The 103681-nt window shown below is 70.1% G+C and carries 102 protein-coding genes, 4 tRNA genes and 2 pseudogenes; 54 read left to right on the forward strand and 54 right to left on the reverse strand.

Annotated features, from left to right (window positions below):
• The 7 genes and pseudogenes from ASG40_RS22045 to ASG40_RS05550 all read left to right on the forward strand — a co-directional run.
• Window positions 1-151: pseudogene (locus tag ASG40_RS22045) on the forward strand (polysaccharide biosynthesis/export family protein); the annotation flags it as partial.
• 109 nt (window positions 152-260) lie between these two features.
• Window positions 261-1394, forward strand: coding sequence for a branched-chain amino acid ABC transporter substrate-binding protein (locus ASG40_RS05525; protein ID WP_055882111.1), 1134 nt, complete (start codon window positions 261-263; stop codon window positions 1392-1394).
• 168 nt (window positions 1395-1562) lie between these two features.
• Window positions 1563-2669, forward strand: coding sequence for a TRAP transporter substrate-binding protein (locus tag ASG40_RS05530; RefSeq protein WP_055882113.1), 1107 nt, complete (start codon window positions 1563-1565; stop codon window positions 2667-2669).
• Window positions 2670-3195: 526 nt separating this feature from the next.
• On the forward strand, window positions 3196-4584 hold the full coding sequence (locus ASG40_RS05535) for a deoxyribodipyrimidine photo-lyase (protein WP_055882121.1): 1389 nt from the start codon (window positions 3196-3198) through the stop codon (window positions 4582-4584).
• 87 nt (window positions 4585-4671) lie between these two features.
• Window positions 4672-4851: a DUF1328 family protein gene (locus tag ASG40_RS05540; protein ID WP_055882123.1), complete on the forward strand. Its 180-nt coding sequence runs from the start codon at window positions 4672-4674 to the stop codon at window positions 4849-4851.
• A 16-nt stretch (window positions 4852-4867) separates the two neighbouring features.
• Complete coding sequence (locus ASG40_RS05545; RefSeq protein ID WP_055882126.1) at window positions 4868-5710, forward strand: SDR family NAD(P)-dependent oxidoreductase; 843 nt, start codon at window positions 4868-4870, stop codon at window positions 5708-5710.
• Window positions 5711-5991: 281 nt separating this feature from the next.
• A complete protein-coding gene (locus ASG40_RS05550) occupies window positions 5992-7086 on the forward strand; it encodes a GGDEF domain-containing protein (RefSeq protein WP_156387574.1) in 1095 nt (364 codons plus the stop codon).
• A 10-nt stretch (window positions 7087-7096) separates the two neighbouring features.
• Here the strand turns inward: ASG40_RS05550 and ASG40_RS05555 are convergent, their stop codons facing one another.
• A complete protein-coding gene (locus tag ASG40_RS05555) occupies window positions 7097-8770 on the reverse strand; it encodes a lysine--tRNA ligase (protein WP_055882142.1) in 1674 nt (557 codons plus the stop codon).
• A 155-nt stretch (window positions 8771-8925) separates the two neighbouring features.
• Between ASG40_RS05555 and ASG40_RS05560 the strand changes: the two genes are divergently transcribed.
• A complete protein-coding gene (locus ASG40_RS05560; protein WP_055882146.1) occupies window positions 8926-10287 on the forward strand; it encodes a phosphopantothenoylcysteine decarboxylase domain-containing protein in 1362 nt (453 codons plus the stop codon).
• A gap of 204 nt (window positions 10288-10491) precedes the next feature.
• Window positions 10492-10713 carry a hypothetical protein gene (locus ASG40_RS05565; protein WP_055882148.1) on the forward strand — a complete coding sequence of 74 codons (222 nt, stop codon included), beginning with the start codon at window positions 10492-10494 and terminating at the stop codon, window positions 10711-10713.
• Between the two features lie 6 nt (window positions 10714-10719).
• On the opposite strand, the gene ASG40_RS05570 is transcribed toward ASG40_RS05565, so the two are convergent.
• Window positions 10720-11133: a VOC family protein gene (locus ASG40_RS05570; protein WP_055882151.1), complete on the reverse strand. Its 414-nt coding sequence runs from the start codon at window positions 11131-11133 to the stop codon at window positions 10720-10722.
• Window positions 11134-11366: 233 nt separating this feature from the next.
• Between ASG40_RS05570 and ASG40_RS22050 the strand changes: the two genes are divergently transcribed.
• The 9 genes from ASG40_RS22050 to ASG40_RS05615 all read left to right on the forward strand — a co-directional run bounded on the left by ASG40_RS22050 (window position 11367) and on the right by ASG40_RS05615 (window position 20759).
• Complete coding sequence (locus ASG40_RS22050) at window positions 11367-11906, forward strand: glycine-rich domain-containing protein (protein WP_244475615.1); 540 nt, start codon at window positions 11367-11369, stop codon at window positions 11904-11906.
• The gene (locus tag ASG40_RS22055; protein WP_055882153.1) at window positions 11903-12763 is read left to right on the forward strand and encodes a TIGR04222 domain-containing membrane protein; all 861 of its coding nucleotides are present in this window, start codon (window positions 11903-11905) and stop codon (window positions 12761-12763) included. The genes ASG40_RS22050 and ASG40_RS22055 overlap by 4 nt, the downstream gene beginning before the upstream one ends.
• A 195-nt stretch (window positions 12764-12958) precedes the next feature.
• Window positions 12959-13225: a 30S ribosomal protein S20 gene (gene rpsT / locus ASG40_RS05585; RefSeq protein ID WP_055882157.1), complete on the forward strand. Its 267-nt coding sequence runs from the start codon at window positions 12959-12961 to the stop codon at window positions 13223-13225.
• A gap of 486 nt (window positions 13226-13711) precedes the next feature.
• Window positions 13712-15229, forward strand: coding sequence for a chromosomal replication initiator protein DnaA (gene dnaA / locus ASG40_RS05590; protein ID WP_055882409.1), 1518 nt, complete (start codon window positions 13712-13714; stop codon window positions 15227-15229).
• Between the two features lie 105 nt (window positions 15230-15334).
• Entirely contained in the window at window positions 15335-16003 is a 669-nt protein-coding gene (locus tag ASG40_RS05595; protein ID WP_055882160.1) for an HAD family hydrolase, read from the forward strand.
• Window positions 16004-16097: 94 nt separating this feature from the next.
• Complete coding sequence (gene glpD, locus ASG40_RS05600) at window positions 16098-17606, forward strand: glycerol-3-phosphate dehydrogenase (protein ID WP_274533819.1); 1509 nt, start codon at window positions 16098-16100, stop codon at window positions 17604-17606.
• 145 nt (window positions 17607-17751) lie between these two features.
• Entirely contained in the window at window positions 17752-19257 is a 1506-nt protein-coding gene (gene glpK / locus ASG40_RS05605; RefSeq protein WP_055882163.1) for a glycerol kinase GlpK, read from the forward strand.
• Between the two features lie 123 nt (window positions 19258-19380).
• Window positions 19381-20430, forward strand: a complete 1050-nt coding sequence (locus ASG40_RS05610; protein WP_055882166.1) for a threonine aldolase family protein — start codon at window positions 19381-19383, stop codon at window positions 20428-20430.
• 56 nt (window positions 20431-20486) lie between these two features.
• Entirely contained in the window at window positions 20487-20759 is a 273-nt protein-coding gene (locus ASG40_RS05615; RefSeq protein WP_055882168.1) for a DUF2312 domain-containing protein, read from the forward strand.
• A gap of 146 nt (window positions 20760-20905) precedes the next feature.
• On the opposite strand, the gene ASG40_RS05620 is transcribed toward ASG40_RS05615, so the two are convergent.
• Complete coding sequence (locus tag ASG40_RS05620) at window positions 20906-21598, reverse strand: GntR family transcriptional regulator (RefSeq protein WP_055882172.1); 693 nt, start codon at window positions 21596-21598, stop codon at window positions 20906-20908.
• Window positions 21599-22176: 578 nt separating this feature from the next.
• On the opposite strand from ASG40_RS05620, the gene oxc reads away from it, so the two are divergent.
• The 3 genes from oxc (at window position 22177) to ASG40_RS05635 (ending at window position 25873) form a co-directional block, all read left to right on the forward strand.
• The gene (gene oxc, locus ASG40_RS05625; RefSeq protein ID WP_055882415.1) at window positions 22177-23880 is read left to right on the forward strand and encodes an oxalyl-CoA decarboxylase; all 1704 of its coding nucleotides are present in this window, start codon (window positions 22177-22179) and stop codon (window positions 23878-23880) included.
• A gap of 231 nt (window positions 23881-24111) precedes the next feature.
• Complete coding sequence (frc, locus tag ASG40_RS05630; RefSeq protein WP_055882175.1) at window positions 24112-25389, forward strand: formyl-CoA transferase; 1278 nt, start codon at window positions 24112-24114, stop codon at window positions 25387-25389.
• A 259-nt stretch (window positions 25390-25648) separates the two neighbouring features.
• Window positions 25649-25873 (forward strand): YgaP family membrane protein, encoded by a 225-nt coding sequence (locus ASG40_RS05635; protein ID WP_055882178.1) that lies wholly within the window; start codon window positions 25649-25651, stop codon window positions 25871-25873.
• Window positions 25874-25996: 123 nt separating this feature from the next.
• Here ASG40_RS05635 and ASG40_RS05640 read toward each other — a convergent pair whose 3' ends face one another.
• Entirely contained in the window at window positions 25997-26263 is a 267-nt protein-coding gene (locus ASG40_RS05640) for a GlsB/YeaQ/YmgE family stress response membrane protein (protein ID WP_055882181.1), read from the reverse strand.
• Between the two features lie 245 nt (window positions 26264-26508).
• Between ASG40_RS05640 and ASG40_RS05645 the strand changes: the two genes are divergently transcribed.
• Both ASG40_RS05645 and ASG40_RS05650 read left to right on the forward strand, forming a co-directional pair.
• Complete coding sequence (locus ASG40_RS05645; RefSeq protein ID WP_055882184.1) at window positions 26509-26871, forward strand: RidA family protein; 363 nt, start codon at window positions 26509-26511, stop codon at window positions 26869-26871.
• Window positions 26868-27968, forward strand: coding sequence for a polyamine ABC transporter substrate-binding protein (locus tag ASG40_RS05650; RefSeq protein ID WP_055882187.1), 1101 nt, complete (start codon window positions 26868-26870; stop codon window positions 27966-27968). Before ASG40_RS05645 ends, ASG40_RS05650 begins: the two co-directional genes overlap by 4 nt.
• Window positions 27969-28010: 42 nt before the next feature.
• On the opposite strand, the gene puhE is transcribed toward ASG40_RS05650, so the two are convergent.
• The 13 genes from puhE to bchF are packed head-to-tail and all read right to left on the reverse strand — an operon-like array spanning window position 28011 to window position 42385.
• The gene (gene puhE / locus ASG40_RS05655; RefSeq protein ID WP_055882192.1) at window positions 28011-28826 is read right to left on the reverse strand and encodes a putative photosynthetic complex assembly protein PuhE; all 816 of its coding nucleotides are present in this window, start codon (window positions 28824-28826) and stop codon (window positions 28011-28013) included.
• A gap of 1 nt (window position 28827) precedes the next feature.
• Window positions 28828-29919 carry a magnesium-protoporphyrin IX monomethyl ester (oxidative) cyclase gene (acsF, locus tag ASG40_RS05660; RefSeq protein ID WP_055882195.1) on the reverse strand — a complete coding sequence of 364 codons (1092 nt, stop codon included), beginning with the start codon at window positions 29917-29919 and terminating at the stop codon, window positions 28828-28830.
• Window positions 29916-30221 carry a hypothetical protein gene (locus ASG40_RS05665; RefSeq protein ID WP_055882203.1) on the reverse strand — a complete coding sequence of 102 codons (306 nt, stop codon included), beginning with the start codon at window positions 30219-30221 and terminating at the stop codon, window positions 29916-29918. Before ASG40_RS05665 ends, acsF begins: the two co-directional genes overlap by 4 nt.
• Window positions 30221-30709 (reverse strand): photosynthetic complex assembly protein PuhC, encoded by a 489-nt coding sequence (gene puhC / locus ASG40_RS05670; protein ID WP_055882206.1) that lies wholly within the window; start codon window positions 30707-30709, stop codon window positions 30221-30223. Before puhC ends, ASG40_RS05665 begins: the two co-directional genes overlap by 1 nt.
• Window positions 30710-30720: 11 nt before the next feature.
• On the reverse strand, window positions 30721-31401 hold the full coding sequence (gene puhB / locus ASG40_RS05675; RefSeq protein WP_055882208.1) for a photosynthetic complex putative assembly protein PuhB: 681 nt from the start codon (window positions 31399-31401) through the stop codon (window positions 30721-30723).
• On the reverse strand, window positions 31398-32171 hold the full coding sequence (gene puhA / locus ASG40_RS05680; protein ID WP_055882419.1) for a photosynthetic reaction center subunit H: 774 nt from the start codon (window positions 32169-32171) through the stop codon (window positions 31398-31400). Before puhA ends, puhB begins: the two co-directional genes overlap by 4 nt.
• Before the next feature lie 19 nt (window positions 32172-32190).
• Window positions 32191-33636: a BCD family MFS transporter gene (locus ASG40_RS05685; protein ID WP_082494393.1), complete on the reverse strand. Its 1446-nt coding sequence runs from the start codon at window positions 33634-33636 to the stop codon at window positions 32191-32193.
• The gene (gene bchM / locus ASG40_RS05690) at window positions 33633-34331 is read right to left on the reverse strand and encodes a magnesium protoporphyrin IX methyltransferase (protein ID WP_055882211.1); all 699 of its coding nucleotides are present in this window, start codon (window positions 34329-34331) and stop codon (window positions 33633-33635) included. Before bchM ends, ASG40_RS05685 begins: the two co-directional genes overlap by 4 nt.
• 14 nt (window positions 34332-34345) lie before the next feature.
• A complete protein-coding gene (gene bchL / locus ASG40_RS05695; protein ID WP_055882215.1) occupies window positions 34346-35239 on the reverse strand; it encodes a ferredoxin:protochlorophyllide reductase (ATP-dependent) iron-sulfur ATP-binding protein in 894 nt (297 codons plus the stop codon).
• Entirely contained in the window at window positions 35236-38994 is a 3759-nt protein-coding gene (locus ASG40_RS05700; protein ID WP_055882218.1) for a magnesium chelatase subunit H, read from the reverse strand. The genes bchL and ASG40_RS05700 overlap by 4 nt, the downstream gene beginning before the upstream one ends.
• Entirely contained in the window at window positions 38969-40585 is a 1617-nt protein-coding gene (gene bchB, locus ASG40_RS05705; RefSeq protein ID WP_055882221.1) for a ferredoxin:protochlorophyllide reductase (ATP-dependent) subunit B, read from the reverse strand. The genes ASG40_RS05700 and bchB overlap by 26 nt, the downstream gene beginning before the upstream one ends.
• A 4-nt stretch (window positions 40586-40589) precedes the next feature.
• The gene (locus ASG40_RS05710; protein WP_055882224.1) at window positions 40590-41882 is read right to left on the reverse strand and encodes a ferredoxin:protochlorophyllide reductase (ATP-dependent) subunit N; all 1293 of its coding nucleotides are present in this window, start codon (window positions 41880-41882) and stop codon (window positions 40590-40592) included.
• Entirely contained in the window at window positions 41879-42385 is a 507-nt protein-coding gene (bchF, locus tag ASG40_RS05715; protein ID WP_055882231.1) for a 2-vinyl bacteriochlorophyllide hydratase, read from the reverse strand. Before bchF ends, ASG40_RS05710 begins: the two co-directional genes overlap by 4 nt.
• Before the next feature lie 506 nt (window positions 42386-42891).
• On the opposite strand from bchF, the gene ASG40_RS05720 reads away from it, so the two are divergent.
• The 7 genes from ASG40_RS05720 to ASG40_RS05750 all read left to right on the forward strand — a co-directional run bounded on the left by ASG40_RS05720 (window position 42892) and on the right by ASG40_RS05750 (window position 50503).
• Window positions 42892-43608 carry a cobalamin B12-binding domain-containing protein gene (locus ASG40_RS05720; protein WP_244480538.1) on the forward strand — a complete coding sequence of 239 codons (717 nt, stop codon included), beginning with the start codon at window positions 42892-42894 and terminating at the stop codon, window positions 43606-43608.
• Between the two features lie 35 nt (window positions 43609-43643).
• Window positions 43644-45101 (forward strand): transcriptional regulator PpsR, encoded by a 1458-nt coding sequence (gene ppsR / locus ASG40_RS05725; protein ID WP_082523919.1) that lies wholly within the window; start codon window positions 43644-43646, stop codon window positions 45099-45101.
• A 347-nt stretch (window positions 45102-45448) separates the two neighbouring features.
• Window positions 45449-46798, forward strand: coding sequence for a BCD family MFS transporter (locus ASG40_RS05730; RefSeq protein ID WP_055882233.1), 1350 nt, complete (start codon window positions 45449-45451; stop codon window positions 46796-46798).
• Window positions 46799-46802: 4 nt separating this feature from the next.
• The gene (locus ASG40_RS05735) at window positions 46803-47990 is read left to right on the forward strand and encodes a geranylgeranyl diphosphate reductase (protein WP_055882237.1); all 1188 of its coding nucleotides are present in this window, start codon (window positions 46803-46805) and stop codon (window positions 47988-47990) included.
• Window positions 47991-48485, forward strand: coding sequence for a TspO/MBR family protein (locus ASG40_RS05740; RefSeq protein ID WP_055882240.1), 495 nt, complete (start codon window positions 47991-47993; stop codon window positions 48483-48485). It begins immediately after the preceding gene.
• 43 nt (window positions 48486-48528) lie between these two features.
• Window positions 48529-48885 carry a hypothetical protein gene (locus ASG40_RS05745; protein WP_055882244.1) on the forward strand — a complete coding sequence of 119 codons (357 nt, stop codon included), beginning with the start codon at window positions 48529-48531 and terminating at the stop codon, window positions 48883-48885.
• Between the two features lie 43 nt (window positions 48886-48928).
• Complete coding sequence (locus ASG40_RS05750; RefSeq protein ID WP_055882247.1) at window positions 48929-50503, forward strand: c-type cytochrome; 1575 nt, start codon at window positions 48929-48931, stop codon at window positions 50501-50503.
• A gap of 164 nt (window positions 50504-50667) precedes the next feature.
• Here ASG40_RS05750 and ASG40_RS05755 read toward each other — a convergent pair whose 3' ends face one another.
• Window positions 50668-52089, reverse strand: coding sequence for a diguanylate cyclase domain-containing protein (locus ASG40_RS05755; protein ID WP_244480539.1), 1422 nt, complete (start codon window positions 52087-52089; stop codon window positions 50668-50670).
• A gap of 107 nt (window positions 52090-52196) precedes the next feature.
• Entirely contained in the window at window positions 52197-53102 is a 906-nt protein-coding gene (gene mutM / locus ASG40_RS05760) for a bifunctional DNA-formamidopyrimidine glycosylase/DNA-(apurinic or apyrimidinic site) lyase (RefSeq protein WP_055882250.1), read from the reverse strand.
• 137 nt (window positions 53103-53239) lie between these two features.
• Here mutM and ubiE point away from each other — a divergent pair, with 137 nt between their 5' ends.
• The 6 genes from ubiE to ASG40_RS05790 all read left to right on the forward strand — a co-directional run bounded on the left by ubiE (window position 53240) and on the right by ASG40_RS05790 (window position 61102).
• Window positions 53240-54031 (forward strand): bifunctional demethylmenaquinone methyltransferase/2-methoxy-6-polyprenyl-1,4-benzoquinol methylase UbiE, encoded by a 792-nt coding sequence (gene ubiE / locus ASG40_RS05765; protein ID WP_055882254.1) that lies wholly within the window; start codon window positions 53240-53242, stop codon window positions 54029-54031.
• Between the two features lie 37 nt (window positions 54032-54068).
• Window positions 54069-55616: a 2-polyprenylphenol 6-hydroxylase gene (gene ubiB / locus ASG40_RS05770; protein ID WP_055882257.1), complete on the forward strand. Its 1548-nt coding sequence runs from the start codon at window positions 54069-54071 to the stop codon at window positions 55614-55616.
• Between the two features lie 163 nt (window positions 55617-55779).
• A complete protein-coding gene (locus ASG40_RS05775) occupies window positions 55780-57609 on the forward strand; it encodes an extracellular solute-binding protein (RefSeq protein WP_244480540.1) in 1830 nt (609 codons plus the stop codon).
• Window positions 57610-57635: 26 nt separating this feature from the next.
• On the forward strand, window positions 57636-59459 hold the full coding sequence (locus tag ASG40_RS05780; RefSeq protein ID WP_055882430.1) for an extracellular solute-binding protein: 1824 nt from the start codon (window positions 57636-57638) through the stop codon (window positions 59457-59459).
• Window positions 59460-59471: 12 nt separating this feature from the next.
• The gene (locus ASG40_RS05785) at window positions 59472-60578 is read left to right on the forward strand and encodes a microcin C ABC transporter permease YejB (RefSeq protein WP_055882261.1); all 1107 of its coding nucleotides are present in this window, start codon (window positions 59472-59474) and stop codon (window positions 60576-60578) included.
• A gap of 11 nt (window positions 60579-60589) precedes the next feature.
• Window positions 60590-61102 carry a GNAT family N-acetyltransferase gene (locus tag ASG40_RS05790; protein WP_055882264.1) on the forward strand — a complete coding sequence of 171 codons (513 nt, stop codon included), beginning with the start codon at window positions 60590-60592 and terminating at the stop codon, window positions 61100-61102.
• Between the two features lie 16 nt (window positions 61103-61118).
• On the opposite strand, the gene ASG40_RS05795 is transcribed toward ASG40_RS05790, so the two are convergent.
• From ASG40_RS05795 to ASG40_RS05820, 6 genes are all read right to left on the reverse strand, one after another.
• A complete protein-coding gene (locus tag ASG40_RS05795) occupies window positions 61119-61835 on the reverse strand; it encodes a nucleotidyl transferase AbiEii/AbiGii toxin family protein (protein ID WP_082523920.1) in 717 nt (238 codons plus the stop codon).
• Entirely contained in the window at window positions 61774-62058 is a 285-nt protein-coding gene (locus ASG40_RS05800; protein ID WP_055882271.1) for a hypothetical protein, read from the reverse strand. The genes ASG40_RS05795 and ASG40_RS05800 overlap by 62 nt, the downstream gene beginning before the upstream one ends.
• A 127-nt stretch (window positions 62059-62185) precedes the next feature.
• Window positions 62186-64267 carry a hypothetical protein gene (locus ASG40_RS05805; protein WP_055882273.1) on the reverse strand — a complete coding sequence of 694 codons (2082 nt, stop codon included), beginning with the start codon at window positions 64265-64267 and terminating at the stop codon, window positions 62186-62188.
• Window positions 64268-64367: 100 nt separating this feature from the next.
• On the reverse strand, window positions 64368-67193 hold the full coding sequence (locus ASG40_RS05810) for a DUF4159 domain-containing protein (RefSeq protein ID WP_055882277.1): 2826 nt from the start codon (window positions 67191-67193) through the stop codon (window positions 64368-64370).
• Window positions 67194-67197: 4 nt separating this feature from the next.
• Window positions 67198-68112 carry a DUF58 domain-containing protein gene (locus tag ASG40_RS05815; protein ID WP_055882280.1) on the reverse strand — a complete coding sequence of 305 codons (915 nt, stop codon included), beginning with the start codon at window positions 68110-68112 and terminating at the stop codon, window positions 67198-67200.
• A 9-nt stretch (window positions 68113-68121) separates the two neighbouring features.
• A complete protein-coding gene (locus ASG40_RS05820; RefSeq protein ID WP_055882283.1) occupies window positions 68122-69126 on the reverse strand; it encodes an AAA family ATPase in 1005 nt (334 codons plus the stop codon).
• A 186-nt stretch (window positions 69127-69312) separates the two neighbouring features.
• Between ASG40_RS05820 and ASG40_RS05825 the strand changes: the two genes are divergently transcribed.
• On the forward strand, window positions 69313-70467 hold the full coding sequence (locus tag ASG40_RS05825; RefSeq protein WP_162243291.1) for a helix-turn-helix domain-containing protein: 1155 nt from the start codon (window positions 69313-69315) through the stop codon (window positions 70465-70467).
• A gap of 73 nt (window positions 70468-70540) precedes the next feature.
• Here the strand turns inward: ASG40_RS05825 and ASG40_RS20280 are convergent, their stop codons facing one another.
• Window positions 70541-71086: a helix-turn-helix domain-containing protein gene (locus tag ASG40_RS20280; protein ID WP_162243292.1), complete on the reverse strand. Its 546-nt coding sequence runs from the start codon at window positions 71084-71086 to the stop codon at window positions 70541-70543.
• Window positions 71087-71416: 330 nt separating this feature from the next.
• Here ASG40_RS20280 and ASG40_RS05835 point away from each other — a divergent pair, with 330 nt between their 5' ends.
• From ASG40_RS05835 to ASG40_RS05850, 4 genes are all read left to right on the forward strand, one after another.
• Complete coding sequence (locus tag ASG40_RS05835; RefSeq protein ID WP_055882292.1) at window positions 71417-72001, forward strand: DUF1285 domain-containing protein; 585 nt, start codon at window positions 71417-71419, stop codon at window positions 71999-72001.
• On the forward strand, window positions 71998-72699 hold the full coding sequence (locus ASG40_RS05840; protein WP_055882296.1) for a CoA pyrophosphatase: 702 nt from the start codon (window positions 71998-72000) through the stop codon (window positions 72697-72699). Before ASG40_RS05835 ends, ASG40_RS05840 begins: the two co-directional genes overlap by 4 nt.
• A 101-nt stretch (window positions 72700-72800) precedes the next feature.
• A complete protein-coding gene (locus tag ASG40_RS05845) occupies window positions 72801-73058 on the forward strand; it encodes a DUF6111 family protein (protein WP_055882298.1) in 258 nt (85 codons plus the stop codon).
• Entirely contained in the window at window positions 73055-74314 is a 1260-nt protein-coding gene (locus tag ASG40_RS05850) for a CCA tRNA nucleotidyltransferase (RefSeq protein WP_055882299.1), read from the forward strand. Before ASG40_RS05845 ends, ASG40_RS05850 begins: the two co-directional genes overlap by 4 nt.
• A gap of 15 nt (window positions 74315-74329) precedes the next feature.
• On the opposite strand, the gene atpC is transcribed toward ASG40_RS05850, so the two are convergent.
• From atpC to ASG40_RS05890, 8 genes are all read right to left on the reverse strand, one after another.
• On the reverse strand, window positions 74330-74731 hold the full coding sequence (atpC, locus tag ASG40_RS05855) for an ATP synthase F1 subunit epsilon (RefSeq protein WP_055882302.1): 402 nt from the start codon (window positions 74729-74731) through the stop codon (window positions 74330-74332).
• 76 nt (window positions 74732-74807) lie between these two features.
• Window positions 74808-75059, reverse strand: a complete 252-nt coding sequence (locus tag ASG40_RS05860) for a hypothetical protein (protein ID WP_055882305.1) — start codon at window positions 75057-75059, stop codon at window positions 74808-74810.
• A gap of 4 nt (window positions 75060-75063) precedes the next feature.
• On the reverse strand, window positions 75064-76524 hold the full coding sequence (gene atpD, locus ASG40_RS05865; RefSeq protein ID WP_055882308.1) for a F0F1 ATP synthase subunit beta: 1461 nt from the start codon (window positions 76522-76524) through the stop codon (window positions 75064-75066).
• 46 nt (window positions 76525-76570) lie between these two features.
• Window positions 76571-77446, reverse strand: a complete 876-nt coding sequence (locus ASG40_RS05870) for a F0F1 ATP synthase subunit gamma (protein WP_055882312.1) — start codon at window positions 77444-77446, stop codon at window positions 76571-76573.
• A 157-nt stretch (window positions 77447-77603) separates the two neighbouring features.
• Window positions 77604-79133, reverse strand: a complete 1530-nt coding sequence (gene atpA / locus ASG40_RS05875) for a F0F1 ATP synthase subunit alpha (protein ID WP_055882317.1) — start codon at window positions 79131-79133, stop codon at window positions 77604-77606.
• Window positions 79134-79215: 82 nt separating this feature from the next.
• Window positions 79216-79785 (reverse strand): F0F1 ATP synthase subunit delta, encoded by a 570-nt coding sequence (locus ASG40_RS05880; RefSeq protein WP_055882320.1) that lies wholly within the window; start codon window positions 79783-79785, stop codon window positions 79216-79218.
• Between the two features lie 339 nt (window positions 79786-80124).
• Window positions 80125-80820: a DsbA family protein gene (locus tag ASG40_RS05885; RefSeq protein ID WP_055882323.1), complete on the reverse strand. Its 696-nt coding sequence runs from the start codon at window positions 80818-80820 to the stop codon at window positions 80125-80127.
• A 208-nt stretch (window positions 80821-81028) separates the two neighbouring features.
• A complete protein-coding gene (locus ASG40_RS05890) occupies window positions 81029-81427 on the reverse strand; it encodes a DUF3597 domain-containing protein (RefSeq protein ID WP_055882325.1) in 399 nt (132 codons plus the stop codon).
• A 293-nt stretch (window positions 81428-81720) separates the two neighbouring features.
• Here ASG40_RS05890 and ASG40_RS05895 point away from each other — a divergent pair, with 293 nt between their 5' ends.
• From ASG40_RS05895 to ASG40_RS05905, 3 genes are read left to right on the forward strand one after another with little or no spacing between them, the layout of a single operon-like run.
• Window positions 81721-82749 carry an ABC transporter substrate-binding protein gene (locus tag ASG40_RS05895; protein WP_055882328.1) on the forward strand — a complete coding sequence of 343 codons (1029 nt, stop codon included), beginning with the start codon at window positions 81721-81723 and terminating at the stop codon, window positions 82747-82749.
• 5 nt (window positions 82750-82754) lie between these two features.
• Window positions 82755-83507 (forward strand): ABC transporter permease, encoded by a 753-nt coding sequence (locus tag ASG40_RS05900; RefSeq protein ID WP_055882331.1) that lies wholly within the window; start codon window positions 82755-82757, stop codon window positions 83505-83507.
• Entirely contained in the window at window positions 83504-84280 is a 777-nt protein-coding gene (locus ASG40_RS05905; RefSeq protein WP_055882334.1) for an ABC transporter ATP-binding protein, read from the forward strand. Before ASG40_RS05900 ends, ASG40_RS05905 begins: the two co-directional genes overlap by 4 nt.
• A 58-nt stretch (window positions 84281-84338) precedes the next feature.
• On the opposite strand, the gene ASG40_RS05910 is transcribed toward ASG40_RS05905, so the two are convergent.
• From ASG40_RS05910 to ASG40_RS05920, 3 genes are all read right to left on the reverse strand, one after another.
• Window positions 84339-84860, reverse strand: coding sequence for a hypothetical protein (locus ASG40_RS05910; RefSeq protein ID WP_082523923.1), 522 nt, complete (start codon window positions 84858-84860; stop codon window positions 84339-84341).
• Between the two features lie 144 nt (window positions 84861-85004).
• The gene (locus tag ASG40_RS05915; protein WP_055882337.1) at window positions 85005-85190 is read right to left on the reverse strand and encodes a hypothetical protein; all 186 of its coding nucleotides are present in this window, start codon (window positions 85188-85190) and stop codon (window positions 85005-85007) included.
• 177 nt (window positions 85191-85367) lie between these two features.
• Window positions 85368-87176, reverse strand: coding sequence for an adenine deaminase C-terminal domain-containing protein (locus tag ASG40_RS05920; protein WP_055882341.1), 1809 nt, complete (start codon window positions 87174-87176; stop codon window positions 85368-85370).
• 284 nt (window positions 87177-87460) lie between these two features.
• Between ASG40_RS05920 and ASG40_RS05925 the strand changes: the two genes are divergently transcribed.
• Window positions 87461-87718: a hypothetical protein gene (locus tag ASG40_RS05925; RefSeq protein WP_055882343.1), complete on the forward strand. Its 258-nt coding sequence runs from the start codon at window positions 87461-87463 to the stop codon at window positions 87716-87718.
• 63 nt (window positions 87719-87781) lie between these two features.
• Here ASG40_RS05925 and ASG40_RS05930 read toward each other — a convergent pair whose 3' ends face one another.
• From ASG40_RS05930 to ASG40_RS05950, 5 genes are all read right to left on the reverse strand, one after another.
• Window positions 87782-88000 (reverse strand): alkylphosphonate utilization protein, encoded by a 219-nt coding sequence (locus ASG40_RS05930; protein ID WP_055882346.1) that lies wholly within the window; start codon window positions 87998-88000, stop codon window positions 87782-87784.
• 15 nt (window positions 88001-88015) lie between these two features.
• Window positions 88016-88231: a hypothetical protein gene (locus tag ASG40_RS05935; protein ID WP_055882350.1), complete on the reverse strand. Its 216-nt coding sequence runs from the start codon at window positions 88229-88231 to the stop codon at window positions 88016-88018.
• Between the two features lie 79 nt (window positions 88232-88310).
• Window positions 88311-89009, reverse strand: a complete 699-nt coding sequence (locus tag ASG40_RS05940; RefSeq protein WP_055882353.1) for an alpha/beta hydrolase — start codon at window positions 89007-89009, stop codon at window positions 88311-88313.
• Between the two features lie 7 nt (window positions 89010-89016).
• Window positions 89017-89394, reverse strand: a complete 378-nt coding sequence (locus ASG40_RS05945; protein WP_055882356.1) for a hypothetical protein — start codon at window positions 89392-89394, stop codon at window positions 89017-89019.
• Window positions 89395-89435: 41 nt separating this feature from the next.
• Window positions 89436-89879: an OsmC family protein gene (locus ASG40_RS05950; protein ID WP_055882360.1), complete on the reverse strand. Its 444-nt coding sequence runs from the start codon at window positions 89877-89879 to the stop codon at window positions 89436-89438.
• Window positions 89880-90145: 266 nt separating this feature from the next.
• Between ASG40_RS05950 and ASG40_RS05955 the strand changes: the two genes are divergently transcribed.
• The 6 genes from ASG40_RS05955 (at window position 90146) to ASG40_RS05980 (ending at window position 94929) form a co-directional block, all read left to right on the forward strand.
• On the forward strand, window positions 90146-90574 hold the full coding sequence (locus ASG40_RS05955) for a PAS domain-containing protein (protein ID WP_055882364.1): 429 nt from the start codon (window positions 90146-90148) through the stop codon (window positions 90572-90574).
• A gap of 117 nt (window positions 90575-90691) precedes the next feature.
• Window positions 90692-91942: a formyl-CoA transferase gene (gene frc / locus ASG40_RS05960; RefSeq protein WP_055882368.1), complete on the forward strand. Its 1251-nt coding sequence runs from the start codon at window positions 90692-90694 to the stop codon at window positions 91940-91942.
• Window positions 91943-92149: 207 nt separating this feature from the next.
• Entirely contained in the window at window positions 92150-93355 is a 1206-nt protein-coding gene (locus ASG40_RS05965; RefSeq protein WP_055882370.1) for an HPP family protein, read from the forward strand.
• Window positions 93356-93645: 290 nt separating this feature from the next.
• On the forward strand, window positions 93646-94017 hold the full coding sequence (locus tag ASG40_RS05970; RefSeq protein ID WP_244475613.1) for a CBS domain-containing protein: 372 nt from the start codon (window positions 93646-93648) through the stop codon (window positions 94015-94017).
• A gap of 178 nt (window positions 94018-94195) precedes the next feature.
• Entirely contained in the window at window positions 94196-94477 is a 282-nt protein-coding gene (locus ASG40_RS05975; RefSeq protein WP_055882375.1) for a hypothetical protein, read from the forward strand.
• A gap of 266 nt (window positions 94478-94743) precedes the next feature.
• The gene (locus ASG40_RS05980) at window positions 94744-94929 is read left to right on the forward strand and encodes a hypothetical protein (protein ID WP_055882378.1); all 186 of its coding nucleotides are present in this window, start codon (window positions 94744-94746) and stop codon (window positions 94927-94929) included.
• 128 nt (window positions 94930-95057) lie between these two features.
• Here ASG40_RS05980 and ASG40_RS05985 read toward each other — a convergent pair.
• The 3 genes from ASG40_RS05985 to ASG40_RS05995 form a co-directional block, all read right to left on the reverse strand.
• Window positions 95058-95132, reverse strand: a tRNA-Gly gene (locus tag ASG40_RS05985).
• 137 nt (window positions 95133-95269) lie between these two features.
• Window positions 95270-95746 (reverse strand): NUDIX domain-containing protein, encoded by a 477-nt coding sequence (locus tag ASG40_RS05990; protein WP_055882381.1) that lies wholly within the window; start codon window positions 95744-95746, stop codon window positions 95270-95272.
• A 7-nt stretch (window positions 95747-95753) separates the two neighbouring features.
• Entirely contained in the window at window positions 95754-96452 is a 699-nt protein-coding gene (locus ASG40_RS05995) for a fumarylacetoacetate hydrolase family protein (RefSeq protein ID WP_055882384.1), read from the reverse strand.
• A 163-nt stretch (window positions 96453-96615) separates the two neighbouring features.
• On the opposite strand from ASG40_RS05995, the gene ASG40_RS06000 reads away from it, so the two are divergent.
• The 3 genes from ASG40_RS06000 (at window position 96616) to ASG40_RS06010 (ending at window position 100024) form a co-directional block, all read left to right on the forward strand.
• Window positions 96616-98091: an FAD-binding oxidoreductase gene (locus tag ASG40_RS06000; protein ID WP_055882388.1), complete on the forward strand. Its 1476-nt coding sequence runs from the start codon at window positions 96616-96618 to the stop codon at window positions 98089-98091.
• Between the two features lie 241 nt (window positions 98092-98332).
• The gene (locus tag ASG40_RS06005; RefSeq protein WP_055882391.1) at window positions 98333-98626 is read left to right on the forward strand and encodes a DUF2218 domain-containing protein; all 294 of its coding nucleotides are present in this window, start codon (window positions 98333-98335) and stop codon (window positions 98624-98626) included.
• A 129-nt stretch (window positions 98627-98755) separates the two neighbouring features.
• Window positions 98756-100024, forward strand: a complete 1269-nt coding sequence (locus ASG40_RS06010) for an aminopeptidase (RefSeq protein WP_055882394.1) — start codon at window positions 98756-98758, stop codon at window positions 100022-100024.
• Between the two features lie 94 nt (window positions 100025-100118).
• Here the strand turns inward: ASG40_RS06010 and ASG40_RS06015 are convergent.
• The 9 genes and pseudogenes from ASG40_RS06015 to ASG40_RS20285 form a co-directional block, all read right to left on the reverse strand.
• Window positions 100119-100192 (reverse strand) — tRNA-Gly (locus ASG40_RS06015).
• Between the two features lie 5 nt (window positions 100193-100197).
• Window positions 100198-100274: transfer RNA gene (locus ASG40_RS06020), tRNA-Arg, on the reverse strand.
• A gap of 180 nt (window positions 100275-100454) precedes the next feature.
• Window positions 100455-101153, reverse strand: coding sequence for a 50S ribosomal protein L1 (gene rplA / locus ASG40_RS06025; RefSeq protein ID WP_055882397.1), 699 nt, complete (start codon window positions 101151-101153; stop codon window positions 100455-100457).
• 13 nt (window positions 101154-101166) lie between these two features.
• Complete coding sequence (rplK, locus tag ASG40_RS06030; RefSeq protein ID WP_055882399.1) at window positions 101167-101616, reverse strand: 50S ribosomal protein L11; 450 nt, start codon at window positions 101614-101616, stop codon at window positions 101167-101169.
• 212 nt (window positions 101617-101828) lie between these two features.
• Complete coding sequence (gene nusG, locus ASG40_RS06035; protein WP_055882402.1) at window positions 101829-102362, reverse strand: transcription termination/antitermination protein NusG; 534 nt, start codon at window positions 102360-102362, stop codon at window positions 101829-101831.
• A 65-nt stretch (window positions 102363-102427) separates the two neighbouring features.
• Entirely contained in the window at window positions 102428-102730 is a 303-nt protein-coding gene (gene secE / locus ASG40_RS06040) for a preprotein translocase subunit SecE (RefSeq protein ID WP_055882405.1), read from the reverse strand.
• A gap of 219 nt (window positions 102731-102949) precedes the next feature.
• A tRNA-Trp gene (locus ASG40_RS06045) sits at window positions 102950-103026 on the reverse strand.
• A 19-nt stretch (window positions 103027-103045) separates the two neighbouring features.
• On the reverse strand, window positions 103046-103465 hold the full coding sequence (locus tag ASG40_RS21035) for a hypothetical protein (protein WP_156387577.1): 420 nt from the start codon (window positions 103463-103465) through the stop codon (window positions 103046-103048).
• Between the two features lie 116 nt (window positions 103466-103581).
• A pseudogene (locus ASG40_RS20285) lies at window positions 103582-103681 on the reverse strand (EF-Tu/IF-2/RF-3 family GTPase); the annotation flags it as partial.

Genomic DNA, 103681 nt, shown 5'->3' on the forward strand with positions numbered 1-103681 from the left:
GTTCCTCACCCAGGCCTTCCGCATGAGAAACCGCGACCTCATCTACGTCTCCAACGCACCCTTCTCCGAGGTCCAGAAGGTCCTCTCCGTGTTCTCCACCGTCGCGAGCCCCGTGGCGTCTGCCGCGTCGGTCTACTCCGTCTCGCGCTGATCTCGCCTCTTGCGTTCGGGCGTGCGATCCCGCAGGGGTCGCACGGTCCATCGGCAAGCGGCGCGGCCGGCCCGTTTGCCTTGCGTTCTTCGAGAGGTCGGGAGAGGCGGTGAGACGGGGCGTCGTGCTCGGACTGGTGGGACCGCTGCTGGCACTGGCAGGCGTGTCCGTCGCCTCCATCGCCGTCTGCGCGGCCCCGACGACCGACGTCGTGATCGGCGTCGCTGTGCCGCGCTCGGGCGCCTACGTGGCGGTGGGCGAGCAGGTCCTGCGCGGGGTCGAGGCGGCGGCCCGGGATCTCAACGCCAAGGGCGGCCTCGACGGCCGCACCATCCGCCTCGACGTCCAGGACGACGCCTGCGATTCCAACAAGGCCGTGGCGGTGGCCAACCACTACGCCACCAGCGACGTGCGCCTCGTGGTCGGCCACGTCTGCTCCAACGCCTCGATCGCCGCCTCCGACGTCTATGCCGGCAACGGCACCGTGATGATCACGGCGGCCTCCGTGGCCGCCAAGCTCACCGACCGCGGCCTTCCCAATGTGTTCCGGGTCTGCGGGCGGGACGACGATCAGGCCAAGCTCTCGGCCACCGTGCTCGCCGAGCGGTTCCGCGACCGGAAGATCGCGATCCTCAGCGACCAGACGCCCGCGTCCCGCAACCTCGCCGCGGCGACCAAGGAGAACCTCAATCGGATCGGCATCAACGAGGCGGTGAGTACCCAGTTCACCCCTAGCGACGCCGACGCCATGGCGCTGGCCGACCGTCTCCGGGAGGCGGGGATCGCCGTGGTCTACTATGGCGGCGACGCCCGCGAGATGGGCCGCCTCGTGCGGATCTCGGCCGAGCGCGGGTTCAAGCCGCAATGGTTCGGCACCTCCGCCATCGCCACCCAGGAATTCGCCGCCATCGCCGGCCCCGCCAGCAACGGGGTCCTGATGACGTTCTACCTCGACCCCCGCCGCAAGCCCGAGGCGGCCCAGGCGGTGCAGGCCTTCAAGGCCGAGGGCACGGAACCGGAGGGGTCGACCCTCTACGGCTACGCCGCCCTCCAGGCGCTCGCCGCGGCCGGCAACTTCGCCCGGTCGACCGATCCCCGCCGCATCGCCGCGACCCTGCACGCGGAACGCTTCGACCTCGTGCTCGGCGCGGTGGGCTTCGACGCCAAGGGTGACGTCACCGCCCAGGGCTACGTCCTCTACGTCTGGAAGGACGGGGCCTTCACCTACGCCAACGCCAACTGATCCTCGGGCGCGCCCGATCCGGGCGCAACCGGATCCCTGCACCATCCGATGGCCGCCGGATGCCCGTCCGGGTTCGGAACCCTGGCGCCGGGATCGTTTCCGGTCCTGTCCCGTTCGTACCGGGCGGCCTGCCCGTGCCCCCGGTCATCTGAGGAAGCGACGAAACCCATGGCCCCCTCCGTTCCGCGCCGTACCGTGATCGGCTTTGCCGGTGCCGGCCTGACCGCCGCCGGTCTCGCCGGCGGTCTGGCCGCGCCCGCTCTCGCCCAGACCGCGCCGGACGTGCGCTGGCGCCTGGCCTGCACCTATCCCAAGGGGCTCGACATCCTTTTCGGTGCGGCCGAGGCCCTGTCCCGCCGTGTCGCGGAGGCCACCGACGGGCATTTCCAGATCCAGGTCCAGGCCCCGGGCGAGCCGGTGGCCGCGGACGGGATGATCGAGGCGGTCTCGGCGGGCACCGTGGAGATGGGCTACGGCCCGGCCACCCTCGCCAAGGACCCGGTCTTCGCCCTGGCCACCGCTTTGCCGTTCGGCCTCAACGCCCGCGGCCAGAGCGCCTGGTGGCTCCAGGGCGGAGCGGCCGACCTGTTCGGCGAGGTATTCGGCAAGCAGGGGCTCGTCGCCCTGCCGGCGGGCAACACCGGCGCGCAGATGGGAGGCTGGTTCCGGCGCGAGATCAAGGCCGTCTCCGACCTGCAGGGCCTCAAGCTGAGGGTCGGCGGCCTCGGGGCGCAGGTGCTGTCGCGGCTGGGCGTGGTGGCGCAGACCACCCCCGGACCGGAGATCTACGGGGCGCTCGAGGCCAAGACCATCGATGCCGCCGAGTGGATCGGCCCTTACGACGACGAGAAGCTCGGTCTCCAGAAGGTCGCACCGATCTATCACTATCCCGGCTTCTGGGAGGGCGGTTCGCTGCTGTTCGCCTGGATCAACGCCGAGCAGTGGAAGGCCCTGTCGAAGCCCTACAAGGCGGTGCTCCAGGCCGCTGCCGCCCAGGTCCATGCCGAGGTCCAGGCCAAGTACGATGCGCGCAATCCCGGCGCCCTGCGTCGCCTCGTGGCCGGCGGCGCGCAGCTGCGTCCGTTTCCGCAAGAGGTGATGGAAGCCGCGTTGAAGAACGCCAACGAGGTCTACGCCGATCTCTCCGCCAAGAACCCGGACTTCAAGCGGCTCCACGATGCACTTAAGACGTTCCGCAACGAAGAGTATCTCTGGTTCCAGGTAGCGGAATACACCTTCGACAACTTCATGATCCGCGCCCGCGCCCGAGGATGATCGGCGCGCGATTGCGGACAGAAAAAAGGCCGCCCCGAAAGGCGGCCCGAAGTCTAGGGAGGAAACGCCCAAGGAGGGCAGCAGGACCGCGACGCCATCGCAGTCCCGCAATGCACAATCTGATGCAGCCGTAAAAAATTGCAAGGGAGTTAAGGCAGCACCACTGACGCTTTTCCCGCAGGGCTGCCCGTTGCCGCCGGCATGTCTCCAAAATGTCGCAGCCGAAAATCCGCGACGGTTCCAGCGCCGGTCGCCGGTTCGATTGGGCGCGAACGAGATAAACATCTGATCGGACACGCGTTTCGACGACGCGCCGGGGCGCACCTCTCGATCTGCGCTCGTGCGTCGCAGCGGGTGTCCGACCGCTTGCACTCTGGGGCGCTTCGAGACCTGAGATGCGCGGCGCCTGGGACGTGACGGCGAATCACCCCGCGCTTCGGCCGCCTGCCTCGGGTGCCGAACGATGGAAGACGCCGGGCCTGAACGATTCCGTCCGGCGGCAGGCAATGGAAGGCAGCACGACCCGATGACGATTCCGGCCGCCCGCCTGCGGGTCCTCAACGACGTCCCTCCCCGCGAGACGGGGCGCTACGTCCTCTATCTCATGCAGCAATCGCAGCGGGTGGCCTTCAATCCGGCCCTCGAATTCGCGGTGGAGGAAGCCAACCGCATCGGCTGCCCCGTGGTGGTCTGCTTCGGGCTGCTCGACGGCGCCAACGGCTTTCCCGAGGCCAACGCGCGCCATTACGCCTTCATGCTGCAGGGGCTGGCCGACGTGAAGGCGGGGCTCGAGGCGCGCGGGATCGCCTTCGTGATGCGCAAGGCCTCGCCGGCCGTCCTCGCGAGCGACCTGGCGGGCAAGGCCGCGCTTCTCGTCCTCGACCGCGGCTACCTGTCGATCCAGAAGCACTGGTACGCCGAGATCGGAGAGGCCGGCGGCACCCGGGTGATCCAGGTGGAGGGCGACGTGGTGGTGCCGGTGGAGACCGCCTCGACCAAGCACGAATTCGCCGCCCGCACCCTGCGCCCGAAGGTCCAGCGCCTGATGGACGATTTCATCGCTCCCCTCGCCGAGCGCGAGGTCGCGCACCGGGCCGAGGGCTTGCGGCTGAAGGGGGAGGTCGATCCGGCCGACCCGGACGGCGTGCTCGCCGGGCTCACCCTCGACCGGTCGGTGGCCCCGGTGAAGCGGTTCAAGGGCGGGCACGCGGAAGCCCGGCGCCGGCTCAAGGCCTATCTCGCCGGGCCGTTCGCCCGCTACGGCGCCGAGCGTGGCCGGCCCGAGGCGGGGGCCGCCTCCCACATGAGCCCCTACCTGCACTTCGGACAGATCTCGCCGGTGGAGATCGCCGTGGCGGTCAGGGCCGCCAAGACCGGCGCCCCCGACGACAAGTCCTCGTACCTCGAGGAGCTGATCGTGCGCCGCGAACTCGCGATGAACCACGTTCACTTCACGAAGGACTACGACACCTACGACGGCGCCCTGCCCGACTGGGCGCGCAAGACCCTGGCCGAGCATGCCGACGACCCGCGCCCCTACGCCTATTCGGACGAGGACCTCGCCGAGGGCCGGACGCACGACGTCCACTGGAACGCGGCGCAGGCCGAGATGCGGGTGACGGGCTACATGCACAACCACCTGCGCATGTACTGGGGCAAGAAGATCCTCGAATGGTCGCCCACGCCCCAGGAGGGCTTCGCCCGCACCCTGCGGCTCAACAACCGCTACTTCCTCGACGGGCGCGACGCGAATTCCTTCACCAACGTCGCCTGGGTCTACGGCCTGCACGATCGCCCCTGGGCCCGTCGCAAGGTGTTCGGTACCATCCGCTACCAGAGCGAGAATTCGCTCAGGAAGATCGACGCCAAGGCCTATCTCGCCGACGTGGCGCGGCTGTGCCGCGCGGAAGCATGACGTTCGGGCCGCCACCACGATCAAGCTTGGCGGAACGCTTTCCCGGCCGGGTTGTTGTCGCTCGATCGTCGTACCGGGACCGCAACCATGACCTTGCTGAAATGGGCTCTCATCTGCTTCGTGGTGTCGCTGATCGCCGGCGGCCTCGGGTTCACGGGAATCGCCTCGGGGGCCGGCTCGCTCGCCCGCATCCTGTTCGGGCTGTTCCTGCTGCTGGCCCTCGTGATCGTGGTCGTCGCTTTCGCCATCGGCCAGGCGGTGTTCTAGGCCGATGACGGCCGACATGACCGGCACGGTCTGTCTCGTCACCGGTGCCACGTCCGGCATCGGTTACGAGACGGCGCTGGGGCTTGCCCGAGCCGGAGCCAGGGTCGGCATCGTCGGGCGCGACCGCGCCCGCACCGATCGCTCGGCGCAGGCCATCCGCGCAGACGTGCCGGGGGCGGTGGTGGACGTGTTCGTCGCCGACCTGTCCTCGCAGGCGCAGGTAAGGCATCTCGCGGCGGAGGTCCGCTCCGCCTACGACCGCCTCGACGTGCTCGTGAACAACGCCGGTGCGATCTTCGACAGCCATGCCGTCACCGAGGACGGGATCGAGCAGACCTGGGCCCTCGATCACCTCGCCTATATGCTCCTGACCCTCGAACTGCTCGATCTCCTGAAAGCCAGTGCCCCGGCAAGGATCGTCAGCGTCGCCTCCATGGCGCACAAGCGCGGCCGGATCGGCACCGATTCGGCCACGGGCTACTCGGCGATCAAGGCCTACAGCCAGGCCAAGCTCGGCAACGTGCTGTTCACCGCTGCCCTCGCCCGACGGCTGGCCGGCAGCGGCGTCACCGCCAACAGCCTGCATCCGGGAGTGGTCGCCACCGGCTTTGCCGGCGGCACGGGTGGCTGGTTCGGTCTCGCCTGGAAAGTGATCCGCCCGTTTCTCATCGCACCGTCCGACGGGGCGGCGACCTCGCTCCATCTGGCGACCTCGCCCGACGTCGAGGGTGTCAGCGGGTTGTATTTCGCGCGCCGCCGGCCGGTGCCGGTTTCGGCCGCGGCCCGCGACGAGGCGCTGCAGGAGCGGGTCTGGGCGTCGAGCCTGCGCCAGATCGGCGAGCCCGGGTCGCTGCCATAGCCCCGGGCCGATCTGCCTTCGGGCATGCAAGACCCGGCCGGGTTACGACTACGACGCGATCGCAGAGATCGCGCCGATATCCTATCAAACGTCGGTGTTGGCGATCGATGCCTTAACCGACACCATGCCATCGTCGTCCTCGTTGTTTGAGGATCGTCACGGTGTCGGAGCGGGCAGCTCTCCTTCTCGATGAGTCGAGGGGTCACGAAGGACTCGATCGGTGGCTCCGCTTCGAACCGAAGCTGGAGGAGCGATACGAGGCCGAGCATGGGGCGGAGCGCGTGGCGAGCCTGCGCCACGCCATCTACGTCGGCCTCATCCTCTACAACGCCTACAACCTGACCAGCATCGTCCTCCTGCCCGACATCCTGTGGCTCTCCGTGACCGCGCGGGTGTTCCTCGTGACGCCGGTCTCCCTCGGCCTCGCCTGGCTCATCGGCCGCGTGTCCCCGGCGCAGCGCGAATGGCTGGTGCTCAACGGCATCGTCAACGCCTTCGTGCTCCCGGTCTTCCTGTTCTGGCTCACCGCCGCGCCGCTGGGGAACTATACCTTCGGGGAGTTCTCCCTCACCCTGGTCTTCGGGAACATGCTTCTGGCCCTGCGGTTTCGGCATGCGGCGATGTTCACCGTCGCGGCCTTCGCCGTCGTCGCGGTCGCCCTCGCGGCGAAGGCCGAGCTCGATCCGGCCCTGCGGGCGGCCTTCGTCGTCCAGATCGCCACGGCGTGCATCTTCAGCCTCTACGCCAATTACCGGATCGAGCGCCGTCGGTGCCTGGACTACCTCAGGACCGTGCGTGCCGTCCTCAAGGCGGAACAGGCGGACGCCAACCGGCAGAAATTCCAGGACCTGTCGCGCACCGATGCCCTCACCGGGCTCCCCAACCGTCGTTTCCTGGACGAGCGGCTGGGCGAATGGTTCGCCGACCATCGCCCCGCCGCCCTGATGATGATCGACATCGACCACTTCAAGCTCTTCAACGACGCCCTCGGCCATCCGCGGGGCGACGAGTGCCTGTTGAGCGTCGGCACGGTCATCGCCTCGGCGGCGGACGGCCCGGACCGGGTGTGCGCGCGCTACGGCGGGGAGGAGTTCACCCTGGTGGTGCGGGACGTGACGGAGATCGAGGCGCTTCGGATCGCCGACGGCCTCGTGCAGGCGATCGCCGCCCTCGGCATCGCCCATCCCGGCCGTCGCGACGGCGCGAGGTTCGTCACCGCCAGCATCGGGGTCGCGGTCAAGCCGGCCGGCGGGAGCGCCTCGCAGGGCGATGTCATCGCCCAGGCCGACCGGGCGCTCTACGACGCCAAGCGCCAGGGCCGGAACCGCTCCACCCTCGGCGGACGCCGCGGCGACGCGATGCTGCAATCGGCGTGACGCGAGCGCCTCAGGCCGCCGCCGGCTTCGGCAGGAAGTCGCCCGCCAGCGCCGCGGCGATGAGGGCGCGGGTCTCGGCGACGCCGTAGAGGGCGACGAACGACCCGAAGCGCGGCCCCCGCGCCTCCCCGAACAGCACGTTGTAGATGGTGGTGAACCAGGCTTGCGACACGCCCGGCCGCCCGTCCGGGCTCTTGGCCTTGCCCGACAGGTCGGGGAAATGCCGCCGCCCGACCTCGTAGACGATGGCCTGCAGCCCCTCCGGATCCGTGGAGCCTTCGTGCGCGGCCAGCGTCCGCGACAGGTCCTCCAACGCAGCCCGCTCCTCCTGGGTGGCCGCCCGGTAGGTCTTGGCCGGCCGCACCAGGTCGCGGAAATAGGCGAGCGCATGGCCGACCAGCCGGTCGAGGACCGGATGGGTCTGCGGCCCGATCTCCGGATCGTAGCGGCGGATGAAGCCCCACAGCACCGCCGGGTCCTCGGTGTTGGCGACGGTGGCGAGGTTGAGGAGCATGGCGAAGGTGAGCGCGCCGCCCTTGCCCACGGCCTCCGCCGCCGGCGGATGGCCCGCGTGCAGGTGCCAGACCGGGTTGCCGAGACGCTGGGCCGGCTCCTGGCCGGGGAACTTCTCCAGGAAGGTCAGGTAGTCGTCGACCTGCCGCGGGATCATCTCCACGAACAGGCGCTTGGCCTCGCGCGGCTTGTTGTACATGAACAGCGCGAGACTGTCGGCGGTGCCGTAGACCAGCCAGTCGTCGATCGAGAGGCCGTTGCCCTTCGACTTCGAGATCTTCTTGCCGTCCTTGTCGAGGAAGAGCTCGTAGTTGAACCCCTCCGGCGGATCGCCGCCGAGCGCCCGGGCGATCTCGCCCGACAGCTTCACGGAATCGATCAGGTCCTTGCCGGCCATCTCGTAGTCGATGCCGAGCGCCACCCAGCGCATCGCCCAGTCGGGCTTCCACTGCAGCTTGGCGTGCCCGCCCGTCACCGGGGTCTCGTAGGCCTCGTTCGTCTTGGGGTCGCGCCAGACCAGGGTGCCGGCGCCGACCCGGACCTCGTCGATGGCCACCTGCATCACCTCTCCCGTCACCGGGTGGATCGGCAGGAACGGCGAATAGCTCGCCGACCGCTCCGCCCTGAGCGAGGGCAGCATGATCGCCATCACCGCCTCGTAGCGGTCGAGCACGGTGAGCAGGGCCTCGTCGAACAGCCCGGCCTGGTAGCAGGCGGTGGCCGAGCGGAACTCGTAGTCGAAGCCGAAGGCGTCGAGGAAACGGCGCAGTTCGGCGTTGTTGTGCGCCCCGAAGCTGTCGTGGGTGCCGAACGGGTCGGGCACGCGGGTCAGCGGCTGGTTGAGGGCGCCGATCAGCATGTCCTTGTTGGGCACGTTGTCGGGCACCTTGCGCAGGCCGTCCATGTCGTCCGAGAAGGCGATCAGCCGGGTCGGCACGCTGTCGTTGGTCAGCACCCGGAAGGCGTGGCGCACCATCGAGGTCCGCGCCACCTCGCCGAAGGTGCCGATGTGCGGCAGCCCCGAGGGGCCGTAGCCGGTCTCGAACAGGACCTCGGCCTTCGGCTTGCGCTCGATCCGCGCCACCAGCTTCCTCGCCTCCTCGAAGGGCCAGGCGGTCGCCGTGGCGGCGGCCTCGATGAGGGCGGGGTCGAGGGAAAGCGGCGACGGCATGATGGGAAACGCGCGGTTCGACGGGGGGTGGGGAAGCGTGGCACCCTAGGGAGGGGCCAGGCGTGGGTCAACGCGTCGCGAACCCGCGATCCGGGCCGTCCCCGGCCGCCGCTGGCGCTCTTGACCGCACCGACGGGACGGTGATTGGTCGGGGAATGTCGACCGGTCGCGCCACGTCACTCCCCCTCCGGAACCGCCGCATCCTCCTCGTCGTCGGGGGCGGCATCGCGGCCTACAAGGCCCTCGACCTGATCCGGCGGCTGCGCGAGCGCGGCGCGATGGTGCGCCCGCTGCTCACTGCCGGGGCCCAGGAGTTCGTGACGCCGCTCGCCGCCGCGGCGCTGGCGGGGGAGCGCGCCCATACCGACCTGTTCGACCGGGCCGACGAGGCCGAGATCGGCCACATCCGACTCGCCCGCGACGCCGACGCCGTCGTCGTGGCCCCGGCCACCGCCAACCTGATGGCGCGCATGGCGAACGGCCACGCCTCGGACCTCGCCACCACGGTCCTGCTCGCCACCACCCTGCCGATCCTGATCGCGCCGGCCATGAACGTGCGGATGTGGCAGCACCCGGCGACCCGGCGCAACCTCGCCACCCTGATCGCCGACGGCGTCCATGTGGTCGGGCCCAACGACGGCGCCATGGCCGAGGCCGAGTTCGGCCCGGGCCGGCTGGCGGAGCCGCACGAGATCGCCGACGCGGTGGAAGCCCTGCTGGCGCCGGCCCGGCCCGAGGGCGGGTTCGGCTTCCTCGCCGGCAGGAACACCGACCGGAACACGGACGAGAACGCCGGCATGACCGGCGGCGGGCCGCTCGCCGGCAGGCATGTCCTCGTCACCTCCGGCCCCACCCACGAGCCGATCGATCCGGTCCGCTATCTCGCCAACCGCTCCTCGGGTCGGCAGGGCCACGCCATCGCCGCCGCCGCCGCCGCCGCCGGTGCCCGGGTCACCCTGGTGTCCGGACCGGTGGGTATCCCCGATCCCGCCGGGGTCGCGGTGGTGCGCGTCGAGACCGCCCGGCAGATGCTGGCGGCCGTCGAGGCGGCCCTGCCCGCCGACGTGGCGGTCTTCGCCGCCGCCGTCGGCGACTGGCGTCCGGCCGAATGGCGACCGGGCAAGATCAAGAAGGACGGCGGCGCGGTCGCCCCCCTCGGCCTCGTCGAGAACCCCGACATCCTCGCCACCATCGCGCGGCGCACCGAGGGGCGCCCGGCCCTCGTGGTCGGCTTCGCCGCCGAGACCGACACGGTCCTCGACCACGCCCGGGCCAAGCTCAACCGCAAGGGCTGCGACCTCCTCGTGGCCAACGACGTCTCGGCCGAAGGCGGCGTGATGGGTGGCTCGCACAACACCGTCCACCTCCTCTCGCCCGACGGCGCGCTGGAGACCTGGCCCACCCTCGACAAGGACGAGGTCGCGCGGCGCCTGGTGGCGCGCTTCCCCGCCCGCCTCGAAGGGCCGACGACGCCGGAAACGAACTCGGCGAGACCCGGCGCGTTAAGCCTTGACTAACCCCTCGCACCGCATCATTCGAGGGCTGCCGTCGGCCTCGATACGATCCGGTCCGGTGGCCCCATAGGAACGACTGAACCCAATGCCCAGCGACAGTAGTCGATGGACCGCGCCGCCTTCGGCCGACCGCGTGCTGCCCGCCTGATCGCTTGATCGGGCTCGCCCGCGACCGGCCTCCGGCGGCCGGTCGAACGAGGTGAGCCCATGACCCTGTTCCCTGCATTCTCCCGTGCCTCGCGCGCGGGTTCTTCCGCCAAGTCGCTCACCAGGTCGCGCGACGCCAACGTGGCCGTCATCATGCTCGTGATGATGTCGCTGGTGTTCGCACCCATCATCGCGATTCATCTCGTGGCGACCTTCGCGCCGGCGAGCCTCGCCTCGACGCTGCTGTCGCGCTCGGCCGATACCACCGTGCCGCCGGGCTGAGGGCCGTCAGGCGTCGGGGACGGCGTCGTCGTTCGGCCGAGCCATGTGCATCAGCTCCCAGACATGGCCGTCGAGGTCCTGGAAGCTGCAGCCGTACATGAAGCCGTAGTCCATGTTGGGCTTCCACGGCTTCGCGCCGGCCGCGAGGGCCTTGGCCAGCATGTCGTCCACCGCCTCGCGCGAGTCCGCCGAGAGGCAGGTGAGCACCTCGTTGGCCTTGGTGGCGTCGCAGATCTCGCCGGTGATGAAGTCCCGGAAGCGGGCTTCGGTGAGCAGCATCACGAATATGGTGTCGGACACCACCATGCAGGCGGCGGTGTCGTCGGTGAAGTCGGGGTTGAAGGCGAAGCCGAGGGCCGAGAAAAAGGTCTTGGAGGCTGGAAGGTCCTTCACCGGCAGGTTTACGAAGATCATCCGCATGCGCTGGTCTCCTGTCTCGCAGTTCGAGACTCTGTCGAAGGTCGCACGTGCGTCAAGGTAGCGGTCTGATTGATCGCGCCGGAGCGATCTGGTCGGGACCATCGTCGCGTGCCAGACCATTTCTGGCGCGACGGGCCCGCTGCCGGGCCGGCCGATGGCTTTCGCGGCGCCGTTTCGTTCTGAAGGGGGACGTGATGTCGGATCGGACAGGCACGGGCTGGGATCCCTCGGACGTGGATCTCTGGATCCGCATCGCGGCGCACGACTTCGAGCGGCCCGAGCACCGCCTGACCTTCACCGGGCGCCTCGCCCGGGACCGGGGCTGGCCCCTCGCGACCGCGCGCGTCGCCATCGGCGAATACCGGCGCTTCTGCTTTCTGGCCGTCACCGGCGCCCTGCCCGTCACCCCGAGCGAGGAGGTGGACGAGGTTTGGCACCTGCACCTGACCTATTCGCGGGACTATTGGGACGCCTGGTGTGGCGAGGTCCTGCAACGCCCGCTCCACCACGATCCCACCGAGGGCGGCCCGGCCGAACAGGCCCGCTACCGCGAGCAATACGCCCAGACCCTCGTGCGCTACGAGGCGCGCTTCGGCCCACCCGACCCGCTGTTCTGGCCCGGCACGGCCCAACGGTTCGGGCCCGCCCCGCGCTACCGCTGCGTCGACATGCGCCGGCACCTCGTCCTGCCGCGCCCGCGCCTGCCGCTTTGGGGCCGGCCGTCGTTCCTGCGCCCGGGCGGAGAGCCGGTGGGCGGAGGGCTGCCCCTATGAACGTGGCCGGGCTCGGCTCCTTCGACCCGACCGGCGGACCGTTCCTCGTTCTCTACCTCGGCGCCACCCTGTGCGTGGTCGCAGCCCACCGGGTACTGCATGCGGTCCTGAAGGGTGCGGGCGTCCCCGGCCCCGTCCGCGACCTCGACGCGATGGCGATCGCCTATCTCGCCGGCGGCGCCCCCCGCGTCGCCGATGCCTTCGCCGTGGCGATCCTCGCGGCGGGCGGCGTCCTCACCGAGACCCGGCCCAAGCGGATCGCGACGGCGGGCGTGGCCCACGCCCTTCCCACTGCCTTCGCTCCCTTGGCCGCGATCGCGTCCGCCGGCGGGGGGCGGCAGGCCTACACGCGACAGGAGTTGATCGCCGCGGTGAAGGAGTGCCTGGGTCCGCTCCGGTTCCGGCTCGCCGGGCGCGGCTTCGTGGTCGACGATGCCGCTGCGGGGCGCCTGCGCTGGGCGACCCTCGTCCTGTTCGGCGGGCTCCTCGCCTTCGGCCTCACCACGGTCGCCATCGGCCTGTCGCGTGGCAAGCCGGTGGCGTTCCTCGTCGTCCTGGTCGTGGCCACGGCCGCGCTCGGCGTATTTCACTTCCTGCGTCCGCCCCGGCGAACGCGGGCAGGCGACGCGGCCTTGGCGGACCTCGGCCGGTGCCATGCCCGCGCGGCCCGGGCGCCGATCGCCGCCGAACTGAGCCTCGCCGTCGCCCTGGCCGGCACTGCGGTCCTCGCCGGCACCGCCCACGCCGGTTACCGCGACCTCGTCCGGACCACGTCCGCCGGGAACGGCACCGGCGGCGGATGCGGCAGCGGTGGCAACGGCGGCGGTGGTTGCGGAGGCTGCGGCGGGGGCGACTGACACGGCCGGCGGTGCGACGGGGCCGATCCTCGCGTTGACGGCGCGCCGGCTCCTGTCTATAGAGCGCGCTTCGCCGACATGCCGCGCAACGCGTGGCCCGTCGGCTTCGCCATTGCCCGAACAACCTTCGCGACGACCGACACTTCAGGCCCACGGGCTCGTCGGCATCGCCTCATTCTGAACGAGGATGCCACCATGGCCAACACCGTGTCGGCCAAGAAGATGACCCGCAAGATCGCGAAGCGGACCGCCGTGAACCGCTCGCGCCGCAGCCGCATGCGCACCTTCGTCCGCAAGGTCGAGGAAGCCATCGCCGCTGGCGACCCGTCCATCGCCCTCACCGCCCTGCGCGAGGCCGAGCCCGAGATCATGCGCGCTGCCCAGCACGGCATCGTTCACAAGAACAACGCCTCCCGGAAGGTGTCGCGGCTCGCCGCGCGGGTCAAGGCGCTCGCCGCCTGACACCACCCTCCTCGGAGCGGTCCTGAAAGAAGCCCGGCCATCTGGCCGGGCTTCTTTCGTTTCGGCACCCCCGACCGGCGGCGAGGGACATGCGAACGGGCCCGCGGGCGTTAACCCTGGAGTCGAATCCTTGGCGTTGCGGAGTCTTGGGGGGCTGTGTAGATTAATGATCTCTCGCCTGGAGCGATAAAATTTACGCTTTGTTGAGACCTCGTCGAATCGACCGCAAGATCTTTTCTTCCGCTCGACTCCGGCGAGCCGCGCAACTCCCCTTCGATGACTCGCGATGCGGTGCGGCCGGCTCGGTTTGTTAGGAGAACCGTAGCTAATTGTTGATAGCCATCTCATATCGACAAAAGCTCGCGATCCGGGGTTGACTCGCGGGCGACGATCTGAGTTCCGCGAATTGCTGCGGGACCGGTGTGACGGTCTAGTGTGCGTACGCGTCGGCGGCGGTCCTCCGTCCCCTGCGCGAGGAGAGCGATGATGCAGGTCGAGGGCAGCGCGGCGGATGACGGCGAGATCGGCAGGAACGCGACCAGTGCCGCCGATGCCACGGCCGCCTGGGCGCGCGTCAAGCGCCGCCTGAGGGCGGAACTCGGCGAGGACGTGTTCGCGAGCTGGTTCGCCCGCCTCGAACTCGATGCGGTGGTCGCCGGCACGGCCCGTCTCACCGTCCCGACCCGCTTCCTCAAGAGCTGGATCGAATCGCATTACCTCGACCGCGTGCTCAACACCTTCCGCAGCGAAGTCGAGGCGGTCACCCGCATCGAGGTCGGGGTGCGCGGCGCCGCCGCCCCCGTCCGCGTCGCGCCCGCCGCCCAGAAGGTGAACGCCCCGGCGAGCCCGCTGGCCCGGCTCCAGGCCTCACCGGCGTCCGTGGCCTTCCTCCACCAGGGCGAGGCCGCCTCCCCGGTGCCCGAGACCGAGGCGCCCGCCTCCGCCCGGCCCGAGGCCGGCGACCTCAGCGGTGCCCCGCTCGATAACCGCCTCACCTTCACGAGCTTCGTCGTCGGCCGCTCCAACGCCCTGGCCCATGCGGCCGCCGAGCGCGTCGCCCGCCACGACGGCGGCCCTGCCCTCTACAACCCGCTCTACCTCCACGCCGGGGTCGGGCTGGGCAAGACCCACCTCCTGCACGCCATCGGCCACGCCACCCGCGAATCCGGCAAGCGCGTGATCTACCTCACCGCCGACCGCTTCATGTACGGCTTCGTCAACGCCCTGAAGACCCAGAACGCGCTGGCCTTCAAGGAGCGCCTGCGCGCCATCGACCTGCTCATCCTCGACGACGTCCAGTTCATCCAGGGCAAGTCGATCCAGGCCGAGTTCGGCCACACCATCAACGCCCTGATCGACGCCGGCCGCCAGATCGTGGTGGCGTCCGACCGGCCTCCGACCGAGCTCGAAGCCCTCGACGAGCGCGTGCGTTCGCGCCTGGGCGGCGGTCTCGTGGTCGAGATCGGCACCCTCGACGAGACGCTGCGCACCTCGATCCTGTCCGCCCGCCTGGCGGCGGTGCGGGTGACCCATCCCGGCTTCGAGGTCTCGCCGACGGTGGCGAGCTACGTCGCCCGGGCGATCACCGCCAACGGCCGCGACCTCGAGGGCGCCGTCAACCGCCTCCTGGCGCACGCCACCCTCACCGGCACCGCCGTGACCATGGAGACGGCCGAGACCGCGATCCGCGACCTCGTCAAGAACCGCGAGCCCAAGCGCATCAAGATCGAGGACATCCAGAAGCTGGTGGCCTCGCGCTACAACGTCTCGCGCTCCGACATCCTGTCCGAGAGGCGCACCGCCGCCGTGGTCAAGCCGCGCCAGATCGCGATGTATCTCTCGAAGGTGCTGACCCTGCGCTCCCTGCCCGAGATCGGGCGCCGCTTCGGGGGACGCGACCACACCACCGTGCTGCATGCGGTGCGCAAGATCGACAAGCTGATCGGCGAGGACACGGTCCTGTCCGAGGAGGTCGAACTCCTGAAGCGCATGCTGCAGGATTGATCGGCACCGGTCCGCGCGCGCCCGTCGCGGGAACAGGGCCCGCGCCCGATGCTTTCTCCGATGGGGCCGCCCGGTGATGGGCGGCCCCGTCAGGAGCCGTCCCCCATGCCCGAGACCGTGATCTTCGACGTCGACGGCACGCTCATCGATTCCAACGACCAGCACGCCCGCGCCTGGCAGGACGCCTTCGCCGACTTCGGCCACGACATCCCGCTCGCCGACCTGCGCGCCCAGATCGGCAAGGGTGGCGACCAGCTCCTGCCGGTGTTCCTCTCGGACAGCGAGATCGCGGAACGCGGCGAGGCCCTCCAGGCGCATCGCGGCGGCATCCTGCATGGACGCTACCTGGCGACGATCCGTCCCTTCCCGCAGGTCCGCGCGCTGATGCAGCGGCTGATCGTCGACGGCACCCGGATCGCGCTGGCCTCCTCGGCCAAGGGCGACGAGCTCGCAGGCTACAAGAGACTGGCGGACATCGCCGACCTCGTCGACGAGGAGACCTCCTCGGACGATGCCGAGCGGAGCAAGCCCCATCCCGACATTTTCGTCGCCGCCCTCGACCGCCTCGGCGATCTCTCTCCGGAGAAGGCGCTGGTGGTCGGCGACACGCCCTACGATGCCGAGGCCGCCGGCAAAGCGGGCCTGCGCGTCGTCGGCCTCACCTGCGGCGGATGGGCAGAGGCCGACCTGATCGCGGCCGGATGCATCGCGGTCTACCGCGACGCGGCCGATCTCCTGGCCCGCTACGACGACTCGCCGTTGGCGCGCGCCTGAGGCCCTTTGCGCAGAGGACGCGTTTCGCCTCGCGCCGGACGACCACCTGTGAAAGTCTGACGGGGCGACGCCGAGCGCCACGGGAGGGGAACGGGTGCAGCCGACGACCTACGACATGCTCGTCATCGGCGGCGGCATCAACGGCACCGGGATCGCGCGGGACGCGGCCGGGCGCGGCCTCACGGTGCTCCTGTGCGAGCGCGGGGACCTCGCCGAATTCACCTCGTCGTCCTCGACCAAGCTGATCCACGGCGGCCTTCGCTATCTCGAGTACTACGAGTTCCGCCTGGTGCGCGAGGCCCTGGCCGAGCGTGAGCGCCTGCTCGCCCAGGCTCCGCACGTCATCTGGCCCTTGCGCTTCGTCCTGCCCCACGACGAGGGCCTGCGCCCGGCCTGGATGCTGCGGCTGGGGTTGTTTCTCTACGACCACCTCGCCCGGCTGCGCACCCTCCCCGGCTCGGCCTCGGTGCGGCTGCGCGCCGGCGCCCACGGGGCGCCGCTGCAGCCGCGCCTGACCCGGGGGTTCGCCTATTCCGACTGCTGGGTCGAGGACAGCCGCCTCGTGGTGCTCAACGCCATGGATGCGCGCGAGCGCGGCGCCGACATCCGCACGCGCACGGCGGTGGATGCGGCCAGGCGCGACGACGGGACTTGGATCGCGGACCTGCGTGACGTCGCCACCGGCCGCATCGAGACCGTACACGCGAGGATCGTCGTCAACGCCGCCGGCCCCTGGGTCGGCCAGACGCTGGGGAGCACCCTCGGCATCGCCAGCCGCGCGGCGGTGCGGCTCGTCAAGGGCAGCCACATCGTGGTGCCGAAGATGTACGAGGGCGAGCACGCCTACATCCTGCAGCAGCCCGACCGGCGCATCGTGTTCGCGATCCCCTACGAGCGCGACTTCACGCTCGTCGGCACCACCGACGTGCCCCATGCCGGCGAGCCCGGCCCGGTGGCGATCTCCCCCGACGAGACCCGTTACCTGTGCGACTGCATCAACCGCTCGTTCGCGCGGCGCATCGGCCCCGACGACGTGGTCTGGAGCTTTTCCGGCGTGCGCCCGCTGTTCGACGATGCCGCAAAGAACGCCTCCGCCGTGACCCGCGACTACGTCCTCGACCTGTCGGACCGCGACGGGCGGCTGCCGGTGCTCTCGGTGTTCGGCGGCAAGATCACCACCTATCGGCGTCTGGCCGAACACGCCATGGAGAAGCTGGCGCCCTACGCCCCCCATCTCACCCCGGCCTGGACGGCGGGGAGCACCCTGCCCGGTGGCGACATGCCCGGGGCCGATCTCGAGCGCTTCCTCGCCGATCTGCGGCTGCGAAAGCCGTTCCTGCCGCCGGCCATGGCGCGGCGCCTCGCCCGCGCCTACGGCACCCGGGTGGACCGCCTGCTCGGCGCGGCCCACTCTCTCGCCGACCTCGGCGAGCGGTTCGGCGACGATCTCACGGCGGTGGAGGTGGACTACCTGACCATCCACGAATGGGCTCGCTCGGCCGACGACATCCTGTGGCGCCGCTCGAAGCTCGGCCTGCGGATCCCACCCGAGGGACAGGCCCGGCTCGCCGCCTACCTGAAGGGGCGCGCGGCGGCGGCGTGACGTCCGATCGCAGGACGGGATCGGCCAGGACCGGATCGGCCAGGACCGGATCGGCCAGGACCGGACCGACCAGGACCGGACCGACCAGGACCGGGCCCTGGAAGACACGTCGGGGCGGGAGAGACGGCCATGAGGAGGGACGATCATGGGCAGCTACGTCGGCGCCATCGACCAGGGCACCACCAGCACGCGCTTCATCGTGTTCGACCGGCGCGGTGACATCGTCGGCTCGGCCCAGCGCGAGCACGAGCAGATCTATCCCAAGCCCGGTCACGTCGAGCACGACCCCCTGGAGATCTGGCGCAACACCCGGATCGTCATGCGCGAGGCCCTGGAGGCGGCCGGGATCGCGCCCACCGACCTCCTTTCCCTCGGCATCACCAACCAGCGCGAGACCACGCTGGTCTGGGACCGCCGCACCGGCCGGCCGCTCCACAACGCCCTGGTCTGGCAGGACACCCGCGTCGACGGCCTCGTCGCCCGCTTCGCGCAAGCCGGCGGGAAAGACCGCTTCCGCGCCGTCACCGGCCTGCCCCTGGCGAGCTACTTTTCGGGCCTGAAGCTCGCCTGGCTGCTGGATGCGGTGCCGGGCACGCGGGAGCGGGCGCAGGCGGGGGACGTCCTGTTCGGCACCATCGACACCTGGCTGGTCTGGAACCTCACCGGCGGAGCCGAGGGCGGCCTCCACCTCACCGACGTCACCAACGCCAGCCGCACGCAACTGATGGCGCTGGACACCCTCGACTGGGACCCCGGCATGCTCGCCGCGTTCGACGTCCCGCGCGCGATGCTGCCGGCCATCGTCTCGTCCAGCGCGGTCTACGGCGAGACCCGCACGCCCTTTACCGGCGTCCCCATCGCCGGCATCCTCGGCGACCAGCAGGCGGCCTTGTTCGGGCAGACCTGCTTTGCCGCGGGCGAAGCCAAGAACACCTACGGCACCGGCTGCTTCGTGCTCATGAACACCGGGGCCCAGCCGGTGGCTTCCACCTGCGGCCTCGTCACCACGGTGGGGTACAGGCTCGGCGACCGGCCCGCGGTCTATGCCCTGGAGGGCTCCATCGCCATCGCCGGCGCCCTGGTGCAATGGCTGCGCGACAACCTCGGGATCATCGGCCACAGCGCCGAGATCGAGCCCCTGGCCCGCACCGTCGCCGACAACGGCGACGTCTACATCGTACCCGCCTTCTCCGGCCTCTACGCGCCGCATTGGCGCGCGCGCGCGCGCGGCGTCATCGCCGGGCTCACGCGCTACGCCAACAAGGGCCACATCGCCCGCGCCGCGCTGGAGGCGACCGCCTACCAGACCCGCGAGGTGCTGGAGGCGATGGCGCAGGATTCCGGGATCGGCATCAGCGAGTTGCGCACCGACGGCGGCATGGTGAGGAACGACCTCCTCATGCAGTTCCAGGCCGACATCCTGAACGTGCCGGTGGTGCGCCCCAAGGTCGTGGAGACCACGGCATTGGGCGCGGCCTACGCCGCCGGCCTCGCCACCGGCTACTGGAACGGCACCGACGACCTCGTCGCCAACTGGGGCGTCGACCGCCGCTGGCACCCGTCCATGGACGAGAGCCTACGCACGACGCTCGTCAGCGGCTGGACCAAGGCGGTGGAGCGCTCCTTCGACTGGACGACGCCGGGCGCGTGAGCGAAGCCAAAATCCGCATTGCGAAGCAATCGAACGGATTTTGTATGAGGTCCGGCCCGCGCTGTGCGAGACGCGGCCGTTGCACTACCTCGCCGGCACCACCCTCGCTTGACGGACCCCGCGATGACCGACGCCCCGCAGCAATTCGCCAGCGACAATTATTCCGGCGTCTGCCCCGAAGCCTGGGCGGCGATGGCCGAGGCCAATGCTGGCTACGCCCCGGCCTACGGCGACGACGATTGGACGGCGCGGGCCGCCAGCGCCTTCCGGGCGCTGTTCGAGACGGAATGCGAGATGTTCCTCGCCTTCAACGGCACCGCCGCGAACTCGCTGGCCCTGGCGTCGCTCTGCCAGTCCTATCATAGCGTGATCTGTGCCGATTCCGCCCATGTCGAGACCGACGAGTGTGGCGCGCCGGAGTTCTTCTCCAACGGCTCGAAGCTGCTCACCGCCCCGTGCGTCGACGGCAAGCTGACGCCGGCCGCGATCCGGGCGCTGGCGACGCGGCGCCAGGACATCCACTTCCCCAAACCCCGCGTCGTCACCATCACCCAGCCCACCGAGACGGGGCAGGTCTATACGCCGGCCGAGGTCGTGGCGATCGCCGCCGTGTGCCGGGAGCTGTCCTTGAGCCTGCACATGGACGGGGCGCGCTTCTCCAACGCCTGCGCCAGCCTGGGGTGCGCACCGGCCGACATCACCTGGAAGGCCGGCGTCGACGTCCTGTGCTTCGGGGGCACCAAGAACGGCCTGCCCGCCGGCGAGGCGATCCTGTTCTTCGATCCCGGGCAGGCCGAGGATTTCGGCTATCGCTGCAAGCAGGCCGGCCAGCTCGCCTCGAAGATGCGCTACCTCTCCGCCCCCTGGGTCGGGCTCCTGCAGGGCGGCACCTGGCTGCGCAACGCCGCCCACGCCAACGCCTGCGCCCGCCGTTTCGCGCAAGGATTGACCGGCCTGCCCGGCCTCGCACCCTTGTTTCCCGTCGAGGCCAACGCCGTCTTCCTCGCCCTGCCCGATACCGTCGCCGAGGCCCTGCGCGACAAGGGCTGGCGCTTCTACACCTTCATCGGCGGGGCGGCCCGGTTCATGTTCTCCTGGGACGCCGACCCGGCCCGGATCGACCACCTCGTCGCCGACCTGCGTGCCCTCGTGACGGCGGCCGGCCATCCTTAACCTCCCGCTTACCCGATTGATCGAGGTTGCCGCTCCTCAGGCATCAGGGAGTCACCATGTCCGACACGGTAGGGATCGCGGGCGATCGCATTCGGTCGATCATCGAGCGCATCGAGCAGCTCGACGAGGAGATCAAGGGGCTCATGGAGGGCAAGAAGGAGGTGTTCGCCGAGGCCAAGGGCGAAGGCCTCGACGTCAAGATCCTCAAGGAGATCCTCAAGCTGCGCAAGCTCGACCAGGACGAGCGCGACGAGCACGAGACCCTGCTTGACGTCTACCTGCGCGCGATGGATGCCCCCTCCCCCGCCCCGATCGCGCAAGCCGCGTGAGGGACGGACGACAGACGACGAGGGGCTGACCGCGACGGTCCGGTGCGGCGCCCGCCCGATGGCGCGTCGTCCCGACCTCCCGGGGGCAGGGACGACGCGCCTCCCGGGATCTTGAGGCTCCCAAGGACCGTCGGAGAGGGCGCCGATCAGGCGAGATAGTCGCCGTATTGTTCGACGTGACGCGCCAGGCCGAGGCCGTGTTCGCGCACCAGGCGCTCGGCGAGGTCGGCGTCCCGGGCCTCGAGGGCGTCGATGATCTTGACGTGCTCCTTGATGGAGTCGGCCGCCCGGTCGCCCTGGCGCAGGGCGGTGTTGCGGATGCCGCGGACGTGCATCAGCAGGTTGCTGGTGATGTCCTCGATCACCTCGCATTGGCCGAGCGCGATGATCGTCTGGTGGAAGCGCATGTTGGCCTCCGAGTACTCGTAGAGGTGGTCCGACGGCTGGCCCTCGAAGAACTCGGGAAACTGGTGGCGCAGGCTGTGCAGCTTCTCGTCGGAAGCCCGCTCGCAGGCCAGTCGCGCCGCCATGCTCTCCAGGGCCGACCAAGCCTGGATCATGCTCACGATCTCCCGCTTGGTCTTCTTGATGACGAACACGCCGCGGCGCGCCTCGAACCGAACGAACCCTTCCTGTTCGAGCACCGTGAGCGCCTCGCGCACCGGCGTGCGGCTCACGCCGAGGTCCAGGGACAGCTTTCGCTCGTCGAGGCGGACCTCCTCGCGCTGTCCGTAAATATTCATGTTCGTGATCGCTTCCTTCAGGGAAGCATAGGCGAGGGCGCGCAGGCTCGAAGTCGCAGCGATGGACTTGACTCGAAAGGTGTCCGACGTCGTCATTTTTTCACCAGATACGAAGCTACACGACGCTCGGCACGGAACGCGTTTGGTGCCACGCATGCCAAATTCGGTCTTAAAACACAAGAAAACCGACCGGTGATCGCCCGGCCGATACCCAGCTCATCGCTCGATGTCCTCGCATGGCGAACACAGCGGCACCGCCATCGTCGCCCGGATCTGCATCGCCGGTCCCGCCAGGCCGTCATCGGGCCGCCTCCCCCGTTTTCCCGAAACCCGCCGCTTGAGGCCAACCGACGCAGGTTTGACACCTGGTATTTGGTATGCCACCATTCTGAAACTGGCAAATCGAAAAGCGCACACGAGTCGGGCCACCCGTCCTCGTTGCAGGCTCGAAGCGGTCCCGCGCCTTCAGCGCAGGCCCCACCAGTGCCCGACCGATGCGGGACGTCACGCTGTCGGACACGATCAAGAAACGGCGCCGCACTCAAACGATGCGCCACGACCCGGAGGGAACGATCATGGATAGAAGCACGGTCACCGACAACGGTCTTTCCGCGTCCGACGTCACCACGAGCACGTCGCCCGACAACCCGACGACCCCCGCCAACGGCCCCGTCATGACGCCGGAGCCCGAGCTGACCGATGGCTTCCACCTCGTCATCGACGCGCTCAAGCTCAACGACATCACCACCATCTACGGCGTGCCCGGCATCCCGATCACCGACCTCGGCCGCCTCGCGCAGGCCGCCGGCATGCGCGTCATCTCCTTTCGCCACGAGCAGCACGCCGGCAATGCCGCGGCCATCGCCGGCTACCTCACCAAGAAGCCGGGCATCTGCCTGACCGTCTCGGCGCCGGGCTTCCTCAACGGCCTCACCGCTCTGGCGAACGCCACCACCAACTGCTTCCCGATGATCCTGATCTCGGGCTCCTCCGAGCGCGAGATCGTCGACCTGCAGCAGGGCGACTACGAGGAGATGGACCAGCTCGCCATCGCCAAACCCCTGTGCAAGGCCGCCTTCCGCGTGCTGCATGCCGCCGACATCGGCATCGCCGTGGCGCGGGCCATCCGCGCCGCCGTCTCGGGCCGTCCGGGCGGCGTCTACCTCGACCTGCCGGCCAAGCTGTTCAGCCAGGTGATGGAGGCCGAGGCCGGCGCGAAGTCGCTGGTCAAGGTGATCGACGCGGCGCCGGCGCAGCTGCCCGCCCCCTCCGCCATCGCCCGCGCCCTCGACGTGCTCAAGAGCGCCAAGCGGCCGCTGATCGTGCTCGGCAAGGGCGCCGCCTACGCCCAGGCCGACGAGGCGATCCGCACGCTGGTCGAGACCAGCGGCATCCCCTACGTGCCCATGAGCATGGCCAAGGGCCTGTTGCCCGACACCCACGCCCAGTCGGCCGGCGCCGCCCGCTCCCTCGTCCTCAAGGACGCCGACGTGGTCCTGCTGATCGGCGCCCGCCTCAACTGGCTTCTGTCGCACGGCAAGGGCAAGACCTGGGGTGCGCCCGGCTCGAAGAAGTTCATCCAGATCGACATCGAGCCCAAGGAGATGGACTCGAACGTCGAGATCGTCGCCCCGGTCGTCGGCGACATCGAGTCCTGCGTCGAGGCCCTCCTCAAGGGCATGGGCAAGGACTGGGCGGCACCGCCCGCGGCCTGGACCGATGCGATCACCGCCAAGAAGGAGGAGAACCTCTCCAAGATGGCGGGCAAGCTGCGCAAGAACGCGGCGCCCATGGACTTCCACGGCGCGCTCGGGGCCCTGCGCACCGTCATCAAGGAGCGGCCGGACGCGATCCTCGTGAACGAGGGCGCCAACACCCTCGATCTCGCCCGCGGCATCATCGACATGTACCAGCCGCGCAAGCGCCTCGACGTCGGCACCTGGGGCATCATGGGCATCGGCATGGGCTTTGCCGTCGCCGCGGCCGTGGAGACCGGCAAGCCGGTGCTGGCGGTGGAGGGCGACTCGGCCTTCGGCTTCTCCGGCATGGAGGTGGAGACCATCTGCCGCTACGACCTGCCGGTCTGCATCGTGGTGTTCAACAACAACGGCATCTACCGCGGCACCGACACCGACCCGACCGGTCGCGATCCGGCCACGACGGTGTTCGTCAAGGACTCCCGCTACGACAAGATGATGGAAGCCTTCGGCGGCGTCGGCGTCAACGTCACCACGCCCGACGAGCTGCTCCGGGCCGTGAACACGGCGATGGATTCCGGCAAGCCGACCCTCATCAACGCGGTAATCGACCCCCAGGCCGGCACCGAGAGCGGCAACATCGGCAGCCTCAACCCGCAGAGCGTGGTGAAGAAGAAGTAGGGGCACGAAGGGGTCGGATGTCCCGTGGCATCCGACCCCCCCGCGTCCTCATCCTGAGGTGTCCGCCCCGGCGGGCCTCGAGGGAGACCTCCGGACATCACCGCGCGAACGGGCGGGCTCCTTCGAGGCCTCCGCTTCGCTCCGGCGCCTTAGGATGAGGAAACCGGCTGGGGTCGGCCTTCGGGGCCGTTCCCGGTCCTGCGCCGACCGCTATCCATCTGGGAGCGTCCCATGAGCAAGGCTCTCGACGGCGTGAAGATCCTCGACTTCACGCATGTGCAATCCGGCCCGACCTGCACCCAGCTTCTGGCCTGGTTCGGGGCCGACGTCATCAAGGTCGAGCGGCCGGGCATCGGCGATGCGACCCGTGAGCAGCTGCAGGACATCCCCGACGTGGACAGCCTGTATTTCACGATGCTCAACCACAACAAGCGCTCGATCACCCTCGACACCAAGACGCCCACCGGCATCGAGGTGATGTGGCGCCTCGTGAAGGAATGCGACGTCCTCGTCGAGAATTTCGCGCCCGGCGCCCTCGACCGCATGGGGCTGACCTGGGAGGCGATCCAGGCGGCCAACCCGCGCATGATCCTCGCCTCGGTGAAGGGGTTCGGGCCGGGGGCCTACGAGGACTGCAAGGTCTACGAGAACGTCGCCCAATGCGTCGGCGGCGCCGCCTCGACCACCGGTTTCCGCACCGGCCTGCCGATGGTGAGCGGCGCGCAGATCGGCGATTCCGGCACCGGGCTGCATCTGGCGCTGGGCATCGTCACCGCCCTGTTCCACCGCACCCATTCGGGCCTCGGCCAGCGGGTCGATTGCGCGATGCAGGACAGCGTCCTCAACCTCTGCCGGGTCAAGCTGCGCGACCAGCAGCGCCTCGAGCGTGGTCCCTTGCGCGAATACAGCCAGTTCGGCGAGGGCATCCCGTTCGGGGATTCGGTGCCGCGGGCCGGCAACGACTCCGGCGGCGGCCAGCCCGGGCGCATCCTCAAGTGCAAGGGCTGGGAGACCGACCCGAACGCCTACCTCTATTTCATCACGCAGGGGCCGGTCTGGGCCAAGATCTGCGACGTCATCGGCGAGCCGACCTGGAAGACCCATCCGGACTACGCCACGCCCAAGGCACGGCTGCCGCACCTCAACGAGATCTTCACCCGCATCGAGGCCTGGACGATGTCCAAGACCAAGTTCGAGGCGATGGAGGTCCTCAACGAGCTCCATATCCCGTGCGGACCCATCCTTTCGATGAAGGAGATCGCCGAGGACGAGGCGCTTCGGGCCTCGGGCACCCTGGTGGAGGTGGATCACCCCACCCGCGGGCCGTATCTGACGGTGGGCAACCCCATCAAGCTGTCGGCGAGCCCGTGCGAGGTGACGCGCTCGCCGCTCCTGGGCGAGCACACCGCCGAGATCCTGCGCGACGTCCTCGGCTATTCCGACGGCGAATGCGCGGCCATCGCCCGATCCGGTGCCACCGGGGCGGTTCCCGGCCTCGCCGCGGAGTAGCGCGCCCCCTTCACTGTCTTTCCCTTTCCCGGTCGCGGTCATGGCGATCCGGGTTCCTCCCCTCCCACCTTGCGCGGCTTCGACCAACGTCGGGGCCGCGCACTTTTTTTGGCCGAGACCGGTACGCCGTCCGGACGGCACGCTCGGGAGTTGCGATCGACCCGGACGGCGCCCGTAGGGTCGCAGAGTATCGCTTCGTTCGGAACGCGGCCGCGCTTGCGGCGTTCGCCCCGCGATCCCTCGAAAACGGAGATACCCCATGGCCAACGACATGATCCCCGACATCTTCAACGGCGAGCGCAACCTCACCACCACCGAGCGGGCCGTGTCCGTCGTGCTCGGCCTGGGCATCGCCGCCGCCGCGGCGCAGCCCCGCCCGAACAAGTGGTTGAGCCTGGCGGCCCTGATCGTCGGCGCGGGCCTCGCCATGCGCGGCGCCACCGGTCACTGCGCCATCAAGTCGGTGACCCGGCAGGCCGCCTGACCCCACCACCATGGAGCGGGCCGGACCACGATGTCCGGCCCGGACACGAAAAAGGGGTGCCGCGAGGCACCCCTTTTTCGTCGGGCGGCGCGCTGGGTGCGCGCCGCGATGGTTCAGCCGTTATCAGTACGTGGTGGTGGTGCGGCGGCTGGCGATGAAGCCGTAGATGGCCAGCACCACGATGGCGCCGACGATGGCGCCGATGAAGCCAGCACCCTGGTTGGGGCCGTACCAGCCCACGGCCTGGCCGATGAAGGTGGCCACGAAGGCGCCGACGATGCCGAGGATGGTGGTCATGATGAAGCCCGACGGCTCGTTGGGGCCGGGCATGATGAACTTGGCGATGATACCGGCGATGAAGCCGATGATGATGGTGCCGATGATACCCATGGTGCGATCCTCGTAGCCGCGGTCGAAGCGACTTGGCCATTCCGTGCAGAGCAAACGCCGCACCCCTGGAACGGTTGCGCGGTCGCCCTCGACTTTGTCGCACCGCCATACGATCGCCGCCTGCGATCTGCCAGTGCGATTCGCCCATGACGAACCGCCCCTTTACGCCGGCGCCCTTCGCGCGGCACAAACGCTGCCGTGGAGCGGCGCGCGACGGGCGGGCCGCGATGAACGGGACCCGACGGATGACGGCGATCACGCGTTTCGAATCAGGCCCCCGGATGTCCCAGGCGGTCACCCACGGCGACCTCGTCTTCCTCGCCGGCCAGACCGCGGCCGAGCCGGAGGGGACCGGCGTCACCGAACAGACCGCCCAGATCCTGGGCCAGATCGACCGCCTGCTGGCGCTGGCCGGCAGCGACAAGGGTCGCATCCTCTCGGCGACGGTCTACCTTTCCGACATCGCCACCTTCGCGCAGATGAACGAGGCCTGGGAGGCCTGGGTCGACCGCGGCAACCCGCCGGCCCGGGCCACCGTCGAGGCCAGGCTGTGCGAGGCGCATTACCTCGTCGAGATCGTCGTCGTCGCCGCGCGGGCCGCCCGGTGAAGCGCCGGGCCCTGCTCGCGGCGTTCGCCCTCGCCCTGTGCGGGGCCGGCCCGGCCGCCGCGCAGGCGCCCGAGCGCGTCGTCACGATCTACAACTGGTCGGACTACATCGACCCCGTGATGCTGGAGGCCTTCACCAAGGAGACCGGCATCAAGGTCGTCTACGACACCTACGACAACAACGAGATCCTGGAGACCAAGCTGCTCGCCGGCAAATCCGGCTACGACGTGGTGGTGCCCTCCGGGCCGTTCCTGCAGCGGCTGATCAGGGCGGGGGTGTTCCAGCCCCTCGACAAGGGCAAGCTCCCCAACCTCAAGAACGCCTGGCCGGAGATCGCCCAGCGCCTGTCCGTCTACGATCCGGGCAACCTCCATGCCGTCGACTACATGTGGGGCACCACCGGCATCGGCGTGAACGTGACGGCGGTGCGCGAGCGCCTCGGGGCGAGCCAGCCGCTCAACACCTGGAGCCTCGTGCTCAACCCCGCCCTGCTCGCCAAGCTGAAGGACTGCGGGGTGATGATGCTCGATTCCCCCGAGGACCTGATCCCGAGCATGCTGCCGGCCTATGGCCTCAAGCCCGACAGCAAGCGCTGGGACGACATCACCCAGGTCACCGACGCCCTCTACAAGGTGCGCGGCTCGGTGCGGAAATTCCACTCCTCGGAATACATCAACGGGCTGGCCAACGGCGATATCTGCCTCGCGGTCGGCTACTCCGGCGACGTCATGCAGGCCAGGAAGCGCGCCGAGGAAGCCAAGAACGGCGTCGAGATCGCCTATCTTGTCCCCAAGGAAGGCGCCCTGATGTGGTTCGACGCCTTCGCCATTCCCAAGGACGCGCCGCACCCGGCGGAGGCCTATGCTTTCCTCGACTACATGCTGCGACCCGAGGTGGCCGCCGCCAACGCGAACTTCGTCTCCTACGCCAGCGGCAACCTCGCGGCGAAATCCTTCGTGAAGCCCGAGATCCTGGCCAATCCCGGCATCTACCCGGACGAGGCGACCATGGCCCGGCTGTTCACCAACACGGCCTGGGACGACCGCACGCAACGTTTCGTGACGCGGGCCTGGACGCGGGTGCGCACGGGGCGGTGACCGGGCGGGCGGCGCCGCTGCCGCCCTCCGGGTTGCGCGATCCTAATGGATATCGCCCGAGGCCGCGGGCCCGGCCTCGGCGCCGTCGAGCGCCGATCCCTTGGCCCCCGACAGGCTCCAGTTCCATAGGGCCGCCGCAGGCAGAGGCAGCATCAGGAACCAATGCTCCAGGGTGGCGAGCGCCATCATGGTGGTGAGGATCGTGAGGCCGACCACCTCGTGAGGGAGAGCCGCACCGTCGAAGGCCGCCATGCCGAGCATCACCGTGAGCGCCGTCCCGAGGCTCACGGAGACGGGAAACAGCAGGTTCATCGGCTTGTTGGTGAGGAAGCACGACAGGTAGCTCAGGTGGGCGGGCAGGAACTCCGCGTTGAGGTTGCGCACGCCCAGGAACATGTTGAGGCGGGCCGAGAGGTTCATCCCCCACAGGATCAGGTAGGTCCACAGGGCGAACCGGTTGGGCTCGTCCCAGGTCATGGCGAGGATGGCGAGCGCGCCGGCCACGATCGCCGCCTCGTGCCACAGGCTGGTGGCGGCCGCGGCCCGGAAGCGGGCGAAGCCCCGCGTGCCGGGCGCGCAGCCGGTGGTGCGCGGGCCGGAGATGAAGCCCATGTAGTAGCTCATCTCCTGCCAGCCCCAGACCAGCAGCGCGCCGGTGAAGGCGGTGTAGACCCCCGCCTCGCTGGCGTCACCGGCGCTGGTGCCGATCGCAAAGAGCGCGCCGGCGAGCACCAGGGTGCCCGCCGCCATGCTCCACCCATGGGTATGCCGCGGCCGCAGGTCGAGGAACAGGATCACGCCGGTGGAGAACCACCACACCACGATCGCGTAGAGGGCGGGGACGGCATAGGCGGCCATGCTACCAGACCGGCTCGAGCCGGATCTCGGCCGGCATCGGGTTGTCGATGGTCGGCAGGGCGTAGAGTCGGGCGAAGTTGACCGCCGAGGCCGCGATCCAGGCCCCGTGCTTGAGCTTGCCGATCAGGCCGCCTTGAGCCTTCGCGTCCGCGATCCCGTTCGAACAGGTCAGGAGCCGATCAAGCGCCTGCTTGAACTTCGGGTTGTCGAGGTCGAGGGTGAGCGGGAAGGTCTGCTTGGAGATCTCCGAGGTGATGCGGAACACCTGGAAGTCGTACTCGGTCGGATCGACCCCGAGCGCCTTGTGGAAATGCGGGCGGCAATGGTCGCGCACGTACATCGTTGCGAAGACCGCGAGCAGAAAGAACTTGATCCAGTAGCGGTTTAGCCCGGTCGTCAGCTTCGGGTTGGCGCGCATGAGCAGGGCGAAGGCCTCGCCGTGCCGGAACTCGTCGTTGCACCACTTCTCGAACCACTTGAAGATCGGGTGGAAGCGCTTCTCAGGGTTCTTCTCGAGTTCGCGGAAGATGGTGATGTAGCGGGCGTAGCCGATCTTCTCGGAGAGGTAGGTGGCGTAGAAAATGAACTTCGGCCGGAAGAAGGTGTACTTCTTCGACTTGGTCAGGAACCCGAGGTCGACGCCGATCCCGAAGTCCTTGAGCACGTCGTTGATGAAGCCGGCATGGCGCGCCTCGTCGCGGCTCATGAGGCCGAACAATTCGCGGATGTCGGGATTCTTGGCGCGCTTGCGCATCTCGGCGTAGAGCACGCAGCCCGAGAACTCGGCGGTGATCGACGAGACCAGGAAGTCCATGAACTCCTTGCGCAGGTCCGGATCGAGGCCCGACATGTCGATGTCGAACTCCTCGTTGCGGACGAAGTGGCGCTTGTTCGGGTCGGCCTTCAGCTCCGCGATGAGGATGTCCCACTGCCGGCGCACCGGCTCCACGTCGGTGCGGTCGAGCTCGACGAAGTCCGTGGTGTAGAAGCGCGGGCTGAGGAAGGTCGTCTCCTGCGCCGCCTTGGTGCCCTCGTTGAGGGGGTACTTCGGCTGATGGCCCTTGGGAGCCTGATGCTGGATCGACACGTTCACAGGCGCCTCCTCTCGGAAAAGCTGACTTCGTAGAGTTCGGTGAGTTCGAAATTGCCGGTGAGCTTGGTCCAGAGCCGTTCGACCGGGCCGGCCCGCGTCACGGTGGCCGTGCGGTGGACGACGATGCGTTCGCCGTAGGGCACCGAGGTCGGCGAATCGTGGACCTGGACCTCGTCGCCCGGCTCGATCTCGAAGGCGGCGTCGAGGACGACGTGGGCGTGGAGGCTCTCGGGCGTCTGCTCGATCTCGACGGTGCAGGGCACCTCGACGACCCGGCGTCCCCAGGTCTTTGCCCAGCCCATCATCGCACCACCCCGGCGCCGGCCTCGAGGGCCGGCATCAGCCGGGCGAAGGCCTGGGCATTGGCGGGGCCGAAGGCACCGAGGTTGACCTTGCGGCCTGTCTGCTCGTCCTCGAGCTGGAGGCTGCCGTCGTCGAAGCGCGTGAGCCGGAACGGCTGGTCGCGGGTGAGCCCGCTGCGCAGGCGGGACTGCCCGAAGCCGCGCAGCGTCGCGCGGATGAAATTGTCCTGGCCCGGTTCCACCGTGAAGATCAGATCGCCGGTGCGGTCGTCGCGGATGGTGATCGATCCGTCCGTCTGGTCGTCGGCCCGGATCTCCACCGTCTTGAGCATCTGCGCCGGGGGCATCTCGGTGATGCCGATCCGCTCCTCGCGGCCGATCATCACCGCGAGCATGGCAAAGCCCAGGAGGCCCGCCGCCCCCGTCAGGATCAGGCCCGGAACCGGCCCTCCCCCCTTCGTCCCTGACTTTGCCGTCGTGTCGGACATCGTCCTGCTCCCTAGCTCGCGGCGGCGAGGCGCGGGGGACGCGGGGCACTACGGGGCCGCGCGACGATCACCGGGCTTGCCGATTCTTCTCGTTGTGGTTCCAGCGTGGCGGCGATGGCGCGGGCCAGGATGCCGGCCACCTCCCCCGCGTCGGGGACGGACCGCATCATCGGCTCGGGCCGGCTGACATGCCAGGGCCGTGCGTGCGGCCAGAGATGAAGGTAAGCGACACGGTTGCCGGAACGCAACAGGATCGGCAGGTCCCCGGTGCCGTCGCGGAAGCGGCGCAAGCCCGCATCCTCGATCAGCGCGAAGGGCAGGTTCAGGGTCATCGGCAGGGCGACACCGTAGCGCATGACGAGGCGCCGGTTGGTGATCGTGTAGGTGGTGCTGCGCGCGGTCAGCCAGCCGATCAGGGCGAGCAGTCCGATGGCGCCCGCCCCGAGGGCCAGGGTCGGTCCGACGGCCACGGCCGCCTCGACGAACCGGCCCTCGGCCAGCAGCGGCACGCCGGCCCAGAGGGTCAATCCGGAAAACCAGGCCGCCACGAGGCCGACGTGGAGCGTCCGGAAGGCGATCCCGGCGGCGCGGGGGCGGCCCTGCCAGAGAACGTGTTCCCCGGCAGGCAGGGGGGCGGGCAGGCCCGGAGGGGCGTCGAAGGCGTTGGGGGGAAGGCTGACGGATTCGCTCACAGGATGGCCTCCTGGCGCTGGGGGGTGGCGTAGAGGGTGCCCGCGCCGAAGAAGGCCATGATCCGCTCCTCCTCGTAGAGGGTGACCGAATCGGCGTCCTTGGTCCCGGGGATGTCGACGAACTGCGACGCGAGGAGCGCCTCGGTCTGGACGACGCCGGAGAACAGGCCGAGCTTGCAGAAGGCGCCGGGCATCAGCACCCGGCGTCCGCCGGCGCTCAGTTCGACTTCGTAGTAGCGGATCATCGACTCGCCGCGGTCGACCCAGAGGTCGCTGACGGTGCCGGCGACCTTGCGGTCGGCGCCGACCACGTCGCGGCCGATCGGGTTCGGGCCGGCCTCGTGCACCACGAAGTGATCGGCCACCCGCAGCGGGACGATGCGCTTCTCGCCGTCCCAGGTGCGGTCGTGATGATCGTCGCGGTCGACGTAGGAACCGGGGCCGATGGCGTCGTGGAGGCCGTCGGTGTCGGGCTCCAGGGGCGCGCCGGGCCAGATCTCGTGCTTGTGGCCGCGGTAGTTCCAGGCGTTGGGGCCGCCCGTCTGCGGCGCGCTCTTGGTCTCGCCGTTCGACAGGTGGAAGAACTTGGGCGTGGGGATCAGGATCGGGTCGGGGCTTGGCCGGCCGGCCATCGCCTCGGACTCGAGGGGGTAGCCCTCGCGGCGGTCTTCCCGGCGCAGGTAGAAGACCAGCCCCGCGAAGAAGATCCAGAATGCGTACAATACGACCTGCGCCACGTCGACGTAGCCGGTGATCTCACCTCTTGGCATCGGACTTCCTCCCCGGTCTTCAGTGTGTTGGATGGGTGTGGATGGTGGCCGGCAGGGCGAGCCCGCCGGACCGGCGCGAGGTCGTGTCCCGCACCAGCGGGCCGATCGCGACGAGGGTCGCGAACAGGAGCGCGATCTCGAGGTGGTAGACGACGAGATAGCCGGTGGCGGGATCGTTCAGGGTCTCGCCCAGGGCCCCCGACTCGGCGAGATGCGAGGCGACGTCGCGCAGGATGCCGCTCGCCGCGATGGCCACGCCGGCGGCGCTCGCCTGGACCGCTCCCCAGGCGCCGAGCGCCAGGCCGGTGTCCTCCGGGCCGGCCTTGGCCATGGAGGCCGTCAGCGTGCCGTGGGCGAACAGCCCGCCGCCCAACCCGATCAGCAGGACGCCGGTGGCGAAGAGCTGGGCCGACCCCAATGGCGCGGCGAACACCACCGCCGAGAAGGCGAGGATCCCCACCACCGTGCCCGAGGCGGCGACCCGGAAGGCGTCGCCGCCCCGGTTGAGCCAGCGCGCGGCGAGGAAGAGGCCGATGCCGCCGCCCGCCGCCAGCATCGCCGTCAGAGCGGTGGTGGTGGCCACCGGCAGGCGCAGGATCTGGCCGCCGTAGGGTTCGAGCAGGATGTCCTGCATCGAGAAGGCGGCGGTGCCCAGGCCGGTGGCCACGAGGCGCCGGCGGGCGAGCCCGCTGCCGGCATAGGTCGCCCAGGAGTCCGAGAACGACGGGCGCGGGGCCGAGCGGTCGGTGCGGCCGGGCTGGCGGGCCTCCTGCTTCCACAGGGCGATGCCGTTGAGCACGATGGTGACCACGGCGGTGCCCTGGATCACCTGGATCAGCCTCAGGGGCGAGAAGTTGGCGAGCGCCAGGCCGAAGACGACCGCACTCACCACCATGCCGACCAGCAGCATGGCGCAGAGCAGCGCCACCACCCGCGGCCGGGCGTGGGCCGGGGCGAGGTCGGTGGCCAGCGCCAGGCCCACGGTCTGGGTGGTGTGGAGGCCCGCACCCACCATGACGAAGGCGAGGGCTGCCGCCACATGGCCGGGCCAGGCCGGGCCGGTGGTGTCGCCCGACAGGATCAGGAGGGCGAAGGGCATGATGGCGAGGCCGCCGAACTGCAGCAGCGTGCCGAACCAGATGTAGGGGACGCGGCGCCAGCCGAGCACCGAGCGGTGGGTGTCGGAGCGGAAGCCCACGAGGGCCCGCAGCGGGGCGAAGACCAGCGGCAGCGACAGCATCACGGCCACGATCCAGGCCGGCACCGCGAGTTCGACGATCATCACCCGGTTGAGGGTGCCGATGAGCAGCACGGCGGCCATGCCGACGGTGACCTGGAACAGCGACAGCCGCAGGAGCCGACCCAGCGGCAGCTCCGGCGTCGCCGCGTCGGCGAAGGGCATGAACGGCATGATGCCGGGCCCCAGCCGCATTAGCGCCCGCGTGGTGAGGCCGCCAATCTTCATCGCGCCAGCTCGATGGCGTTCGACAGGTAGAAGCCGCTGTTGACCCGCTTGGTCCGCTTCACGGCAAAGCCCTGGAGCACCGCCTCCTTGGCGATCCGCCTGCGCAGGGCGCCCTCGGTGATCGGCACGATGGCGGGCGCCCGGTCGCCGCGCGGGAACAGCCGCCCGGCCGTCCACATCAGGGTGAGCAGCGCCGTGCGCGGGGCCACCGTGAACACCACCGACCCGTCGGTGCGTAGCCCGAGTTCTGCCAGTGCCCGGGTGATGTCGGCGGCGTTGTAATGGATCAGGCTGTCCATCGCGACGACGTGGTCGAAGCGCCCGAGCCAGGGGTCGAGCATGTCGCCGACCCGGAAGTCGATGCGTTCGCCGCCCAGGATCTCGGCGCTGCGCTCGCGGGCGAGGCCCACGAGGGTCGGCGAGACGTCGATGGCCACCACCTCGGCCCCGCGCCGGGCCGCCTCGACGCTGAGCGCGCCGGTGCCGCAGCCGGCGTCCAGCACGCGCTTGCCGGTGAGGTCCTCGGGCAGCCACGACAGCAGGTTGGCCCGCATGGCGTCGCGCCCGGCCCGCACCGTGGCGCGGATCTTCGAGACCGGGGCGTCGGTGGTGAGCCGGGCCCAGGCGTCGACCGCGGTGCGGTCGAAGTAGGTGGTCAGCTGCGAGCGGCGCTCGGCGTAGGATGCGCTGGTCATCGGCCCGTCTCCCCCTAGTCGAAGCCAAGGAATTCGAAGAGGTCGCGGTCCTTCATCGGCATCGCCGAGAGGGGCTTGCCGCCGGCCCAGAGGTGGGCGGCCAGGCGCATGTACTCGTCGGTGACCGCGATGAGCTCGGGCGTCGGCTCCATCTCGAACAGGGTCGACTTCTTGAGGCGCGAGCGCCGGACCACGTCGAGGTCGGGGAAGTGGGCGATGCGCTCGAGGCCCACCGCGGCGTTGAAGCGGTCGATCTCGTCGGTCTTGGCCGAGCGGTTGGCGATGACGCCGCCCAGGCGCACGGGGTAGTTCTTCGACTTCGAATGGATGGCGGCCACGATCCGGTTCATGGCGAAGATCGAGTCGAAGTCGTTGGCGGTGACGATCAGCGCCTGGTCGGCGTGCTGGAGCGGCGAGGCGAAGCCGCCGCAGACCACGTCGCCGAGCACGTCGAAGATGACGACGTCGGTGTCCTCGAGGAGGTGATGCTCCTTGAGGAGCTTGACGGTCTGGCCGACGACGTAGCCGCCGCAGCCGGTGCCGGCCGGAGGCCCGCCGGCTTCCACGCACATGACGCCGTTGTAGCCCTCGGCCACGAAGTCCTCGATCCGCAACTCCTCGGAGTGGAAGCCGACCGCCTCGAGGGCGTCGATCACCGTCGGGGCGAGGCGCTTGGTGAGCGTGAAGGTCGAATCGTGCTTGGGGTCGCAACCGATCTGAAGAACGCGCTTGCCGAGCTTGGAGAAGGCCACCGACAGGTTCGACGAGGTCGTCGACTTGCCGATGCCGCCCTTGCCGTACACCGCGAAGACCTTGGCGGTGCCGATCTTCAGGGTCGGGTCGAGTTCGACCTGGACGCTGCCCTCGGGCTGACGCGAGACGACGGGGTTCCTGATGGCGATGTTCATGCTGCGACCCCAGTGGTGATGCCTTCGAGACGGTCTTCCAGTTCCTCCTCGGCGCGGTCGAGCGCGTCGCGCGTCTCCGCGTCGGGGGTCCAGAAGCCGCGCCGGTGCGCTTCGATCAGGCGTTGGGCCACCTTGGCCGACGCCGTCGGGTTCAGAGCGGCCATGCGTTCGCGCATGGCCGGGTCGAGGACGAAGACCGAGGTGATCTCCTTGTAGACCCAGGGTTCGACCTGGGAGGTCGTGGCCGACCAGCCAACGGTGTTGGTGAGGTGGGTCTCGATCTGGCGCACGCCCTCGTAGCCGTGGGCGAGCATGCCCTCGTACCACTTCGGGTTGAGGATGCGGGTGCGGGTCTCGATGGCGACCTGCTCGGAGAGGGAGCGGACGCAACCCTCGCCGCGGGTCTGGTCGCCGATGTAGACCGGGGCCTCGATGCCGCCCTTGGCCTGCTTGACCGCCCGGCTGATGCCGCCGAGCGTATCGAAGTAGTGGTCGACGGTGGTGACGCCGAGCTCCACCGAATCGAGGTTCTGGTAGGCGAGGTCGACGTCGGCGAGCACGCTCTTGAGGAGGGCGGCGTGCTGCACGGCGCGGCCGTCGCGGCCGTAGGCGAAGCCCTTGCGGCGGGCATAGGTGTCGGCGAGTTCGTCCTCGTCCTCCCAGCGGCCGTTCTCCACGAGGTGGTTGACGTTGGAGCCGTAGGCGCCCTCGGCGTTGCCGAAGACCCGGAGGGACGCCGTCTCCATGTCGCCGCCGTGGACGCGCTGGTATGCGAGGGCGTGCAGGCGGACGAAGTTCTGCTCCACCGGCTCGTCGGCGGTGGCCGCCAGGAGGCAGGCCTCGGCCAGGAGCTTGATCTGGAGGGGGAGCAGGTCGCGAAAGATGCCCGACAGGGTGACGACCACGTCGATGCGCGGACGGCCGAGCTCGGCCAGCGGGATCAGTTCGGCCCCCGTGAGCCGGCCGTAGCCGTCGAAGCGCGGCCGCGTGCCCAGCAGCGCCAGCACCTGCCCGATCGGGCCGCCCTCGTTCTTGAGGTTGTCGGTGCCCCACAGGACGATGGCGACGGTCTTGGGGAGCGGCAGCCCGTCCGCCTTGTGCCGGTCGAGGATGCGCTGGGCCTGGATGGCCCCGTCCTTGACCGCGAAGGCGCTCGGGATGCGGAAGGGATCGAAGCCGTGGAGGTTGCGCCCCGTCGGCAGGATCGAGGGCGTGCGCAGGAGGTCGCCGCCGGGGGCCGGGCGGATGAAGCGGGCGTCGAGCGCCCGCAGGATGGCGGGGACCTCGCTGTCGCCGGTGAGCAGGCGGTTCGTGGCCGCGAGTTCCCGCAGGATCGGCAGGTCGGTGGCCACCGGCACCGTGCCGGAGGCCGAGAGCGCCGCCTCCGGCGTGGCGCCGCCGACGAGGGCTGAGACCGACGCCCGGTCGAGCCTGGTCCCATGGGCCGAATCGGCCATGGCCAGCAGCATGTCGATGCGCTCGTCGACGGAGAGGGCCTCGCCGACCACGTGCAGGCCGTGCGGGATCAGGGTGTATTCCAGGTCGAGGATCTCGGCGCCGATGCGGGCGATCTCGGCCCCGGCGCGGGTTCCCCAGGCCGGCTCCGCCTGGGCCAGGTCGACCAGTGCCGCCTGGGCCTGGATCAGCACCGCGATGTCCTCGCGCTCCGCCTGTGCCTCCGGCTCGGTGCCGCGCCAGCGTTCGATGGCGCCCTTCACGTCGAGGAGGCCGCGATAGAGCCCGGCATGGGCGATCGGGGGGGTGAGGTAGCTGATCAGGGTGGCCGAGGACCGGCGCTTGGCGATGGTGCCCTCGGACGGATTGTTGGCCGCGTAGAGGTAGAGGTTGGGCATGTCGCCGATCAGGCGGTCCGGCCAGTCGGTGGCCGAGAGGCCGCTCTGGCGGCCGGGCATGAATTCGAGCGCCCCGTGCGTCCCGAAGTGCAGGAGGGCGTGGGCTTTGAAATCGTCGCGCAACCAGCGGTAGAAGGCCGAGAAGGCGTGGGTGGGGGCGAACCCCTTCTCGAACAGGAGCCGCATCGGGTCGCCCTCGTAGCCGAAGGCGGGCTGGATGCCGACGAAGACGTTCCCGAACTCGGCCCCGAGCACGAAGATCGACGATCCGTCCGACTGCTGCTTGCCCGGCGCGGGCCCCCATTGCGCCTCGATCTCCGCCAGGTGCCGCTCGCGCCGCACGTGGGTGTCCACCGAGATGCGGGTGTGGACGTTGGCCATGGCGCCGAAGCGCGCCGCATTGCCGACCACCACCCGCTCGCGCAGGTCGTCGACGCTCTCGGGCACCTCCACCGCGTAGCCGGCCGCCTTCATGGCGGCCAGCGTGCGAAACAGCGATTCGAACACTGAGAGGTAGGCGGCCGTGCCGGTGTTGCCGGCGTTGGGCGGGAAGTTGAAGATCACGATGCCGACCTTGCGCTCGGCCCGCTCGCTGCGGCGCAGGCGCACGAGCCGGTCGACGCGGGCGGCGAGCATGCCGGCGCGCTCGACGCAGGAATGCATGTCGCGGTCGTCCTCGCCCGAGGGGAAGACGCAGGCGACGTGACAGCCCTTGCAGGCCGCGCCCGACTTGTCGGAGCGGCCGCCGAACAGCATCGAGCCGGTGGCGCCGTCGAGTTCGGGGATCGCGACCATGATGGTCGTCTCCACCGGCAGGAGGCCACGCTCCGAGGCGCCCCATTGCTCCAGGGTCTGCAGCTCGGCCGGGTAGGCGGCGACGTAGGGCACGTCGACCGCGGCCAGGATCTCCTCCGCCGCGCGGGCGTCGTTGTAGGCCGGGCCGCCCACCAGCGAGAAGCCGGTGAGCGAGACCATCGCGTCGATGGTGGCGACGCCGTCCTTGAGGAAGTACCGCTCGATGGCCGGGCGCGAGTCGAGGCCGCTGGCGAAGGCGGTGATGACGCGAAGGCCACGCGCCTCCAGGGCGGCGATGACGCCGTCGTAATGGGCGGCGTTGCCCGCCAGCATGTAGGAGCGCAGGCCGAGCACGCCGACGGTGCCGCGGCTGCCGGCGGACGGCAGGTCGTCGAGGGACTCCGACATCCGGCCGGGGAGGCGCGGATGGTAGACGCCGACCTCCGGGTAGGTGACGGGGGCCGCGGCCCTCAACCGGCCGCGCAGGACCTTGCGCTCGCCGCTCGCATAGCGGTCCACCAGGGCGCGGATCATGTTGAGGACGTTCTCGTCCGAGCCGGCCAGCCAGTACTGCAGGGTGAGGAAGTAGGCGCGCACGTCCTGGGCGGTGCCGGGGATGAAGCGCAGGATCTTGGGCAGGCGCTTGAGCATCTTCATCTGCTCGGCGCCGGCGCTGGCGCTGCGCTCCTTGGGCGCGCCGCGCAGGCGCTTGAGCAGGCCCATGGCGCCGCCGCTCTTGGAGCCGTCCATCGAGAAGGCGCCGACCCGGGTGAGCTTGGTCACCTCGCTGGCGCTCATCATGCACAGCATCGCGTCGCAATGGTCGCGGCGGGCGCGCAGGTCGGCGATGATCGGCTGGAAGTGATCCTCCATGAACAGCATCGCGCAGATCACGATGTCGCCCGCGGCGATGTCGGCGCGGCAGCGTGCCAGCTTCTCGGGATGGTCCCCGAACTCGGTGGCCGCGTGCAGGACCAGGGTGAGGCCGGGGATGTCGCGCTGCAGGTCGCGGCGCGCCCGGTCGACGGCGCTCGCGAGGTGGGTGTCCATCGTCACGATGACGATGCGCACCGGAGTGGGCTCAGCGACCGAAATGCGCTTTTGCATCGTACAACGTCTCGACGGTGATGAGGGGGAGCGCCTGCTCGCGGGCGAAACGCTCGGTGTTCGCGCGGGCCTTGCCCCGCACGAAGAACGGGATCTTCTTCAGTTCCTTCTCGGCGGCGGCGTCCCACAGGGAGACGACGACGGTGTCCTTGGCGGTCGGTTGGGCTGGTGGCGGCGCGGGTTGGGCGAGGGTGTCTCGGGCGAGGGCGGCCTGGGCCGCCTCGGGGACCGGTGCGGGGCTCGGCCCGCCGTGGCGGGTGTGGTGCGAGGGGGCCGCGCCGTCGTGGAACTCGGGATCCTCGCGGAACATCCCGAGCAGGTGCTCCTCCAGCCCCATCATCAGGGGGTGGACGAGGGTGTCGAACAGGACGTTGGCGCCTTCGAAGCCCATCTGCGGCGAATGCCGGGCGGGGAAATCCTGCACGTGGATCGGGGCCGAGATCACGGCGCAGGGCAGGCCCAGGCGCTTGGCGATATGGCGCTCCATCTGGGTGCCGAGCACCATCTCGGGCTGGGCCGCCTGGATGGCGGCCTCCACGTCGAGGTAGTCGTCGGTGATCGTCGCCTCGATGCCGTGGACCTCGGCCTCGGCCCGGACCTCGCGGGCGAACTCGCGGGCATAGGTGCCGAGCCCCACGACCCTGAAGCCGAGCTCCGTGGCCGCCACCCGCGCCATCGCCACCGCATGGGTGGCGTCGCCGAAGATGAAGACGCGCTTGCCGGTGAGGTAGGTCGAATCCACCGAGCGCGAGTACCAGGGCAGGCGCGAGGGCGCGCCGGCCAGCACCGGCGAGGGATCGATCCCCGTGAGCGCGGCGATCTCCTCGACGAAGCGGATGGTGGCCGCGACGCCGATCGGCACCGTCTCGACCATCGGCTGGCCGAAGGTCTTCTGGAGGTATTGCGCGGCGACCCTGGCCACCTCGGGGTAGAGCACGACGTTGAAGTCGGCCGCCCCGAGGCGCCCGAGGTCGGACGGGCTGGCGCCCATCGGGGCCACCACGTTGACGTCGATGCCGAGCCGGTCGAGCAGGCTCCTGATCTCGATGAGGTCGTCGCGGTGGCGGAAGCCCAGGGCGGTGGGGCCGAGGATGTTACAAAGGGGGCGCCGACCGTCTGCGCTCGCGCGTGCGGTCCCGGCGGCGGGCGGCGGTCCAGACAGCGCCCGCACCAGACGGTAGAAGGTCTCCGAGGCGCCCCAGTTCTCTTTCTTCTGATAGGCCGGCAGGTCCAGCGGGATCACCGGGATCGGCAGGGCCAGGGCCTTGGCCAACCCGCCCGGATCGTCCTGGATGAGCTCGGCGGTGCAGGAGGCGCCGACGATCATCGCCTCGGGCTTGAAGCGCTCGTAGGCGGCGGCCACCGCGTCCTTGAAGATCGCGGCGGTGTCCGAGCCGAGGTCGCGGGCCTGGAAGGTGGTGTAGGTGACCGGCGGGCGGGCATCGCGCCGCTCGATCATCGTGAAGAGCAGGTCGGCATAGGTGTCGCCCTGGGGGGCGTGCAGCACGTAGTGCAGGCCGCGCATGGCGGTGGCCACGCGCATGGCGCCGATGTGGGGCGGTCCCTCGTAGGTCCAGACGGTGAGCTGCATGGTCTCAGACCTCCAGCCGCGTGCGGCGGACCAGGGGGCGCGCGAACAGCTCGGCGAGGTCGCCGGCCTGGTCGTAGCCCTGGATCGGGGTGAACAGGAGTTCGATCGACCACTTGGTCGCCAGCCCCTCGGCCTCGAGGGGGTTGGCGAGACCGAGGCCGCACACCGTGAGGTCGGGGCGCGCCGCTCGGCAGCGGTCCATCTGGTCGTCGAGGCTCTGGCCCTCCACCACCTGCGTGCCGGCGGGCAGCATCGCGATCTCGTCGGCGAGGTGGCCGCGGTGGAGGTAGGGCGTGCCGACCTCCACGAGCTGCGTCCCCATCTCCCGCGACAGGAAGCGGGCGAGCGGGATTTCGAGCTGCGAATCGGGAAAGAAGAACACCCGCTTGCCCGCCAGCCGCTGGCGATAGGGGGCGAGCGCCGTGGCCGCCCGGGCGCGGCCGGGTGCCGTGGCCGCCTCGAACCGCTCGGGCGCGACGCCGAAGGCATCCGCCGCGGCCCGCAGCCAGGCGGTGGTACCCTCCGACCCCAGGGGGAACGGCGCGGCGATCCGGCCGGCGCCGCGCTCTTCGAGGGCGCGGGCGGTATCGGTGAGGAAGGGCTGGGCCAGGAGGTAGCGGGTCGACGGCCCGACGGCGGGAAGCTCGTCGGCCTTGCGGGCGGGCAGGAACGCCACCGGCGCGATGCCGAGTTCGGAAAACAGGCGCGAGAACTGGTCCTCGACCACGTCGGCCAGCGCCCCGACCACCAGGAGGGCGGGGGCCGCGTCGGCCTCGGCCCGCGGCATCTCGGGGACGAGGGCGGCCAGGCACGCGTCCTCGCCCTGCGTGAAGGTGGTCTCGATGCCGCTGCCCGAGTAGCTGAGCACCCGCACGTCCGGCGAGACCCGCCGCGACAGGCGCTGGGCGGCGCGGGTGAGGTCGAGCTTGATCACCTCGGACGGGCAGGAGCCCACGAGGAACAGGAGGCGGATGTCGGGGCGCCGCTCGATCAGGCGGCGCACCACCCGGTCGAGCTCGTCGTTCATATCGGTGATGCCGGCCAGGTCGCGCTCGTCCATGATCGCGGTGGCAAAGCGCGGCTCGGCGAAGATCATCACGCCGGCGGCGGACTGGATCAGGTGGGCGCAGGTGCGCGAGCCGACCACGAGGAAGAACGCGTCCTGGATCTTGCGATGCAGCCACACGATGCCGGTGAGGCCGCAGAAGACGGCGCGCTGGCCGCGCTCCTGGCGGATCGTGACGCCGGTGTCGGTGCAGGCGGCGTCGAGGCTGGGGACGGGAGCGTGGGCGTTCATCGGGCGGCCTCCGCGAAGGAGGAGAGGTCCGACGGCGCCTGCAGCCGCGCGGCGCGCAGCTTGAGCAGGAACTGCGTCGCGTTGATCGCGTAGGTGGCGTAGGCCGCGAGCGCCAGGAGCATCAGCCCGGTGGTGTCGAGCCGGCCGGTCAGCAGGGCGGCGAGATAGGCGGTGTGCAGGGCCAGGACCGCCATGCTCACCATGTCCTCCCAGTAGAAGGCCGGGGCGAACAGGTAGCGGCCGAAGACGACCTTCTCCCAGATCGCGCCGGTGACCATGATCGCGTAGAGCACGACGGTCTTGATCACGACCGAGGCGTTGGCCGCCGCCTCGCCCTCGCCGGTGGCCAGGGTGCGCAGCACCAGCGCCAGGCTCACGAGAAACACGAAGAACTGCAGCGGCGCCAGGATGCCCTGGACCAGGGTCCAGACCGTGGCGTCGCGCCGGACCCGTTCGGCCGGCGTGTAGAGGGGTCGTCCCGTCTGGCCCTTGAAGGGACCCATCGCGTCCGCCCCTGTCCTGCTGGCCGCCTCGGGAGGGCAGCCGTTGAGGGAGAGGTTAGGAAGGCCCCGTCAGAGTGTCAAGCTGGCTTTACGTCAATCTCACTGGACATCCGCGTGCGAGCCGGGTTACAACTCGTGCGTTGCCAAAACCTCGGGGAGGCGTATCGTCGCTCGTCGGGAACCTGAACGCCACGGGTTTTCCGGGGCGCTCGTGCCCGGACACCATCATCCGATACGACGGTCGATGATATTTCAAGGGCGTCACAAGACGTCGCGCTCGACACGCAAGATCGAGGTCAACAAGAAGCCGTCATCAACATTGGGAGGGACCAATGGACGACTTGAGGCAGCATCGGGACCAGTATTCCTTTCACGACGGCGCGAACGGCTGCGATCTTCCGGGATCGGGCGAGGCGGACGCCCTGTCCGAACTCCTGCGTGTCGCGACCCCCACCCTTTGGCACGGCGACCTCGCCAGGATCGTGGAGGCCGAGATCATTCCACGTATGATGCTGGCCCTGCGCGACGACCCCTTCCCGGAGCCGGCCCGCCGCGCGACGCCGACGCCGGAGGAGATCGCGTCCTTCGCCGACCTGATGCTGGCGCCAGGCCGCGACGACGCCGAGCCGCGGGTCGCCGGCATGATGGCGGCGGGCCTCTCCCTGGAAAGTCTGCTGCTCGACCTGCTGGCTCCGACGGCGCGGCATCTCGGGGTTCTCTGGGAGGAGGACCTGTGCGATTTCACCGAGCTCACCATCGCGATGGGCCGGCTGCAGCGGATCACCCACGACCTGCGCCTCCGGTTCGACGAGCCGGTCCGGGTGTCGCGCGGACACAGAGTCCTGCTGGCGACCTGCCCCGGCGAGACCCATTGCTTCGGGCTCAGCCTGCTCGAACGCTTCTTCCACGATGCCGGCTGGGACGTGACCTGCCTGACGCAGGCCGACGGCCCCGACGCGCTGCGGCGGGTGCGCCGGGAGTGGTTCGACATCGTCGGCCTCTCGCTCGGCAGCGAGACGCTGCTGCCGGTCCTGGCCGAGACGGTGAGCGAGCTTCGGCAAACCTCACGCAACCCCGACCTGCACATCATGGTCGGCGGTCCGATCTTCGTGGATAACCCCGGCCATCTCGTCCGAGTCGGAGCCGATGCGACCGCGAGCGATGCGCGTGACGCCATTGCCATCGCCGAGCGTTTGCTTGATCTGCATGCCCGAGCCTGCTGAAAGACCCGTCTGACGGCATCACACCTTGGTGATCTTTGACCAGTCTGGCGCTTCCTGCCGCAACCTCGTCGTTCGCGGCCCTTCATCAAACCCTCGGCCCCCTGGATGCGCAGGCGGCCGGGCTGCTCGTCGCGGCCGCGACGGACCTCTCCCTGGTGATCGACCGGGAGGGCGTGATCCGCGATGCGGCCTTCGGCAGTTCGGATCTCGCCGGCGAGGGCTGTGAGTCGTGGCTCGGCCGGCTGTGGGTCGACACCGTGACGGTGGAGAGCCGCCCCAAGATCGCGGCCCTGCTCAAGGATGCCGCCCCCGGTGCCGTGACGCGCTGGCGCCAGGTGAACCACCCCTCGGCCACCGGGATCGACCTCCCGATCCGCTATTCGGCCATGCGCCTGGAGGCGGACGGTCCGGTGATCGTGATCGGCCGCAACCTGCGGGCCATGGCCGCCCTCCAGCGCAAGCTCGCCGAGACGCAGCAGGCCCTCGAGCGCGACTACCTGCGCATGCGCGGGGCCGAGACCCGCTACCGCCTCCTGTTCCAGCTCGCCGGCGAGCCTGTGCTCGTGGTGGATGCCGCCACCCGGCGCGTCACCGAGGTCAACCCCGCCGCCGCGCGCCTGCTCGGCAAGCCCGAGAAGCGGGTGCTGGGCCAGGACGTGATCGAGCTGTTCGATTCCGCCAGCGCCCGCGAGCTCGAATCGCTGTTCGCGGGCCTGCGGGTGTCCGGCCAGGCCGACGACCTCCTCGTGCGCCTCGGGAACGGCCGCGGCGAGACGCGCCTCTCCGCCTCGCTGTTCCGGCAGGAGAACGCCGTCAGCGCGCTGCTGCGCCTCTCCGTCGACGGGCCCGAGCCCGGGGAAGCGGCGCCCGGCCGCGCCGGTACCGGCACCCTCGACGTGATCCAGAACCTGCCCGAGGGCTTCGTCGTCACCGATCCGGGCCGGCGCATCCTGGCCGCCAACGCCGCTTTCCTCGACCTCGTGCAACTCGCCACCGAGGAGCAGGTGCGCGGCGAGCTGTTCGACCGCTGGCTCGGGCGCGAGGAGACCGAGGCCGCGACCCTGTTCGCCACCCTGGGCCTGCACGGGTCGGTTCGTCATTTCGCCACCAGCATCCGCGGCACCTACGGCTCGGTGGAGGACGTGGAGATCGCGGCGGTGTCGGTGGCCGGCGGCGGCCATCCCTGCCTCGGCTTCACGATCCGGGGGACGCCGCGCCGGGCGGCCGCCCCCGCCCTGACCGGGCGCGACCTGCCGCGCTCGGTCGAGCAGATGACCGAACTCGTCGGCCGCGTGACCATGAAGAACCTGGTGCGCGAATCGACCGACCTGATCGAGCGCCTGTGCATCGAGGCGGCCCTGCGCATCACCCGCGACAACCGCGCCTCGGCCGCCGAGATGCTGGGCCTGAGCCGCCAGGGGCTCTACGCCAAGCTGCGCCGCTACGGCATCGGCGACCTCGACGGCCCCGAACCCGCCGACGACCCCGACTGACCACCCTCCGGCCGGACCGAGCGAGGGGTGCAATCCAGGGTGGCGCAGGGCGGCGTTCGCCGCCTGCCGCCTCGCCAGCCCGATCGCGAAACGGGCCTGTCCAACCACGGGACCCTGCCGGACGAGGCCAGGAGCGCATCGCGTCGAAGCCCGAGTGACAACTTAACTTGACGCTCAACGTGTAAATCAAACTTGACACAGGTCGCCCTAGGCTCCTAGCCTCCGGGGATGGCCAGTTCAGCACCCACCGCGTCCGGCTCGATCGGTGTCCCCAACGCAGCGCGCGCGTCGCGCGGACGCTCGGGCCTCGCGCGGCAGGATTCCCGGATCGCCGCCGGAGGCCGCCCATGACGGCTCCCCTCTCCTTCTCCTGGGCGGCTATCGCCCGCCTCGGCCTCGTGCAGACGGCGCTGGGGTCGGTGGTGGTCCTGATGACCTCGACCCTCAACCGCGTCATGGTGGTGGAGCTCGCCTTGCCGGCCATGGTGCCCGGCGGGCTCGTCGCCCTGCACTACGCGGTCCAGGTCCTGCGCCCGCGCTGGGGCTACGGCTCCGACGTCGGCGGCCGGCGCACCCCCTGGATCGTCGGCGGCATGGCCGCGCTCACCCTGGGCGGGTTCCTGGCGGCGGTCGCCACCGCCGTCATGGAGACCCACCCCGCCGCCGGCCTCGCCCTGGCGGTCTTCGCCTTCCTCGGCGTCGGCATGGGGGCGGGTGCCGCCGGCACCTCGTTGCTGGTGCTCCTGGCCACGGGCGTCGACGCCCGCCGACGCGGTGCGGCCGCGACCCTGGTCTGGATCATGATGATCGCGGGCTTTGCCATCACCGCGCCCCTGGCCGGCCATTTCCTCGATCCGTTCTCGGGGCTGCGCCTCGTGGCCGTCTCGGGCACGGTCTCGCTGATCGCCTTCTGCCTCGCGACCCTGGCGCTGCGCGGCATCGAACCGGCGCGGGCCGCCCCCTCCCCCGAGGAGCGGGCCGAGCGCAAGCCGTTCCTGCAGGTCCTGGCCCGGGTCTGGGCCGAGCCGGCCTCGCGGCGGTTCACCGTGTTCCTGTTCGTGGCGATGCTGGCCTACAGCGCCCAGGAGCTCATCCTCGAGCCCTTCGCCGGCCTCGTCTTCGCGATGACGCCGGGGGGCACCACCAAGCTTTCGGGCCTGCAGCACGGCGGCGTGCTCGCCGGGATGCTGCTGGTGGCGGGGACCACCATGGGCATCGGCGGGCCGGTCCTCGGCTCGCTCAAGGCCTGGACCGTCCTCGGCTGCCTCGGCTCGGCCCTCGCCCTCGTCGCGATCGCCGCCGGCGGCCTCGTCGGGCCGGAGTTTCCGCTGCGCGCCGCCGTGTTTGCCCTGGGTCTCTTCAACGGCATCTTCGCCGTCGCCGCCATCGGCTCGATGATGGGGCTGGCGGGCGCGGGCGGCGAGGCCGAGCGCGGCACCCGCATGGGCGTCTGGGGGGCGGCGCAGGGCGTCGCCTTCGGCGCCGGCGGTTTCCTCGGCACCGTGGCGGTCGATGTCGCCCGCCTGATCACGCCGCAGGTGGTCCACGCCTATGCCGCGGTCTTCACGGCCGAAGCCCTCCTGTTCGTGGTCGGCGCCGGCCTCGCCCTGCGTGTCGCCTATGCGCCGCCCAGCCGCATCCGCGCGCCGTCCACGCACCGATCGTTCCTGCCCGAGCCCCGTCTCTCCGCGAGGTAGCCCGATGTCCGAGACCGAAACCTTCGACGTGGTGGTAGTGGGCGGCGGCCCTGCCGGCGCCACGGCCGCCGCCGATCTCGCCCGCCTCGGCCGGCGCGTGCTCCTCCTCGACAAGCCGGGCAAGATCAAGCCCTGCGGCGGTGCGATCCCGCCCCGTTTGATCAAGGACTTCGCGATCCCCGACCATCTCATCGTGGCGCGCATCCGCTCGGCGCGGATGATCTCGCCCAAGGACGTGCGCGTCGACATGCCCGTCGGCGAAGGCTACGTCGGCATGGTCGACCGCGAGCATTTCGATCCCTGGCTGCGCAACCGCGCCGCCCTCGCCGGTGCCGATCACCGCCCCGGCCGGTTCGAGCGGATCGTCCACGATGCCGACGGGCTCGCCACCGTGCATTACACCCCCACGGGGGGCGAGCCGGCCACGGTCCGCACCCGGCTGGTGATCGGTGCCGACGGGGCGACCTCGGCCGTGGGCCGGGCCGAGATCCCCGGCCATGCCGCGATGAAGCAGGTGTTCGCCTACCACGAGATCGTCCGGCGCCCGACCGACGGCAGCGGCGACGTCGAGGCCACCCGCTGCGACGTCTACTACCAGGGCAAGCTCTCGCCCGACTTCTACGCCTGGATCTTCCCGCACGGCGATACGATCAGCATCGGCACCGGCAGCGCCCGCAAGGGTTTCTCCCTGCGCAGCGCCATCCGCGACCTGCGCGCGTCGAGCGGGCTGGCCGCCGGCGAGACCGTGCGGCGCGAGGGCGCGCCGCTCCCGCTCAAGCCCCTCAAGAAATGGGACAACGGCCGCGACGTCCTCCTCACCGGGGACGCCGCCGGCATCGTCGCGCCGGCCTCCGGCGAGGGGATCTATTATGCCATGCTCGGCGGCCGCCTGGCGGCGGAGGCGGCGCAGGCCTTCCTCGTCACCGGCAAGGCCAGCGCCCTCGCCCTGGCCCGCCGCCGCTTCATGAAGCTGCACGGGCGGGTGTTCCTGATCCTGCGGATCATGCAATGGTTCTGGTACCGCAACGATGCGCTGCGCGAGCGCTTCGTCTCCATCTGCAAGGACAAGGATGTCCAGCAACTCACCTGGGACGCCTACATGAACAAGGAACTGGTGAAGGCCAAGCCGGTGGCGCACGTGAGAATCTTCTTCAAGGATCTCGCCCATCTGTTCCGCTGGGTCTCCCCGTAGGTGGATCTCTCGGACTGGAATTGGGCGCCGATCGGGGTCGCTGCCGCGGTCGCGGTCCTGTGCGCCCTCGCGGGCGGCCTGCTGACCACGATCGGCCCGTGGTACAAGGCCTTGCGCAAACCGTCCTGGCAGCCGCCGGAATGGGTGTTCGGGCCCGTATGGACCACGATCTTCATCCTCGCGGCGATCTCCGGCGTCATGGCCTGGGAAGCCGACCCGCGTCCGGGTCCGCGCACGGCGCTGGTGGTCGCCTACGCCATCAACGTGGTCCTCAACATCGCCTGGAGCGGACTCTTCTTTCGCATGCGTCGGCCGGACTGGGCCTTCGTCGAGGTGCTGGTCCTCTGGGCCTCCGTCGTCTCCCTGATCGTGGTCACGGCGTCGATCGCCACCGTTCCTGCGCTGCTGCTGCTGCCCTATCTCGCCTGGGTCAGCGTCGCCTCCTACCTCAACCTGACGATCGTGCGCCTCAACGGGCCGTTCGGCCGGGCCTGAGCCGGGGCGTCACCCCATCGCCTCCACCGCGCCGCGGGATGTCATGACCGACCTGTTCGCGAGCGGCCGCATCATCGACGTCGTCCTCGGTCTGGTCGCCCTGGAGGCGGTGGTGCTGCTGCTCTGGTGCCGGCGGAAGGGGCCGGCGCCTTTCCCGCTGCTGTGCAACCTCGCGTCCGGTGCATCGCTGATGCTGGGCGTGCGGATGGCCCTTACCGATGCGCCGTGGCCGTTCGTCGCGGCCTGCCTCCTCGGCGCGCTGCTCGCCCACGCCTGCGAACTCGCCGTCAGGCTGCGGCAGCGCCGGACGGTGCCGATGCAACCTCTCGGCGATGAACCCGGCCGGACGCGTGGAACTGACGCGGAAACCGTCGCGTTTGCGCAGCGGCGCCGGGTGTGACGCGGGTTCCGCTTCGGGCGATTGAGCGAAGGAAATCGGCACGATGGTTCGTATCGACGCTGCGGCTGTGGGTGCCGTTGTCCTGACCCTCGGCATCACCGCCGCCGCCGCCCAGGGCGCCGATGCGGATCTGGTCAAACGGGGCCAATATCTCGTCACCGCCGGCGATTGCGTGGCCTGTCACACCGCACCGGGGGGCAAGCCCTTCGCCGGCAACTATGTGCTCAACACCCCCATCGGCAAGATCCGCACGCCCAACCTGACCCCCGACAAGGAAACCGGTCTCGGCAACTGGACGGAGGAGGACTTCGCCCGCGCCATGCACGAGGGCATCACCAAGGACGGGTCGTATCTCTACCCGGCCTTTCCGTTCGCCTGGTACACCAAGGTCACCCGCGAGGACGTGAAGGCGATCTTCGCCTATCTCCAGTCCCTCGAGCCGGTGCGCGAGGTCCGTCAGGCGTCCGAGATCCCCTTCCCCTTCAACATCCGCACGGCGCTGATCACCTGGCGCACCGCCTTCTTCACGGCCGGCGAGTTCAAGCCCGACCCCAACGCCAGCGCCGAGGTCAATCGCGGCGCCTACCTCGTCGAAGGGCTCGGCCACTGCGGCATGTGCCACAACGAAAACAAGATCGTCGGGAACTCCGGGCTGGCCGGCAAGCTCGGCGGCGGCGTCATCGACGGCTGGTACGCCCCCAACATCACCCCCGACGGTCACCAGGGCATCGGCGGCTGGAGCGACGAGCAGGTCGTCACCTACCTCAAGACCGGGGCCGCGCCCGGGAACCAGCCCGGCGTCGCCGCCGGCCCGATGCGCCAGACCATCGAGGAATCCCTCTCGAAGATGACCGATGCCGACCTGAAGGCGATGGTCGCCTACCTGCGCACGCAGAAGGCCAAGGAGACCTACAAGGTCAAGGACGTGCAGGCCTTCGACCAGGTCGGCGCTCCAGGAGCGGGCACGTACCTCAGCTATTGCTCCTCCTGCCACAAGCCGGACGGACAGGGCGTACCGGGCGCGATTCCCGCCCTGGCGGGCAACACCTCCGTCCAGGCCGAGGGACCCGAGACCGTGATCCGCGTGATTCTCGGCGGGCTCGGTGCCCAGGCCGGTTACGCGCCGATGCCGGCGGTGGGCGCGGGCATGACCGACAGCCAAGTGGCCGACGTCACCGACTACATCCGCAACAGCTGGGGCAACAGGGCGCCCGTGATCCAGGATCGCGGGGTCGTCTCGGCGGCGCGTGAGCAGACCCGGACGATGCTCGTGGGCAACGCGCCCTGCGGCGAGGTCTCGTCACCCGAACTGGCCAAGGCCTTCGATGGGGCCGGTGCCGCCGAGGCGCTCAGGGACCTGAAGCCGGAGGACTTCATCCCGAAGATCGACGAACTCCTGCCCAAGATCAAATCCGCGGCGGGCGGCCTCAAGGACGAGGAGATCGTCAACGGCCTGACCTCCCGCTTCTGCCAGATCGGACGTGACAACCCGCTCTACGAGAAGGTCGGCTGGCACTCGGTCATCGGAAGCTTCGGCAGCGTCGTCTACAGCCAGCTCAAGAACCCCGAGAAGCGGGCCGACACCGGCATGAAGCCGGGCGCTCCCAAGCCGAACTGATTTGACGTTCCGATACGGTTTCCGCTCGATCCGAGTGGGAACCGTATTTGCAAGCGCGTGCGGCACTCGAGCGAAGCTCCGTCCCGCATCGCGCAATGACCGACCGGAAATCGCATGACACGCCGTCCGGACCGCAAGCCTTGCGGCGGCGTGCGGTCCGTCGGTCAGGCCGAGGCGGCGAAAGGCCAGTCGCCGGCACCGGGGGTGTCGTCGTCGAACCGGTAGGTGTTCCGGCCGCCGGCCTTGGCCCGGTAGAGAGCGAAATCGGCCCGCCGATAAAGTCCGTCGCCGTCGACCCCCGCCTTCGGACCGAGGGCGATGCCGATGCTCAGGCCGACGCCGACGGTGATGCCTTCCACCGTAATCGGCTCGCGCACCGCCTTGATCAGCCGCTTGGCCAGGGACTCGCTGCTTTCGGGCTGTCGCGTCCGGGTCTGCAGCACCATGAACTCGTCACCGCCGAAACGGGCGATGGTGTCCTCGGTCCGCAGGAGCCTGCGCATCCGGTCCGCCACGGTCCGCAGCACGACATCCCCGGCCTGATGCCCCAGGGTGTCGTTCACGGACTTGAAGCGATCGAGGTCCAGGCAGAACACGGCGAAATGCTTGCCGTACCGGGTCGCGTGGGCGATCTCCTGGGCCAGTCGTTCCTGGAACAGCGTCCGGTTGGCGACATCCGTCAGTTCGTCGTGGCGGGCCATGTGGGCGATGCGGCGCTCGGCCTCCACCCGCTCGTCGATGTCGCGAACGGCCGCCACGTAGCCGTCGGGCCGGCCGTCGACGGGGTCGTGGGTGAGGTTGAAGGTGGCCTCGACCCAGACCCATTTCCCGTCCTTGCGCCGGTAGCGCTGACGGCTGACGGCACTCTTGACGCGGGCATGCCCGATGTCGTCGAGGACCCGCTGATAGCTGGCGGCGTCGTCGGGATGGACCCCGTCCATGGGACGGGTTCCGAGCAGTTCCGTCGGCTCGAACCCGAGCAGCGAATGGGCCGCCGGTGAGACGTAGCGGCGCGTGGTGTCGAGGTTCGACCAGACGATCATGTCGCTGGCGTTGTCGGCGAGCAGGCGATAGTGCGCCTCGCTCTCGCGCAGCTCGGCCTCGATCTTGGCTTGGCGCAACTGCGCCACGACGATCAGGGCGAGATCCTGGAGACGCTCCCGGTCCTCCTGGGTGAACGTGCGCGGTATCGTGTCGATGACGCACATCGTCCCCACCCGGATGCCCGGCTGCAGGACGAGGGGGGCGCCCGCGTAGAAGCGGATGCCCTGTGGTCCCGTGACCAGCGGGTTGTCGACGAACCGCGGGTCGGCCGTGGCGTCCTCGATCACGAGGACGGCATCGTCGAGGATGGTGTGGGTGCAGAAGGAAATGTCGCGCGCGCTGCCCTCGGTCGCCACGCCGCATTTGGCCCTGAACCACTGCCGGTCGGCCTCGACGATGGTGATCGTGCACATGGGGACGTGGAACAGCGCCTTCGCCGTCCTGCAGATCGCGTCGAGCCGCGGATCGGGAGGGAGCGCCGACAGGTCGAGGTCGCGGATCGCCGCGAGCCTTTCGGCCTCGTTATCGGCCACGAGATGCATGCTCACTCTGCCAATCGGACATCGGCGACCGGCCTTCGCCGGCCGCTCGGGGAGGTCAGGCTATCCTTTGAGCGTTTAACAAACCGTGCGCCCGATCCTCGACTCCGTTACCCGCCCGGCCGCGGCGGGGGCTGGCAGGTCTCGCAGTAGAAGGTCGAGCGACCCGCCTGGACGAGGCGCGCGATCGTGCCGGTGCAGCGCTTGGCCGTGCAGGCCTCGCCGACGCGGTCGTAGACCCGGAACCGGTGCTGGAAGGCGCCGCTGCCGCCGTCGGGATGGGCGTAGTCGCGCAGGGTCGAGCCCCCGGCCGCCACCGCCTCGGTGAGGACGTCGCGGATCACGCGCGCCAGGAGCCGGGCCTTGGGCGTCGGCGACCCGTCCGCCTTGGCCAGGCTCCCGGCCGGCAGGGCGGGATGGAGTCCCGCCCGGTGCAGCGCCTCGCAGACGTAGATGTTGCCCAGGCCCGCGATCAGGCGCTGGTCGAGGAGCGCACTCTTGAGGGGCGTGATCCTGTGCCGGAACAGCCGGGCGATGGTCTCGCCGGTCAGGGCTTCGCCGAGCGGCTCGATCCCCATGCCGGCGAAGTGGCGGCTGGCGGCCAGCGTCGGGGTCGGGACGAGGTCCATGAAGCCGAAGCGGCGGGCGTCGTTGTAGGTGACGGTGGCGCCGCTCGACATCGCCATGACGACGTGGTCGTGCCGGGGCGTGCCCTGCGCCCCGTCGAGGTAGAACTCCCCCGGCGAGAGGTTGCCGCCGTCGGGCAGCGCCACGTCGAACCGCCCGCTCATGCCCAGGTGCAGGATCAGGGTCTCGCCGCTGTCGAGGCCGGCGGTGAGGTATTTCGCCCGGCGTCCGAGATCGAGGACGGTGGCACCCTGCAGACGCTCGGCGAAACGCTCGGGGAAGGGGAAGCGCAGGTTCGGCCGGCGCAAGGTCACCCGGGAGAAACGGGCGCCGACCATGGCGGGGGCGAGTCCGCGCCGCACGGTTTCGACTTCGGGCAGTTCCGGCATGGGGCTCCCTGGACAAGCGAGCGGGGCTTCGTCCGACGATCCGGCACATGGCGATCCCGCCACCGTTTCGCTATGACGCTTGCCGCGAGGTGCGCGCTCCCGCCAGGGACGTGCATCCGCCCAGGGGTATGAGTGGCATGAGTTCGGACGACAAGACATCCGCCGACATGGGCTTTTCCGGGGAGGCGAACACGCATTTCGGGTTCGAGCGCGTGGCGCTCTCCGAGAAGCAGGCGCGGGTCGACGATGTCTTCCGCTCCGTGGCCAAGCGCTACGACCTGATGAACGACCTGATGTCCGGGGGGCTGCACCGGGCCTGGAAGTCGAACCTCGTGTCGATGCTGCGCCCCTCGCGCAGCCAGCCGTTCCGCCACCTCGACGTGGCCGGCGGCACCGGCGACGTCGCCTTCCGCGTCCTCGATGCGGGCGGGCGTGGCACCCACGTCACGGTGCTCGACATCAACGAGGCGATGCTGCGGGTGGGCGCCGAGCGGGCCGGCGACCGGTTCGACGGCCGGATCGACTTCGTGACCGCCAATGCCGAGGCCCTGCCGCTGCCGGGCAACGCCTTCGACGCCTACACCATCGCCTTCGGCATCCGGAACGTGCCGCGCATCGACGTGGCGCTGGCGGAGGCCTACCGCGTGCTGGCGCCGGGCGGGCGCTTCCTCTGCCTCGAGTTCTCGAGCGTGGACATGCCGGTGCTGGACCGGATCTACGACGCCTATTCGTTCCATGTGATCCCACGGCTGGGCGCGCGGGTGGCGGGCGACGCGGAATCCTACCGCTACCTCGTGGAGTCGATCCGCAAGTTCCCCTCCCCCGGGCGGTTCGCCGGGATGATCGAGGCGGCGGGCTTCTCGCGCGTCAGCCACCGCGCGCTCACCGGGGGCATCGTGGCGATCCATTCGGGCTGGAAGATCGCATGACGGCGCAGGGTCGGGTTCGTATCCGGGCGCTCGGCGGGTGCTAGGCGCCCTCGTCCATCTCCTGCGCGGGGTCCGCGTCGGCTTCGTGCTGGCCCGCGAGGGTGGCCTCGCGGTCGTCGACGGCGAGGGCCTGCCGCCGCACCTGCGCCTGGCCCTGCGCCTCGGGCGGATGCTGGAGCGGCGCGGCCTCGGGCCGGGCTCCCTGCAGCGGGCACTGACCCGCCTGGGGCCGTCCTACGTCAAGGTCGGGCAGTTCCTCGCGACCCGGCCCGACATCGTCGGCATGGACGCCGCCCGCGACCTGGAGCAGCTGCAGGACCGGGTGCCGCCCTTCCCCCAGGACGTCGCCGAGAGAGTGGTGGTGGCCGCCTTCGGCAAGCCGATCCGCGAACTCTTCGTCTCCTTCAGCGTCCCGATCGCGGCCGCCTCCATCGCCCAGGTCCACAAGGCGCATGTGCTCGACGCCGACGGGACGCAGCGCGCCGTCGCGGTCAAGATCATGCGGCCGGGCGTGCGCGAGGGCTTCCAGCGCGACCTCGACGTGATGCGCTTCATCGCGCGGGTGGTGCATGCGCTCTCGCCCAAGGCCGAGCGGCTGCGCCCGCGCGAGGTGGTGGAGATCCTCGCCCGCTCGGTGATGATGGAGATGGACTTCCGGCTCGAGGCCGCGGCCATGTCCGAACTCGCCGACAACACCAAGGGCGACCCCGACTTCCGCGTGCCCAGGCCCGATTGGGAACTGACCGGGCGCGACGTCCTCACCAGCGAGTGGATCGAGGGCATCCGCCTCAACGACCGCGCCGCCATCGTCGCGGCCGGGCACGATCCCGCCGCCCTCGGGCGCACGGTGATCCAGAGCTTCCTGCGCCAGGCGATCCGCGACGGGTTCTTCCACGCCGACATGCATCCGGGGAACCTGTTCGTGGACCCGGACGGCGTCCTCGTGGCGGTGGATTTCGGCATCATGGGCCGGCTTGGTCAGCGCGAGCGGCGATTCCTCGCCGAAATCCTGCTCGGCTTCATCCTGCGCGACTATCGCCGGGTCGCCCAGGTGCACTTCGAGGCCGGCTACGTGCCCTCCCACCACTCGGTGGACGATTTCGCGCAGGCGATCCGGGCGATCGGCGAGCCGATCCACCAGCGCAAGGCCGACGAGATCTCGATGGCCAAGGTGCTCACCCTGCTGTTCGACATCACCGCCCTGTTCGACATGCGCACCCGCACCGAACTCGTGATGCTACAGAAGACCATGGTGGTGGTGGAGGGCGTCGCCCGCTCCCTGGACCCCAAGCTCGACATGTGGACCGGGGCCGAGCCGGTGGTGCGCTCCTGGGTCGCGCGCAACCTCGGCCCGATCGGCAAGGCGGAGGGGGCGGGCCGCGCCGTGCTGACGCTGGCCGATGTGGTCGCCGACATCCCCGACATCGCCCAGCGCCTGCGCCGCGTCCTGGTGCGCCTCGACGAGGGCGCCCCCGACGAGGCGCAGGCGGCCCGGATCGCCCGCAAGGAGCGGCGGCGGGCGACCTGGTCGACGGTGGCGCTCTGGGCGATCGCCGTCGGGGCGCTGGTCATGGCGTTCGGGTAGGCGCCCGATTGGCGTTCCCGCTCCGGGCGTCCTAAGAACGACAGGCCCGCGGCGCGCTAGAATGGCCGGCGGGATGTCAGCGGGAGAGCGCCGGATCGTGACGCGTCACAGCCTGATCGGATCGTGCCTTACGAGCGTCCTCGCCGGTGTTCTCGCCGGCTGCATGGCCTTCGCCGGACCGGCACCGGCCCAGCCGGCCCCGACCACCGGGGGAGCCTTCGCCCATGCCATGACGCTGATGGGCGAGCCCAAGTATCCGCCCGACTTCAAGCACTTCGAGTATGCCGACCCGGCGGCGCCCAAGGGCGGCCTGGTGCGGCTCGGCGCCCAGGGCGGATTCGACAACTTCAACTACGTGGTGTCGGGTCTCAAGGGCGACCTCGAAGGCGGCATCACCCTGATATACGACACCTTGATGGTGGATTCCGGCGACGAGTCCTTCACCTCCTACGGCCTCGTCGCCGAGGGCGTCCGGGTCGCGGAGGATGCGTCCTCCGTGAGCTACCGCCTGCGCCCGCAGGCGCGCTGGCACGACGGCACGCCGATCACGCCCGAGGACGTGATCTGGTCGTTCGACGTCCTCAAGGCCAACAGCCCGTTCTACGCCAACTACTACCAGACCGTGACGAAGGCCGAGGCCACCGGCGAGCGCGAGGTCACCTTCCGCTTCGGCGAGACCGGCAACCGCGAACTGCCGCAGGTGCTCGGCCAGCTGCGCGTCCTGCCCAAGCACTGGTGGACGGCCAAGGACGCCCAGGGGCGCCAGCGCGACGCCACCCAGACCACCCTCGAGATTCCGCTGGGGTCGGGGCCCTATCGCCTGGCGAAGTTCGAGCCCGGCCGCAGCGCCACCTACGAGCGGGTGGCGGATTACTGGGCCAAGGATCTGCCGGTGAACGTCGGGCGCAACAACTTCGGCACCCTGCGCAACGAGTATTTTCGCGATTCCACGGTGCTGATCGAGGCGCTGAAGGGCGATCTCTACGACTTCCGCACCGAGAACGTCGCCCGCAACTGGGCTACCGCCTACGGCGACTTCCCGGCCGTGAAGGAGGGGCGCCTCGTCAAGGAGGAGTTCCCCGATCGCGGCAACGGCAACATGCAGGCCTTCGCCTTCAACCTGCGCAAACCGAAGTTCGCGGACGCCCGGGTGCGGCGCGCCTTCAACCTCGCCATGAACTACGAGGAGATGAACCGGGCGCTGTTCTTCGGCCTCTACAAGCGGATCGACTCCTATTACTTCGGCTCCGAACTGGCCTCCTCCGGCATGCCCTCGCCCGAGGAACTGGCGCTCCTGGAGCCGCTCAAGGACAAGATCCCGGCCTCGGTGTTCACCACGCCCTACGCCAACCCGGTCAACGGTACGCCCGAGGCGGTGCGCGCCAACCTGCGCGAGGCGGTGCGCCTCCTCAAGGAGGCCGGCTACGAGCTGCGCAACGGCCAGATGACGAACGTCGCGTCGGGCGAGCCGCTCACCGTCGAGTTCCTCGAGTTCCAGAGCGTGTTCGAGCGGGTGATCCTACCCTTCGCGGCGCAGTTGAAGCTGATCGGCATCAACTCGACCCTGCGGGTGATCGACCAGGCCCAGTACCAGAACCGGCTGCGCGGGTTCGATTTCGACATCACCACCACGTCCTGGCCGGAATCCCTGTCGCCGGGCAACGAGCAGCGCGAGTACTGGGGCTCGCTGGCGGCCGACAAGCCGGGCTCGCGCAACATCGTCGGCATCAAGGACCCCGCCATCGACGCCCTCGTCGAGAAGGTGATCTTCGCGCCCGACCGGGCCGGCGTGGTGGCCGCCACGCGGGCCCTCGACCGGGTCCTGCTCGCCCACGACTACGTGGTGCCGCAATGGGCCTCGAACGTCTCGCGGACCCTGCGCTGGAACCGCTTCGCCCGGCCGGCGGTGCTGCCCCGCTACGGCGGCTCGGGCTTCCCGACGACGTGGTGGTACGACGAGGCGCTGGCCACGAAGACCGGGGCACCGCGGTGACCGCGGGCCCGACCCGCCGCACGGTGATGGCGGGGGCCGCGGCCTTCGCCCTGCCCGCCGCACCGGCGGCCGTCGCCGGCACGCGGACCGTCCACGGCCTGTCGAGCTTCGGCGACCTCAAGTACCCCGCCGATTTCCTCAACTTCGACTACGTCGATCCGGCCGCGCCCAGCGGCGGCCGTTTCTCGGCGCAGCTGACCTCGACCATCGGCAACCAATCCTCCGAGACCTTCAACACCCTCAACGTCTACGTCCTGCGCGGCGACGGCGCGCCGGGCATGAACCTGACCTTCGATTCCCTGATGGTGCGGGCGCTGGACGAGCCGGATTCCCTCTACGGCCTCCTCGCCCGCTCGGTGGAGGTCTCCGAGGACGGGCTCGCCTACCGCTTCGTCCTGCGGCCGCAGGCCCGCTTCCACGACGGCCAGCGGCTGACGGCCACCGACGTCGCGGTCTCCCTGCGGCTGCTCAAGGAAAAGGGCCACCCCGAGATCTCGCAGGTGGTGCGCGACATGACGGAGGCGGTGGCCGAGGACGAGGGCACCCTCGTCGTACGCTTCGCTCCCGGCCGCAGCCGCGACCTGCCCCTGTTCGTGGCGACCCTGCCGGTGTTCTCGGCGGCCTATTACGAGGGCCGCGACTTCGAGGCCTCGTCCCTCGAACCGCCGCTGGGCTCGGGACCCTATCAGGTCGGGCGCCTGGAGCCGGGGCGCTTCATCGAACTGGAGCGGGTGCGCGACTACTGGGGCGCCGACCTGCCGGTGAACGTCGGCCGGCACAATTTCGATTCGATCCGCTACGAGTGCTTCCGCGACCGTCAGGTCGCGTTCGAGGCCTTCAAGGGCGGGGCCTTCAGCTACCGCGAGGAGTTCACCGCGAAGGTCTGGGCCACCGGCTACGACTTCCCCGCGGTCAAGGAGGGCCGCGTCCGTCGCGAGACCCTGCCGGACGCGACGCCCTCGGGCACGCAGGGCTGGTGGATCAACACCCGCCGCCCCGCCTTCAAGGACGCCCGGGTGCGCGAGGCGATCGGCCTGTGCTTCGACTTCGCCTGGACCAACAAGACCCTGATGTACGACGCCTACAGGCGCACGGCCTCCTATTTCGAGAACTCGGACCTCAAGGCCACCGGCCTGCCCTCCCCCGAGGAACTGGCGCTCCTCGAACCCCTGCGCGCCAGCCTGCCCGCCGAGGTGTTCGGGCAGCCGTGGAGCCCGCCGGAGTCGGACGGCTCGGGCCAGGACCGGGCCCTGCTCGGCCGCGCCGCCGGGCTGCTGCGCGAAGCCGGTTGCGTGCGCACCGACGGCGTCATGGCCCTGCCGGGCGGCCAGCCCCTGGAGATCGAGTTCCTCGACCTCGACCCCAGCCTGACGCCGCACACCCAACCCTTCGTCCGCAACCTCGGGCTGATCGGGATCAAGGGCCGCATCCGCCAGGTCGACGCCTCGCAGTACCAGGCCCGCCTCAAGGACTTCGACTTCGACATGACGGTCCGGCGGTTCTCCAACGGCATGACGCCGGGGCCGGAACTGCGCGAGGCCTACGGCTCGCGCGCCGCGGCCACCTCGGGATCGAACAATCTGGCCGGCATCGCCGACCCTGCGGTCGATACCCTCATCGCCGCCGTCACCGAGGCGACCTCCCGCCCCGCCCTCGTCACCGCCTGCCGGGCGCTCGACCGCGTGCTGCGCGCGGGCCGGTACTGGGTGCCGATGTGGTACGGAGCGACCCACCGCATCGCGGTCTGGGACGTGTTCGGGCGCCCGGAGCGCACCCCCGCCTACGGCCTGGGCGTGCCCGCCACCTGGTGGTTCGATGCCGCCAGGGCCCGCCGCATCGGCCGGCTTTAAGGAAACCCGCGCGTGCTCGCCTACATCCTGCGCCGCATCGCCCTGATGGTGCCCACCATCTTCGGGATCATGCTGATCACCTTCGCGATCGTCCAGTTCGCCCCCGGCGGGCCGGTGGAGCGGGTGCTGGCCCAGCTCCAGGGCCAGAACGACGCCGGCCTGTCGCGGGTGACCGGCGGGGCCGGCGACCTCGGCGGCGCCGGCATGGCGGCGCGCACCGGCGGCGAGGCCAACTCCCGCTATCGCGGCGCACAGGGGCTCGACCCGGCCTTCATCGCCAAGCTCGAAAAGCAGTTCGGCTTCGACAAGCCGGCGCCAGAGCGCTTCGCCAAGATGCTGTGGGACTACGTCCGGTTCGACTTCGGCAACAGCTACTTTCGCGACGTCTCGGTGCTGCAGCTGATCCGCGAGCGGTTGCCGGTCTCGATCTCGCTCGGCCTGTGGATGACGCTGATCTCCTACGCGATCTCGATTCCCCTGGGCATCCGCAAGGCGGTGCGGGAGGGGTCGCGCTTCGACCTGTGGACCTCGGGCGTCGTCATCGTCGGCTACGCGGTGCCGAGCTTCCTGTTCGGCATCCTGCTCATCATCCTTCTGGCCGGCGGCTCGTTCGTGCAGATCTTCCCGATCCGCGGGCTGACCAGCGAGGGCTTCGAGAGCCTGTCGCTGTGGGGCAAGGTCGTCGACTACGCCTGGCACATGACGCTGCCGCTCACCGCCCTGGTGCTCGGGGCCTTCGCCACCTCGACGCTGCTCACCAAGAACTCGTTCCTCGACGAGATCCGCAAGCAATACGTGCTCACCGCCCGCATGAAGGGCCTCAGCGAGCGCCGCGTGCTCTACGGCCACGTCTTCCGCAACGCCATGCTGATCGTGGTGGCGGGGTTTCCCGGCGCCTTCATCTCGGCCTTCTTCACCGGCTCGCTCCTGATCGAGACGATCTTCAGCCTCGACGGGCTCGGCCTCCTGTCCTTCACCGCCATCGTCGGGCGCGACTACCCGATCGTGTTCGCGACGCTCTACATCTTCTCCCTGCTGGGACTGGCCGTGAACCTGCTCTCGGACCTGATCTACACCTGGATCGACCCGCGTATCGACTTCTCGAACCGCGCCACCTGAGCGAGGGGGCGATGACCACCCTCCCCCTCCTGATCCGGCCGGAATCGGCGGAGGACGCGGCGGCCGTCGAACGGCTCCACGCCCGCGCCTTCGGTCCCGGCCGCTTCGCCCGCACGCCCTACCGCCTGCGCGAGGGCGTGCCTCCCCTGCCCACGTTGTCCTTCACGGCGCTGGTCGGCACCTTCCTCGTCGGATCGGTGCGGGTCGGCCCCATCCGCATCGGCACCGACGACGCGCTGATGCTCGGCCCCCTCACCGTCGACCCGAGTTTCGAGAACCGCGGCATCGGCTCGGCCCTGATGAACCGCAGCCTCGATGCGGCGAGGCAGGGCGGCCATCCCCTGATGCTCCTCGTGGGGGACGCGCCGTACTACGCCCGTTTCGGCTTCACGCGCGTGCCGCACGGGGCGCTGACGCTCCCCGGACCGGTCGACCCCGCGCGGGTTCTGTGGCGCGCCCTGCAGCCGGATGCCGACATCACGGCCCGAGGCGAAGTCGCCAGCGTCCGGTCGCTGCCTGCCTGAGGAACGCCCCCTCCGCTCAGTCGGACAGATCGGCGGCGGCGGCGAGAACGCGACGGGCCATGCCGAAGGCATCGTCGAGATACGCCCGACCCGACGGAGTGGGGACGACACTTCTCGCCAGGACGTCCTGACCACGGCTCGCCTGGAGTTCCAGCGATTCCCGCGTCCGTGCCAGGGCGTCGGGTACGTCCCTGGCGAGCGTCTCCGCAAGTCCGTTATGAGTCGCCGCGACGGCGGCGAGATCGAAGACGTCGCGCGCCGTGAGGCGTGCGGACCGGAAGCGGATCTTCTTGACGATCACTTCTTCGGGCGTCTCCACCGCGATCGGCCGACCGTCGATGTCCTTCCAGGCGAAACCGGGTTCCGTCTGAAGGGCGGGCGAGAGAAAATCGATCTCTCCCTCCGGTCGCTCGAACTTCAAATAATGCCCTGGCCACTGGAAATGCGGCGCGATGCGGCTCGCGAACGGATTGTGAGCGGGCGTCAACTGCTTGAGCGGCACCCCGGGGACGAACAGATCCACATCGTAGCTGATGCGATGATCGATCCAGACGGCGATCGCCGTTCCCCCTCCGAGCGTCCAGGGCGGTCGTTCGCCACTTGCGAGGGGAGGCGGAAACACATGATCGAGGACAGGCAGGGCCAAGCCGAGGAGGAAGCGCCAGCGGCTTTCAGGCGCGGTCATCGAGCCATTGCTGCGTCTCGTGGCGAGGATCGAGGTAACGGCGTGCATGCCGGGCCAGCGTCGGATAGGTCACGCAGCCGGCGCGCACGAGATCGCTCAGCGCCTCCACATCGGCCTCGTCGAGGAAATCTCGGACATGGCGTTCGTAGCGGGCCGGAACGATGTCTGCCCGCAGGGCCTCGAGGAGGTCGTTCTCGCCGATCGGATCGGCGGAGGACGCATTCAGATGACGGACGGCGAACAAGAGCGGGTGTCCCGGGGCGAGGCCCATTGCGGTTCTCCTTCTTGGCGCCGGCAAATCTTGGCGCCGGCAAGTCTTGGCGCCTGCGAAACGTCGAGGCCGTGACCCCGATCGATCCGTCTCAACCTAACCCGAAATGCCGCGACCTGGGCATCCGTCACGCCACCCGTCCGCGCCGCCCCTCCACCAGCCACATCGCCAGGATCGCCGCCGCCAGGGCGGCCAGAGCCCAGAGACCGAGCGCTAGGGGATAGACTTCGACGCCACGGATGTTGGCGCTGTCGCTCGGATGGAAGCCGATCCAGTCGGCCCCCGCCAGTCGGCCGCTGCGCACGCTTTGGAGCCGGGGCACGGTGACGCCGCCGTTCGCCTCGGCGAGGCGACGGATCGAACCGCCGGTGCCTTCGGCCAGCGGCCGCAGCCGGTCGGTGTCGCTGAAGACGTCGGCGAGTTCGCGCGGGTTGGGCGGCCCGACGCTGACGAAGGCGACGAGGGCACCCGAGCGCAGGGTGTGTAGCCCGAGCTCCGACGCCTCGAAGGTGGTGGAGAACAGGCCCGGCTTGGTTTCCTCCAGGGTGAGGCTGCGCTGCGCCCCGGTCGGCCCGGTGACGGTCACCGGCTCGGCGGTCTCGGCCATGGTCTGGCGCTCGACCCGGACCTCGCGGCCGCGCCCGGTGGTCTGGGCGCGCAGGGCCTCCTCCTCGAGGGCCGGCTCCTTCATCAGCCAGTGGCCGAGGCGGCGCAGCAGGTCGAGGTAGGGACCGCCTTCCTGGTAGCCACGCGCCCACAGCCAGGCGTGGTCGGACAGCAGCAGCGCGACGCGGCCCTTGTCCTCGCGGGACAGGGCGAGCAGCGGCAGGGCGTTGGGGCCCTGCAGGATCGGCTGGACCCCGGGCTTCACCTGGGCCGAGACGATGCGCAGCCAGTCGCCCCAGGCCGGCGGCGAGGCCTCCGAACCCGGCAGCGCCCGGGTGACCGGGTGCCGGGTGCCGGTGCCGGTCAGTCCGGCCTTGTAGGGTTGCTCGACGACGCGACCGTTGGGTTCCCCCGGCAGGATCGCCGACAGCCGGGTGCGCGACAGGCTCCCCGTCGAGGCGAACTCCGGCCCCGCCGCCACGAGCAGCGCGCCGCCGTCGCGGACGTAGCGCACGATGTTGTCGAAATAGGCCGAGGGCAGCACGCTCTGGTTGGCGTAGCGGTCGAAGATGATGAGGTCGAAGTCCTTGATCTTCTGGACGAACAGCTCGCGGGTCGGGAAGGCGATCAGCGAGAGTTCCGAGATCGGGGTGCCGTCCTGCTTCTCGGGCGGGCGCAGGATGGTGAAGTGGACGAGATCGACGTTGGCGTCGGACTTCAGCAGGTTGCGCCAGGTCCGCTCGCCCTGGTGCGGCTCGCCGGAGACCAGCAGCACCCGCAGCTTCTCGCGGATGCCCTCGATGGGCAGGACGGCGCGGTTGTTGATGGTGGTGAGTTCGCCCGGCAGCGCCTCGACTTCGATCTCGACGACGTTGGGGCCGCCGTGCTCGATCCGCGTGGTGAGGGCGAAGGGCCGGCCGGTGGACACGCTGCGCCGGTCGATCTCCTCGCCGTCGCGGCGCACCGTCACCACGGCATTGCCGGTGCCGCCGCGCTCCATCACCTCGGCGCGGATCGTCAGCTCGCGCCCGACGATGCCGAAGCGTGGCGCCTCGATCAGCCTGATCTGGCGGTCGCGCTCGTCGGCATGGCCGGTGACGAGGACGTGCAGCGGCGCCTTGATGCCCAGCGCCGCCGCCGAGGCGGGGATGTCGTGGACGACCCCGTCGGTGAGCATGACGACGCCGGCCAGGCGCTCGGGCGCGACGTCGGCCAGCACCTGCCCCAGGGCGGTGAAGAGCTTGGTGCCCTCGTCACCCTCGCCGTCGGGAACGTCGACGAAGCGCGGCTCGATGTTGGCGAGCGAGCCGAACCGGCGCTGCAGTTCGGCCCGCACGGTGTCGGTCATGCCCTTGCGGTCGCCCAGCGCCTGCGACCCCGACCGGTCGACGACCACGGCGACGATGTCCTTGACCGGCTCGCGGTCCTCGCGGACCAGCGACGGGTTGGCGATCGCCAGGAGGACCAGCCCGAGGGCGATCGCGCGCAGGATCGCGCTGCGGCCCCGCGCCACGATGGCGAGGATGCAGAACAGCGCGACCACCACGCCGAAGCCGGCCAGCACCGGCCATGGCAGGAGCGGGGTGAAACTGAGGCTCAGCATGGGCGGTGGCCTCGGTGTTCGACGATAGGACCAAAACACCCACCCGACCTTCCCCCCGATGCGGGGGGAAGGCTCAGGACGTCGAGCCTGTTCGACACCGTCACTGCCCCAGCCTTTCCAAAAGCGCCGGAACGTGGACCTGGTCGGCCTTGTAGTTGCCCGTCAGCGTGTAGATCACGAAGTTGATGCCGCCGCGGAAGGCCATCTCGCGCTGGCGCTGGTCGCCGCCGACGATGGGGTAGAGCGGCTCGCCGCGCTTGCCCACCGCCCAGGCGGCGGCGAGGTCGTTGCCGGTGATGATGATCGGCGACACGCCGTCGCCGGCCCTGGCCGGGCGCCGCTCGCTGCCCTCGCCGGCCGGCGGCAGGGTCTCGACCCAGGTCTGGCCGGTGCTGTAACGGCCGGGGAAGCTGTCGACGAGGTAGAACGCCTTGGTGAGGACGTGGTCGGCCGGCACCGGCTCGAGTTCCGGCACCTCGAGGGTGCTCAGCATCTTGCGCAGGTACAGCGCCTCGGCGGTGGCCGGTCCGCCCGGCCGCGCGGTGAGTGCGTCGCGGGTGTCGAACAGCACCGTGCCGCCGTTGCGCATGAAGGCGTCGATCCGCCGGATCGCGGCCTCGCCGGGCTGCGGCCGGTTCGGGACGATCGGCCAGTAGATGATCGGATAGAACGCGAGCTCGTCCCGGGACGGGTCGATCCCGATCGGTTCGCCGGGCTCCAGGGCGGTGCGGGCGGCGAGCATCTGGGTCAGGCCCGAGAGGCCGGCCTTGCTCGCGGCATCGATCGCCTCGTCACCGGTCACCACGAAGGCGAGACGCGTCGCCAGCGCCGATTCGAAGCCGGCCGGGCGCCCGGCCGCGTCCGCCTGGGCATGACCGGGCGAGGGGATCGTCAGGATCGCCAGTCCCCCCGCGACGGCCAGCGCGGCCGCGGCGGCGCGGGCCGTGCGCCGGCCCGGCAGGCGGGCGGCGAAGCCCCCGAGCCAGAGCCCGGCCAGGGTGTCGAGGACGAGGAGCAGCAGCGCCAGGCTGAACAGCGGTGCGCGCAGGTCCCGGGTCTCGGCCCCGCCCAGCGCCTCGAACCGGGCGCCGGCGAGGCTCGCCACGTCCAAGGGCTTCAGCCGGTCGTCCGGCAGCAGTGCGTTCACGGCGATGCCGGCGTCGGCGGGGCCGTAGAAGCCGGCGGGATGCTCGTAGCTCGCCCGTTCCGACTGGTCGGCCGCCACCGCGGTGGCCCCGGCCGGCGGGCTGCCGAGCGCCCCGAAGCCGTCGAGGGCGAGGCGCGGCGCCAGGATCGCGGCGGCGGGCGCCTGCCCCTCGGCGGCCACCGGGGCCGATCCGGTTCCCGCCAAGCCGACCACCCGACGCAGCATGTCGATGAAGAGGCCCGAGAGCGGCAGGTTGGACCAGGTGGTGTCCGCGGTGACGTGGAACAGCACCACGAGGCCCTGCCCCCGCTTCTCGGCGGTGACGATGGGCGTGCCGTCCTGGAGCGAGGCCCAGGTGCGGCCGGGCAGGTCGGCGTCCGGTTCGGCCAGGATCTGGCGGCGCACGCCGATATCGGCGGGCGGGGTGAGGCCGGCGAAGGGGCTTTCGGGAGCGAAGGCGGCCAGCGTCTTCGGGCTGTCCCAGGACAGGGTGCCCCCGAGCGTCCGGCCGCCGCGGCGCAGGCGTACCGGCACCAGGGTGTCGTTGCCGGAGGCGAGGCGCGGCCCGGCAAAGCGCAGGAGCAGGCCACCCGCCTCCACGAAGCTCGTCACCCGGGCGGAGGCCTGGGCATCGAGGGCGCCGACATCGGCCAGCACCAGCACCGAGACCTGCGCGTCGATCATCCGGGCGATGGAATCGGAGACCCCGGTGGCGCCGCGCGGCTCCTGCACGTCGGCGAAGGGCACGAGGGCGCGCGACAGGTAGTAGGTGGGGGCCAGCAGCGGCTGGGCCTGGTCGCTGGTGCCGCCGAAGACGAGCCCGACCCGGCGGCGCCGGCCGCGCTCATCCATCAGCCTGACGGCGGCGGCGGACCGTTCGCCGGCGATTTCGACGCGGGCGATGGCATTGCGCAGTTCCACCGGCATGTCGAACGCCACCTCGGTCTCGGTCGCACCCTGGGCGAAGGCGAAATCGTGCTCGGCCAGCGGCAGGCCCTTCTGGTCGAGGGCCCGCACCGCCCCGCCGTCGCGGCCATTGGCCGCCGCCCTGAGGACATGGGCGCTCAGCCGCCCGCCGGCCTCCGTGGTGGTGAGGGTGAGCGCCGGAGGCACCTCGGCGCGGCGGATGGTCAGGCTCGCTCCGGCCTTGGCGATCAGGTCGCCGAGACCGGCGGCGAAGCCGTCGCCGCCGACATCGGCGATTCCGTCGCTGATCCAGACGACGGCTGTGCCGGGCATCCGCTCGAGGAATGCCGCGATGGCCGGCAGATGGACCGGGCGGGCGGCCAGGTGCGGCCGGGGCGCGACCGCCCGCAGGCGGTCGAGGGCGGCGGCCGGCGTCCGGGTCTCGAGGGCGGTGGCGGGTTCGGCCATCGCCGCGACGCCCACCGGGCGGCCGTCGCGGGCGGCGGCCTCGATCTCGTCGGTGGCCGCCTGCAGGCGCTCGCGCCAGTCGTGGGCGGCGGTGGCGCCGTTGTCGATCATCACGAGGAGCGGCGTGCGCCCGGCCGCGGCGCCGATGCCGGCGGCGTTCCAGACGGGTCCGGACACGGCCAGGATCAGGCAGGCGGCGGCCAGGATGCGCAGGATCAGGAGCCAGGGCGGCGTGCGCGCTGGCGTCTCGCGGGCCGGCATCAGGTCGGCCATGATCCGCAGGGGTGGAAAGTCGATGCGCTGGGGCCGCGGCGGCGTCACCCGCAGCAGGAACCACAGGGCCGGCAGTGCGACGAGGGCGGCGAGCGCCAGGGGGGCGGCGAAGGTCAGCGGCAATCCCAGCATCGGTTCAGCCCGTCCCGCGGGAGGCGGCGACCAGCGTCAGGAGGCGGAGGGCGGCCTCGCTCGCCGGGCGGTCGGTCCGGTGGGTCGTCACCGTCCAGCCCTGGCTGCGGGCGATCTCGGCGAGGCCGGCCCGGTGCTCGGCGATGCGGGTGCGGTAGGCCTCACCCCAGGCGCCGGCATCGCCGATATGGGCGATCCGGTCGCTCTCCAGGTCGTGGAGGACGGCCTGGCCCGTGAAGGGAAAGCTCTCCTCCACCGGGTCCACCACCACCACGAGGTGGCCGCGGGTGCCCCCGCCCGCGATGTGATCGACCGCCGCCTTCACCTCGGGCAGGGGCGAGAGGAAGTCGCTGACCAGGATGACCTCGTCGAAGCGGCCGGGAACCGCCCGGGGCGGGCCGTCGCGGTCGAGCCCGGCGCGGTCCTCGACCAGGGCCTGCGCCATGGTCTCGACGACCTTTCGCGAGGCGGTGGCGCGGGTGAGGCCCAGCAGGCCGGTGCGCTCGCCGCCCTCCACCAGCACGTCGGCCAGGGCGAACCCGAGCACCAGGGCACGCTCGACCTTGGAGGCCTGCGCGAGCCTGGAGGCGAAGCCCATGGAGGCGGAACGGTCGATCCAGAACCAGATGTTGTGCACCGCCTCCCATTCGCGCTCGCGCACGTAGAGCCGGTCGTCGCGGGCCGAGCGGCGCCAGTCGATGCGCGCGGCGGCCTCGCCGGCGACGAAGGGCCGGAACTGCCAGAAGCTCTCGCCGGGTCCGGCCCGGCGCCGGCCGTGGAGGCCGTGGGCGAGGGTCGTCGAGACCCGGCGCGACTCCAGGATCAGGCGCGGCATCCGCTCGGCCAGCGACAGGGCGTGCTCGGTCTCGCGGCGGCCGGGGGCTCGCGCGCTCGCCGGAAGTACCTGGGTCGCGGCCACCGGCGCGGCCTAGATCTTGGCCGCGAGCTGGGCAATCAGCCCCGGGATGGTCTCGCCGTCCGCCCGCGCCCCGAAACTCAGCGCCATGCGGTGCTTGAGCACCGGCTCGGCCAGGGCCTTGACGTCGGCCAGCGAGGGCGCGACGCGGCCCTCGATGAGGGCGCGGGCGCGCACCGCCAGCGTCAGCGCCTGGCTGGCGCGGGGGCCGGGCCCCCACAGGAGCTTGCCCTTGAGCGACGGGTCGCCGCCCTCGGGCCGGGCCGAGCGCACGAGGTCGAGGATCGCGTCCACCACAGCGTCGCCCACCGGCAGGCGCCGCACCAGCCGCTGGGCCGTGAGCAGCGCCTCGGTCGACATCACCGCCTGCGGCGCGTGGTCGGCGATCCCGGTGGTCTCGATCAGGATGCGGCGCTCGGCGGCGCGGTCGGGATAGCCGACGTCGATCTCCAGCAGGAAGCGGTCGAGCTGCGCCTCGGGCAGCGGATAGGTGCCCTCCTGCTCGATCGGGTTCTGGGTGGCGAGCACGTGGAACGGGCGCGGCAGATCGTGGCGCTCGCCCGCCACCGACACGAAATTCTCCTGCATCGCCTGCAGCAGGGCCGATTGGGTGCGCGGGCTCGCCCGGTTGATCTCGTCGGCCATCAGGAGCTGGGTGAAGACCGGGCCCTTCACGAAGCGGAACGAGCGGTGCCGGTCGGCGTCCTCGTCCAGGATCTCGGTGCCTAGGATGTCCGACGGCATCAGGTCGGGGGTGAACTGGACGCGGCGCGCATCGAGGCCGAGCACGGTGCCCAGGGTCTCCACGAGCTTGGTCTTGGCGAGCCCGGGCAGGCCCACCAGCAGCCCGTGGCCGCCGGCGAGGATGGTGATGAGCGCCAGGTCGACCACCGTCTCCTGACCGAAGATGACCTTGTGGATCGCATCGCGGGCCGCGCTCACCGACCCGAGACAGGCCTCGGCCGTGGCGACGATGCCGTCATCGAGGGTCGTGGCCGGCGAAGCACCTTGGCTCATGCGTGGTCGTCCCGTGTCGCGCCGCGGCGCTCGAAGGGCGGGAGTGTGGCGCCGTTCGAGGCGTGATGGCAAGGTCGGCGCGACGCCGCAGGAGGCATGGAGGGGCGGCGCGCGCCGGGCCGTCGACCTCGGTACGCCGGTCGTCGGCGTCGTCGGCCGCTCCAGGGCCCGCCCTTGCGAAGACGGGTGCGCCTCGGCGCGACGCGGGGATCCCACCGGCGGATCCGCTTGACCAGAGGGCTGGCAGCGCTCGACACATCGACGGCCACGCTCCATGACCCACGCTCGGTCGAACGGTTCCGCCGGGCGCTCATCATGTCCACGACAACCCGGCATTCGATTCAGCTCGCAGACGGCGACGCAGGCTATCGGCAGGCCGCCTGGCGGGAGGTGATGAGCCCGTCGGGCGAGGTCCTGATGAGCCCGGAGGAAGCGGAGCGCTTCACGACGGAGGGCCGTTGGCGGCAGATCGGGCCGTTGCTGGTCGGACATGTCACCGCCGGCGATTTCCGCCTGGTCCGGACCAAGGCGGCGGCCGAGCGCATCGGCCTCGATCACGTCTTCATCAACGTCTTCCTGGCCGGCCGGGGCGAAGGCGTCTGCGGTCGGCGGCGCATGCGTTTCGAGCCCGGCGCGATGTCGATCACCAAGCTGTCGAGCCCGGCCGACTATCGGCTCGAAGGCATCACGCTCACGGCCCTCGTCGTTCCGCGCCGGCTTCTCGAGGCGGCCATGGGGCCGATCGGTCCCTTCGACGGGCGGGTATACCCGCCGAACTCGGTGGAGGCGCTGCTCGTGGGGGCGCACATCGAGGGGCTTCTCGCGATGCCCGATCCGCTGCCGCCCGCCAAGGTGTCCATTGCCAGCCGCAGCAGCCTCACGCTGCTCGCCGCCTGCCTGTCCAAGTCATCCCTGCAGAACATCGCGAACACGGCCGCGGCCGCGGACGACGAGGCCGAACTCGCCAAGGCCGTGCGGCGCTACATCAAGGAACGCCTCGCCGACCCGGACCTCGGGCCGGACCTGATCTGCCGGCAGTTCGCCTTGTCTCGGGCACGCCTCTACCGTCTCATGCGCGATGGCGGGAACATCGCGGCGACGATCCGGCGGCTGCGTCTGGCCCGCGCGCACGGAGAGATCACGGCGGGGCGACACGCGGACCTCACCTCGGCCGCGGTGGCCGCGCGGTTCGGTTTCCGGCAGGAGCGCAGTTTCCGGCGTGCCTTCGTGCAGGAATTTTCCGTCTCGCCGGCTGCGCTCCGCTCCCAGGCCCGCACCGGACTGCGCGTCCCGCTCCCCGAAGCGGGCCTGGTGATCGTGGGGTGGTTCAACGAACTCTGACGGCAGAAAGGGGGGACGCGAGAGCGCAACCGGCACGGGTTCCGCGGCGATCCGCTCGACGCCGAGGAACCGGTCAGCCGGCGAGTCCTGCCTGGCGGTAGGAGCCCGGCGGCATTCCGAAAGCCTTGTGGAAGCTGCGGCTGGCATGGGTCACGCTGCGAAAGCCGCTGGCATGGGCGATCGTCTTGATGGAGCGCGCATCGCCCCGGTGGGCCAGGGCGCCGCGCATCAGGTGCAGGCGCTGCCGCTGTACGCAGGTCGCCACGCCGCCGAGCGGCTCGAGGATGCGATAGAGCACCGTGCGCGAGACGCCGGTGCGGCGCGCGATCCGCTCGGGCGTGAGATCCGGGCAGGTCGCCTGCGCCGCGATGAAGGCGAGGATCTCGTCGCGCTTGGTGGCCGCCCGCCGCGAAGATGTCGAGCGATCCGCGGACGATGTCGTGATGCACGAGACAATTCCGGCCGCGTCGTGCGGGTCCCTGGAAACCGCCCTCGCCGTTTTCGCTGGCAGCGGCCGTGTCGTCGTAAGCCCACGATGGAGGACGAGCCCTTCATCGACGCTCGCGGTCCAGGTCAGGGATGGCGTTAGACTGTCCTGGACGCGGCTTGTGTCTAACATCACGGCGTTCCTGCTTGGAATTCCAGCCATGAGCGGGAGACAAACGGACGTCAACGCGGTGGAGCGGAAGCGGACAATCTGCTGCGTCGAGCCTGTGCGATTGGCACGAATCGTCCGCCCGCTGGTCGTTCGAGAGGCCAGGGCCCGCCAGGGCGAGGCAGCGACGGACAGCAGGTCCTTTCCTCGGGTCCTTTGCGGCGTCCGACACGCGCAGTCGTTCCCCGATTCGACCAGGGACGCCGCGAACCGACGCGTGAGCGGTCGTCGGAAGGCCCACGGCATGCCCGTTGCCTCTGTCCCCACGCCGGTCCAACCGCTATCGTTCCCCTCATGCCCGAGATCCCCTCCCCCGATCCCGTCCTCGCCCGCCTCACCGCGGCCCTCGGCGCCGAGGTAAAGCGTGGCCTGCCGCCGGTGGAGCGATGGAACCCGGCCCATTGCGGCACGATCGACATGCGCATCGCCGCCGACGGCACCTGGTTCCACGAGGGGGCGCCGATCCGGCGGCCGGCGATGGTCAAGCTGTTCGCCTCGATCCTGCGGTGCGAGGAGGACGGCGGCATCGTGCTGGTGACCCCGGCGGAGCGTGTCGCCATCGCCGTGGAGGATGCGCCGTTCGTGGCCGTCGACATGGCCGTGGAGGGCGAGGGCGACGACAGGCGGATCGTGGTGCGCACCAACGTCGACGACGTCGTGTCCGTCGATGCCGAGCACCGCCTGCGGTTCGAGGAGGTCGCAGGCGGCGGCCTCAAGCCCTATGTGCATGTGCGCCGCGGCTTGTGGGCGCGGGTGACGCGGGCGCTGACCTACGACCTCGTCGCCCTGGGTGAGGAGCGCGAGGTCGACGGCGCGCCGTGGTTCGGCATCGCGGCCGGCGGCGTCTTCCATCCCATCGCACCCGCGGCCGCCGCTTGAACGGCGCGCGCCCCGACAGCCTGGCGGCGTTTCTGGAACGGGCCGCCGCCGGCCTCTCGGCCGATGCCCCCCGCCCCGGCGATCCCACCTCCAATCCGCGCGGCGACCACGACCTCGACGCGGACGGGATCGCCGTCGCCCCGCCCGGCCCGCATCGCCACGCGGCGGTGCTGGTGCCGGTGGTGGCCCGCCACACCGGCCTCTCCGTGCTCTTCACCCAGCGCAGCGCGGGCCTGCGCGACCATTCCGGCCAGATCTCGTTTCCCGGCGGCAAGATCGATCCGGCCGATCCCGGCCCGGCCGGCACCGCCCTGCGGGAGGCGTGGGAAGAGATCGGCCTCGCATCCGAGCGGGTCGGGGTGCTTGGCTACCTCGACCCCTACCTTTCGGCCACCGGCTTCCTCGTGGTGCCGGTGGTCGGGCTGGTGGAGGAGCCCCTCACCCTCGCCCTCAACCCGGACGAGGTGGCGGAGGTGTTCGAGGTGCCCCTCGACGTGCTCATGGACCCGGCCGGCCACAGCCTCGGTTCCGGCGCCTGGCGCGGCCGGACCCGGCGCTACTACGCCATCACCCACGCGGATCGCCTGATCTGGGGCCTGACGGCGGGCATCGTGCGCAACCTCTACGAACGCCTCTGGGCGCCCGGGGACACCCGTGCTTCGTCACGCCGCGCGAGGCCGTCTGTCGAAACCGGGTAGACGGGACCACCTGAGTCCGTAGGGTTCCGGTCGGCCGCCGGACCGGCCTGCGGGAGCCTCGGACCGGAACCCTCCCCGTATCGAGAGTCCTCGAAGGCATCATGATCGCCAGGATCGTCCAAGAAGCCCTGCTGTTCCTGCTGCCGTGGGCGCTGTTCTACGGCTACCTCGCGCTCAAGGGCCGCAACCCGCACCAGGGCTACCATTGGGAGGGGCAGGTGTTCCGCCTGTTCATGGCCGGCATCGGCCTCGTGGTGGTGTCGCTCGTCCTCACCGGTTTGTTCGGCGAGAGCCATCGCGGAGGCTACGTGCCGCCGCGCCTCGAGAACGGACAGGTGGTGCCGGGCACGTTCCGGTGACCGGGCGGCGCCTCGCATACGACGCTCCGGCCGCCCTCCTGCGTCGCCGGGATGTCGGCCGCGTCCTGCAGGCCCTGGCGGTGCCCGGCGAGGAGACCCGGCCGGTGGGAGGCTGCGTCCGCGACGCCCTCCTCGGCGGGTCGGCCGACGACCTCGATCTCGCCACCACCATCGCGCCCGCCGCCGTGATGGCGCTCGCCGCGGATGCGGGTCTTCGTGCCATCCCCACCGGGATCGACCACGGCACCGTGACCCTGCTCGCCGACGGCACCGCCTTCGAGGTGACGACCCTGCGCGAGGACGTCGAGACGGACGGGCGTCACGCGGTGGTGCGCTTCGGCCGCGATTTCGGGCGCGATGCCGAGCGGCGTGACTTCACCATCAACGCCCTCTCCCTCGACGCCGAGGGCCGCCTGCACGACACCACCGGCGGCATCGCCGACCTCGCGGCGGGGCGGGTGCGGTTCATCGGCGACGCGCCGACGCGCATCCGCGAGGACGCCCTGCGGATCCTGCGCTTCTTCCGGTTCCACGCCCGCTACGGCCTCGGGCCGCCGGACGGGGAGGGTCTGACCGCCTGCATCGCCGCGCGGGACGCCGTCGACGGTCTGTCGCGCGAGCGCATCCGGGCGGAACTGCTCAAGCTCTTGGTCGCCCCCGGTGCGCTGCCGGCGCTGGGCGTGATGGCGCGACACGGTATCCTGGAACGCCTGCTCGCGAGCTCCGGCGACCTCGATCGTCTCGGGCGCCTGCTCGCGGCGCTGCCGCAGGCGGATGGGCTGTCCCGCCTCGCGGCCCTGGCGGTGCGCGAGGCCGGCGACGTCGAGCGCCTGGAGAATGGCCTGCGCCTGTCCCGGGCCGAGGTCCGGCACCTGTCGGCCTACGCCGGCGCCCTGGCCGCCCTCGGAGGGACGCGCGCACGCGGTCGTGCGGCCATGCGCGCGCTTCTGGCCGACAACGACGGTCGGGCGCTATCGGAGGCTTTGTCGGTCCTCGACGGCGAGGAAGCGGAGCCGATGATGACCGAGGAGGGCCGGGCCGCCCTGGCGGCGGTTCTCGACGGGACGGAGGCGCGACCGGTGTTTCCCGTCGCTGGCGCCGACCTGGTCGGGCGGGGCGTGCCGGCCGGGCCGGCGGTGGGCCGCGGCCTGAAGGCGGCGCGACGGCGATGGCTCGAGGCGGGCTGCCCGACCGAGGCGGCCGCGATCGACGACCTGGTCGCCGTCGCCCTGGAGGCCGCCGGCCGGCTCGACTGACCGGGGGCGCGTTCCTCAGAAGCTGAGGGCGACCTTGGCGTCCTTCAACTGGACGATCTGGCCGTCGATCTCCTCGCGCTTGGCGAAGTCCTCGGTGGCGTCGCGCTGGAGCTGGAGGGCGGCGATGTCGGCGTCGATGGAGGTCGGGGTGATCTCCTCGAAGGGGTTCGCCCGCTCGGCGATCACCGTCACGCCGGTGGGCCCGATGTCGGCGAAGCCACCGCGAACCAGCACGCGCTTGCCGGCATGACCGGTCTCGTTGATGACGATCACGCCGACCTTCAGCGCGGTGAGCACCGGGGCATGGCCCGGCAGCACCGTCATCTCGCCCTCGACGCCGGGAAGCTGCACGGCTTCGACCTGGCCCGAGTACAGGGTCCGCTCGGGGCCGACGAAGTCGAACTGGAAGGTGGCCATGGCGTCAGGATTCCTGGGGTCGGACATCGTGGAGGACCGCGCCCGGCCGGTGGACCGGGCGCGGTCGAAAATGAGGTCAGCCGCGGCGGCGGTCGGCGACGAAGCCGGCGCCCAGACCAAGGACGGCGCCGATCACCGCGTACAGCCCGATATGCTGGACCTGGCCGCTGGTGAGGTCGCCGCCGCCCGCGCCGGCCGAGGACTTGTTGTCCTGGATCTCGACGCTGAGCGGGCCGATCTTGATCTCCGCCGCCTGCGGGCGGGTGAGGTAGCCCACGAGCCCGCCGGCCACGAGGCCGACGAGCAGAAGCATGGTCTTGGCGTTCATGCGCTCAGGCCGAGGCCGCGAGCTTCTTGGCCTTTTCCTTGGCGTCCTCGATGGTGCCGACCATGTAGAAGGCGGCCTCCGGCAGGTCGTCGTAATCGCCGTTCACGAGGCCCTTGAAGCCCTTGATGGTGTCGGCCAGCGGCACCTGGATGCCCGGCGAGCCGGTGAAGATCTCGGCCACCGAGAAGGGCTGCGAGAAGAAGCGCTCGATCTTGCGGGCGCGCGCCACGGTGAGCTTGTCCTCTTCCGAGAGCTCGTCCATGCCCAGGATCGCGATGATGTCCTGAAGCGCCTTGTAGCGCTGCAGGGTCTGCTGCACGCGGCGGGCGACGTCGTAGTGCTCCTCGCCAAGGACGGTCGGGTTGAGCATGCGCGAGGTCGAGTCGAGCGGATCCACGGCCGGGTAGATGCCCTTCTCGGCGATGGAGCGCGAGAGCACCGTGGTGGCGTCCAAGTGGGCGAAGGAGGTGGCGGGCGCCGGGTCGGTCAGATCGTCGGCCGGCACGTAGATCGCCTGCACCGAGGTGATCGACCCCTTGGTGGTGGTGGTGATGCGCTCCTGCAGGGCGCCCATGTCGGTGGCCAGCGTCGGCTGGTAGCCCACCGCGGAGGGGATGCGGCCGAGCAGCGCCGACACTTCCGAGCCGGCCTGGGTGAAGCGGAAGATGTTGTCCACGAAGAACAGCACGTCCTGGCCCTGATCGCGGAAATCCTCGGCGATGGTGAGGCCGGTGAGCGCGACGCGCGAGCGGGCGCCGGGGGACTCGTTCATCTGGCCGTAGACCAGCGCGCACTTGGAGCCCTCGGCCGAGCCGTTGTGCTCCTTGGGGTCCATGTTGACCTTGGACTCGATCATCTCGTGGTAGAGATCGTTGCCTTCGCGGGTACGCTCACCCACGCCGGCGAACACCGAGTAGCCCGAGTGCACCTTGGCGATGTTGTTGATGAGCTCCATGATCAGCACGGTCTTGCCGACGCCGGCGCCGCCGAAAAGGCCGATCTTGCCGCCCTTGGCGTAGGGGGCCAGCAGGTCGACCACCTTGATGCCGGTCACCAGGATCTGCGACTCGGTCGACTGCTCGGAATAGGCCGGCGCGGGCTGGTGGATGGCGCGCAGGGTGTCGGACTGGATCGGGCCGGCTTCGTCGATCGGCTCGCCGATGACGTTCATGATGCGGCCCAGGGTGTTGAAGCCCACCGGCACCATGATCGCCTCGCCGGTGTCGGTGACCTCCTGGCCGCGCACGAGGCCTTCCGAGGTGTCCATCGAGATGCAGCGCACGGTGCTCTCGCCGAGCTGCATGGCGACTTCGAGAACGAGGCGGTTGCCGTTGTTCTTGGTCTCCAGCGCGTTCAGGATCTCGGGCAGGTGGCCGTCGAAATGCACGTCGACCACGGGGCCGATGACCTGGGTGATGCGGCCGACCTTGTTGGAGCCGGCGCCGGGGGTAGCGGTGTTCGCCATGATGAGGTCCTTACGATGCGGTGGCGCCGGGGCGCCCGAATGGGTGTTAGAGGGCTTCGGCGCCCGAGATGATTTCGATCAGTTCCTTGGTGATCATGGCCTGACGCGTGCGGTTGTAGATCTGCGTCTGCTTCTTGATCATCTCGCCCGCGTTGCGCGTGGCGGAATCCATGGCGCCCATGCGCGCGCCCTGCTCCGAGGCCGCGTTCTCCAGGAGCGCGCGGTAGACCTGAACGGTGAGGTTGCGCGGCAGCAGCGTGTCGAGGATGGCCTCCTCGTTCGGCTCGAACTCGAGCGCGGCGTCGGGGGCGGTGGCGCCGGTCGCAGGCAGTTCGGCCGGGATCAGCTTCTGGGCGGTGGGGATCTGCGAAATCACCGAGCGGAAGCGCGAGTAGAACAGGGTCGCCACGTCGAATTCGCCCGCCTCGAAGCGGGCGATGATCGACTCGGCGATCTCGGCGGCGAACTCGTAGTCCACCGGCCGGGTGCCGCGGATGTCGCGCGCGTCGATGATCTGGTCCTTGAAGATCCGGCGCAGGAGGTCGTTGCCCTTCTTGCCGACGGTGAGGATCTTCACCGTCTTGCCCTCGGCCATCAGCCTGCGGGCGTGGTCGCGGGCCATACGGCCGATCGACGAGTTGAAGGCGCCGCACAATCCGCGGTCGGCGGTGCAGACCACGAGCAGATGGGTCTGGTCCGAGCCGGTGCCCGAGAGGAGCTTCGGCCCCTGCACGCCGCCGACGAGGTTGGCCGCGAGGTTGCCGAGCACCTGGGACATCTTCTCGGCGTAGGGCCGGCCGTTCTCGGCGGCGTTCTGGGCGCGCCGCAGCTTGGCGGCGGCGACCATCTGCATCGCCTTGGTGATCTTCTGCGTGCCCTTCACCGAGGTGATGCGGTTGCGCAGATCCTTCAAACTCGGCATCGGCTGACTTTCAGATCCGTCTCGGTTCGACCCTGGGGCGGCTCTCCTCCCCCTTGCGGGGAGGAGTCGGAGGTGGGGGTGGTGCCGATCGGATCACGCCGTCTCCGGCATCGCCCCCACCCCTGACCCCTCCCCGCGGGGGGAGGGAAAAAGCGCCTTACTTCATCGCCTTGATGACGCCCTCGATGGCGCCCTTCAGGGTGCCGGCGCTGGCGTCCGACAGGTCCTTCGAGTCGCGGATCGTGCCCAGGAGGTCGGCGTGCTTGGTACGCAGGGTCGAGAGCAGCGCGTCCTCGAACGCACGGATCTTGTTGACCGGGATCGCGTCGAGGTAGCCGTTGACGCCGGCGTAGATCACCGCGACCTGCTCTTCCATCTTCAGCGGCGAGAACTGCGGCTGCTTCAGGAGTTCGGTCAGGCGCGAGCCGCGATTGAGCAGCTTCTGGGTCGATGCGTCGAGGTCGGAGCCGAACTGGGCGAAGGCGGCCATCTCGCGGTACTGCGCGAGCTCGCCCTTGATCTTGCCGGCGACCTTCTTCATCGCCTTGGTCTGGGCCGAGGAGCCCACGCGGGACACCGAGAGGCCGACGTTCACGGCCGGGCGGATGCCCTGGTAGAACAGGTCGGTCTCGAGGAAGATCTGGCCGTCGGTGATCGAGATCACGTTGGTGGGGATATAGGCAGAGACGTCGTTGGCCTGGGTTTCGATGACCGGCAGCGCGGTCAGCGAGCCGTTGCCGGCGGCGTCGCCCATCTTGGCGGCGCGCTCGAGCAGGCGGCTGTGGAGGTAGAACACGTCGCCGGGATAGGCCTCGCGGCCCGGCGGGCGGCGCAGCAGCAGCGACATCTGGCGGTAGGCGACGGCCTGCTTGGAGAGATCGTCGTACACGATCACGGCGTGCATGCCGTTGTCACGGAAGTACTCGCCCATGGCGCAGCCGGCGAAGGGCGCGATGAACTGCATCGGCGCGGCATCGGAGGCGGTGGCGGCGATGATGATCGAATATTCGAGGGCGCCGTTGTCCTCCAGCACCTTCACGAACTGGGCCACCGTCGAGCGCTTCTGGCCGATGGCGACGTAGACGCAATAGAGCTTGGCGTTCTCGTCGGTGCCGGCGTGGGCGGCCTTCTGGTTGAGGATTGTGTCCAGCGCGATGGCGGTCTTGCCGGTCTGGCGATCGCCGATGATCAGCTCGCGCTGGCCGCGGCCGACGGGGATGAGCGCGTCGATGGCCTTGAGGCCGGTGGCCATCGGCTCGTGCACCGACTTGCGCGGGATGATGCCCGGGGCCTTCACGTCGACGCGGCGACGCTCGGTGGTGGCGATGGGGCCCTTGCCGTCGATGGGGTTGCCGAGGCCGTCGACCACGCGGCCGAGGAGCGCCTTGCCGACCGGCACGTCGACGATGGCGCCGGTGCGCTTGACGGTCTGGCCTTCCTTGATGTCCCGGTCCGAGCCGAAGATCACGATGCCGACGTTGTCCTGCTCGAGGTTCAGCGCCATGCCGCGCACCCCCGATTCGAACTCCACCATCTCGCCGGCCTGGACGCTGTCGAGGCCGTAGGCGCGGGCGATGCCGTCACCGACCGAGAGGACCTGGCCCACCTCGGTGACCGCGGCTTCCTCGCCGAAGTTCTTGATCTGCTCTTTCAGGATCGCGGAGATCTCGGCAGCGCGGATGTCCATCGTTCGGCCTCTTCGAAAACTTGAAAAACACTGGGTGTGGGACGGGATGACGGGATGGACCGGGCCGCGAGGGCCGCGGTCCTCAGGCTTCCCGCATCGCCAGACGAATACCGTTGAGCTTCGTCCGTAGGGACGCATCGACCATGCGGCTGCCGATCTTGACCACGAGGCCGCCGATCAGGCTCGGGTCGACGGTGAGGTCGAGGTCGATCTCCGCGCGAGCGACGTCGCGCAGGGACGCCTTGATCTCCTCGACCACCGCCTCGGACGGCTTCTCGGCGACACGCACCTCGGCGCGCACGATGCCCTTCGACTCCCGCACCAGCACCCGGAAGGCGCGGATCATGTCGGGGAGCGCGAACAGGCGGCGGTTGGCGGCCGAGAGCCTGATGAAGTTGGCGCCGAGCCCGGTGATGCCGGCCTTGTCGAGAATGGCGCCGATGGCGGCGGCCTGTTCGGCACCCGTGAAGATCGGGCTGCGCACCAGGCGCATCAGGTCGGGGCTCTCCTTGAGCATGGCGTCGAAACGCTCGAGCCCCTGGGCCACCGCATCGACTTGGCGCTCCTCGCGGGCCAACTCGAACAGGGCCGAGGCGTAGCGCGCGGCTACGCCTGCGACCGGGGAACCCGCCTCGGAACTGGTCTGCGCCACGCGGCCGCTCTCTCTTCTAATCCAGCCTGCACGTTCCGACCCAGAAGTCGCCATCATGTGGCGTCGGCTCAGGAAACGTCGGCGATGGGAATGTCTCGGACCTAAGAGGGCGCAAACCCCCTCTACCGAAGCGGCGTCGCCCTACCATGCGGTCTCTGGACGCGCAAGGCGAGGCTTGGAGGCGGAGGCCTGACAGCGAGGTCCCGGCGAGGCGGCTAGGTCGACCCGGCCATGCGCGCCGGATGAAGGCCGGCGTCGCAAACGTGTCGGCATGGTGGCTGGATCGCGAAAACCGTGTCCTCGCCGGGACGACGGTCGGGCTTTCTGTGGACTTTCCGGTCAGCAGGCGATGCGGTCGCAGCGGCGCTGGGCGGCGATCATCCGCGCCAGGGCCTTGGGGCCGGGATGGCCGAGCAGCGCGGTGTTCCCGAGCACGTAGGAGGGGGTGGTCGACAGGCCGAGGTCGGCCGCGATCCGCATCTGGCTCTTGAGTGCGAGCCGAACCTCCTCGCTGTCGCCGATGCCCTCGATCTCCGCCGCCGGGAGGCCGAGCTTTGCCGCCGCCGCCAGGGCGGAGAGCCCGTCGATCCGGCCGGGCCTGGCGAGCAGGCCCTGGTAGAGGCTCCATGCGGCGGCCGAGCCGAGGCGCTTCTGGACGGCCAGCGACACCTTCGCCGCTTGGGCCGATTGGACCGACAGGATGGGGTTGTTGATGAGCCCGATCCGCAGGGCCGGATCGCTGGCTGCGAGGGAGACCAGGTCGGCCGCCGCCTTGCGGCAGTAGGGACAATTGTAGTCGAAGAACTCGTAGAGCGTGACGCCTGCGTCGCGGGGCCCGATATAGGTGACGCCGCGCAAGCCCTCGATCTCCCCGACGATCTCGCCCGGCAGCCGGGTGTTGGCGACCGGCCGGCCCTCGTCGTTGTCCACCTTGAACGCCTGTCCATACCCTTGTGCGCGGGCGAGGCCGGCCAGACCCGTCGTCGCCACGAGGCCGGCGGAGCCGGCGAGGAAGCGCCTGCGCGAAACAATCATCGGGTGCCACGGGTTCGCCAGCCGGGGAGGTTCGGCCGGCGGGGTTTTAGCGACGGTCATCGGAGCGGGATAGGGGTGATCCGCCAGCCCGTCCGCCTCGTGAGGGTCGACCCGCGATCCTTGGCCCCATGCCTCGCGGATCGGCCGTACGGATCGATGCGCGATCGCGTCCTCTCCTTTCGCGATGAGGAGAGGACGCCGGAAGAGATCAGTCCTTGAGATCGGCCGGCACCTTGCCGCCGTTCTCCTCGAGCTTCTTGATCACCTGCTTGTGCAGCCAGACGTTCATGGAGGCCGAATCGTCCTTGTCGCCGGTGTAGTGGAGCTCGTCGGCGAGCGCCTTGCGGGCGGTGAGGCTCGAATCGATGTCGAGGAGCTTCATCAGGTCGACGATCGAGGTGCGCCAGTTGAGGGTCTGCCCGTTCTTGGCGGCCATTCCGTTGAGCACGGCTTCCACGTCCACCGGCTCGCCGGAGGCAGTGGCCGGTGCCGCGCCGCCCGCGGGGGCCGCGGTGCCGGTGGTGGCGTCGGCAGGCTTGGCCTCCGCCGTCGCGCCGCCGCCGAAGGGATGGAGGATCTTGCTGACGATGCTGCCGAGAAAGCTCATGGCGGTAGTCCTTGTGATTAGGAATCGGCCGCGAGGGGGTGCGGCCGATGTCCTGTCTTAACGGTATCGGACCGAGGCCGTTCCGGGGCGCCGTCTCCGCCCGGCGAAGAAAGCCGGCGCGGCCGGGCCCGGAGGGAGAAGGCCCTTCCCGATCGATCGTCCCAAGCCGAGCCGGACGCACGCGGGTGTTTGAGGAATCCCCCGGCTGTGGCATGGCCGGGCTCGGTCCTTCGCGGGCCAGCCTCGCCCAACCTTGCCTCGCCTCGACCTCGCCTCGAAAGCCGGACTTCCCGATGCGCCCTGCCCTCCCCGTCCTCGCGACGATCCTGACCGCCTTTGCCGGGCTTCTGCTCGCCGCGCCGGCCAGTGCCCAGACGGCGCCGATCCCGGTACGCATCGGCGTCATCCCCATCGTCGGCGCGGCGCCGATCTTCGTGGCCGACGGCGAGGGCTGGTTGAAGGAGGCCGGCTTGAAGCCGACCTTCACCACTTTCGAATCCGGCCCCAACATGATCCAGGCGCTGGCCTCGGGCACCATCGACGTCTACGTCGCCGGCATCGCGCCGCTGGCGGTGGCCCGTACCAAGGGCATCGACGTGCGGGTGGTGGCCGCCACGGCCATCGAGGAGATGGTGGTCGTGGCCGGCCCCAAGCTCGCCCCGTATTTCGCTGGAAACGCCGACAAGGCGCAGGCCTTCGCGCAGTTCAAGGCCAAGGAGGGCCGGGCCGCCCGGCTGGCCACGCAGCCGCCGGGCTCGGTGCCGCACACCACCCTTCAGCATTGGCTCTGGCAGGTCGCCAAGGCGGCGAAATCGGATGCCGAGGTGGTGCCGATGGGCATCGACGCCACCCAGCAGGCGATGCTGGCCGGTGCCGTCGACGGAGCCGCCCTGCGCGAGCCGGCGCTCACCATCGTCCAGAACCGCAACCCGGCGATCACCCTCGTCGCCACCGGCGGCGAGATGTTCCCCAACCAGCCCGGTACGGTGGTCGGGGTCTACGGCGCCTTCGCCGACAAGAATCCCGCCGCCATCGAGGGGCTGGTGAAGGCCCTGGTCAAGGCCACCGACCTCCTGAAGTCCGACCCCGCCCGTGCCGCGGTACCGGTGGAGGCCGCCCTCGGCAAGGGCATCACCGATCTCGCCACCATCCAGAAGGCGATCACCTCGCCGGCGGCGAAGTTCACCGCCGATCCGCGCGCGATCGTCGACGCGACGAAGGCGATGCAGGCCTATCAGGTCTCGATCGGGACGCTTGAGAAGGACATCCCCACCGAGGGGCTGTTCGATGCGCGCTACTACGAGAAGGCGGTCGCCCGCTGACGCCGATGGCCCGCCTCACCCCGACGCTGCTGGCGGCCGCCGGCCTCCTCGCCTTCCTGGCGTTCTGGGAAGCGATGCCGCGGCTGGGCCTCATCAACCCCGCCTTCCTGCCGCCGCCGAGCACGATTCCGGCCGCCTTCCTCAAGGAGATCCGGCTCGGGGTCTGGTCGGAGGCGGTGGTCTCGAGCCTCAGCCACTACGTCGCCGGCCTCGGCGTCGGCGCCGCCGCCGGGGTGGCGCTCGGCATCCTGGTGGGGATGTCGCGCGGCGTCGAGGCCGCCACCGCCTGGGTGGTGCGGCTGCTGCGGCCGATCCCCGGCCTCGCCTGGGTCCCCTTCGCGATCATCTGGTTCGGGGTACAGCCGGAAGCGGCGGTGTTCATCATCGCCATCGGCGTGTTCTGGATCGTGTTCTTCGCGACGCAAGGCGCGGTGCGCGGGGTCGACCGCGACCTCATCGAGGTGGCGCAGGCCTTCGGTTTCCGGTCTCCGTTGTCGCGGCTCACCAAGATCGTGCTGCCGGCCGCCACACCGGGCATCCTCGTCGGCCTGCGCACCGCGCTCGGCCAGGCCTGGATGGCGGTGGTGGCCGCCGAGATCTTCGGCGTGCCCGGCGTTGGTGCGCGCATGATGCAGGCCTCCAGCCTCCTCTCCACCGACATCGTGGTCGTCTACATGCTCACCATGGCCGGCCTCTACGGCCTGTTCGACACCGCCTTCGTCGCCCTGCAGGGCTGGCTGCTGCGGTGGCGCCCATGACCGTTAACGCCATCACCGCCGACGCCATCGTCACCATCACGTCCCTGAGCCTCGCCTACGAGCGCGAGGGCCGGCGCAACGTCATCCTCGAAGGTCTCGACCTCACGGTCCGGCGCGGCGAGTTCGTGGTCATCGTCGGCGAGTCCGGGGTCGGCAAGTCCACGGTCCTGCGGGTGCTGATCGGTCTCGCCCGCCCCAGCGGTGGCAGCGTCCGCCTCGACACCCGGCCCGACTGCCGCACGCCGATGGCGCTGGTGTTCCAGGACGCCCGGCTGCTGCCGTGGCGGCGGGTGGCGGCCAACGTCGCCTTCGGCCTCGAGGGCTCCGGCCTGTCGGGCGCTCAGCGTCTGGAGAAGGCGCGCGAGATGCTGGCCCTGGTCGGATTGTCCGATTTCGCCGACCGCTGGCCGCACCAGCTCTCCGGCGGCCAGCGCCAGCGGGTGGCCATCGCCCGGGCGCTCGCCGTCGACCCCGACGTGCTCCTCATGGACGAGCCATTCTCGGCGCTCGACAGCTTCACCCGCGAGGGCCTACAGGAGGAACTGCAGCGCATCCAGGCGCGGACGGCCAAGACCATCCTGTTCGTCACCCACGACATCGACGAGGCGGTGACACTCGCCGACCGGGTGGTGGTGCTCGCCGGCTCGCCCGGCCGGGTCGCGGCCGACATGACCATCGCCGTACCGCGTCCGCGCCGCCGCCGCGACGGCGCGCTGCTCGAAGCCGCCCGCCAACTGCGGGCGGAGTTGTCGGGCCGGTCGGCCGAACTCTGATCCACCGTCGAAGACCGCGATCGGGCGAGACGATCACCCGGCCGCGGTCGAGGATCCGTCAGTCGTCCAAGTCGCGACGCTGCCGGCGCGGACGATCGTCGTCCTCGTAGGAGCGACGGCGCGGCTCGTCGTCGTACCGGCGGCGCGGCTCGTCGTCATAGGAGCGCGCGCGCGGACGCTCGTCGTCCCTGTCGCGCCGGTCGCGATAATCGCCGCCGCGGTCGTCGCGGTCGCGGCTGCGATACCCGTCGCCGTCGTCGCCACGATCACGCGCGCCCCGGCGACCCTCGGCGACCTTCGGCGCGTACCAGCACATCTTGTTGGCGACGCCCGGCGCCGGATCGCCGAAGGAGCCGACGTTGCAGGGCACCGTTCCACCCTGAGGGAACGGGCGGCCGTTCGTCTTGCCCTTGATGCCGTAATAGACGTTGGTGGGATGCGGCATCCGGCAGACCTCGCCGTCCTGCGCGCAGGGAACCAGGTTCTGGGTATCGAGCTGGGCCGAGGCCGGGGCGTAGCCGCCGAGGGCCGGTCCGAGAAGCGTCGCCGCGAATGCAAAGGCGGCTGTCTTGAAATGCACGATCGTGGTCCTCCCGAGGTCGCTGGCGCCGGTGCCGCCTGTTCCGTCCGCCCCTGGGGTGGCGAGACGGCGAAGCGATAGCACGGACGCGCCGGTTCGCGCGCCCGGGTCGTAGGCCCGTTCTGGAGGTCTTGGCCGCGCCTCTCAGGTGCGCTGCGCGCCCTCGGCTTCGCGCGCCGGGGCGCAGATCTGCGGCGAGACCTTGTCGAGGTGGACGCAGGCGTTCTGGAGGTACCAGGTCCGCAGCCCGGGCTGGGTCGGGGCGACATACATGGCCACCAGGACGAAGCCGGCGACGGCGATGATGATCAGGAGAAGGAGGTTGCGCATGGGGTCGGTTCCGGCAGGCGGGACCCGCGCTGCGTGCGGCTCGCCCGCCCCGCATACCCGATTCCCTAAGATCGATGGTCCTTCCGGCGACGGCCGGTCTCGGCCCCATCAACGCGCCACGCCCGAAAACGACGCAGGTCCCCGCCGCGAAATTCCCGCCACGCCGGCCGGACGGGCTCAGGCCGCCTCGAACAGCGGCACGATCCGCATGCCGGGCACCAGCACGAGGCCCTTGTCGGTGATGCGGATCTCCGGGATGACCGAAAGCGGGATGAGGTTGAAGCCCATGTAGGGAATGCTGCAGCCAGCCGCCTGCCAGGCCTCCTTGAGCACCCGCACCTCCTCGGCCACGATCCCGACCCTCTTGTCGGACAGGAGCCCCGCCACCGGCAGCGGCACCGAGGCGACGACCCTGCCGCCGGCCACCACGCAGACGCCGCCCTGAGTCGCGGTCACCGTGTCGAGGGCGAGGCGCATGTCGGCTTCGTCGAGGCCGGCGACGATGAGATTGTGCGAATCGTGGCCGACGCTGCTCGCCACCGCGCCCGCCTTCAGCCCGAAGGCGCGCAGGAGCCCGTGCGCCACGTTGCCGGCGCCGCCGTGACGCTCGATCACGGTGACGAAGGTGCAGTCGTTCTGAGCGAGGGTCGACGCCCAGTCGGGTCCGGGCTGCAGCGTGAAGCGCTCGTGGACGAGCTCGATGCCCGGCAGGGTCGTGCGGATGGCGTTGACGAGGCAGGGCGCCGCCGGCAGTGCGGGGACGAGGCTCGGCAGCGGATCGGGCAGGTGGATCGTCGCATAGGCGGGCGCCGGATAGCGGTAGGGCCGCGACAGGGCCTCGTCGAGGACGGGCGTGATCCGGCGGTTCTCGACCACGCATTCCCCGCCGTACCAGGTCGATTGCGGAACGAGGTCGTCGTCGAGGAGCACGAGGTCGGCCCGGCGCCCGCCGCCGAACCCTCCGATCTCGCCGTCGAGGCCGTAACGGGTGGCCGGGTGGAGCGAGCCCATCGACCAGGCCTGGACCGGGGATATCCCCATGCGCACCGCCTCGCGCACCACCCAGTCGAGCCCGAAGGCGAGGAGGTCCTGCGCGTCGCGGTCGTCGGTGCAGACGCAGACGCGCTTGGCCGCCGCCTTGAGCGCGGTGATCGTGCCGATCGCCTCGGGCAGGCTGTGCCAGGGGGTCGTCGGCGGGCCGCCGCGCAGGAAGATCCAGAGACCGGCCTCCAGGAGGTCGTCGGCGATGTCCTGGTCGATGGCCTCGTGGGTGTCGGTGACGCCGCTGGCCGCATAGGGCGCGACGAAGCTGCGCCCGTAGATGTGGCCCGAGACCGGCCGTCCCCGCTCCAGCGCGGCGGCGATGATGGCGTGCGCCCGCGCGTCGCCCTCGGCGACCGCCACGAAATCCATCTTCTCGCCGAGCCCGACCGCCTCGGGCCAGGCGTCGAACAGGGCCGCGATCTTGGCCGCCGTGAGGTCGCCCCCGGCGGTCTCGAGCTCGGCCGAGGTCGCCGGCACCGTACTCGGCACCGTGAGGTAGATGTTGAGCGAGGCCTCGCGGGCGTCCTCCAGCATCCAGGCGATCCCGTCGGCATCGCAAACGTTGCCGATCTCGTGGCTGTCGCAGACGATCGTGGTGGTGCCGTTGAGGAGGGCCGCCTCGGCGTAGGCGCAGGCCGTCACCATGCTGCTCTCGATGTGCAGGTGCGGATCGACGAGGCCCGGCGCCAGGAGGCCGCCGGCCACATCCCGGCGCGGGGCGGCCCCGCGGTGGCTCCCGGCGGGATGCACGGCGGCGATGCGCCCACCGGCGATCCAGACCTCGCGGTCGGGCAGGATGCGCTCGGAATAGGTGGAGAGAAGCCGCGCGCCGGTGATGACCAGGTCCGGGTCCGCGCGGCCCGCCGCGACGTCGGCGAGCCGCCGCGTCATCCGGCTCAGGGGCTCCACGGAGAATCGGGTCAGCGCGCGTGGTCGGGTCATCGGGACTCCCGGGTCTGGTGACGTCGCGGATGGCGCACGCATCGTGCCATGCGCGGCGTCGCAGAACGGCAACGCCGGCCAGCGAAACGCCGCATGGAATTGCAAAATCGGCGCGCCGTCACCATCTGCCTGCTATGCCGATCGCGACCACAGTCGCTCGATCGGTGACGGCCACGAGACCGGGTGGCATCGGGTGACGCCGGATGTACGCGCACCCCCCGCCCGACATCCGTGGCCGTCGGCGTTTCTCCTCATTCTCCACACGTATCGTCCGAGTATCCGCCATGGCCAAACGCACGAAATCCAAGCCGCAGGAGCGGGGCTCCGTCCTGTTCGACGTTCTGTACGAAGACGAGTCCCGCGCCTCCAACCGGCGGGTGCCGATGGAGATCCTCGGCGGACTCGACGGCGACGAGCCGGCCCGCGAGATCATCGAGGAGCAGGACCGGGTTATCGCCGAGAAGTCCGGCCGGCCCAAGCGTGAGATCAGGAGCCTGACGCGCTCGCCGCCCCGGGCGCCGACCGCCGTCTCCGACGACTGATCGCGTCTCCGACGCGCGTCGAGCGGGATCGCGAAGCGACGACACGGACCTTGGACGATCCCCTCAGGCCTTCTTCAGGAACTCGGCGCGCAGGACGAGACCCTTCACCTTGTCGGTGCTGCCTTCGATTTCGGCGACGTTGCCGGTGAGGCGGATGCCCTTGACGAGGGTGCCGCGCTTCAGGGTCGTCGAGGTGCCTTTCACCTTGAGGTCCTTGATCAGCGTGACGGAATCGCCCTCGGCGAGGCGGGTGCCGTTGGCGTCCCGGGTCTCTTCACTCACACAGGGTCTCCTCGCTCACAGGTCGGCTTCGGTCTGCGGCGACATGTAGGGGCGACCGGCCTCCGCCAGGGCTCGGTCCACCGCCTCGATGGCGAGCAGGATCCGCATGAAATCCTCGGCGGCCGAGGCGGCCGCCAACTCGCTGGATCCGATGCGCTTGGCGAGCGCGCTGCGCTGGCGGGCGAGGCTGGCGCGTGCCCGCTTCATGTCGGCGACCTCGTCGGATGTCATGGAGTACCCGTTTTGAATGCGTCGCCGCTGTGCCTGCGGCATGCTCGTGTCCGGCCCGCGAAGGCCGACGATCCCGCTGCTATGGCACGGCGTCCGCCCCGTCGGCGAGCAGGAAGATCACGGCCTTCTCGACGACGGCGGGATCGTAGGCATGCGGCCCGTCGTATTCGACGTAGGTGAGGTCGTAGCCCGCCTGTTCCAGCTTGGACTTGTGGAAGCGGGCGCTGCGATCGATCGGGATCTGGGTGTCCTGGGTGCCGTGGGAGAGGAAGATGCGCGGCGCGCCCATCTGGAGATGGACCGAAAGGAAGCCCGCCGAGGAGGCGACGAGCCGGGTCACCAGATCGCCGTTGGCCAGCCCCATCGACAGGGCGTAGCTGCCGCCGTCCGAATGACCGGCGAAGGCTAGGCGGGTCGGATCGAGCAGGTAGCGCGACGCCACTGCGGCCAGCGCCGTGTCGAGCCGCTCGCGGTCGGGGCCGTGGCCGCCGATCACCAGGTCCCAGGTCGGGAACAGGGATTGCGGCGCCAGCAGCAGGAAGCCGTTCGCCAGGGCGTGGGCCTCGAGCATCGGCAGGATCTTCTCCGCGCTGCCGCCGCCGCCGTGGAACAGCACCACCAGGGGCGTCGGTCGGCGCGGATCGACGCCGGGCGGGACCACCAGGACGGCGTCCCGCGTCTCGAACAGGCCGAGGGCATGGCGCCCCGGGGGCAGCGCCGGCTCTGTCGGGAGCCGGTGGACGAAGGTGAGGCGTCCGGTGAGCGTCGGCGCGATCATGCGGCCCTCACGCCTTGTCGCCGCCCGGCATCGGCTTGATCTTCAACTGATCGATCACCCATCGCCAGCCGCCCCCCTCCTGCTCGCGGGCCGTCTCCACCGAGAGGGTCCCGTTGGGAAGCCGCGCGAAGGTCATGGCGATCGGTCCGTTGCGCAGGGCCGGCAGGGCCTCCGCGCTCGGGAAATGCGAGCGCCGCGACAGGAGGTCGGTGTAGAAGCGCCGGATCTCGTCGTGGCCGGTGGCCACGACCGCGCCGGCGGCGAGCAGAGCGCCGGGCTCGTAGAGTGCCACCAGCCCCTCGACGTCGCCCGCGTTGGCGCGCTCGTTGAAGAGCCGCGCCAAGTCCTCGGGGGCCTGCGCCGGCGAACGGTCGGTGGTGCTCATCTGTCGGTCCTGGGATGTCGGGAATGACGTCGGCGAAATGGTCACTTGAGCCGCTGGCCGGCGGCGTCGTCCACCGCGACGCTGACGGGGATGCCGGCCTTCACGCTCTCGGACACGGTGCAGAACCGTTCGAACTGTTCCAGGACCTTGCCGATCCGCGGGACCGCCTCGGCGGTGGCGCCGAGCCGGATCGTCACGGCGATCCCGGCGATCCGCAGCCGTCCCTCGGCGTTGCGCTCCATCCGGCACTCGGCCTCGGCCTCGATTCCATTGAGGTCCTGCCCGAATTTGCCCGAGGCGAACATCAGGCTGGCGCACAGGCAGTTGGTGACGCCCGCGACCATGATCTGCTCGGGGAACGGACCGTGCCCGCCGCCGAACGGCTCGGCCTCGTCCACGAGCAGGCCGGGATGCGCCTCGCCGAAATCGACCATGAAGCGATAGCCGTCGATCTGCTTGATCCTGATCCTGGGGCCGTCCGCCATCCGGGCGCTCCTCGATGGGTCAGACGGGCCGTTCCCGACATCGGTCTCGGTTGACAACCCGTCATTGCTGGCATACCAAATACCAGCAACGGAAGGACATGACAATCAACGCGGCGACGATGTGCCGGCAGCGACGGTCATGGCCCGGCAACTGGAGGAGACGACACGCATGCTGACCATCGGCATCTGTTTTCATCGTCCCGGAAGACGGCCTTCCCCGCCGTCCGCAGCGACCCTCGACCGATAAGGACGCGTCGGGCGAGGCCATGGCACAGGCGATCGACTTCGAACAACTGGTGACGGCGACGGGCGACGCCGTCGTGGTGTCGGATGCGGACGGGGCCATCGTCGTCTGGAACCCCGCCGCCGAGCGCATCTTCGGGTTCACCCCGGAGGAGGCGATCGGTCGGTCCCTCGACCTCATCACCCCGGAGCGCCAACGCCAGCGCCACTGGGACGGCTACGCCAAGACCATGCGGACCGGCGTCACCCGCTACGGCGCCGACGTCCTGCGGGTTCCCGCCCTGCACAAGGACGGACACACCCTCTCGATCGCCTTCACGGTCGGGATGCTGCACGGCCCCGACGGGGCCGTCACCGGGATCGCCGCGATCATCCGCGACGAGACCAAGCGCTGGACCGACGAACGCCAGATGCGCCAGCGCCTGGCCGAGCTCGAAGCCCGCGTCGCCTGAGACCATCCGGGCGAGGCCGGCCCATCCGCCGATCCTCGGCCAACATCACGACCCGGACCGAACCGGGCGCGACACCAACCGACCGACCCGAACAGAATTGACAGGGAGAACGCCGACATGACCCAGCCGCTCGAAGGGATCAAGATCATCGATTTCACCCACGTCCAGGCGGGTCCGGCCTGCACGCAGTTGCTGGCCTGGTTCGGCGCCGACGTGATCAAGGTCGAGCGCCCGGGTTCCGGCGATGTCACCCGCACGCAGCTGCGGCACGTCGAGGACGCCGACGCCCTGTATTTCACGATGCTCAACTCGAACAAGCGTTCGTTGACCCTCGACACCAAGACGGCCCAGGGCAAGGAAGTCCTGGAGAAGCTGATCAAGGACTCCGACGTGATGGTCGAGAACTTCGGTCCCGGCGCGCTCGACCGCATGGGCTTCTCGTGGGCCCGCATCCAGGAGCTCAACCCGGGCATGATCCTCGCTTCGGTGAAGGGGTTCTCGGACGGCCACCATTACGAGGACCTCAAGGTCTACGAGAACGTGGCGCAGTGCGCCGGTGGCGCCGCCTCCACCACCGGTTTCTGGGACGGCCCGCCCACCGTCAGCGCCGCCGCACTCGGTGATTCCAACACCGGCATGCACCTGGCCATCGGCATCCTCACCGCGCTCCACCAGAAGAACAAGACCGGCAAGGGCCAGAAGGTCGCCGTGTCGATGCAGGACTCCGTGCTCAACCTCTGCCGCGTGAAGCTGCGCGACCAGCAGCGCCTCGACGCGCTGGGCTACCTCGAGGAGTATCCCCAGTACCCCCACGGCGAGTTCTCGGACGTGGTGCCGCGCGGCGGCAACGCCGGCGGCGGCGGACAGCCGGGCTGGGTGCTCAAGTGCAAGGGCTGGGAGACCGACCCGAACGCCTACATCTACTTCACCATCCAGGGCCATGCCTGGGCGCCGATCTGCAAGGCGATCGGCAAGCCGGAGTGGGAGAAGGATCCGGCCTACAACACCGCCCGTGCCCGCCAGGACAAGATCATGGACATCTTCGGCACGATCGAGGAGTGGCTGGCCGACAAGACCAAGTTCGAGGCGGTCGACATCCTGCGCAAGTTCGACATCCCGTGCTCGCCGGTGCTGTCGATGAAGGAGCTCTCGGTGGACCCGTCCCTGCGCGCCAGCGGCACGGTGGTCGAGGTCCAGCACCCCAAGCTCGGCTCGTACCTAACCGTTGGCAGCCCGATCAAGTTCTCGGACATGAAGGTCGACATCAAGGCCTCGCCGCTCTTGGGCGAGCACACCGACGAGGTCCTGCGCGACCTCGGCTACACCGAGCAGCAGATCGAGATGCTTCACCAGGAGCACGCCGTCTGAGGCCGCTGCGAGGCTGAGGGCTCTACGCCGCCGGGCCGCCGGCCCGGCCGGCGGACAGGCCTGATCGCACGAGACGATTGACGCGGCGCGCCTTTACCGAGGCGCGCCGTCGTAGTTTCTGCAACTGTCGCGCATGGCCGCCGTCGTCGCTGCGCGGCCGGACGCCGAATCGACACCCCGCCCAGACAACCGAGGTCCATCCCGCCGATGCACCCGTTCCTGCGCCACCTCATCCCGGATGCGAGCCCGCTGAGCCGGCGCGAACGGATCCGCTCGGCCGCCGGCGCCCTCGTCGGCATCCTCGTGACCGGACTGGCGAGCCGGGCGGCGCTCGGGCCCGGAACGGCGCTGCCGGCCCTGATCGCGCCGATGGGCGCCTCGGCCGTTCTGCTGTTCGCTGTCCCGTCGAGCCCGCTCGCCCAGCCGTGGTCGATCCTGGGCGGCAACCTCGTCGCCGCGTTGGTGGGCGTGACCGCCGCCCGGACCGTATCCGATCCGACCCTGGCCGCGGCCCTGGCGATCGGCTGCGCCATCGCGGTGATGATGGCCCTGCGTTGCCTGCATCCGCCCAGCGGCGCCGTGGCCCTCACCGCGGTGCTCGGCGGCCAGCAGATCCACGACCTCGGCTACGGCTTCGTGCTGTGGCCGGTGGGCGCGAACTCGCTTCTGCTCCTGACCGTCGCGCTCCTGTTCAACAACCTTACCGGCCGTGCCTATCCTCAGGGCCCGGCCAAGGCTCCGCGCGTCCAGGCCGCCACCGCCGCATCGCCCTCGGGCCGCGCCGGCATCACCGCCGCCGACCTCGACGCGGTCCTCAGGGACTACGACCGGCTGCTCGATGTCGGCCGCGCCGACCTGGAGGCGATCCTGCTGCGCGCCCAGATCCTGGCGCACCGGCGCCGGCCCGGCCAGGCCACCTGCGCCGACCTGATGACCCGGGACGTGATCGGGGTGGCGCCCGAAGCGCCCCTGGCCGAGGCCCTCGACCTCCTGCGCCGCCACCACGTCAAGGCGCTGCCGGTGACGGACGAGGCCGCGCGCATCCTCGGCATCGTCACGCAGACGGACCTCCTCGACAAGGCCGTGTGGGAGCGTGCCGGACCGCGGCTCGGCCTCGCGCGCCGGATCCGCCTGACGCTGATGCGGGGCCGAGCGCCCCACGGCTGCGTCGAGGACATCATGACCGCCCCGGTCAGGACGGCGCGGATGGAGACGCCGGTCTCGGACCTCGTGCTGTGGATGTCGCAGGGTGGCCTCCACCACCTGCCCGTGGTCGGCGCGGACGGGAGGCTCGTCGGGATCGTCTCCCAGACCGACCTCGTCACCGAACTGCTCGCCGACGCCGGCCAGCGGGCCCGCCCCGCGAGCGCCGAGGACGCGCCCGTCGCCATGCCGGCCTACGCCGGGGCCTGACCCGACGGGTCCGGCAGAAGGGCTCGCGGCCGAGCCTTCGGCGACGATCGCTGCATTGCAGCATAATGCCGTCTCGGGCGTAACGCGGGATCGATCGACGGTCGGGCACCATCACGGCTCGTCGGGCCTTCGGTCGCAGCCCGTGCCGACTTCACGGCGACCGGAGAAATAACGCCACCCCGAGGATTGACAGGCGATACCTGGTATACCAGTCTTTTCTCGACCAAAAAGAAGAACGGGAGGCGGACATCGTGGGTGCGAGCCTACCGGCCGGCGGTGCGGCACCTCGCATGCGTTACCTGCGCATGGATCGCTCGGTGCGGGACGCGGTCTCGCTCCTGGCGCAGCCCGATGTCGATGCCATCGTCGTGATCGACGGGGGGCGCCCGGAGGACGGGTCCATCGTCGGGATCGTCACCGAGCGCGACATCTTCCGGGCGATGGCGACCGGCGGCCTCGAAATCCTCGACGGACTGGTCTGGATGATCACCAAGACCGATTTCGTGTCCGTGGACGTGACGATGCCGCGCGCCGAGCGGTTGGCCCAGTTCTGCACGCATCGGACCGACCAGATCGCGATCATGGACGGTTTCGCACTCAAGTCCGTGCAGAGCATCTGGGACTGCGTCGCGGCGCCGTGCCCGGATCCCGGCCCGGCATGACCTGCCATGCGATGGCGCTTCCCACCGACGCCGTTGTCCTTTCGGGCTGGTCGACTTAATTCATGCATAGGCTTGCGAGAGAGCGGAGCGCCGCCGGGTCCGCGCGCGACGCGCCGCCAAAGACATGCCGCCAAAACGTGCTGCCGAAGACGTGCCGCCAGAAAAGGGATGCCCAGCGATGAGCTATCTGACGATCCTCGAATGTCCGGTCACGTACAACGACGCCGACAGCTACGAACAGTCGAGCATCGACATGTGCCCGACCGTGGGCATCACGCAGGGCCTGGTGAGCCGCCACGTCAAGGTTCAGGATTCCAGGCTCCTCGTGGTCTGCATCTGGAAGGACCGCGCGGACAGCGAGCTGGTCTTCGACACCGAGTGGTACGCCAAGGCTGAGGAACGGTGGGGAAGCGATTACCAGCTTCGCCTCGAAACGCTTGGCGCCACCAGCGCCGCTTGAGACCTGCGCACGGGGAAGGCGCCGCCGTGTCCGTCCCCGGACAGGAACGCGCGAAGCCGCGTCCGCCACGTCGTTCCTGAATGCGAGACCGCGTGCTGGTCGGCATCGGTGGATCCGGCGAGGGGTGCCGCCTCGGCGCCACGAGGGCTGCAGTCTTGCGGAGACGACAGCCGGCGTTTCGGGGAGGCGGCCGATCCTGACGCGGGCATGGGCCCCTCTGCGCGGCGAGGCCCCCTCGTCCCGGCGATCACTTTGAGAGCGATACGATGTCGTCTTCCTACAACACGTTGGTGCTGTACGGTTTCCTCCTGATCGTCGGAGGCTTGCTCCTGGCTCTGAGGGCGCGGCGCGCAGTCGACGGCCCGGCGAAGAGCAAGTCCCTTTCCCTCGCGGGCGTCATCGTCGTCAGCGGTCTCGGCTTCTGGGCCGCCAGCATCCTGATGGACACGTAGTCGCCCGGGTTCGTCCTCGGCGGCCCCGCGCGGGCGTCGGCGAGCCCCTGGCCGTCACGAGCACCACCGGAAACGACAAAGGCCATCCGAAGATGGCCTTTCGATCGCTGTCGACTGTCGAGATGAATTGGAGCGGGCGAAGGGATTCGAACCCTCGACCCCAACCTTGGCAAGGTTGTGCTCTACCCCTGAGCTACACCCGCTCACAAACCGCGCCGCCGAGAGAGTGTCGCCCGGCGGCCCCGGACGGCGTCTCTAAACACCATTCCGACGGCCGTGGCAAGCGCCGAAATCGCCCGGATCGTAGCCGGCGCGTTTTCTCCTGACGTTTCGCCCACGATCACCAGACCGCGGCCGGAAGCAGGCCGTGGCGGATCTCGTCGAGACGGTCGCGGGTGGCGCGGGTGGTCTCGGCGGGAAGGGCATCGAGCGGGAAGAAGCCGCAGGCGGCGATCTCCCGGTCCGGCGCCTTGTCCCTCAGGACGGTGAAGACCGGCGCCACGAAGAGCGCGACGTGGTCGCGGCCGGCGCTGGCGCGGTTGTGGTGGAAGCCGTGCAGCCGCAGGGGCACGGCCGGGTCCACTGCGATCTCCGCCTCCTCCCGGAACTCCCGTGCCATGGCGGTGGGCGCGTCCTCGCCGGGCTCGATGCCCCCGCCCGGCAGGTGCCAGCCGGAGACGTAGGTGTGGCGAACGAGGCAGACGCGGCCCCGGTCGTCGATGGCCGCACCGCGGACCCCCAGCGTCATGCCGCGCTGGACGAGGGCACCGAGGTGGAACAGCCTCCGAAAGAGGGGACGATCGAGGAGCGGGGGCACCGGGCGCTCAGGTCACGACGAGGCTGATGGCGCCCAGCCCCGCCACGGCCGCCGTCATGGTCTGGCCGCGCGAGACCGGGCCGACGCCGGAGGGCGTGCCCGTGAAGACGAGATCGCCCGGCGCCAGGGCGAAATAGGTGGAGAGCAGAGCGATCTGCTCGGGCAGCGACCAGATCATGTCGGAGAGGTCGCCGGTCTGGCGCCGCTGGCCGTCGAGATCGAGGGTGATCGCCCCGGCCGAGGGATGCCCGACCGCCTCGGCCCGGTGCAGCGGGCCGATCGGTGCCGACAGGTCGGAGGCCTTGCCGAGGTCCCAGGGGCGCGCCAGTTTCTTGGCGTCGTCCTGGAGGTCGCGCCGGGTCATGTCGAGGCCGATGGCGTAGCCGTAGACATGGGCCAGCGCCCGCTCCGCCGGGATGTCGCTGCCGCCCTCCCCCAGGGCCGCCACCAGCTCCACCTCGAAATGGTAGTTGTCGGTGCGCGGCGGATAGGGATGCTCGGCGGTCGCCCCGGGCGAGACCACCTGCAGGGTGTCGGCCGGCTTCATGAAGAAGAACGGCGGCTCGCGGTCGGGGTCGGACCCCATTTCGCGGGCGTGCGCAGCGTAGTTGCGGCCGATGCAATAGACCCGGCGCACCGGAAAGAGGTCGTCGCTGCCGACGATCGGCAGGACCACCCGAGGCGGGTTGGGGATGACGGACAGCATGGGATGGCCTCACGGCGGGAGATCGCGGCGATCCGCGACCGGATGGGATGATCGGCCCGCCTGCAAAGGCACGGCCATCCGGCTATCATAGGCCTCGCGCATCGAGGCGTCAGCGCCGGTCTTCGTAACCGGTCGATCCCGCTCCGGAGACGGAAAAAAGCCCATGACTTCACCCGCGACGCTGCTGGCGACCCTGTCCGAGCGACTGGGAGGCCGCCACGTCCTCACCGAGGCAGACACCATGGCCCCGGCCATGGTCGAGTCGCGGGGGCTCTACCGGGGCCACGCCCTCGCCGTGGTGCGCCCTGCCGATACCGCCGAGGTCGCCTTCGTCGTCGCGGCCTGCGCCGAGGCGCGGGTGCCGGTGGTGGCGCAGGGGGGCAACACCGGCCTCGTCGGCGGTGGCGTGCCGGAGGGCGGCATCGTGCTGTCGCTGGTGCGGCTCGACCGGGTCCGGGCCCTCGATCCCGTCGGCTCCACGATCACGGTGGAGGCCGGGGTGACGCTGGCCGACGTGCAGGCCGCCGCCGACGGCGCAGGGCTGCTGTTCCCGCTCTCGCTCGCCTCGGAGGGGTCGTGCAGGATCGGCGGCAACCTCGCCACCAACGCCGGCGGCACCGCCGTGCTCGCCTACGGCAACACCCGCGACCTGACCCTCGGGCTCGAGGTGGTGCTGGCCGACGGCAGGGTCTGGAACGGGCTCAAGGCCCTGCGCAAGAACAACGCCGGCTACGACCTCAAGCACCTCTTCGTGGGCTCCGAGGGAACGTTGGGCATCGTCACCGCCGCGGTCCTCAAGCTGTTCCCGAAGCCGCATGCGAGGGCGGTCGCCTTCGTCGGCCTCGCGTCGCCGCAGGCGGCCCTCGCCCTGTTCGAGCGCCTGCGGGGCGCAGCCGGGGCTGACCTGACCGCCTTCGAATACATTCCCCGGTTCGGGCTCGAGATCGTGCTCAAGCACCTGGCGGGCGCCCGCCGGCCCCTCGACGGCGAGCACGCCGCCTATGCGCTCATCGAACTCTCGGCCACGCGCCCCGACGCCGCCCCCGACGACGAGCTCACGGCGTTGCTGTCGGGCGCCATCGAGGAGGGGCTCGTCGACGATGCGACCATCGCGTCGAGCGGGACGCAGGCCGAGGCGCTCTGGGCCCTGCGCGAAAACCTCTCGGAGGTGCAGGGCCGGGAGGGTGGCTCGATCAAGCACGACGTGTCGGTGCCGCTCGGGCGCCTCGCCGATTTCCTGGACGAGGCCACCGCCGCCTGCGAGGCCGCGATGCCGGGCCTGCGCGTCTGCGCCTTTGGCCATTTCGGCGACGGCAACATCCACTTCAACCTCAGCCAGCCGGTGGGCATGGACAAGGCCGCCTATCTCGCCGAATGGGGTCGCTTCAATCGCATCGTTCACGACATCGTGCAGGCCATGGACGGCTCCATCGCCGCCGAGCACGGCATCGGCCGGATCAAGCGCGGCGAACTGGCACGCTACGGCGATCCCGTCGGCCTGGATCTCATGCGTTGTCTCAAGAAGGCGTTGGACCCCAACGGCATTCTCAACCCCGGGAAGGTCATTCCCTCCGAGGGAGCGTCCGGGTGTTCGGCGGCGGACCACCCCGAGACGGCCCCATTCTCTACCCAGACTTGAGGCCGGACCAAAAACTTTCCACGCCGACGAGGGATTGTGCGTCGCACAAATCCGGGTGACACTATCATATGCATTGCAGCGGAAGGCGGGGGATTGCGGCGGGTCCGTTAGCCCCCCGTTAACCGGCGGGACACCATTTTCGAAGGCGTGACCCCGCCCTGGATGTCCGGTTTTCGGATCCGCTGCACCGCCGTTGTCCGGACCGATCCGGATCGCGGCCTGACCGTTAGGAGACGACGTGATGCCGACTTCCCAGGCCCGTGTGCCCACCGCCGAGGCCACCCGCTACCTCAAGCAGCTGTGCCGGCACTGGAGCCACAAGTTCCCCGTGGAGACGACGGACGCCCATGGCACTGTGCCGTTCGGCGAGGACCGGGTCTGCACCTTCGAGGCCGAAGCCGACGCCCTGCTGATGCGGGTGGTGACCCCTGACCCGGCCGGATTGACCCGCCTCGAGAACGTGGTCTCGGACCACCTGCTGCGCTTCGCCTTCCGCGAGAACCTCGGCGAGATCCGCTGGTCTCGCGCTGCTTGACCTGTCGCCCGGCCCGCTGATCTTCTAGGGCATCGGACCGAAAGGTGGTTGCCGGCGCTCGGAAGACCTCCGATTCGCCGGACCCATCTTCATCCCCGTCGAGGGGAAGCCAAGCGGCAAGGTTGAGCGATGACGAACGAAGCGGGGTTTGCCGTGGCGAACGGGCTCAGCCACGAGGAGCGCCTCGCGCGCCTGGCCCGGGTAGCGGTCAACGTCGGGCTGGGCCTCAGGGCCGGCCAGGAGCTGGTGATCACCGCTCCGCTGGAGACGGTACCACTCGTGCGGGCCATCACCGAGGAGGCCTACAGGGCCGGTGCCTCCCTCGTCACGACCTTCTATTCCGACGATGCCGCCACCCTGGCACGCTTTGCCTATGCCCCCGACGCGGCCTTCGACGTCGCCGCGGGCTGGCTCTACGCCGGCATGGCCGAGGCCTATCGCAACGGTGCGGCGCGGCTCGCCATCGCGGGTGACGACCCGTCGCTCCTGTCGGGGCAGGACGCGGCCAAGGTGTCGCGCGCCAACCGCGCCCGCTCGAAGGCCTACGTTCCCGCCCTCGAACTCATCGCCAACTTCTCGATCAACTGGACCATCGTATCGGCGGCCACCCTGCCCTGGGCGCGGACGGTGTTCCCGCACCATCCGGATACGATGGCCCTGGCCAAGCTGTGGGACGCGATCTTCGCCGCTTCGCGCATCGACGGTGACGATCCGGTCGCCGCCTGGGAGGCCCACAACGCGGCCCTGCGCGCCCGCACCGAGACCCTGAACCGGCACCGCTTCGCCGCCCTGCGCTTCAAGGGGCCTGGCACCGACCTGACGGTGGGTCTCGCCGACGACCACGAATGGTGCGGCGGCGCCTCGACCGCCCGCAACGGCGTCGTCTGCAATGCCAACATCCCCACCGAGGAGGTCTTCACGACGCCTCACAAGGCGCGGGTGGACGGGTTCGTGACCAGTACCAAGCCGCTGTCCTACCAGGGCACCCTGATCGAGGGCATCACGGTGCATTTCGCGCAAGGGCGGATCGTCGAAGCCTCGGCCCGCACCGGCGGCGACGTCCTCGCCAAGGTGCTCGACACCGACGAGGGCGCCAGGCGGCTCGGCGAGGTCGCCCTGGTGCCGGCGTCCTCCGCGATCTCGGCCTCCGGCCTCCTGTTCTACAACACCCTCTACGACGAGAACGCGGCCAGCCACATTGCGCTCGGCCAAGCCTACAGCAAGTGCTTCCGCAACGGCGGCGAAGGCATGAGCGAAGAGGATCTGGCAGCCCGCGGCGCCAACCGCAGCCTGATCCATATCGACTGGATGATCGGCTCCTCGGAGGTCGATGTCGACGGCCTCACCCTGGAGGGCCGCGCCGTGCCGGTGATGCGCGCGGGCGAGTGGATCGACTAGCGGACGGCGCGTTATCGCAGCCCAGCCCTGGGTGTTGGTCGCCTTCGACGAAGCCGATGGCGTTAGCGCCGATTCATCTGAAGGATGTCGAAGGTGGAGCGGGTACCGGGAATCGAACCCGGGTATTCAGCTTGGAAGGCTGCTGCTCTACCATTGAGCTACACCCGCATCTTTGGCGCACCCGACACGATTCGAACGTGTGACCTTTGCCTTCGGAGGGCAACGCTCTATCCAGCTGAGCTACGGGTGCTGACCGGGGGCAGGCATAGCCCATGACGTGGGCCTGTGCAACGCCGATTGCCCTGGTCGACCATGACGGCGACGACGCCCGTCGCTTCGAGGCTGGAACACACGAAAACGCCCGGCCGCAGGGCCGGGCGTTCACGAAGTCTCGGACGGCGATCCCGGCGTACCGGGACGCGGGTCCCGGTCAGGCGCCGAGCACGCTCGCCGGCTCGACCTTGACGCCGGGGCCCATCGAGGAGGTCACGGCGACGCGCTGGATGTAGGTGCCCTTGGCGCCGGCGGGCTTCGCCTTGGCCACGGCATCCGCGAACGCCTTGATGTTCTCGACGAGCTTGTCGGCATCGAACGAGACCTTGCCGATGCCGGCGTGCACGATACCGGCCTTCTCGACGCGGAACTCCACCGAGCCGCCCTTGGCGCCGGCGACGGCACCCTTGACGTCCATGGTGACGGTGCCGACCTTCGGGTTCGGCATCAGGCCGCGCGGGCCCAGCACCTTACCGAGGCGCCCGACGAGGGGCATCATGTCCGGGGTCGCGATGCAGCGGTCGAACTCGATCTTGCCGCTCTGGACGATCTCGAGAAGATCCTCCGCTCCGACGATGTCGGCGCCGGCGGCGCGGGCGTCATCGGCCTTGGCGCCGCGGGCGAACACCGCCACCCGCACCGTCCGGCCGGAGCCGTTGGGGAGGTTGCAGACGCCGCGGACCATTTGGTCGGCGTGACGCGGGTCGACGCCGAGGTTCATCGAGACCTCGACGGTCTCGTCGAACTTGGCGCTGGCCTTGTCCTTCACGAGCTTGATCGCTTCGTCGATGGTGTAGAGCTTCAGCGCGTCGATGCCCTCGCGGGCGGCGCGGATACGCTTGCCTTCGTGTGCCATGGTACCCTCCCCCTCAGGCGACGATGTCGAGGCCCATGGCTCGCGCGGAGCCACGGATCATCGCGACGGCGGCATCAACCGAGTCGCAGTTCAGGTCGGGCATCTTCTTCTCGGCGATCTCGCGAAGCTGGGCTTCGGAGACCTTGCCCACCGTCGGGCCCTTGCCCGGGGTCTTGGAGCCGGAGGCCGGCTTCTTGCCGATCTTCAGGCCGGCGGCCTTCTTGAGGAAGAAGGTGACCGGCGGCTGCTTCATCTCGAAGGTGAAGCTGCGGTCCTGGTAGGCCGTGATCACGACCGGGATCGGCGTGCCCTTCTCGATCTGCGCGGTCTTCGCATTGAAGGCCTTGCAGAATTCCATGATGTTGAGACCGCGCTGACCGAGCGCGGGACCGATCGGCGGCGACGGATTGGCGGCGCCGGCCGGGACCTGAAGCTTCACGTAACCCGTGATCTTCTTCGCCATGGGGACTGCTCCCAAAGAAATGTCCGCCGCCCGGCTGCCTGGAGCACGGTCGGTTCGGACGGTTGCAGGTCGCGGTGCGGACCGTGGACCCCGGCGGCGAACCGGGCGGACCTCCCGCGTGTGATGGGGCGAGTAGCGAATGGCGAGTAGCGAGTAGAGGGCGCGCGGCCGTCCCTATTCGCTATTCGCTACTCCCTATTCGCTCCTTACGATCAGGCCTTCTCGACCTGGGCGTATTCCAGTTCCACCGGAGTGGCGCGACCGAAGATCGAGACGGCGACCTTGAGGCGCGAGCGGCTCTCGTCGATTTCCTCGACGGTACCGTTGAAGGAGGCAAAGGGACCGTCGGCGACGCGGACGATCTCGCCGATCTCGAAAGAGATCGAGGGCTTGGGCCGATCGACGCCTTCGGCGACCTGGCCCTTGATCCGCTCGGCCTCGGCGTCGGGGATCGGCACCGGCTTCGACTTGTCGGCACCGAGGAAGCCGGTGACCTTGGGGGTGTTCTTGATGAGGTGGTAGACCTCGTCGGTGAGGTCGCATTTCACGAGGACGTAGCCGGGGAAGAACTTGCGCTCGGCATCGACCTTGCGGCCGCGGCGAACCTCCACGACCTTCTCGGTCGGCACCATCACCTCGTCGAACAGCTCGAGCAGGCCACGCTGGGCCGCCTGGTCCTTGATGGACTGCGCGACCTTGTTCTCGAAATTCGAGTAGGCGTGGACGATGTACCAGCGCTTCGACACGGTTCTCACCAAATCCTGACGTCGGTCGGCCCGGGCACCAAGCGCCGGACGGGCCGAGGAATGCGTTAGGCCCCGACCCCGAGGATCAGGGTCACGAGGTAGCGCAGAACCTGATCCACCGCCGTGAAGAACAGGCTCGCGGCGACGACCATCACGAAGACCATGATCGTCGTGACGACGGTCTCCTTGCGGCTCGGCCAAGTGACCTTGCGGCCCTCGTCCCGGACCTGGCCGAAGAACTCGAACGGCCCGACGCGCTTGGGTGCGGGCCGCACCGGGGGCGTCGCCCGGGGGGGCGTCGGAGACGACGGACCACGCACGTTGCCGCGCGCCGCCTCGATTTTCTTCGTCGCTTCGTTCGATGCCATGGCGCTAACAGCAGAGGGGATCGGGCCGGGACCGAAGGGACGCGCCGTCCACGGCACTGGGGGAGCCAGCAGCGGCAGCATCCATCGCTCTCGGAATGGAACCGCTCTATCGCAAGTTTAGAGGCTTGTCGACTGGGCGGGTTCGTCGAACGCACCGGAGCCGGGATCTGGTCGGATCATCCCGTGTGGTGGTCGACGCGGCACGTGACGGTGCCGAACTGGCAGGAGTGGAGGGACTCGAACCCGCAACCTCCGGTTTTGGAGACCGGCGCTCTGACCAGTTGAGCTACACTCCTACGCGGCACGCTCCATGCCTCAACATCGCGCCCGACGCAAGGGAGCCGGGCCCCGCTCGTGCAGATTCACCGCCCCATGCGCGTTCGAGTTTGCGCCTGGCGATCCGCTCGACGGTCGCAGGATGGCGGCGTGGCGCTGTGCATCCTTCAGACCGGCGACGCTCCGGCGGATGTTGCCGAGGAGGTCCACGAACCGACCGAGGACGATGTGCTCGGGATCGTCGTCATCCGATGTGACGGCGGCGGCTGGGAAGTCGCTGCGCAGGATCGAGAGGACGTCCTTCCGAAACGCCGGAACGGTCGCGCGACCCTGGGACGAGCGCGCGTTGCCCGATGAGCTTTGCGCGCCCGCCGGTGCTGCCAGGGTCGATAAGGCTGCCGCCGGGATGACGCGCCCGGAGGGCCCATCGGCCACCGGTCGCGACGAGATCGACGCCATGAGACGGCCTCGCGGCCTGCAATCCAGGGTCCGAGAACAACGACGCCGGCGACCCGTCAAGGCGGGTCGCCGGCGCGATCGTGGACAACCGAAGGTGGATCCGGTTGGCTCCGGCCTCAGTCGTTGATGGCGGCGACGACGCCGGCGCCGACGGTGCGACCGCCCTCGCGGATGGCGAAGCGCAGCTTCTCTTCCATGGCCACCGGCACGATCAGG

It is taken from the genome of Methylobacterium sp. Leaf399, assembly GCF_001424525.1.
GTDB lineage: Bacteria > Pseudomonadota > Alphaproteobacteria > Rhizobiales > Beijerinckiaceae > Methylobacterium.

Excerpts from the sequence above, each read along its gene's own strand:
- ASG40_RS05530 (WP_055882113.1), top strand. The coding sequence starts at position 1,563 with ATGGCCCCCTCCGTTCCGCGCCGTACCGTGATCGGCTTTGCCGGTGCC.
- ASG40_RS05535 (WP_055882121.1), top strand. The coding sequence starts at position 3,196 with ATGACGATTCCGGCCGCCCGCCTGCGGGTCCTCAACGACGTCCCTCCC.
- ASG40_RS05540 (WP_055882123.1), top strand. The coding sequence starts at position 4,672 with ATGACCTTGCTGAAATGGGCTCTCATCTGCTTCGTGGTGTCGCTGATC.
- ASG40_RS05545 (WP_055882126.1), top strand. The coding sequence starts at position 4,868 with ATGACCGGCACGGTCTGTCTCGTCACCGGTGCCACGTCCGGCATCGGT.
- ASG40_RS05555 (WP_055882142.1), bottom strand. The coding sequence starts at position 8,770 with ATGCCGTCGCCGCTTTCCCTCGACCCCGCCCTCATCGAGGCCGCCGCC.
- ASG40_RS05560 (WP_055882146.1), top strand. The coding sequence starts at position 8,926 with ATGTCGACCGGTCGCGCCACGTCACTCCCCCTCCGGAACCGCCGCATC.
- ASG40_RS05565 (WP_055882148.1), top strand. The coding sequence starts at position 10,492 with ATGACCCTGTTCCCTGCATTCTCCCGTGCCTCGCGCGCGGGTTCTTCC.
- ASG40_RS05570 (WP_055882151.1), bottom strand. The coding sequence starts at position 11,133 with ATGCGGATGATCTTCGTAAACCTGCCGGTGAAGGACCTTCCAGCCTCC.
- ASG40_RS22055 (WP_055882153.1), top strand. The coding sequence starts at position 11,903 with ATGAACGTGGCCGGGCTCGGCTCCTTCGACCCGACCGGCGGACCGTTC.
- rpsT (WP_055882157.1), top strand. The coding sequence starts at position 12,959 with ATGGCCAACACCGTGTCGGCCAAGAAGATGACCCGCAAGATCGCGAAG.
- dnaA (WP_055882409.1), top strand. The coding sequence starts at position 13,712 with ATGCAGGTCGAGGGCAGCGCGGCGGATGACGGCGAGATCGGCAGGAAC.
- ASG40_RS05595 (WP_055882160.1), top strand. The coding sequence starts at position 15,335 with ATGCCCGAGACCGTGATCTTCGACGTCGACGGCACGCTCATCGATTCC.
- glpK (WP_055882163.1), top strand. The coding sequence starts at position 17,752 with ATGGGCAGCTACGTCGGCGCCATCGACCAGGGCACCACCAGCACGCGC.
- ASG40_RS05610 (WP_055882166.1), top strand. The coding sequence starts at position 19,381 with ATGACCGACGCCCCGCAGCAATTCGCCAGCGACAATTATTCCGGCGTC.
- ASG40_RS05615 (WP_055882168.1), top strand. The coding sequence starts at position 20,487 with ATGTCCGACACGGTAGGGATCGCGGGCGATCGCATTCGGTCGATCATC.
- ASG40_RS05620 (WP_055882172.1), bottom strand. The coding sequence starts at position 21,598 with ATGACGACGTCGGACACCTTTCGAGTCAAGTCCATCGCTGCGACTTCG.
- oxc (WP_055882415.1), top strand. The coding sequence starts at position 22,177 with ATGACGCCGGAGCCCGAGCTGACCGATGGCTTCCACCTCGTCATCGAC.
- frc (WP_055882175.1), top strand. The coding sequence starts at position 24,112 with ATGAGCAAGGCTCTCGACGGCGTGAAGATCCTCGACTTCACGCATGTG.
- ASG40_RS05635 (WP_055882178.1), top strand. The coding sequence starts at position 25,649 with ATGGCCAACGACATGATCCCCGACATCTTCAACGGCGAGCGCAACCTC.
- ASG40_RS05640 (WP_055882181.1), bottom strand. The coding sequence starts at position 26,263 with ATGGGTATCATCGGCACCATCATCATCGGCTTCATCGCCGGTATCATC.
- ASG40_RS05645 (WP_055882184.1), top strand. The coding sequence starts at position 26,509 with ATGACGGCGATCACGCGTTTCGAATCAGGCCCCCGGATGTCCCAGGCG.
- puhE (WP_055882192.1), bottom strand. The coding sequence starts at position 28,826 with ATGGCCGCCTATGCCGTCCCCGCCCTCTACGCGATCGTGGTGTGGTGG.
- ASG40_RS05665 (WP_055882203.1), bottom strand. The coding sequence starts at position 30,221 with ATGGGCTGGGCAAAGACCTGGGGACGCCGGGTCGTCGAGGTGCCCTGC.
- puhC (WP_055882206.1), bottom strand. The coding sequence starts at position 30,709 with ATGTCCGACACGACGGCAAAGTCAGGGACGAAGGGGGGAGGGCCGGTT.
- puhA (WP_055882419.1), bottom strand. The coding sequence starts at position 32,171 with ATGCCAAGAGGTGAGATCACCGGCTACGTCGACGTGGCGCAGGTCGTA.
- ASG40_RS05685 (WP_082494393.1), bottom strand. The coding sequence starts at position 33,636 with ATGAAGATTGGCGGCCTCACCACGCGGGCGCTAATGCGGCTGGGGCCC.
- bchM (WP_055882211.1), bottom strand. The coding sequence starts at position 34,331 with ATGACCAGCGCATCCTACGCCGAGCGCCGCTCGCAGCTGACCACCTAC.
- bchL (WP_055882215.1), bottom strand. The coding sequence starts at position 35,239 with ATGAACATCGCCATCAGGAACCCCGTCGTCTCGCGTCAGCCCGAGGGC.
- ASG40_RS05700 (WP_055882218.1), bottom strand. The coding sequence starts at position 38,994 with ATGCAAAAGCGCATTTCGGTCGCTGAGCCCACTCCGGTGCGCATCGTC.
- bchB (WP_055882221.1), bottom strand. The coding sequence starts at position 40,585 with ATGCAGCTCACCGTCTGGACCTACGAGGGACCGCCCCACATCGGCGCC.
- ASG40_RS05710 (WP_055882224.1), bottom strand. The coding sequence starts at position 41,882 with ATGAACGCCCACGCTCCCGTCCCCAGCCTCGACGCCGCCTGCACCGAC.
- bchF (WP_055882231.1), bottom strand. The coding sequence starts at position 42,385 with ATGGGTCCCTTCAAGGGCCAGACGGGACGACCCCTCTACACGCCGGCC.
- ASG40_RS05720 (WP_244480538.1), top strand. The coding sequence starts at position 42,892 with ATGATGCTGGCCCTGCGCGACGACCCCTTCCCGGAGCCGGCCCGCCGC.
- ASG40_RS05730 (WP_055882233.1), top strand. The coding sequence starts at position 45,449 with ATGACGGCTCCCCTCTCCTTCTCCTGGGCGGCTATCGCCCGCCTCGGC.
- ASG40_RS05735 (WP_055882237.1), top strand. The coding sequence starts at position 46,803 with ATGTCCGAGACCGAAACCTTCGACGTGGTGGTAGTGGGCGGCGGCCCT.
- ASG40_RS05745 (WP_055882244.1), top strand. The coding sequence starts at position 48,529 with ATGACCGACCTGTTCGCGAGCGGCCGCATCATCGACGTCGTCCTCGGT.
- ASG40_RS05750 (WP_055882247.1), top strand. The coding sequence starts at position 48,929 with ATGGTTCGTATCGACGCTGCGGCTGTGGGTGCCGTTGTCCTGACCCTC.
- ASG40_RS05755 (WP_244480539.1), bottom strand. The coding sequence starts at position 52,089 with ATGCATCTCGTGGCCGATAACGAGGCCGAAAGGCTCGCGGCGATCCGC.
- mutM (WP_055882250.1), bottom strand. The coding sequence starts at position 53,102 with ATGCCGGAACTGCCCGAAGTCGAAACCGTGCGGCGCGGACTCGCCCCC.
- ubiE (WP_055882254.1), top strand. The coding sequence starts at position 53,240 with ATGAGTTCGGACGACAAGACATCCGCCGACATGGGCTTTTCCGGGGAG.
- ASG40_RS05775 (WP_244480540.1), top strand. The coding sequence starts at position 55,780 with ATGGCCTTCGCCGGACCGGCACCGGCCCAGCCGGCCCCGACCACCGGG.
- ASG40_RS05780 (WP_055882430.1), top strand. The coding sequence starts at position 57,636 with ATGGCGGGGGCCGCGGCCTTCGCCCTGCCCGCCGCACCGGCGGCCGTC.
- ASG40_RS05790 (WP_055882264.1), top strand. The coding sequence starts at position 60,590 with ATGACCACCCTCCCCCTCCTGATCCGGCCGGAATCGGCGGAGGACGCG.
- ASG40_RS05795 (WP_082523920.1), bottom strand. The coding sequence starts at position 61,835 with ATGCACGCCGTTACCTCGATCCTCGCCACGAGACGCAGCAATGGCTCG.
- ASG40_RS05800 (WP_055882271.1), bottom strand. The coding sequence starts at position 62,058 with ATGGGCCTCGCCCCGGGACACCCGCTCTTGTTCGCCGTCCGTCATCTG.
- ASG40_RS05805 (WP_055882273.1), bottom strand. The coding sequence starts at position 64,267 with ATGCTGAGCCTCAGTTTCACCCCGCTCCTGCCATGGCCGGTGCTGGCC.
- ASG40_RS05810 (WP_055882277.1), bottom strand. The coding sequence starts at position 67,193 with ATGCTGGGATTGCCGCTGACCTTCGCCGCCCCCCTGGCGCTCGCCGCC.
- ASG40_RS05820 (WP_055882283.1), bottom strand. The coding sequence starts at position 69,126 with ATGAGCCAAGGTGCTTCGCCGGCCACGACCCTCGATGACGGCATCGTC.
- ASG40_RS20280 (WP_162243292.1), bottom strand. The coding sequence starts at position 71,086 with ATGTTAGACACAAGCCGCGTCCAGGACAGTCTAACGCCATCCCTGACC.
- ASG40_RS05835 (WP_055882292.1), top strand. The coding sequence starts at position 71,417 with ATGCCCGAGATCCCCTCCCCCGATCCCGTCCTCGCCCGCCTCACCGCG.
- ASG40_RS05845 (WP_055882298.1), top strand. The coding sequence starts at position 72,801 with ATGATCGCCAGGATCGTCCAAGAAGCCCTGCTGTTCCTGCTGCCGTGG.
- atpC (WP_055882302.1), bottom strand. The coding sequence starts at position 74,731 with ATGGCCACCTTCCAGTTCGACTTCGTCGGCCCCGAGCGGACCCTGTAC.
- ASG40_RS05860 (WP_055882305.1), bottom strand. The coding sequence starts at position 75,059 with ATGAACGCCAAGACCATGCTTCTGCTCGTCGGCCTCGTGGCCGGCGGG.
- atpD (WP_055882308.1), bottom strand. The coding sequence starts at position 76,524 with ATGGCGAACACCGCTACCCCCGGCGCCGGCTCCAACAAGGTCGGCCGC.
- ASG40_RS05870 (WP_055882312.1), bottom strand. The coding sequence starts at position 77,446 with ATGCCGAGTTTGAAGGATCTGCGCAACCGCATCACCTCGGTGAAGGGC.
- atpA (WP_055882317.1), bottom strand. The coding sequence starts at position 79,133 with ATGGACATCCGCGCTGCCGAGATCTCCGCGATCCTGAAAGAGCAGATC.
- ASG40_RS05885 (WP_055882323.1), bottom strand. The coding sequence starts at position 80,820 with ATGATTGTTTCGCGCAGGCGCTTCCTCGCCGGCTCCGCCGGCCTCGTG.
- ASG40_RS05890 (WP_055882325.1), bottom strand. The coding sequence starts at position 81,427 with ATGAGCTTTCTCGGCAGCATCGTCAGCAAGATCCTCCATCCCTTCGGC.
- ASG40_RS05895 (WP_055882328.1), top strand. The coding sequence starts at position 81,721 with ATGCGCCCTGCCCTCCCCGTCCTCGCGACGATCCTGACCGCCTTTGCC.
- ASG40_RS05900 (WP_055882331.1), top strand. The coding sequence starts at position 82,755 with ATGGCCCGCCTCACCCCGACGCTGCTGGCGGCCGCCGGCCTCCTCGCC.
- ASG40_RS05905 (WP_055882334.1), top strand. The coding sequence starts at position 83,504 with ATGACCGTTAACGCCATCACCGCCGACGCCATCGTCACCATCACGTCC.
- ASG40_RS05915 (WP_055882337.1), bottom strand. The coding sequence starts at position 85,190 with ATGCGCAACCTCCTTCTCCTGATCATCATCGCCGTCGCCGGCTTCGTC.
- ASG40_RS05920 (WP_055882341.1), bottom strand. The coding sequence starts at position 87,176 with ATGACCCGACCACGCGCGCTGACCCGATTCTCCGTGGAGCCCCTGAGC.
- ASG40_RS05925 (WP_055882343.1), top strand. The coding sequence starts at position 87,461 with ATGGCCAAACGCACGAAATCCAAGCCGCAGGAGCGGGGCTCCGTCCTG.
- ASG40_RS05935 (WP_055882350.1), bottom strand. The coding sequence starts at position 88,231 with ATGACATCCGACGAGGTCGCCGACATGAAGCGGGCACGCGCCAGCCTC.
- ASG40_RS05940 (WP_055882353.1), bottom strand. The coding sequence starts at position 89,009 with ATGATCGCGCCGACGCTCACCGGACGCCTCACCTTCGTCCACCGGCTC.
- ASG40_RS05945 (WP_055882356.1), bottom strand. The coding sequence starts at position 89,394 with ATGAGCACCACCGACCGTTCGCCGGCGCAGGCCCCCGAGGACTTGGCG.
- ASG40_RS05950 (WP_055882360.1), bottom strand. The coding sequence starts at position 89,879 with ATGGCGGACGGCCCCAGGATCAGGATCAAGCAGATCGACGGCTATCGC.
- ASG40_RS05955 (WP_055882364.1), top strand. The coding sequence starts at position 90,146 with ATGGCACAGGCGATCGACTTCGAACAACTGGTGACGGCGACGGGCGAC.
- frc (WP_055882368.1), top strand. The coding sequence starts at position 90,692 with ATGACCCAGCCGCTCGAAGGGATCAAGATCATCGATTTCACCCACGTC.
- ASG40_RS05965 (WP_055882370.1), top strand. The coding sequence starts at position 92,150 with ATGCACCCGTTCCTGCGCCACCTCATCCCGGATGCGAGCCCGCTGAGC.
- ASG40_RS05970 (WP_244475613.1), top strand. The coding sequence starts at position 93,646 with ATGCGTTACCTGCGCATGGATCGCTCGGTGCGGGACGCGGTCTCGCTC.
- ASG40_RS05975 (WP_055882375.1), top strand. The coding sequence starts at position 94,196 with ATGAGCTATCTGACGATCCTCGAATGTCCGGTCACGTACAACGACGCC.
- ASG40_RS05980 (WP_055882378.1), top strand. The coding sequence starts at position 94,744 with ATGTCGTCTTCCTACAACACGTTGGTGCTGTACGGTTTCCTCCTGATC.
- ASG40_RS05995 (WP_055882384.1), bottom strand. The coding sequence starts at position 96,452 with ATGCTGTCCGTCATCCCCAACCCGCCTCGGGTGGTCCTGCCGATCGTC.
- ASG40_RS06000 (WP_055882388.1), top strand. The coding sequence starts at position 96,616 with ATGACTTCACCCGCGACGCTGCTGGCGACCCTGTCCGAGCGACTGGGA.
- ASG40_RS06005 (WP_055882391.1), top strand. The coding sequence starts at position 98,333 with ATGCCGACTTCCCAGGCCCGTGTGCCCACCGCCGAGGCCACCCGCTAC.
- ASG40_RS06010 (WP_055882394.1), top strand. The coding sequence starts at position 98,756 with ATGACGAACGAAGCGGGGTTTGCCGTGGCGAACGGGCTCAGCCACGAG.
- rplA (WP_055882397.1), bottom strand. The coding sequence starts at position 101,153 with ATGGCACACGAAGGCAAGCGTATCCGCGCCGCCCGCGAGGGCATCGAC.
- rplK (WP_055882399.1), bottom strand. The coding sequence starts at position 101,616 with ATGGCGAAGAAGATCACGGGTTACGTGAAGCTTCAGGTCCCGGCCGGC.
- secE (WP_055882405.1), bottom strand. The coding sequence starts at position 102,730 with ATGGCATCGAACGAAGCGACGAAGAAAATCGAGGCGGCGCGCGGCAAC.
- ASG40_RS21035 (WP_156387577.1), bottom strand. The coding sequence starts at position 103,465 with ATGGCGTCGATCTCGTCGCGACCGGTGGCCGATGGGCCCTCCGGGCGC.